Here is a 114,147-nt window from a genome sequence, read left to right on the forward strand (position 1 = left end):
AGATCCATCAGGTCTCTTTGCGCGGACAGCGACTTTTTCATCGCATCCAGTTCACCTTTTACCGCCTTGAAGCGCGTTTTCAGGTCTTCATCGCTCGTCACGGCACTTGGTTTGGACTTTTGCGGCGTTCCGTCCGGCTTGTGCCAGGTCTGCGTGATGCCACCCGAACCGGACACTGAGATGTGCAGGCTGTAGTCCGCGAAAGGAAACGTCTTCTGACCATCGACCAGCCCGAAATCGTCAAGTGAACGCTCTTGCAGTTGCAGGGGCGTGAGACCAGCTTCAACGGCTTTGCTGGCAACGAGATCCTCGATCTTCTTGCGGACACTTTTCTGTTTGATCGAGGTAACGAGCTGAGCGAGCCGGGTTGTTGCAACCGGCCCTTTGGCTTCCGCCAGATAAGCAAGACAGGCATTTGCGATGGCCTGTGAGGCCGGGCCGGTGCCTGGTTGCGTCTTCATGGTCCGGATCGTCAGGTCTGCAAACAGGTTGATAGTGGCTGGATCCTCTAACCCCGCACACATCCAGACCAGACCCTTGATCAGGTTGGTGTTGTCCTCGGTGTAAACGGGCTCGTCATCTTCAGATGCTTTCGCGTTCAAAGCGAGTTGCAGCCAGCCGCGCAGCAGGTCACCAAATTGATCATCGCCAACGTCTTTCCGAAGTTTTCCGGTTCCGGTGGCGAATTTTTTCGCCGGCTTGCTGCCTTTTGCACTGGCTGCATGCCGGATGAGGCGGTTGCTGGCTGCTGCGGCGCCGCGATCGGTCTTGCGCAGATCATCGAGTAGATGCGGACCGAAATCGTCGATGCGGTTCAGGTACCAGTCCCCGAGAAGATTGCCGCGATAGGGCAGGTCATCCTCGGCAAGATCCGTATTGTCGACAAGCAGCGTTGTAATGCGCTCCGCCACTGCGTCAAACTCGGGTCCGTGGTCCATGCCGTGGCGCTTGAAATAGTCGTCGTCGCTGTCTTGAGCGAAATAGAGAATGTCGAGCAGCTGTGACAGGGATACTTTTGAGGGGGGCTCGGACTTCGCCTGCCTGCTGATGATCCTGAATATCCGGACGAAAGGCACGTCGCAGAGCAGGAAATTGTCATCGCCACCGGATGTTTCATTGTCCCGGAACAGTTTGAAAAGGTGATAGGCCCAACCGATCAATTCGTCGATGGGGATGGGTTCGTTCCGCTTCAGCACCTCGGCAAAGAACATTTCTTCATGAAAGGCATACTCTTCCGGGAGCTGGACGAGCTTCTCTGCCGGGTAGACGTCATTCACCAGGCGCTCATACAGAAATCGCGCGAAGGCAACACGGCTATCGGACGACGAAGTGGTGAAACGCTCCCATGTGGCACTCACCTGGAGTGAATGTGCCTGATCGGGGGTCTTGCGTGCTGCTTCCATTTCGGACACGACCGTTTGCATGAACGCGTCGTGGTCAACAGGAGTGGAGGGGTGTTCTAACTCGGATTGAGACATGTTTTTCACTTGTTGCAAGGTGTTAGGCGGCAATCCACCAATTGTGAGATGTGGGGAAACCAGACTTTGTCCGGCAAAAAAGAAAGATCAGCCACCGACGAGCGGGGTCAGCTGGACAAAGGTCACCACACTGCCCGAGCCCAGACGAATGTCCTCATCCAGATTCTCGATCTGGGTTTCATCGACGAGCAAGAGGAAACCGTTGGTCTCGAAGGCCTCGAGTGCCCGTTCGATCTGAAGCTCGACAGTTTCGCCGGCTGCATCCAGTTGAGCCTGAAAGCTGGCCTTCTCGCTTTCACTCAGTGTGTCGAGCCTGAGCAGGCGGTATGTCATGCCGGCTGGCAGGCGTTTGTCGCATTCGGCGCGCACGCGTTCGGCGATCAGTTCCCGCGCTGAGACAATCGAGGAAGAGAAGGGCAGAACGGTGTCGATGACGTCCGTCTGCGGCAGATTTGAATCCCTGAGGACGACAATGATGTCCTTATCGGCCGCGCCGACCATTGGCATTCGCCTTTGCGTGTTCGGGTGCTGCCCTGCACCGCAAACCCACGACCGGCACAACATAAAAACCCTGTCGGATTTTGCAATAGCTCCCGACGCGCAACGTTTGTTTTCCGACGAAATCAGCGCGCCGTCACACGTGCTGGTCGACCAGGATCGGATTGCCGTCCGGATCGACCAGAACGAAGCTCGCAGGGCCGGAGCTGGCTTCATCGGCCTCGGAGGCAAACTGGTAGCCCTTGGCCTTCAGTTCTTTCTGAAGCGCGCGAATGTCCTGAAAGTCATCCAGTTTCTCCGCGCTCTGGTTCCAGCCCGGGTTGAAGGTCAGCATGTTCTTGTCGAACATGCCTTGAAACAATCCGATGACCGTGTCGCCGTTTTTCAGAATGAGCCAGCCGTCATCTCCAGACCCACCCAGGTCTGAAAAACCGAGCCCTTCATAAAAGGCCTTCGACTTCTTGATGTCCTTGACGGTCAGACTGATGGAAAATGCGCCGAGATGCATGGGACCTGATCCTCCGTAAAACAACGGAGATCAGTGAAGCGCAAAACGAGCGATAACGCCAGCGTCAGCTCGGCGAGACCCATTCTTTGCTGACACGGTCATAGAGCATGCCGGTCTCCAGAACCTGGGGTTTGACAAGTTCCAGAAGATCCATGGCAACCTCGGCCGGGTCGGGCAGGTTTTCCGGCGGTTCGCCGGGCATGGCCTTGGCGCGCAGGCCGGTGCGGGTGGGGCCGGGATCCGCAAGGTTGATCTTCATCGCGGTCTTCAGGCTTTCATGTGCCCAGGTCTGGGCCATGGCCTCGACCGCCGACTTGCTGATCGACTGGAGACCCCAGAAGGCAGTGCGGGTCTGGGCCTGTACGGCCGTCAACAGCAGCGCCCGTCCGGCATCGGACTGGCGAAGCAGCGGGTCCAGAGAGCGGATCAGCCGCCAGTTGGCCGTGACATTGACTGCCATGACCTTTTCAAAATCTTTAGGCTTGATGTGGCCAATCGGCGACAGCACACCGAGCATGCCGGCGTTGCCGACAAAGATGTCGAGTTTTTTCCAGCGTTCGAAAATGGCCGCACCCAGGCGATCGAGCGCATCGAAGTCTGTGAGATCCACCGGAACGAGCGTGGCTTCCCCGCCGGACGCCTTGATGTCGTCGTCGAGATCTTCCAGCGCGCCGACGGTTCTTGCAACCGCAATCACATGCGCGCCGCGTTCACCAAGTTGCCTGGCGATCTGATAGCCAATGCCGCGGGAGGCGCCGGTCACCAGGGCGATCCGGCCTTCGAAATCTTTTTCCATTGTCGAACTCTTTGACCGGCCGGCCACGTGTCGGAGCGGCCGGCCAGCCGGTACTGAAGGATTTTACTGTTAGCCGACTTCTACCAGACGCGGTGCGCTGACAAAGTCCTGATCTTCGGAAAGGTCGGTCAGCGGCGTCGGGTAGTCGCCGGTGAAACAATGATCGGTGAATTGCGGGTTGTCGTTGTCGCGGCCATCAAAGCCCATGGACCGGTAAATGCCGTCAACGGACAGGAAGGCGAGGCTGTCGGCACCGATATAGGCCCGCATTTCCTCAAGGCCGTATTTCGCCGCCAGCAGCTTTTCCCGGACCGGCGTGTCGATGCCGTAATAGTCGGAATACTTGATCGGCGGGCTGGCGAGGCGGAAATGAACCTCCTTGGCACCGGCCTCGCGGATCATCTGGACAATCTTGACCGACGTGGTGCCGCGCACAAGGCTGTCATCCACCAGCACCACGCGTTTGCCCTCGATCTGGGCGCGGTTGGCGGAGTGTTTCATCTTCACGCCAAGGGCACGGATCTGCTGGGTCGGTTCAATGAAGGTCCGGCCGACATAGTGGTTGCGGATGATGCCGAGTTCAAACGGCACACCGCTTTCCTGGCTGTAGCCGATGGCGGCCGGCACGCCGCTGTCCGGCACCGGCACGATCACGTCGGCCTCGACATGGGTTTCCCTGGCCAGCTGCTTGCCCATTTCCCGGCGCACGTCATAGACGCTGCGGCCGCCGACGATGGAGTCGGGGCGCGAGAAATAGATGTATTCGAAAATGCAGGGGCGGGCCTTCTGCTTCCCGAAGGGGAAGAAGGACTGGATTCCGGTCGAGGTGCAGACGATGACCTCGCCGTTCTCGACTTCACGGATGAACTTGGCGCCGATGATGTCGAGCGCGCAGGTTTCCGACGCCAGGATCGGAGCGCCGTTGAGATCGCCCAGGACCAGCGGCCGGATGCCGAGCGGGTCACGGGCACCGATCAGCTTCTTAGACGTCAGCGCCACCAGCGAGTAGGCGCCTTCCATCTGGGTGATTGCCTCGATGAAGCGGTCGACGATCTTGCCCTTGCGCGAGCGGGCGACAAGCTGCAGCACGACTTCTGAATCGGATGTCGACTGGCAGATGGCACCATCGCGGATCAGCTGGTGGCGAAGCGTCAAGGCGTTCGTGAAGTTGCCATTGTGGCAGACCGCGATGCCGCCGCCATCCAGTTCGGCGAAAAGCGGCTGCACATTGCGCAGGATAGTCTCGCCGGTGGTGGAATAGCGCACATGGCCAACGGCGGCCCGGCCGGTCAGACGGCCGATGGTCTCCGCGTCGGAGAAATGATCGCCGACAAGCCCGAGATGGCGCTCCGCCCGGAACTGCTCATTGTCGAAGGTGACGATGCCGGCGGCCTCCTGGCCGCGGTGCTGCAGGGCGTGGAGCCCGAGCGCCGTCAGGGCGCTGGCATCCTCGTGTCCCAGAATGCCGAAGACACCGCATTCTTCGCGCAGCGTGTCGGCATTGATGTCAAAGGGTTCATGCACCTCGGTCCCGCCAGTCATGGCGAACACTCCTTCAGTCGGGCCGGATTTTCATCCCGCCTGGGGCATCAGACCAACGGCTTTCCTGCGTCAAGAAAGCTGAGCTGATCTATTTTCAGATACTCATGCGTCCCGCGATCCACGGAGCGCGGGACGATATTTCGTCGGATCGGCGCCTTTGTCTGGCGTCAGTTATTGTCCGTTGTCAGCTGTTCCAGTCCCTGGCGTTCACTGTCGCTATAGGCCGGTTCTTCTGCCGGGGCGCTTGCGCCGTCACCGGTCAGGTTGTTCTGGCGGATCTTGTCCAGGATCGCCTTTTCGGGATCTTCAGGAAGGATGGCCACCAGCCGCTCGCCGATCGAGAGCAGGATCGGCCGGGACTTGGCATCCTTGACCCATTGCGGTTGCTGTTCCGGCTGCACGAACCAGTTGAAGAACATCATGGCGACAACAACCAGCAGCAGGCCCCGGACGGCGCCGAACACGAAACCGAGCGTGCGGTCGAGCGCGCCGATACGGCTGTCCAGCACGAAGTCGGAAATGCGCATGGTGATGTAGCTTACCACGAGCAGCGTGACCAGGAAGACGGCAGCGGCCGATACGGCCATCGCGACGATTTCCTGCGAGATATACTGCTGTGTGTAAGGCAGCACCCGTTCATAGAGGAGGAACGCAGCTGCGGCCGCAGCAACCCAGGAAACGATCGACAGCACTTCCCGGACAAATCCGCGGATCATGGCAAGGACAGCCGAAATGAACATGATGGCCAAGAGCAGTCCGTCCAGCAGCGTTATCGGCATGTTCCTGAAAATTCCTCTGTCTGATGCTCTTGCCGGTCCGTCGCCGGAGAGCCTAAACCTTCAGATAAACCCCGTCACCATCATGCGTCAGGTCTCCCCTGCAGCACTAGCCTCCACCGAGAGTTTGGCGACAAAGTCCCCAAGTTCCGGCACACCGGTCGCCTTGAAGGCCGACGCGGCGCTGTCCTTGAGATTTCCCTCAGGACAATAGGCCTGGTCAAAGCCGAGTTTCTCCGCTTCCTTCAGCCTGGACTGGGCCTGAGCCACTGGCCGGACGGCGCCCGACAGGCTGACTTCGCCGAAATAGACGCAATTGGCCGGAAGGGCAAGCCCGCTGAGCGAAGAGATCAGGGCGGCCGCAACGGCCAGATCGGCGCCGGGCTCGTTGATCTTCAGCCCGCCGGCCACGTTCAGGTAGACATCATGCTGGGAAAACCGCACCCCGCAGCGGGCTTCCAGAACAGCCAGGATCATCGACAGGCGCGCGCTGTCCCAGCCGATCACCGCGCGCCTCGGTGTGCCGAGTGTGGATTGCGCCACAAGCGCCTGTATTTCGATGAGCAACGGCCGGGAGCCTTCCAGACCGGCAAAGACGGCTGCACCTGGCGCAGAGGTGTTGCGATCCCCCAGGAACAGTGCCGACGGATTGGGCACCTCGACCAGCCCCTTTCCGGTCATCTCAAAGACGCCGATTTCATCCGTGGCGCCGAAGCGGTTCTTGACCGACCTCAGGATACGGTACTGATGCGCGCCATCGCCTTCGAAATAGAGCACCGCATCGACCATATGTTCGACAACGCGTGGGCCTGCAATCTGGCCGTCCTTGGTCACATGACCGACCAGCACCAGTGTGGTGCCGTTTTTCTTGGCGTAGCGCACCATCGCTTGCGCCGAAGCGCGGACCTGCGTCACCGTGCCCGGAGGCGAGTCGACCTGGTCGGTCCAGAGCGTCTGCACGGAATCGAGGATCAGCAGGGCAGGGGCCGTGTCGGCTTCCAGCGTCGCCAGGATGTCTTCCACGCTGGTTTCTGCAGCAAGCGCGACGGGCGCGCCTGCGAGGCCCAGTCGCTCGGCCCGCAGGCGCACCTGACCGATCGCTTCCTCGCCGGAGATATAGACTGTCTTGTGGCCAAGTCCGGCGAGCTGGGCGGCCGCCTGGATGAGAAGCGTGGACTTGCCGATGCCCGGATCACCCCCGACCAGCAAGGCCGACCCGCGCACGAAGCCGCCACCGGTGACCCGGTCGAGTTCGGCGACCTTCGTGCTGATCCGCGGCGCTTCCTTGGTGTCGCCCGAGAGGCCGACCAGAGGAACGACGCGCCCCTTGCTGCGGGAGGCTCTGCCGGGCCCGCCGCCAATGCCGCCACCGGTCTGTTCCTCGACAATCGTGTTCCATTCGCCGCAGCTTTCGCAGCGGCCGACCCATTTGGCCGTGACGGCGCCGCAGGACTGACAGACAAATGAGGTGGAACGCCGCGCCATATGCTTTCCTTCGGACTTAACCTGATCAGGTCAGGGGGCCATAGACACGCTCAAAGCGCCGCCCGAGGCTTGTCAGATATTCGTAGTCGATGGTCTCCGCATAAGCGGCCAGGTCCGTTGCCGCAACAGCCGGGCCGAGCATTTCCACAAACGCGCCGCGTTTCAGAAGGTGATCGGGCACATCCGTTACATCCAGCGTGATCATGTCCATGGAAATCCGGCCGAGGATCGGTGCCTTGTGGCCGCCGATCACACCGAAGCCCCCCGGCCGGTCGTCCGAGCCGCTGGCCCTGCGCAAAAGACCATCGGCATATCCGGCCGCAACGACGGCATTCCTGAGCGGGCGCCTGGCCGTCTGTGTGGCGCCGTAGCCGATGGTATCGCCCTCCGGCACCTCCCGGATGATCATGATGCGGGCTTCAACCTTGGCAACCGGTTTCATCTGGTTGGGCGTGGTCTCGATTGCCTGTCCGCCGTAAAGCGCGATCCCCGGACGGACCATGTCAAAGTGATAGTCCGGTCCCATCTGCACACCGGCCGAGTTGGCAAGCGAGCGCGGAATACGCTTGAACGGATCGGTCACTGTCCTGAAGAGCTCGAGCTGCCGCCGGTTCATCGGATGGTCCGGTGTGGAACCGCAGGCGAGGTGGCTCATGATCAGCGATGGCTGGAACGGGCCGAGCAGGCTCTTGTCGGTCATGGCTGCGCCGAATTCTGCCGGCGACAGTCCCAACCGGTGAATGCCTGTATCGACATGGACCGCGGCATCGAAGGATTGACCCGCCGCCTTGCAGATGCCGGCCCATTCCTGCAGCTCTTCCAGGCTGCCGAGAACCGGGCGGATCCTGTTGTCGAGATAATGCGTATAGGTGTCAGGAAACAAACCATCGAGTGCATAGACCACGGCGTCCGGCAACACCTGCCGCAAGGCGATCGCCTCGGTCGGCACGGCAGCGAAGAATGTTCGGCACCCAGCTTCGTAAAGCGCGGGTGCCGCCTTGTCCTGGCCTGTCCCGTAAGCGTCTGCCTTGATTGCTGCGGCGCATTCGGTTTTGGCCCCGGTCTGACCATTGAGAAACCGCCAGTTGGACGCGATTGCGTCCAGGTCGATGGTCAGGCGGCCGCCATAAAGAGAAGGTGAATGGGACATAAGCTCGGAAGTCGACACGATGCGGCTGTTTCTCCGGTCGGAATCAAAAAACGCTCAGCGGCGGAAGCGTAGCAAATCCTGGCAGGCTTGGGCCAATGGAGAAACCGAAGCAGAGCGCAATAGTGTCGCAGCGCGACCGGGGCACGTCCGACGCTGGTTGCAGCTTAGTCCATATAGAGAAATTCGACCCCGGTTTCTCCGTTTCGAACCCAGCGGATCTCGGCATAGAAGCGAAGTTTGCGGCTTTCGATCTCGATCGTGACGCGCTGTCCGGGTTCCAGGTCCTTGGTATTGGTCGCAAGACGGCAGCCGCCGACACTGATATCTTCAACGACACAGGGACGGTGGATGTCGTCCTGCTTGAGCAGGCCGGGCCATTTACACCGTCTTCTTGGAAAAACGCGAGCTTCCTCGCGCAATTTCTGGGTCGCTGAATACAAGTGAACTCGCTGAAAAGACTTGGGCTCAATTGACTGCGACGCACAGTAAGGCGAGAGTTTTAACAGGGATTTAAGCGAGGTTTCGAAAGATAAACCTGTCTATTTCGCCTAGGTCGCGTTTTGGCCCGGTCTTTCGAAAGCGAACCGAGCCTGAACACTGTTAATACAGGCGCTGACTGAGCCCGCTGCCTCTATTCATAGCGTTCCGGCAAATGGTCTTCTTCTGCAAGGTCGGAGAAACGGGTGTACTGGCCTTCGAAGTGCAGGTTTGCCGTGCCGGTCGGGCCGTGACGCTGCTTGGCGATGATCACTTCCGCCTTGCCCTTCAGGCGTTCCATGTCCCGCTGCCAGTTTTCATATTCGACCGTGTCCGGCTCCGGTTCGGTCTTGGAGAGGTAGTACTCTTCACGGAACACGAACAGGATCACGTCGGCGTCCTGCTCGATCGAACCGGATTCACGAAGATCCGACATCATTGGCCGCTTGTCGTCGCGGGCTTCCACCTGACGCGACAGCTGCGACAGGGCGATGATCGGCACCTGAAGTTCCTTGGCAAGGGCCTTCAGGCCTGTGGTGATCTCGGTGATTTCCTGAACACGGTTGCCGGAATTCTTGGCGGAGCCGGACAGGAGCTGGATATAGTCGACCACCAGAAGATCCAGACCGCGCTGACGCTTCAGGCGCCGGGCCTTGGCCACCAGGGAAGCGATGGAGATGCCGCCGGTCTGGTCCACATGCAGTGGCACGGTCTGCATGGTCTGGGCACAGGCGGCGAGTTTTTCGAATTCGGCCTCTGTGATGTCACCGCGGCGGATTTTCGAAGACGAGATTTCCGCCTGTTCGGAAATGATACGTGTCGCCAGCTGTTCGGCCGACATTTCCAGTGAGAAGAAGCCGACAACGCCGCCATTCACGGTTTTCAGCGATCCGTCGGGCTGTTCTTCGGCCTTGTAGCCTTGCGCAATATTGTAGGCGATGTTGGTGGCAAGAGAGGTCTTGCCCATGGCGGGGCGTCCGGCAAGCACGATCAGGTCCGAGTGCTGCAACCCGCCCATCAGGCGGTCGAGCTCGCGCAATCCGGTGGAAATACCCGACAAGGCGCCTTCACGATTATAGGCGGCATGCGCCATCTCGATGGTTTCGGAAAGGGCATCGCCGAAAGACACGAAACCGCCTTCGCTGCGGCCCGTCTCGGCCAGCTCGAACAGCCGGCGCTCGGCGTCGTCGATCTGCTGCTCGGGTGGCACGTCGATGGGCGCGTCAAAAGCGATGTTGACCATGTCCTCGCCAATGCGGATCAGATTCCGCCGGATGGCAAGATCATAGATGGTACGGCCATAGTCCTCGGCATTGATGATCGAGGCGGCGTCACCGGCAAGGCGCACGAGGAACTGGGTCGCGGACAGATCCGCGATCTTTGCGTCTGCCGGGTAGAAGGTCTTCAGGGTGACGGGGGAGGCGGTCTTGCCGGCCCGGATCAGGTGGCTGGCCTTCTCGTAGATGTCCTGGTGGGACGGCACGAAGAAATGATGCGGTTCGAGAAAGTCCGACACGCGGTAGAAGGTCTCGTTGTTGACCAGAATGGCGCCAAGAAGCTGCCGCTCGGCTTCCGCGTTATGCGGTGCCAGACGCTGGACGTCTTCTTCCGTTTCGACCTTCTGCAATGTGCCCTTCATATCGTCCCCCGATGACCCAAGTTTATCCGGAATACTCTTTGACCGGGTCGGGCTCAAGGATCAAAAACGGCAGTTTTCGATTCCCACTGTCATTCACAGATCAGCGGGGAAAGAGTCGAATCGCGCTTGACTCGAAAGCTGTTTGAAGACTCAAGGCGCTAGCTGTTAGTTATTGAAAATACAGAATTTTTTGAGAAAGTTAATAGACGGTTAATGAATTTACGTGCGGATTCAACACCTTGGAGCGGACTCTGAAGCCAGTGTTTGAGGCATCTTGCAGGTGTTGAGATTGTCTGGCCGGCTAAACAAAAAAACGGCGCTGCAAGCAGCGCCGTTTCTCTTAAGCTTAAGAAGCTGGGTAAGCCGATCAGGCTTCCTCTTCAGCCGGAGTTTCCTCGGAGACGTCGTCGCCTTCCTCGGTGCCTTCAGCTTCTTCTTCTTCTTCTTCGAATTCAAAGACGTCCTGTTCCGGAGTGGTGAGGTCTTCACCGGCAGCCTGGCGAACGGCTTCGTCTTCGGAGCGGGCGACGTTGACGCTGATGGCGACTTCGACTTCCGGGTGCAGCTGGATCAGAACGTTGTGCAGGCCGATAGTCTTGATCGGGCTGCGCAGTTCAACCTGGCTGCGCGCAACGGTGAAGCCGGCTGCCGTCAGGCCTTCGGCGATGTCGCGCGTGGAAACGGAACCGTAGAGCTGGCCGGTTTCGCCAGCGGAACGGATCATGACGAGAGATTCGCCGTCGAGCTTCGCAGCAACGGCTTCCGCCTCGCTCTTGCGCTCCAGGTTCCGGGCTTCGAGCTGAGCGCGCTCACGTTCGAAACGCTCGAGGTTGGCCTTGTTGGCACGCAGCGCCTTGCCCTGCGGCAGCAGGAAGTTACGGGCATAGCCGTCACGTACTTTGACGGTGTCGCCCATCTGGCCGAGCTTTGCGATACGCTCAAGAAGGATGATTTGCATGTCTTTCTCCTACTGTCCCACCTCTTCGGTGGTTAGAGACCGTTTGCCCGCGGTCCCAATCCGGGTCTCCCGGGCTGGCCCGGGAGAAATGGCCCTCGAAAGAGGAGGGCTTAGCTGATCACGAAAGGCAGCAGGCCGAGCAGGCGGGCGCGCTTGATGGCGCGGGCCAGTTCACGCTGCTTCTTCGCGGAGACCGCGGTGATGCGGCTCGGGACGATCTTGCCGCGCTCGGAAATGTAGCGCTGCAGCAGACGGATGTCCTTGTAGTCGATCTTCGGAGCGTTGGAGCCGGAGAACGGGCAGGTCTTCCGGCGACGGAAGAACGGACGGCGGCTCGGCATTTGTGCGATATCAACCATTATCTCTTACTCCCCTTCAGCCCGGCGCGGAGGGCGGCTGCCACCCGGACGGTCGCCGCGGTCGCCACGGCCACCGCCACGGCGGTCGTCGCGGTCACGCTTCTGCATCATTGCAGACGGCTCTTCTTCGAGCTCATCGACGCGGAAGGTCATGTAACGCAGAACGTCTTCGCTGAGGCCCATCTGACGCTCCATCTCGGCAACCGCTGCATGCGGGGCTTCGATGTTCATCAGGGTGTAGTGAGCCTTGCGGTTTTTCTTGATGCGGTAAGCCAGGGTGCGCAGACCCCAGTTTTCCACCTTGCCGACAGTGCCGCCAGCGCCTTCGATGAGGCCCTTGTACTGTTCGACGAGTTGTTCGACCTGCTGGGCCGAAACGTCCTGGCGAGCCAGGAATACGTGCTCGTAAAGAGGCATGGAAACAAGCCTTTCTCATGTTGACAACGCGGGACTGGCGCAGAGCCTCCTCGTAGCCCTCTGAAAGGCACGAGAATTCTAACGAGAGCGGAGACACGGGAAGTCGGATCGTTTGACAGATCCTGGCTTGCGCCCTTCCGTTCAGCCCCCGGCCAAATCCCGGATGAAGCGCGCTCTATACTCTGTTGGGCGCAAAATGCAAGTGCCGAGCTGTCATTTCGCTGCGAAATCGGCAAAATTGGCCTTAACGCGGAATTCTCACCCGAAATGGCCTGCCTGCGTCAGGCGTTTTTCACATTCAACCTGGCCAAATCAATCCTGCAAGGCAGATATGCAGGCCGAATTCACGGAAAAGCGCCCGATTCTCGGAATTGAGGGAGTGCAGGGCCTTGACAGTACGGTCCCGGACGTATCATAGGCTCGCGCCAACATTCGATTTCAGTCCGGACCGGGCTGTCTTATCCGCTTTCAAAAAGCCATGGGCCTGATGCCAGTCTTAAGATCGGGCCCGCGCACGAGTCTACGGAGGCGTTTCCAGATGACCATCGCATTCACATTCCCTGGACAGGGCAGCCAGAGCGTCGGCATGGGCAAGGGGCTCGCCGATGCGTTTCCGGAGGCCCGGGCGGTCTTCGACGAAGTCGACGAGGCTCTCGGGCAGAAACTGTCCGATGTCATGTGGACCGGGCCGGAAGACGCCCTGACGCTGACGGCCAATGCCCAGCCAGCACTGATGGCGGTGAGCCTGGCGACGATGCGCGTGCTTGAGGCGCGCGGTCTTGATCTTGCGGCCAGCGTGTCTTTCGTCGCCGGGCATTCGCTCGGCGAATATTCGGCTCTGGCCGCTGCCGGCAGCCTGGATGTCGGAACGGCTGCACGTTTGCTGCGTGTGCGCGGCGATGCCATGCAAAATGCGGTTCCGGTCGGGCAGGGCGCCATGGCCGCACTGCTCGGGCTCGAATTCGAGGCGGCCGTTGAAGTCGCGGAAGCTGCGGCCCAGGGGGAAGTCTGCCAGGCGGCAAACGACAATGCGCCGGGTCAGGTCGTGGTGTCCGGTCATCTGGCGGCTGTCGAGCGTGCCATTGAAATCGCCAAGGCCAAGGGCGCGCGCAGGGCAGTCATGCTGCCGGTCAGCGCTCCGTTCCATTGCGCCCTGATGGCGCCGGCCGCCGACAAGATGTCCGAAGCGCTGGCGAATGCCCAGATCAACGCACCGAAGGTTCCGCTCGTTGCCAACGTCCTGGCGCAGCCGATCAGCGAACCGGACGAAATCCGGGCCCGTCTCGTTGAACAGGTCACCGGCACCGTGCGCTGGCGCGAGAGCGTGACCTGGCTTGCCGGAAACGGCGTCGACACGTTCGTGGAAGTTGGAACCGGCAAGGTTCTGACCGGCATGATCAAGCGGATTGCCAAGGAGGCCACCGGCATGGCCGTGAATACACCGGAAGATATCGACGCGCTTCTGGAAAAGATCACCGGTTAAGGCTTATATCTCCCAGGACCCGACGTGGCCCGACCGGGCCGACCTCAACAACGGAAGGATTCCATATGTTCAGCTTGCAAGGGAAAAACGCGCTTGTCACCGGCGCCACGGGCGGGATCGGTGAAGCCATCGCGCGTGCGCTTCATGCGCAGGGCGCGACCGTTTCCTTGTCCGGAACGCGGGCTGAGAAACTGGAAGCGCTTGCCGCAGATCTCGGCGAGCGCGCCTTCGTCACACCGGCAAACCTGTCCGATCGCGACGCCGTGGATGGGCTGCTTCCGGCTGCGGAAGAAAAAATGGGCTCCGTTGACATCCTGGTCAACAATGCCGGTATCACCCGCGACAACATCTTCATGCGCATGAAGGACGAGGAATGGGATCAGGTGATCGAAGTCAACCTGAGCTCCGGTTTCCGTCTGTGCCGCGCTGCCATCAAGGGCATGATGAAGCGCCGGTCCGGCCGGATTGTCGGCATCACCTCCGTCGTCGGCGTGACCGGCAATCCGGGGCAGGTGAACTATGCCGCCGCCAAGGCGGGCATGATCGGCATGTACAAGTCGCTCGCCCGGGAAGTCGCCAGCCGCAATATCACCGTCAACACGATTGCGCCGGGATTCATTGAAACGGCCATGACCGACGCGCTGAACGACAAGCAAAAAGAATCGATTTTGACAAGTGTCCCCGCGGGGCGTTTGGGCACTTCCGCTGAGATCGCTTCGGCCGCTCTTTATCTCGCCAGTGACGAGGCTGCCTACGTGACCGGGCAGACCCTCCACGTCAATGGCGGCATGGCTATGATTTAAAAGGAAGTTTCGCCGAGCAGGCAAAAAAAATCCGGGCCGCTCAAGAGCGGTCTGGACCGGCTGGTAAAGGTCAACAAAGTGTGTTACCAACCCGCCGATCGCTACGAATTGCGCCGATCTCCGGGATTCCGGTTAGACGGTGCGAGGAAGTTTAGGCCGCGATTTCGCACCGCCGCTTGCTAATGGACGGTCAGGGGCAGTTTCGCGTGAGATGATTAGAGAAAACTAAGGAAGTGAAAAATGAGCGATATCGCGGATCGGGTAAAGAAGATCGTTGTTGAGCACCTCGGTGTGGACGCTGAGAAAGTAGTCGAAGGCGCCAGCTTCATCGACGACCTGGGCGCAGACAGCCTCGACACCGTTGAGCTGGTCATGGCATTCGAAGAAGAATTCGGCGTTGAAATCCCGGACACCGCAGCAGAAACCATTCTGACTGTTGGCGACGCTGTCAAGTTTCTCGAAGCCAACAAGTAAGGGCCCCGTCGCCCTTCTTGAGAACTATTTGAAGATCGGGCCGGCGGGGTCAAATCCCCGCCCGGCCCTTCCAACGTAAGTGCAGGTGTATGAGGCGAGTTGTCGTAACTGGGTTGGGCATGGTCACGCCGCTTGGCTGTGGTGTCGATGTCACTTGGAAAAAGATCCTTGAGGGACAAAGCGGGGCCAACAAGGTCACCAATTTCAAGGTCGACGATTTGGCCTGCCAAATCGCCTGCCAGATCCCCCGCGATCCGTCCGTTGAAGGAGCGTTCAATCCGGATGACTGGATGGACGTCAAGGAACAGCGCAAGGTCGACGACTTCATCGTCTATGCGATGGCAGCTGCCGATCAGGCCATGGCCGATTCAGGCTACAAGGCAGAAACCTACGACCAGCAGGCGCGCTCCGGCGTTCTGATCGGGTCGGGCATCGGTGGTCTGCAGGGCATCGAACAGGGCGCGCATCTGCTCGCTGAAAAGGGCCCGCGCCGTGTCTCGCCGTTCTTCATTCCCGGTCGCCTGATCAACCTTGCCGGCGGCTACGTGTCGATCCGGCACGGCCTGAAGGGCCCCAACCACGCCGTTGTGACCGCCTGTTCCACTGGGGCACATGCCATCGGGGATGCGTCCCGCCTGATCGCCTTCGGCGACGCGGATGTCATGGTTGCCGGTGGTACGGAATCGCCGGTTTGCCGGCTGGCGCTGGCCGGATTTGCGGCTTGCCGCGCCCTGTCCACCGCTTTCAACGATGAGCCGGAACGCGGTTCCCGCCCGTATGACGTAGCCCGCGACGGCTTCGTGATGGGCGAGGGCGCCGGCGTTGTGGTTCTGGAAGAATATGAACATGCCGTCCGCCGCGGCGCCAAAATCTACGCCGAAGTGATCGGCTATGGCCTGTCCGGCGACGCCTATCACATCACCGCGCCGTCCTCCGATGGTGATGGTGCCTACCGGTGCATGGAAGCAGCGCTGAAGCGCGCAGAAGTGACGCCGGCCGATGTGGACTACGTCAACGCCCATGGCACATCGACGCCGCTCGGAGACGAGATTGAACTGGGTGCCGTGACGCGTTTGTCCGGAGAACACGCTTCGAGCCTGACCATGTCATCGACCAAGTCGTCGATCGGTCACCTTCTGGGCGCTGCCGGCGCCGTCGAGGCCATCTTCTCCGTGCTCGCAATTCGCGACAGCATGGCACCGCCGACGATCAATCTCGACAATCCTTCCGTGGAAACGGAAATCGATCTGGTGCCGCACAAGCCGAAGAAGCTGGACATCAATGTCGCCCTTTCCAATTCCTTTGGGTTCGGCGGCACCAATGCCTCGCTTGTCTTCCGTAAAGTTGCCGCATAACCCCTTCACATTTGCCGCACCGGACCGATTCTCTCGGTCCGGTGCGATTTCTTTTGTGACAACTGGTGTGTTCGAGCCAATATCGGTAAAGAAGCGGCTCGAACCTGGAGGTGCGAACCGATATGCGCATTAAGCCGAAAAGCCCGCGCGAAGCCTTGCAGCCGGAGCAGGCACCGGCACCGCCGCAGCGCTCCCGCCATGTGCGCAACCCGCTGGTCATCCTGATCAACCTTGTGATCACGCTGGCCGTCTTCGGTCTGGCGACCGTGGGCGGCGCACTCTACTTCGGCAAGAAGAAGTTCGAGGAAGCCGGCCCGCTTGCGGCGGACGCGACGGTTGTGATCTCTTCCGGATCCGGCCTGTCGGGGATCACCGACCGTCTCGCCGGCCAGGGCGTTATCGACGACAGCATGATTGACGAGTGGATCTTCAACCTCGGCATCCGCTTCTACAAGAATGCCACCAATCTGAAAGCCGGCGAATACGCCTTTGCACCGGGTGTCTCCATGCACCAGGTCATGACCGACCTCGTGGAAGGCAACGCGGTCACGCATTCCGTCACCATTCCGGAAGGCTGGACCACCGCCCAGATCATCGATCGTGTGCGCAAACATCCGGTTCTGGTCGGTGAGATCACGGATGTGCCGGGCGAGGGCGCCCTGCTGCCCGAAACCTACACCTTTGCACGCGGCATGACCCGTCAGGGCGTGCTCGACCAGATGAAGGCGGCGCAGGACAAGCTGCTTGCCGAGATCTGGGAGCGGCGGACCAGCGATCTGCCGGTCAACTCGCCTGAGGAGCTGGTGATCCTGGCGTCGATCGTCGAGAAGGAAACCGCATTGGCCGATGAACGCCCGCGCGTTGCCGGCGTCTTCGTCAACCGGCTCAACAAGAACATGCGCCTGCAGTCGGATCCCACGATCCTCTACGGCCTTTACGGCGGTGAGGCCTGGCTCAAGGACCGGTCGGCCATCAAGCAGTCCGAGCTGAAGGCGGAAAACAACTACAACACCTATCAGATCGACGGCCTGCCGCCGGGACCGATCGGCAATCCGGGCCGGGCGGCCATGGAAGCGGTCGCCAACCCGTCGCGCACGCTGGACCTCTTCTTTGTGGCGGACGGTACCGGCGGGCACATTTTTGCCGAGACCTATGAGCAGCACCAGGCGAATGTGCGCAAGTGGCGCAAGATCGAACGGGAACGCCGGCAGCAACAGCAAAACCAGGAAACGCAGCCGGCAACGTCGAACTGACCGCGTGCGCGGCAGGCGCCGGACGGAAAACCGGAGGGGCAGATGGCACTTGCCAGCATGACAGGGTTCGCGCGGGCGATCGGGGAAGCGGGTCCCGTACGCTGGACCTGGGAACTCAGATCCGTCAACGGCAAGTCGCTGGACCTGCGCATTCGCATTCCGGCCGGGCTGGAAACCCTGGAACCGAAGATCCGCGAGCGCTGCAGCAAGGTGCTGCGCCGCGGCAACGTGTCCATTGGCCTTGCCATGCAACGCGACCAGTCGGCGCAGCAGCTGCAGGTCAACGAAGCGGCGCTTGAGGCCGTTCTGTCGACCATCGATCTTCTGAAACAACGTGTGCCGGACCTGGCGCCACCGTCGCTCGATGGCATTCTGTCCCAGAAGGGTGTCTTCGACCTGAAGGAGCCCGAGGACGACGAAGCTGCCCAGGCTGCGCTTCACAAGGCGCTGCTGACCTCGCTCGATGGCGCCCTGATCGACCTGGTCGACATGCGCCACACGGAAGGTCACGCGATCAGCACGGTTGTGCGCGGTCAGATCGACCGGATCGCGGAACTGACCCAGGCCGCGGAAGGCCTGCCGGCCCGCAAGCCCGAGGCGATCAAGGCCCGACTGAAGAAACAGGTCGCCGAGCTGATGGATGCCTCCGACGGCCAGCTGGACCCGCAGCGCCTCCACCAGGAGGCGGTTCTGCTGGCGACCAAGGCCGATATCCGCGAAGAGCTCGACCGGCTGCAGGCGCATGTGGCCGCCGTCCGCGATCTGATGGACAGCGGCGGCGCAATCGGCCGGCGTCTCGATTTCCTGGCACAGGAATTTAACCGGGAAGCCAATACACTGTGCTCCAAGTCGAATGACGTGGATCTGACGGCCATCGGGCTGGACTTGAAAGCCGTTATCGATCAAATGCGTGAGCAGATACAGAATCTGGAGTAAGCCCCATGACCGACGCCCCCGCCGGAACGCCGTCTGGAACCACCGTCAGCGCGGAAGAGGCCGAACAGCAGCGCCGCGGGCTGATGCTGGTCCTGTCGTCGCCTTCGGGTGCGGGCAAGTCGACCATTGCGCGGCTGCTTCTGGACAAGGAAGACAATCTCGCCCTGTCGATCTCCGTCACGACTCGGCCGCGCCGGTCCAGCGAGGTGGACGGTGTCCATTACCACTTCCTCGATCCAGGCCGCTTTGAACAGATGCGCGAGCATGACGAGCTCCTGGAATGGGCGGAAGTGCACGGCAACTACTATGCGACGCCGCGCGGGCCGGTCGAGAACGCGATCGAGAACGGCCGCGACATCCTGTTCGACATCGATATCCAGGGCACGTTCCAGCTCTACGAGAAGATGCGCTCCGACGTCGTTTCCATCTTCATCCTGCCGCCGTCGATTGCGGAGATGAAATCCCGCTTGAAACGCCGCGCGGAAGACACCGACGATGTCATCGCCAAGCGCATGAAGACTGCCGTCGGCGAAATGCGCCACTGGGAAAAATACGATTATGTGGTCGTCAATGACGACCTGGAACGGGCCTATGAAAACGTCCGCGCCATCCTGCGCGCCGAACGCCTCAAGCAATACCGCTCACCGAAGATCGGCCCGCTCATTCAGGGCATGGTGGATGACCTGGAAGCGGAACTCGGCGGCGCGGGGTGAGGGGCGAGGGCTGAGCTGAGGGACCTGCCTGTATAGGCAAGGCTGCCCCTCTTTGGCAGTTGCTGTCGCGCGCGGTGCTAGCGGTTTACGCTTAGCGGACGGTATATTGTTGCCACGGATCTCACGCTCCTCAGGCGTGAGGGAGCGCAGACATAGTGCCTCCCATTCTTCGTAAGGCGTGAAGCAGCAACCGTCGAAGTGAAGACTGGCGTCGATGCCATACGTACGTTTTCAAGGAAAAACGGTCGGCATACGGCGTGAAGCGCCAGCAATTGGAGTGGTTGAAAAAGAGCCTGGCGCCGGGTGACACGCTTGTCGTTTGGAAGCTGGACCGGCTGGACCACGGTGTCGGCGAATTGAATTCATTCATGGCGATGCTGAAGAAACGAGACGTGAATTTCGTCAGCCTGAATGACCAGATCGACACGCGCACGGCCATGGGAAACTTCATGTTTCACCTGTTGGCGTCACTGGCGCAGCTTGAACGGGATCTGACGGCAGAGCGAACTAGGGCGGGGATGGACGCAGCTCGTAAGCGCGGTTGGCATCCTGGACCGCAAACGCTGGTTCAGCGGCTCGAAAAAGAAGACCCGAAGCAGCTTAAGGCGCTTCTAAAAGACATTGCGGACCCAACAATGACTTGGCGCGGCCTGCATAAGAAGTATGGTTATGCGGTTGCAACTTTACGGCGACACTTAGAACGCGAACGCAAAGAGGCGCTGGCTAAGCTGGCAGCGGACGACGAAAAATGAGGATTTTGAAATGCGCCTAATGAATACTCTCTCTATTTCTAGAATTGGATTGATGTTGCTGACACTAATTTTGCTGAGCGGCGCATCTTCTGCTGATGTGGTTAAGAGCGGCACTTGCGGTGCAGGTTGGGCGATGACCGGTATCCATGTCCAAAAAGATCTTTTTTCTTGTATCCCCATGCCTTCTCAACACAGTCGAAAATGGGACCGGGACGGGGCAACTCAAAGAAATTTACAGCATTCGTGCCCTATTGATTGGTACGCCATAGACTATGAGGCGTCCGGTCATGATCTACTTTGCGGTAAAGGGCCACAAATCGATATGCGTTTGGAAAAAATCTTTAGTGGGAAAGATGGGCAAAACCAAAAACCGGACAAAATGATTGGGTGCCCCCCAAATTCTAGCCATTCAGATGACGGACGCACTTGGGTTATGACCGGTGTTCGGGTTGATCATAACTTCATAGCTTGCACCCCACTAAACTGAAGAACGAATTCAGCGGTCCGCAAGGATAAGATAGTGCCGAAGGATTGCCCCCTCCGGTCGCGCTGAGCCAAATTTAACTGTGACTCACAAGGAGCGGACCATGCCAGCCGAGAAGGCGGGACCGATGATGGAACGCCATATTATAGACGGTAAGACGGTCTATCTGCCGGTTGGATCGGTGCTTGAACCGCCAGCGCCGAAAGACATGACCGACGACGATGCAGCAGCCTGGCTGGAAGTCGAGCTGAAGAAGCCTTTGGGAAAATGTTTCTGAAACAAGGGAGGAATTATTATGTTGAAGAGTGTCTCAATTTTTTTGAGTTTCTATATTTTCTCGTCTCTATGGATTAGCATAGGTTTTGCTTCAAATTTAGAATGCCTTGCAGAGGCGAAGACCTATGTTTTTACTTTGGAAAGTAAGAAATTTAAGGTGTTGGAAAGTGATGAAGAGGATAAAGTTACAAAAAAACTAATTAATTGCCTTTCGAGTAAGGATGAAAAGGTCAGTAATCAGGAATCAATAATTCACTATGACGAAGACCAAATATTTAAAATTGTAGATTTGTTTCTTAAAAATTCTTTAAACCCCTACAACGAAAGCTCAAAGAGTCTCCTGCCAAAAAAACATATTGACATACCTAGCCATCCTCTCGATGGCGTGCTTATGAATTGCGTCATACGGGGTGGGCGTCTTGAGTGTTCGCCGATGCTATGGACCGAACCGCTGGGTCTGGAAATTCCTTGGACCGAGCCGCTGGGTCCGGAAATGCCAGTGATTTTGATTGATCCAAATAGTTCTCAATAATTTGCAGTGCAGTAAAGAGGGTAATGCGGCGTTGTCATTTCTCTGGGTTGAGAAGGGGCATCCCCTTGATGCAATGACAGCAGTTTGCAACGCGATGGAACGAGCGCCTGACCTATTTGAAAAAGCCCACGTTCGCGGTTGTGACAGTAACGGCAATAGCCGGGTTGTTCGCTGTTTCTTTCTAAAAGATCGGGATTCATAAGGAGCGAACAAATTTCAATAGCGATTTATGAGGTGCCCAGATGGAAGAAAGAACCAGAAAAAAGAAAAGAAAATTTTTTCATTTCTTAATTTTACCTTTTTTAACTTCATTTTATTGCACGGATATTTTACAGGCGAGGGTATAAAGTTAGAATATTTATGGTTTAACTACATCATGCTGGCTTTCATAAGTGTTATTACTGTTGTGTTGATTTTCTTAAACCTTGATGAGCCGTTGGTGCTTGTTTTGGATTCTATGTTTCTGTTCTTATTTGCTATTGTTATATTTGCAAATATCTATTCTTTTTACGGTTTGGTTGACGGCACGGTTCTTGATGCTGAAACAGGCTTGGAAGTGGCCAAAATAACGCATGACAAGTACGATACGTTTTACTTCTCTATAGTGACGTGGACCACATTGGGTTATGGGGATTGGCAGCCGACGCAGAGCGTAAAAATCTTTGCCGCAGTTCAAGCGTTAGTAGGTATGTATTCAACGGCGCTGTTGTTTGGCTTGTTCACTTATTCATTCGGCTTGCGAAACAAGCGAGACTCATAAGGAGCGCTGATGAAAATATATATACCTATAATAACAATGGTAACATTTTTAATATTTTGATTTTTGATAGGTATCAACTCGAAGGAAAAAGGTGGGGTTATTGCAAAGATTTTGACATATGTTTCGATTCCTATTTTCTTTCTATTTTTGCTTCTGTTGATTTTCTTCTACTGGGCAATGTTTTTCGGGTCGCAGGCGGCCGGGGTCGGCGGCGTGATTGTATTTTTGTTTTTGTTCGTGGGGTCTCCAATGATTGCTCTGGTGTCCATTTTTTCGGTGGCGTTGTTGGGCGATTTGTAAAAAACCGTATTAGTCACCAAGAAACGAATTGAACGGAGCCAGCAACGCCGATGTACGGACAACCAACTGTTCACACGGCTCGGAGGGCTAATGCCTCACGTTGTTCGGATTGCGCTCGAACGTTGCGACCAATTTAACTGTGACTCATAAGGAGCGGACATGTCGGACAAGCTCGCGGCCCTAGTTGATCAGGTGAGAGATTACAAGATGACCGCTGAAGAATTCGCCGAGCAGCGAATTGCTTATGCGTATGGCAACGCGCCTCTCGATGATGACAGCATGAAAGAGCAGGTGCGCCAAGCTTTGACTGTTCCGTTTTTCAACCGTGACTCATAAGGAGCGAATTTAATTGAAAGTTAGTTCCAAATTTCCTTTAAAGCTGAGTGTTTTACCGGAAGAGTTATTTACAAATATCGAGATACTTCCAGTTCTTCGAAACGCGTGGCAGTCACCAGGGTGTAAAACGAAATTCTTTTTGCCGTAAATAACTTTGAAATCAACTTTGTCGGGACTTGGGATGCTCACCGCGCAGATTTTTGCAAAGTAGGTTTCGCCTGTTTGGTCGTCATAAATCCGCTCAGTTGTTTGACTGTCACCTTTTACTTCAACAATAAAGGGAATTTCAAAATCCGGAGCCTTTTGAGCGTATGCACTTTGACCAAATGTAACCGCCAAAAATAATATCGAGATCTGTAGTTTAAGCATTGATAATATCCTTTGGTGTCGTGGTGAATTTGTTCAACCTACGATCTAAATTGTAAAATCGCAAATAGATGAAGGAGCCGGATTATGTGGGAAGGGGTCCAAATAGCTTTGGCGATCCTGCTGCCGATCTACACCTTTGCCCTCTTGCGAATTGTGTGGCGGGTCCGGTTCCATCCGGAAAAGGTCAGGTTTGACTTGGAAAATCGATAGAGAAGTAAGGAGCCGAGCATGCTGGAACATCTTGACGCCATAGCAATTTTGATTGGCTTGGGCGCGAATGTTGTCATGTTCGCATGGCTTCTGATTTTCAACCCGTAAACAAAGGAGCTCAACTTTTGAAGAAACTTATTCGGTTTACCGATGATGCATCAATTCTCATTCACCCGTCAGGAGTGAGATTCTTCCTCCTCCGACCCGGTGACAAAACTATCCCGCATTTTCAAGAGGCTGGGATTGTTTTTGAAGAGGGTGAAAACATCCGTGACGGTGTTGTTCATCTGCGGGCGCTTGATGGTGTTTACGAAGTGCAGCACGACGAAGCCACAGGGTTTGTTGTGCAAAAACTGCTTAACTTATAAGGGAGCGGATTGTCGGATTTTCCTTTCAAAGTTCGCATTCCTTGCGACGATGAAGATATCGATCGACTAAGGAACCACGCCAAAATCTTCGTTGGCAAAGAGTATGTCGACTGGGAGTGCGAGTGGCACAACAGCGGCTGTGTGGAATTCGGCTTTTCGGACCCAAACAATCAGGAGTTTTTCGAAAAGATTAAGAGAAACAATCGTGACTCATAAGGAGCGTTTCACGCAAACAGCATCCTATTTGGGAGACTTGTGATAAATTTGATCTCCAAAGTGAAGCTTTCCGTTCTTCAATTCAAGTGTTCCTGCAATAGTTTTTGAAACATCTGGCCACATGTCCCCAAGGAGACAAGAAACTCCTGGCAGTCCCCCTGACTTGGTGAATTGATACTTTGGTCCTTTTCCATTGACGGTAACCGGAAACTGAATTGAGACGGCATGGCATCTGCCGCCTGGCTCATAGGTGCCGCTTCCATACATATATATACGACAGTTCCAGGTGTCAGTTCCCTTAAACCCTCCTGAGTTGTTGTCTTCCAAATGGAGTTCATGAAAGCATCTTAATTCAGAGACGCCACTGTTATCAGTTTGCCAAACGCCCGAAATGTCATAGTTCCTAAACGGTTTTCCGAGAGCAATGCCCTCGTAAGGCCAAATTGTTCTGCAGTTTTTTTGACGAAAGCTTTGAATTTGGAATTCAGAGCCCGTGATAACGCGCCAAGCTGCCCCGGACTTAGTGTGACTTGGATATTTGATTTGACAGGTTCTTTTCCCCCAAAATCGCATTTCATCACGATTTTCATGTCGGTAACCTGCCCCAATCGGAGGGGAACAGGCATTCTGTGCAGGGTCAAAACAAATTACAAAATCGCCAGTAGCGAGTGCTTGCGTACAGAACAATAAACAAAATGTTGCCAAGAAAATGATGAATTGCATCACATTGTCCATCGTTCAACTGCGGCAGTTATTATGCTCAGAATACCCCAGTATATTCGAAAGGTGCTTGAGCTCAGCCTCTGGTCGCGCCAATAAAAACTTGAAATCTATCGTGATTATTGAGGAGCCATCCTCTCCATACCCCCTTGCGCTCACCTCAACCACACCCCGCAACCTCAGCAAACCGCTGCCGGTAGAGCCCCACGATCCGGTCCTTGACCGCCACCAGGGTCGGGTGGAGGCGCAGGCGTTCGTGGAAGCTCATCCAGGCGTCGTTGACGGCAAGGGGAGCATCGGTGAGGCGTTGCAGTCCTTTGGACTGGCCGATCCAGTCTGGCAGAACGCCCATGGCATAGCCGCCTTTCAGGACGTTGTAGAGGGCAATGGAGTTGTTGACCGCATATCGGCAGGGCCGGCCCTTCAGGATTTCGTTCTGCAGTTGGGATGATTTGAGGCGGGCGCGGCTGCCGCAATAGCCGGCCCAGACCTGGTCGGGCCAGGTGAGGGGATCAGCGGCATCCGGATGGGCCTCCAGGTAGTTCTCCGCGGCATAGACATGAAAGGCGATGTCCCCCAGCTTCTGGGCAATCAGGTGCGGGTGTTTGGGCGGACGGTTGCCGATCGCAATGTCGGCGGCATTGCGGCTGAGGTCCCAGAAGGCATCATCTGCATAGAATTCCAGGCGGACCCTGTCGAGGCCCTTCGTGATCTCCTCCACCCGGAGGGTCAGAAACTGCTGGCCCCATTCGCCAAGCGTGATCCGGCAGACCTGTTCGGGTGCATCGACCTTTTCCAGGTCAACCGCGCGGCCGAAATCCGCCGCGCTGCGGGCCATCGTTCGTGCCACCTTGACGAGACGCCGGCCGGCACCGGTCAATTCGTAGCCGGTCTGGCGCCGGTCGAAAAGCTGCACGTCCAGCTGGTCTTCCAGCCGGGCCACATGCCGGCCGACGGTCGGCTGTGACAGCGAAAGCGTGTCGGCAGCCTGGCTGAGGCTCTGGTGTTCGGCGACCGCAAGAAACACCCGGACCGCATCCCAGTCGAAATCGCTATTATTCATAAATGAATGATAGCATGCGGCATTATTCAGTTACATAGGAAAACGGGTCTGTCATGGTTCGGCCATCACAAATGAGGTTTGACATGATCGTGACCTGGCTGCTGTCCCGCCTGCGCAACAAGCGGACGACCCATCAAATTCAAAACAACGTGGCAACCGGAGTATCCGATGCACCCGACTGGATGGCGCGTGACCTCGGACTGGATGACCCGGACAACCGCAAGGCCGTTGCCAGGGGTGGTTGCCGCAACAAGGCGTTTCCGACCGTTTCTAGTCCTTCGCGGCAGCCCCGGCGGTCGTGAAATTGTTCGCCAGCGCAACGAAGCCGGCAATGTCGATCTCCTCCGCGCGCGCGGTCGGTTTCAGACCGGCCGCCTCGATCAGCTGTTCTGCATCCGGCGACAGCGCCTTGAGCGAGGCACGCAGCATCTTGCGCCGCTGGCCGAAGGCCGCCGCCGTGACCCGTTCCAGCGCTTTCAGATCGCAGGGAAGGGGGGACGTGTTGGGTGTCAGGTGCACCACCGCCGACGTGACCTTGGGCGGCGGTGTGAAGGCCTTGGGGCTGATATCGAACAGGATGCCGCCCTTGCAGCGCCAGCCGGCCAGCACGCCGAGCCGGCCATAGGCCTTGGACCCCGGTTCCGCGCTGATGCGCTCGCCGACTTCCTTCTGGAACATCAGGGTCAGAGACGACCAGAATGGTGGCCAGGCCTCCGTGGTGATCCAGTTGATCAAAAGCTGGGTGCCGACATTATAGGGCAGGTTGGCGGCGATCCGGACCTTGTCGCCGCCGGTGACGGCGACCGGGTCGATCTTCAGCGCATCGCCCTCGATCACCTCCAGCCGGCCGGGATAATGCGCGGCGATCTCGCCAAGCGCGGGCAGGCAGCGGCTGTCCTTTTCGATCGCAACAACCTTCCTGGCGCCGGCGGCAAGGAGCGCGCGGGTCAGGCCGCCCGGGCCCGGGCCGATTTCCAGCACCGTGCAATCCTCCAGGGACCCGGCGGAGCGGGCAATGCGCGAGGTCAGGTTGAGATCCAGCAGAAAATTCTGGCCGAGCGATTTCTTGGCATTGAGGCCATGGGCCGCGATCACGTCACGCAGCGGCGGAAGATCGTCGATCTGTGCCATCGGGTCTCGTCCTAGAACCGTTCGGGATGGGCCAGCGCATCGGCCATGCGCAACGAGGCCGCAAAACTGTTGATGCGCACCCGGCCGGTGCCTGCCAGACTGTAGGCCGTGCCGTGGTCGGGCGATGTGCGCACAAAGGGCAGGCCCAAGGTGACATTGACGCTGTCATCGAAGCCGATGGTCTTGGCCGGCACCAGAACCTGGTCGTGATACATGCCGAGCGCACAGTCATACCCGGTGCGGGCAGGCGGGTGGAACAGGGTGTCGGCCGGATGCGGGCCGCTCGCGTCTATGCCCTTGGCGCGCAGCTGTTCGATGGCGGGGGCGATGACATCCCTGTCCTCGGTTCCCATGGAGCCGTTTTCGCCCGCATGCGGGTTCAGGCCGCAGATCGCAAGCCTTGGAGCCGTAAAGCCGAATCTTGTCTTGAGGTCGGCCGCTGTGATTTCCGCCGTCTCCACGATCAGTTCGGTGGTCAGCGTCTCCGGCACGTCCTTCAGCGGAATATGGATGGTCACCGGCACGACCATCAGATCCGGCCCTGCGATCATCATGACGGGCCGGGCTGGAGCGTTTGGCCAGTTCTTTTCTGCCAGGGCACCGAGATATTCCGTGTGTCCGGGAAAGGAAAATCCGGTCTTGTAGAGTGCCGACTTGTTGATCGGGCAGGTGACAAGACTGCTGGCGAGACCCTTCCGGACATCGTCGACACAGCCTTCAATGGCTGAAACGACAGATTGTGCGGTCGCCGCCTGTTCTTCTCCGGGCCGGTCTTCCAGCGCCGGTCCGGTCTGCACAAGGGGGAGGGCCCGGGAAAAGAGGCCGGCGGCCTCTTCGGGCGTTGCCGCCTCAACCGGAACGTCCATGCCCAGTCTGGCCGATCTTTGCCGGAACAGCTCGACATCGCCGCGCACGTAAAAGCCAGGCAGTTTCAGGTTTTTCCGGTTGGCCCAGGCAAGCAGCGCCAGGTCCGGCCCAATCCCGGCCGGTTCGCCCATGCTGACGGCAAGCGTCTCTTGTGATCTTGCCATCTGCGATCAGCGATAGATGATGGTCGCGCGGCGGCGAATTTCCATCAGATAGCGGCGAGACCGGTTTTCGCCTTCCTTGGCCCGCAATTCGTTTTCCAGCTCCGTGCGAACGGCAATGTCGGAGGCAATCTCCCGTTTGCCGCAAACCGCAATCATCTCGAACCCGACGGGCGTGGTCGACGGTTTCGTCAGCTTGCCCGGCTGCAGGGCGCTGATCTCGTCACGCATGCTTGCCGGCAGTTCGGTTTCCAGGCGGCGCCCGATCGGCTGCACCACCACTTCGCTGTACTTGCCGAGAACCGCCCCAGGGTTTTCACAGTCGTTGAAAGCGGACCTGATCTGGTTGCTCTCGCGCTTGCGTTTCGACTTGAAGCCGCCGGACGAGCTTTTCGGCACGACCACAATGATGCGTTTCAGGTCGTATTCGACGGACTTTTTGCGGTCTTCTTCGTCGGTCTTTTTCAAAGCCGCGATGATGTCGGACTCGTTGACGTCGATGTTGCCGCTGAAGCGGGAGCGGACAATCCGGCTCCAGGCCAATTGTGCTTTCAGCCGGGCCTTGAGTGTATCCGGTTTCACACCGCCGCTGCGCAGGGCCTTGTTCAGCTGTGCCGGCGACATTTTCACGTTGCGCGCAATATTGGCATAGGCGTTGTCGACCTCGGACTGGCTGATGTCGACACCCATCCGGGTGGCTTCGCCGAGTTTGACCTGATCATCGATCAGTTCTTCCTTGGCCTGTTTCTTGGCGGCAGACGCGGATTTTCGCTGGGTCAGCGTGATGAGGCGGGCCCGTTGACTGATGTCGTAGTCGGTGATGGGCACGTCATTGACGATGACCCTGATGGCCGCATGCGCCGGCGCAGAGAAGGGCGCGGGCAGAATGAGCGCGAGGCAAAAGAGGACAGGGACGAGGCGAAGTCGCATTGATAACCATCCGTGCTGGCGTGAGGCCAAACCGAAGTTCGTGTTTTGGGCATGATATTTCGCACATCATGCCAACAATTTCAAAGTTTGCCCGCATGATGCCTGAATTCATGGCGGCATCATGACCTGTCGCAAAGAGAAAGGGCTTAGTTAAGGGCGCCGCTGGACACCTGAGTATTGCCGATCGTCCTGAGGCCGATCCGGAAATACAGCGTGCGATCCACCTCTTCGCCATCGTTGCGGCTGCGATCTTCCGCATAAGTTACCGACAGCGAGAAACCTTCGTCGTCATAGCCGATCCCGAAGCCGTCCTGAACGATGTTGCTGTTTTCCAGATCGTAGCGCATCGACCCGAAGATGCGCCAGTTCTCTTCCAGGCGCAGGCTGGCGGAGCCCAGCAGTTCCTCGCGCGGCGAATCGATGCCGACATCCGGCTGTGCGTTCAAGAAGGCATAGGCAAGCGAGGAGACAACCGGGCCGTAGATCGCGCTGGCCTGGGCCTGCACACGATTGAAGGTGAAGTCTTCCTTGTCGAGGCGTGCCTGCGCGCCGACCTTCACGCCGTATTGCGTGTCCAGGTACAGGCTGCCGACATAATCGGACAGATCCGTTTCCAGGCCGGAATCCTGAGTGGCGCCGAGAATGTCCGGTGTCGCATAGGAGTTGTCACCGGCGAGGTGATAGGAGCGTCCGAACAGGCCGCTGACATAGTAGCCGCTGTCCAGCTGGAGCTTGTAGTTCAGGCCGACATTCAGCCGGGTGCCGCCTTCTGCGCGGTCAAAGCCGGAAAACTTGTCCGCATCGAACAGGGTGGTCGTGTCGAAGACGATGCTCTGCGCGTCGTCATTCGGCAACTCGCCGATGCGTTGCTCATTCGGACGCGCCACGATTTGCGCGACCGGCTCAAGAATCTGATTGCCACCTTCGAAGGTCGCAATAAAGGGATAGCGGTATTCCATGCCGATGGCCGGCATGGCGCGGCCGACGAAACTCTCGCCGGACAGGGCAGTGACATCGCTGTCTGGTGAAGCCAGGAAGAACAGGTCGCCGCGCATATAGGCAAATGGCGTGAAGGATTGCCCAAGCGGATCGATGAACGTCCGGCGCCAGTTTCCTTTCAGGGACAGGCGCGAGAACGTGCCGTCGACACCCCGGAATTTCGCGGTCGTGCCGCCATCAACCGAGAAAGCGTCGGTCTCGTCCCGCGTCAGCGAGGTAAAATTCGCCGTCAGCGCGAGTTCGCCGGCAAGGACCGGGTCGGCAAAAACGTAATCATAGTCGATCACAGGCAGAACGAGTGGTTGCTTGTCCTGGAGCGAGCTGCCGACCGGCGAGAAGCCGTTGGCGTTGAACTGGCTGTCCGTGTAGTCCTCTTGCGAGATCTGGAAAGCGTAGGCCCTGACAGTCAGCGCGTTCCTGTCGGTCTTGCCTTCCAGGAAAATCTCGGACGTCTCACCATTGTCACCAAAGCTGGTGAATGAATAGTCCTTGAAGAACTGGCGGTCGCTTTTGTAGGTGAGGTCCCAACCCAGCGTCCAGTCGCGGGAAAGCGAGAGGGATGCTTTTGAGTTGACCGCACCGCGCCAACGCTCGTCGGCTCGCGACGTGCTGAACTGGCTTGGTTGCGCCTGATAGAGACCCGCTGCCGACACGCTGACCTGGCCGGCCGCGAACCGGTGCCGGTATTCAACATCCCCAAACACGCCCTGCTTGGTCAGCGGCGTCACGATCGTGGTGACATCGTAATAGGGGCTGAGCGCCCAGTAATACGGCACCGTCACACCGTAGCCGAGCTTGTCATTGACAATACCGCTGGGCATCAGGAAACCCGATTTCCGTTTGATAGACGGATCCGGCATTGTCAGATACGGCAGGTAGGCGATGGGCTGGCCGTAGACCTCGAACGCCGCATTCTCGAACCGGATGATCTTTTCCTGCTGATTGTGGATGATCTTCTCGGCCCGGACGCGCCAGAGCGGCGGCTTGTTCGGGGGATTGGTCGGCTTGGTATAAACCGTGTAGACGCCGTTTTCGATCGACGTGATATTGTTGCCTTCACGCCGGGCCTGCTCGGCCAGGAACCGGGTCCGTTTGGTAGTATCGATCTGAAGCGCGCGCGCGAAGCCTTCGGAAAAGTCCTCGGACAGGACCATTTCCTCTGTGCGCACGACGTTGCCGTTCTTCTCGATAAAGATCACGTTGCCGGCGGCTTTGAGTTGCTGGCTCTTCCGGTCGAAGATGATCTGATGCGCCTGGACGGTGTTGCCGTCGTAATAGACCTGAACATTCCCCGTCGCGACAATCAGGTCGCGGTCGAAGTCGTAGGTGAGTTCGCTCGATTCCAGGAGCAGCTCGGCATTCGGATCCAGTTGGTCCTGCAGACCAGCAGCAACATCCTGCGCGTTGGCCGGTCCAATGTCGGCATAGCTGAGCGCTGCCGCGATCGCGCACACGCTGGCTGCCGCAAGCAGCCTGCCTTTCTTGGCCCAAATCTCTGTGGTCAGGAAAGTTGGAAAAGCCATCGCCTTAGCCATCTTCCTGATGCAAGAGAATTGTCAAACCCATAAGTACTCCAAATATTCCAGGCGCCCACGCAGCCACCAAGGGAGGGACGATACCCGCGCCCCCGAAGTCCTTGGCAAGCTCGGTTAGAACGTAAAGCACGAACCCGGACAGGATTCCACCCAGAATCATACTTCCTAACCCGCCAAACCTCGAAACTTTAAGGGAAACCGCGGCTGCGATCAAAATCATCGCGACCAAAAGAAGCGGTCGCGCCAGCAGCGTCTGATACTGCAAATTATAACGATAGGCAGGTAACCCTGCGTTTCTCGCGAGTTCGATGAAGCGCGGCAGGTTCCAGAACGAAATTGATTCGGGCGAACCGATGCTCTCGCGAACTTCAGTGGCTGTCAGGAACGTGCTGACCTGATACCGGCCATAGGGCTGCGGGTCCCGTTCTGTCGTGTAGACGATGGCATCGTCCAGAAACCAGATTTCGTCGCCGAGCCGGGCTTCAGCCGCCTCGATCCGCTCCCGAAAGGTGCCGTCCTTGTCGAAGGTGAAGATCGTGACACCGCGCAGTTTCGTGCCGCCTTCAAGCAGCTTCTGAGCCAGAAGCACGGATTCGCCGTCGACGCCGTCCTGCCGCACCCACACATCATTGGAGGATTGCAGCAGGAAGCTTTGTTCCGACCCGAACAGGCCCGAGGCGACTTCGTCCGACTTGTGCTGGAACCAGACCGCGGCAGGATTATAAAGGGTGATCGACAGGATCCCGAGAACGATCCCGACCACGATGGCCGGCATGGAAAACTGCCAGACGGATATGCCGGAGGCACGGGCCACCACGAGTTCCAGCGCGCGGCTCAGTGTCACAAAGGCGGCAATCGCCCCGAACAGGACCGTAAAGGGAATGACCTGCTCCAGGAGCAGTGGAACACGCAAGGCAGAAATCAGCGCCACGCGCAGCACCGAAAACCCTTCCCGGTCACCGCCGCGGCGGACCAGCTCCAGAACATCGAACAGGAAAATCAGAACGGCGGCGAACAGGAACAGGCCGAGGATCGCCTTCAGGAACCGGCCGGAGAAATAGACGGAGAGGGTACGGCCGAGAATCATGCAGCGCCTCCGCTGCGGCGGCCGTTCAACCGGTCGCCGATCGCATCAAGCAGATCCTGAATGCGCAACTGGAGGTCACTCAGCCATTTCGGTTCCGCGCCGCGCTGTTCGCGGAAGATCGAGACGAGGGCGAGCAGGCAGCCAAGCAACGGCACGACATAGAGCAGGCTCAGAAGAGCCGTTGAATCTCCCGAAACCGCGGTGACGCCAAAACCGGTGGTTCTCAACAGGACACAGGCGCAGATCGCTCCGAGAACGGCAACCCCACGCCCCTGCCGTGTCGTGCGCGCCTTGCCGAGGAAAGCAAAGACAATCAGGCCGAAGGAAAGACAATAAAGCGGTTGGCTAAATCGCTCGTGAAGTTCCTGGATCAGTTTTTCCGGGTTTTTCAGAGCGTAAGCGTCGTTGCGGCCGGGAGACATCAGGTTCGCCGTGGTGCGCTCGCTGGCCTTGAAGACGGGTTCCCCGGCCTCCGGAATAAGATTGCTGAGGTCGAAAGCGTAGGATTGAAAGCGGACGATTGAAATGTCGCCTTCCTGTTTAGGACGCCGCTGGATGGTACCGTTCTGCATCACCAGAAGCGTTCTGTCGGCGGCTTCGACGATCTGACCGGAATCGGCCTGGTAGGTGAAGGCCGTTTCCTCGTCCCGCGTGTCATGCAGCAGAAGCCCGTCAAGCGTGCCCTTGCCGGTCCGGTTGCGGATGTGAAAGGTAAGACCGCTCTCGACCGTGATGAACCGGCCGGGCTTGACGATGTTGGCAACCAGGTCGGCGCGCACCCGCGTGATTTCGGTTCTAAGCTGGGCAAGCCCCATGGGCGCGAAATAGAGTGACATGCTTGCCGTCAGCATCATGACCACCAGCGAAAACAGCATGACCGGCTTCAGCACCAGGAAGCGCGACCCGCCACTGGCATCGATAACGATCAGTTCGCTGTCGCCGGATAGGGAATTCAAAACAAGGATCAGGGCAATCATCAGCGCAAAGGGTGCGACAATGACGATCAGGAAGGGCAGGGCCAGCATCGTGATGCCGATAAACTGCACGATGGTCTGGCCTTTTGACGTCACCAGATCGAGCTGGCGCAGTGCTTGCGTCGCCCAGACCACACCAGTCATTGCCGCGATCGTGAGCGTGAATGCATAGGCCGTCCGCCGGATGATGTAACGTTCGAGCGTTTTCATGAGCGCGCCGGATTAGATCCTTGCAAATATGACGATAAACGGCCTGGCACCGAATAACACGGAATGTGGTGAATGGCCCATGAATAAGAATGGTAAATATACATTAATTTTTGCAGCTCTTGCCGAAAAGCTGTTGAAACCCCATGATTTGTGGCAGATGCCGCAATCCATGGGAGACGGCATCCAATCCTTCTACCGTCTATAGACGCCTCACTGAAATTACGAGACCGACGAATGACCAAACTTTCAAAAATTTCCTTTTCCAAAACGGCCGCTCCGAAGGGCGGAGTTGCAGTGATCCTGGCAGGCGAGGGCCTTGCCCTGGGTTCTGTTGGCGAAGAGATCGTCTCCAGTCTCGAGGGGGGGCTGAAACGCGTCGCCGATATCGCTGGTTTTTCAGGCAAGAAAAAGACCACGCTTGATCTGGTCGGTCCGGCCGGGATCGCGCTCGACCGGCTGATCGTAGTCGGATTGGGCAAACCGGAGGATCTGAGCCGCGACGATTGGCGTGCCCTGGGTGGTGCTGTCTTTGCGGAATTGCAAAAAGTGAAGGCGGATGCGGCAACGGTGCTGCTGGAAGTGGCCGGGGAGGCCGGTTTGTCCGCTGATCTGGCGGCTGAGTTCGCGATGGGGGCAAAGCTGCGTTCCTACGCCTTTGACGCCTACAAGACCCGCAAGAAGGATGACGACGCACCGAAGGGGCTGAAGCTCGCGCTGGGTGTTGAAGATACAAAGGCGGCCAAGAAGGCCTGGAGTGTCGCCGAGGCAGTTGCCGATGGTGTTGTCTTGGCCAGGGATCTCGTGAACGAACCCGCCAACGTGCTCGGCCCGGTCGAGTTCGCCCAGAAGGCCAAGGATCTGGAAGCGCTTGGTGTCGAGGTCGAGATCCTCGGCGAGAAGGAAATGAAGAAACTGAAGATGGCCGCTCTCCTGGGTGTCGCGCAAGGTTCCGTGCGCCCGCCGCAACTGGCTGTCATGCGCTGGAACGGCGGCAAAAAGGGTGTTGCGCCCGTGGCGCTGGTCGGAAAAGGCGTGGTGTTTGATACCGGTGGCATCTCGATCAAGCCGGCCGGAGGCATGGAGGAGATGAAGGGCGACATGGGTGGTGCTGCGGCCGTGGTCGGTGCCATGCATGCAATTGCCGGGCGCAAGGCCAAAGCCAATGTGGTTGGTGTAATTGGCCTGGTGGAAAACATGCCAGACGGCAACGCACAGCGACCGGGAGACATCGTCAAGGCGATGTCGGGAACAACCATCGAGATCCTGAACACCGATGCGGAAGGTCGTCTCGTTCTGGCCGACGCGCTCTGGTACACCCTGCAGAAATACAAGCCGGCCATCATGATCGATCTGGCAACTCTGACAGGCGCCGTCCTGGTGGCACTCGGCAATCTCAATGCCGGCCTCTTCTCCAACAATGACGAACTGGCCGACAATCTGCTCGCGGCGGGCAAGGCCAGCGGCGAGCCGCTCTGGCGCCTGCCGTTGTCCAAGGACTATGACAAGATCATCGACACACCCAATGCCGACGTAAAGAACACCGGCGGCCGCTGGGCCGGGTCCATCACGGCAGCACAGTTCCTGCAGCGCTTTGCCAATGATGTGCCGTGGGCGCATCTGGACATTGCCGGCACGGCGTTCGGTGCGCCGAAAGACGACATCTGCCAGAGCTGGGCATCTGGTTATGGCGTCCGGTTGCTCAACCAGCTGGTCGCGGATCACTACGAAAGCTGACATCAGGTCCGTTTTGTGCTTCCGCCGCTTTAGAAAGCGGCGGAGCGCCCGGTCACCGGAATTTGGAAATCTGCCAACAAAAAACCCGCCGGTCGGCGGGTTTTTCGTGAGTATCTGTTTGCTGGATCAGCAGGTCTTGTAAGCTTGACAGGCAGTCGCCGGTTCAACCAGGAGCCCCATTCCGAGTGTGGCCCCTGCAACAACGGCCACCAACGCAAAAAACACAACAACTCGTGCAAGCATACAGCAAATCCCCTTTTGAGCTGGTTCGGGAAAACCGGTCACCAGCCGCTAAAATGATCCTTGGATCGTCCCCGGGAACGAACCCTAGTCAATCGACATTTTCGAAGGGTTAATGATACGAGTCTTCTGGCGTGTCCATGGCCGGTTTGCCGTTGCGGGAATTTGGTGACGCTGGTGTTGCGCAGCTGCATCACATTCCGGCTGGCCTCTGGATAACCGGCTCAAAAAGGGCAGAAATTGCACATGAAGCGTGGTGATTGAACAAAATGAGCGTTGAAGTTGTTTTTTACCATCTGCTGCACAAACCTTTGGAGGCGGCCCTGCCGCAGCTCCTGCAAAAATGTCTGGAGCGGGACTGGAAAGTCGTGGTGCAGACAGGGTCACAGGAACGTTGCAGCGCCCTGGATGCACATTTGTGGACCTTTGCCGATGACAGTTTCCTGCCGCACGGCACCCGGGCAGACGGGTATGCCGAGCATCAGCCGATCTACCTGACCCCGGAGCAGGACAATCCGAACGAGGCAGACGTGCGTTTTCTGGTCGACCGGGCCGAGCCGCCGGCACTTGGCGGCTACAAACGCGCAATCTACATGTTCGACGGCAATGATGATGGTGCGGTCCAGGAAGCCCGCCAGCGCTGGAAGGAAGCCAAGGCGGAAGGGTTCGAGATTGCCTATTGGCAACAGACGCAGGCAGGCGGCTGGGAACGGAAAGCGTAATCAAACGACGAAGGGCAGGGTGGTGACGATGAAAAAACTGAAACTCTCATCGGCCGAAATGGTCGAAAGGGCAAAGCAGCGGATCGAAGAGGTCGAGACCGTAGACGCGATCGCACTGGTCGGAGACCCGAACGTGGTGTTCGTCGATCTGCGCGACATTCGCGAGCGCCAGAAACTCGGGTTCATTCCCGGCAGCGTGCATTGTCCGCGCGGCATGATCGAATTCTGGGTGGATCCGGAAAGCCCCTATTTCAAGGAGGTCTTTGCCGAAGACAAACGTTTCATTTTCCATTGCGCCGCCGGCTGGCGGTCCGCCCTCACTGTCGCGACACTCCAGGACATGGGCTTTGACGCCGCCCATCTGAAGGATGGCTTTGCGGACTGGTTGAAAGCGGACGGTCCGGTGGAGAAACCAGACGCGCCCTGAGCAGATTGCGCACAGAAGACAGAGGTTAGGGTTCGGCGGTTCAGCACTTTATGTTTTTCATTCATAGCTTTTCCCCAAACAAGACTGGAAACTGCCCAAAATACGCCTCAAAGTCGCAGCTAAATGATTGACGTAAAAGCCACTTTCAGATTGTCCGCGTTGGCGGGAATCCGGTGGTTTCCCTCACCCAAAGGAGCGTGCAAGGTGCCGTCATGCACTGTCGCACGAAGTCAATCATGAGACACAAACTTCTGGCAGCCAGCCTGCCGGTTCTTCTGTTCGCGATTTCCATTCCGGCAGCATCCGCATTCGAAATCCAGGCGGGTCACATTCGTTCAGAGGACGGGCAACGTTATCTTTATCGCGAAAACGTAGAAATCCGATTTGCCCCCGAGGAGGCATTTGAAATCTCGGCGGATGAGATCACCGAGGAAGACGGTGCTACGCGCTATTCGGGCAATGTCCGCATCGCCTTCAAGTCCATGCGGCTGGAAGCAGATCAAATCAACCTCATTCGCGAGACAAATGGCGGGCAATTGATCACCTCTGAAAACGCTGACCTCACGGTTCTGGACCAGTAAGCGGGCTCCAGCATCGCGTACCAGAACGTGATCAGCAGACCTGGCAGGCCGTCGTCACCGGCTGGCCTGCCGGCCTGTCTCCGCAAGTACAGATTTTCAATTCCGCCAAAACAGGACCAAAACCACATGGCCAAACTGCGCCACTCAGCTTTCCTGAGCGCGATCCTGAGCCTACCGTTGACAAGTGCCGGTCAGGCCGCAGATCTCATCGGCTTCTGGGACACACAACAAAAGGGGGGCAACAGTTTTAACGAGCTGACGCCGGATGCCGCCTATTTTGATGCGCTCGCCGAAACCGGAGCAACCTGGGTGCGGCTGACCTTCAGCAAATGGAAAGGCGAAGGGCGGGACTTTCTTCTTGGCAATGCCGACAATTATCAGGGTCTGCCGCAGGAAGATGTCGTCAAACTGCGCAAGGCGCTTGATGCCGCGCACGCGGCCGGTCTGAAGGTCGTCATCGTGCCGCTCAGCCTGCCGGGGGCACGCTGGTCGCAGCAAAATGAGGGCACGTTCGACCACCGGCTCTGGACCGACCCTGCCTATGCGGAACAGGCCGTCCGGTTCTGGTCGGATGTGGCTGCCGAGTTCAAGGATCATCCCGCGATTGCCGCTTACAACATCGTCAATGAACCTGCTCCGGAAAAAAACACCGGGTTGGCGGAGAACGGTGCCATGAGCGATCTGGTTGCCTGGCAAGAAGAGCAGGCCGGCGGTCCCAGGGATCTGGTGTCGTTCTACAACCGGGTCATCGCGGCCATCAGGAAAGAGGACACAGCAACCCCGGTTATGGTGGATGCCGGCTATTATGCCAATCCTCGCTCGCTTGCCGCCTGGCCGGACAGGCTCAACGATGACCGGGTGCTCTATGCATTTCATATGTATGAGCCCTATGAGGCGACCAGCTCGGGCAACATGAAACGCGAGGAACCTTATCGCTATCCCGGCGTGACCACCCTGTATGGTGGCGAGGAGCTCAGCTGGAGCCGACCAGATGTCGTCGCGCATATCGACAAGGCCTTTGACTGGGCCGAAGAACAGGGCCTGGCGCCGACACGGGTCGTTGCCGGCGAATTCGGCTGCATGCGCCGCTGGCAGGATTGCGGCACCTATCTGAAGGACGTGATCGACGCCGTCGACGCCCGGGGTGGCCACTGGGCGTTCTATGCCTTCCGTGAGGAATGGGAAGGCATGGATTACGAACTCCCGCTGTCTTTGAAGCCTGGCCGGTTCTACTGGATGATGGAAGAAGGCAAGAGCGGCGACATTCCGAGGGACGGCAAACTGATGGAGCTGCTGAAAGAGGAGCTGAACGGCTAAGACCGGCCGGGTGACCGGCACAACGTCAAAGTGCCGTCTCCAGCGAAGGGGACGGCACGAAGCAGGTGGTGTTTAACTCAGCCGGGCCAGCAGCTGCGGAACCTTGCCGATATTGTCCAGTCTGAAGAACCGCTCATGTCCGATCGGCTCGACGGCCTCTTCAAGGGCCCAGGTCATGTCATACGGAACATGTGCACCATAAGCGCCGGCATTAAGGGCAGGCACAATATCCGACTTCAGGGAGTTGCCGATCATCAGGGCCTGCGCTGGTCCGCTGCCGTGTCTTGAAAACAGGGTCGCATAGGTGGCGTCGGTCTTTTCCGAGACGATCTCAATGGCATCGAAATGGATATCCAGTCCGGACGCCGTGACCTTTCGTTCCTGGTCGAAGAGGTCACCCTTCGTAATCAGAACAAGCTTGTAGTCGCCCTTCACCGTCTTCAGCGTGTCTTCCACATGGGGAAGGGGTTCCACCGGATGCTTCATCATCTCGCGGCCGGCTTCGAGGATCTCCGCAATGACATCGGCCGGAACGCGGCGGTCCGTTACCTCGATCGCCGTTTCGATCATCGACAGCGTGAAGCCTTTCACACCGTAGCCGTAATGCAGGACATTTCGGCGCTCGGCCGCCAGCAACCGCTCGGAGAGCTGGCTTTTTTCCGTATAATCCGCAAGCAGATCGGCAAAGCGGTCTTCGGTCAGGCGAAAGACACGCTCGTTGTGCCAGAGCGTGTCATCTGCATCGAAACCCAGCGTGGTAATTTCGGCCATCAGGACGCCTCTTCGAATTCGGCGGAGAGCTCCAGCCATTCCTCTTCGGTCTTGACCAGTTTTTTCTCGCAGAAGGCCCGTTCCTTGGCAAACTTGGTTGCCCGTTCCGGTTCTTTTGCAAAGAACTCGGGGTCGGCGAGAGCCTCGTCGAGCCGGCCGATCTTGTCCTGAAGCCGGGCCATTTCCTTTTCCGCCGCATCGATCTTCTGTTTCAGCGGCTTCAACTGGCTGCGCTTCTGGGCAGCTTCCCGGCGCTTTTCCTGAGCCGAGGCTTTTTCGGCGTCTTCGGCATCCGCCCTGTCGCGGGCCCTTTGCGCAGCCTCCGGTCCCTGCAGGATCAGGCGGCGGTAATCCTCCATGTCGCCATCATATGGCGAGACCATGCCATCCGCGACGAGCCAAAGGCGATCGGCGCAGGCTTCCACCAGGTGGCGGTCGTGACTGATCAGCACCACGGCACCCTGGAACTCGTTCAGCGCCATGACCAGCGCTTCGCGGCTGTCAATATCCAGGTGGTTGGTCGGTTCGTCGAGGATCAGCAGGTGCGGACCGTCGAATGTGGCGAGCCCCAGAAGCAGACGCGCCTTTTCTCCACCCGAAAGATCCTTGGCCGGTGTATCCATGCGGTCGGTCGGCAGTCCCATTCGGGCGACACGTGCGCGGACCTTGGCCTCGGGCGCTTCCGGCATCAAGGCGCGGACATGGGCCACCGAGTTTTCGGCGGGTTTCAACTCATCCAGTTGGTGCTGGGCAAAAAACGCGATCTTCAGCTTTGACGCTTTGGTGATCTCGCCATCCATGGCGCCGAGACGACCGGAAATGAGCTTTGCGAACGTCGATTTGCCGTTGCCGTTTGCCCCCAGAAGCGCGATCCGGTCATCGGTATCGATGTTGAGCGTCAGCCGTGACAGGATTCTGGTTTCGCCGTAGCCCGTGGCAACGCCTTCCAGCTTCAGGATCGGTGGTGCCAGTTGGGCTTCCGGATCGGGGAAATGGATGGGTTTGCTGCTTTCATCCGTCAATGCGGCGATCGGCTGCATTTTTTCCAGCATCTTCAACCGGGATTGAGCCTGGCGCGCCTTGCTGGCCTTGTAACGGAACCGGTCGACGAAGGCCTGCATGTGCTTGCGCTGGGCATCCTGCTTCTCCTTGGCCTTTTCGGCCAGGATCATCGCTTCGCGCCGCTGACGGTCGAAACTGTCATAGCCGCCGGAATAGTAGGTCAGCTTGCCACGTTCCAGGTGAACAATACTGTCCACGGCCTTGTTGAGAAGATCCCGGTCATGGGAGATCAACAGAACCTGGTGCGGATAGCGGGAAACATAATTCTCCAGCCAGAGCGTGCCTTCCAGATCGAGATAGTTGGTTGGCTCGTCGAGTAGCAGCAGATCGGGCTCGGAAAAGAGCACCGCAGCCAGGGCAACACGCATGCGCCAACCGCCCGAAAAGGATGAGCAGGGGCGCTGCTGTGCGTCGGCATCAAACCCGAGACCGGAGAGGATGGACCCCGCGCGTGCTTCTGCCGTGTGGGCTCCAATATCTGCAAGGCGAGTGTGGATTTCGGCAATCCGGTCCGGGTCGGTTTCCGTTTCTGCCTCTGCGAGCAGCCGGCTGCGCTCCGTATCGGCCGCCAGCACAACTTCCATCAAGGTGTCTTCCGTACCCGGCGCTTCCTGGGCCACCTGGCCGATCCGGGCTCTCTTGGGGATCTGCACGCCGCCAGTTTCTGTGCCAAGCTCGCCGGTGATGATCTTGAAGAGCGTCGATTTGCCGGCGCCATTGCGGCCGACCAGCCCGGTCTTTGCCTTGCCGGGCAGGGTCACGCTGGCCTTGTCGATCAGGAGCCGGTCCCCGATCCGGTAAGTGAGGTCATTGATTTGCAACATGGGCGGGATGTTTGGCGAAGGCTCTCACCGGATGCAAGCGGAATCCTGCTTGAAACCGCGTGGAAACGACGGGCTGTGGCATCACTGCACTCCTGCCCGCCGTATTCGTCCGCGTTGCTCTTGTCAGGATGCCAGAAAGTCCAGAATTTCTGAGAGGATCCGGCGGTGCTGGGTTGCGCGTTCCACGGTACCTTTGACACAGACGATTTCATCGCCGGGCTCATGTTCTTTCAAAATGGCATAGCCTGCCGGTTTGCATTGTCCCATGAAATCGAAATGCCCGGAGCCCTCCAGTTCAACATGATGAACCCCGTCCTGGCGGAGGGACGCGGCAAGTGCGCGGGATTCCCGGTCCTGGTCGAGCATGTCTGCTCTTTCAGCGCCCAGAACGAGGACGGGAATATCGAGGGCCGCAAGGCTTGGCCGCGACAGCACCGGGGTGCCGCCAAGGTCGAGGCTGACAACCTTCTTGACGCGGCTGTCCTTGCGCGAGACCGACATGGCCTCCTGGTCGGCCTCTGTCCTGGCAATGGACCATCCGGTCAGGACCTTGCAGGCAACAGGTTGGTCTTCGCCGGCACATGTGGTCTCGTATCGGGCCTGGTCAAATGTTGCGCCGGCCAGCAGCATGACCGTGAACCCGCCAAGAGAATGGCCGACGGCATGAATGCGGTTGGTATCAATTCTGTCCCTGTAAGGGCTTTCTTCAATGAGAAAGCTGATCAGGCGGCTGAGGTCGACCGGGCGATCCCAAAGCTTGCGGGTATGGTTCGGGTCGCGGAGCCAGGTGCTTGTGCCCGGATGGTTGACCATGGCGACGACATAACCGCGCCTGGCAAGCTCGGATCCGAGCCAGGATTGGTTGAAGGTGTTGCCGTACATGCCGTGGGATACAACGACCAGCGGAAACGTTCCCTCCGCCGGCGGCCCGTCCGGATCGGCAGGTGCCATTTGCCAGACCTTGCTTTTGTCCGCAATCGGATGAATGTCCGGTGTGCTGGTCGGATACCAGATGTCGCCCGCGAGCGGCCGGTCCTGACGGTTGTCTTCTATGGTGATTTTCGAAACGCCAGGTCCGTAGGGCAGGGCTTCGCCGGCCTGAACGCCGAGTGACATTGTCATCGCTCCGACAAGGGATATGGTCAGACAAAACAGGCGTGAGAACCGGAAAGGCTGGGTTGAAGATGGCAACGTGAGATCTCCGAATTGGGGTGCAAGCTGTCTTCATCAGATGCGCCGAAGAAGGACTGTTGACAATCATGGCAGAGGCAATGTCCTGTCCTGAAACGTGATAAAGGACAGTGTCTTCAATGCGATTTCCGAGGTGGGGCTGACGTGATCAGCATTCCGGTGTCTTTTCTGCTTGCTGGCCTGTTTGTGGGACTTGCCTTTGCAACGCTGGCCTGGCGGTCCTTGCCGGGGCTTTCACGTAGCCTATTTGCAGGTCTGTTCCTGCTCATGGCGCTGGAAGCGTCTCTCGTCGGCATGCGCTTTGCCTATGGCTATTTCGAATTGCTGGCAGTTCAAAGAACGCTTCCGGTCTGGGTGGCTCCAGGTCTCTATCTCGCTTTCCGGTCCTTGACCGAGGCTGCCGGCCGCTTCCGGCGCAGAGCCGTTTTTCACGTGATCGTGGCCTCCGTGGTGACGATCGCCATGATGATCCCGGTTCCCGTCAGCGGGTATGTCGATGGCCTGATTGCGGCAAGCTACATGGTCTATACGCTGGCGCTGATCCGGCTGTGGCTGGAAGGGGGGGACTGTTTTTCGGAAGCACCGACAACGCTTGGCACACCGCTCAGAAAACTGCTTCTTGTTGCCGTCTTTGCCATGGCAGCAACTCTTTTTGTCGATGTCTGGATTGCGCTTCTATTCGCACAGGCGCAGCAGGATACCGCAGCTCGTGCGGTGTCGCTGGCAAGCCTCCTTTTTCTCGCCATAGCCCTTGCGCTCGTGCTTTTGTCCCTGCGCAGGCGCCCGAAAAAGCGAAAAGCAGATGGGGTTGAAAGGGAGGATGAGGCTGACAGCGCCCTGGTTGAATCCGCCAGGAAGGTTCTGACTGACCAGGAACTCTTTCGCGATCCGAGCCTGACCTTGACCCGGCTGGCCCGACGGGTCGGCGTGCCGGACCGGGACCTCTCCCGCGCGATCAATTCCGTCACCGGTGGCAATGTCAGTCAGTTCGTCAATCAGATGCGGCTCGAAGAGGCGGCAAGGCTTCTTGCCTCAACGGATGAACCCGTTGCGCGTATCCTGGATCAGGTTGGTTTTCTGACCCGCTCGAATTTCTACAGGGAGTTCCAGAAGGCGTATGGCGACGCGCCGGGCACCTACCGGAAAAAGGCTCAGTCGGCGGCCTGATCCTCGCTCGGCAGGCTCAGATAGATCGACGCAAATCCGCCAAGCAACTCGTGGCACAAGATGACTTCACGGGTCTGAGGATCCCAGAAGGCGTTTTCTTCGTCACAGGTCGCAGCGCGGAAGGTCACTTCTTCCGGCAGCTCATAAAACGTGTCCAGTTCCTCAGCGACGAGTTCCAGAAGACCGCTTTCCCTGATGAACACTTCCATCGATTTCAGACCGTCTGGTGCCGGTTCGTGTTTCACCTTGATCTTGCCGCCGCGGCCGTCTTCCTCGCGCACATAAGGATCCGTGACGACTTCCCAGGAATCGGCCGCCTGTTCATAATCGAAGCCGCAGGTTTCGATCCTTTCCTCCGGCAGATCGAGATCCTGCGCGAGTTCCAGAAAAGCGTCTTCGTCGGCGCCGACCATCAGGCAGAGCATCCGGTAGCCGCGCTGTTGATCGAGGTCGTGCTCATCGTAGAAAATCAGGTCTTCATAGGCTTCTTCGGCAATCAGAAACCAGCCGATCATGGCCTGCGTGAGATAGAGGTCCATGTCGTCCGTATCAGCGGACAGCATCGAGACGGTCGCCAGGTTGTCGACGGCGTCTTCTTCCTGGGCGAGAACGGGCAGCTCGAGCTCTGACACGAGCATGTGTCCGCCTTCGTGGTAAAGCGTGAACAGCGCATTGCCTGCCACAAAAACAAACAGTTCTTCGCGCTCGCCATCGCTCAAGGCCGCAATTTCTTCGTCCAGGGACAGGTGAGATTGCTGATCTTCCGGGGCGGCGGTGCTGGCCAGTGCCGCGGGCGACGATGTCGCGACAAAGACAGTTACGAACGCTGCGTAAACAAACGACGGCAGAAGAGCGAAAAGTTCGAGCATTGTCTTGTCCCTGACAGGAGCTTATTGGCAGAAGAAACCCGGATCATTCTGCTGTGTTTTGTTCAAAATAGGCGCTGCTGCAGGGCAACGCCAGAACAATGTATGCCGCAAAGAACACTGTTGACATGAAATTGTCATGTCTGCGCCCCCTTGCGGGGTTGACGGCACCCCGTTATTAAGGCCGCGAAATTGCGACATTTATGGTCCGGCAACCAGCCGGTCCGACCCTGTAACGAGAAAGACGAAACCATGGCGATTGAACGCACGTTTTCCATGATCAAGCCGGACGCCACCAAGCGCAACCTGACCGGCGCCATCACCGCCAAGCTGGAAGAAGCCGGCCTGCGCGTGGTTGCTTCCCGCCGCGTTTGGATGTCCCTGCGCGAAGCTGAAGCCTTCTATGCGGTTCACAAGGAACGTCCGTTCTTCGGCGAACTGACCGAATTCATGTCCTCCGGCCCGACCGTTGTGCAGGTCCTGGAAGGCGAAAACGCCATCGCCAAGAACCGTGAAGTCATGGGTGCGACCAACCCGGCTGAAGCTGCGGAAGGCACCATCCGCAAGGAATTTGCGCTGTCCATCGGTGAAAACTCCGTACACGGCTCCGATGCCCCGGAAACCGCTGCTCAGGAAATCGCATTCTGGTTCTCCGGCACCGAGCTTGTCGGCTAAATCAGCCATCAAGAAGAATTCCGGAAAGCCGGTCCCAAGGGGCCGGCTTTTCTTTTTGTTTCTGAAGAGCTCTCCAGACACACGCTGTTACATATTCGTGTGATTGTGCGACAGCATCCGGTGTCAAATCAGCCATACTGTCAGCGTTGGGCGACAAGGAACTGGAGAGACTAAATGCGTTTTTGCCTCGTGCTTGCCGGTGCGCTGATCGCATCGCCGGCAATGGCCCATGACAGCACGACACCCTTGCATGGCGAGGAGCCCGCCGAACACACCCATATCGGCGAAGACATCCTGAACTTCCTCCTGCCGGAGGCCGACGCCTCTGCAGATATTGCGATTGACGGCAAGTCGCGCCGGATCAGAGCCAATGGGTATCCGATCAAACCACCGGGGCAATTTCCGAACCGCAACAATCCGCACGCCATTTCCAAGAAAAACTACAATCTGAAAGTGCCGGTGTCTCCGCGCAAGAATGCCCGGGCCACCAGCGCTCAAGGCGCTGTTTTCGGCATCGCGGTCAATGGCGTGGTGATGGATCCGGGCACGGCGGAATTCTGGCAGAACAACCGGCGCTCCGGCTGGAATTACGAGGCGCTGGGCGGTGCCTGCAAACTTGGGCTCGACAAGTACAACGCCCATGTACAGCCGGACGGCACCTATCACTATCATGGCATCCCGACAGGCGTTCTCGCATCCGAAGGCGGCAAGTCCGTGCCGGCGCTGATCGGTTTTGCGGCGGATGGTTTCCCGATATACGGCCCTTATGGCTACGCCGACACGAAACAGAAGTCGGCGATGAAGAAGCTGAAAAGCAGCTATCGTGTGAAACAGGGAACCCGTTCTGACGGTCCAGGTGGCCGTTACAACGGCAAGTTCACACAGGATTGGGCCTATGTTGCCGGCGCTGGCGACCTGGATCGGTGCAATGGCCGCTTTGCCGTGACACCGGAATATCCGGACGGCACTTACCATTATGTCCTGACGGACACGTTTCCCTTCATCCCCCGGTGCTGGATGGGCACCGCCGATGCCAGCTTCAAGCGATTGAAAGGGCCAGGCCGACGCGGCGCGCTGGAGGGAGAAGGTGCGAGCGCGACCATCGACTTTGCGGCATTGACCGACAACAGCGCCGCGACCGTGACACTGATCCAGCACCAGGGCGGACGTCCACCGCGCTTACTGCCCGGGGGGCGCCCGCCGCCACCGGGAGCCGGACGGCCCGGACGCGGACCCCGTCAGGGCGGCATGCCACCAGGGGGTGGCCGTGCCGGGGGGCGCTCACCCTGCAGCGGAAGTTAGGAACCGGCTTCAGCGGCAGCGCGGACGCCTGCCAGGCTGACGTGACACCTGCCAGGTGACATTGTGACGGTGACGAGGAGGCGCTTGACGGCGCCTCTTTTTGTTTTCCATAAGGCAAGCTCGTAAACTGCCGTCGAGCCCAGCCAGGATTTGGATAGCCATGACGCTTGAGCCGCCCAAGAGCACTTTTTCCGCCTGTCCGCATGATTGTCCGTCAACCTGCGCCCTGGAAGTGCACTTCTATCCGCATGGTGATGTGCGCCGGCTCAATGGCGCCAAGGACAATGAGTATACGGCGGGCGTGATCTGCGCCAAGGTCGCGCGGTATGCCGAGCGCCTCTATCATCCGGAACGCCTGGTGACACCCTTGCGCCGGGTCGGCAGCAAGGGGGAAGGGCGGTTCGAGGAAATTTCCTGGGATGCCGCGCTTGATCTGATCGCCGAAAAGTTTCTGGCCGCGGAAGCCGAGTTCGGCGCTGAGAGTGTCTGGCCCTATCACTATGCCGGAACGATGGGCCTGGTTCAGCGGGACAGCATCCACCGGCTGCGCCATGCCAAGGGCTATTCGCTCCAGTTCGACAGTTTCTGCACCAACATGGCCTGGACGGGATATGTTGCAGGAACGGGACGCCTTGCAGGCCCGGACCCACGCGAAATGGCTGTCTCTGATCAGATCGTCATCTGGGGCACCAACCCGGTGGCGACCCAGGTCAATGTCATGACCCATGCCATCGCCGCGCGCAAAAAACGCGGCGCCCGGATCATCGTCGTGGATGTCTATGAAACCGAGACGATGAAGCAGGCCGATATCGGTCTCGTTCTGAAGCCTGGAACCGACGCAGCGCTGGCTTGCGCCATCATGCATGTGCTCTTCCGGGACGGCTACGCCGACTGGGACTATCTGGAAGAATTCACCGACTGTCCGAAGGAGCTGGAAGCGCATCTTCAGTCCAAAACGCCGGACTGGGCCGCGGCCATCACGGGGTTGAGCGTCGCGCAGATCGAAGACGTGGCCAGGCTCATCGGCGAAACCAGGAAGACCTTCTTCCGTCTTGGCTACGGCTTCACGCGGTCCCGCAACGGCGCGGTCGGCATGCATGCAGCCTGTTCCATTGCGGCGATTACCGGCAGCTACAAATATGAAGGCGGTGGTGCGTTTCACAACAACGGTGCCATCTACGCGCTCAACAAGGAAATGATCGAGGCCGGGTCCCTGAAGGACCCGTCCGTGCGGGCGCTCGACCAGAGCCTTGTCGGCCGTATTCTGACAGGGGATGACGCCGCGCTTTTAGGTGGTCCGCCGGTCAAGGCGATGCTGATTCAGAACACCAACCCGATGTCGGTTGCGCCGGAACAGGACCTGGTCAGGCAGGGCTTTGCCAGGGAGGACCTGTTCACGGTCGTCCATGAACAGTTCCTCACCGAGACGGCGCAGATGGCCGACATCGTCTTGCCGGCGACCCAGTTTCTGGAGCATGACGACATCTATAAAGGCGGTGGTCACCAATATCTGATGCTGGGGCCCAAGGCGGTGGAGCCGCCGGAGGGGCCAAGGGAAAATATCTTTGTGATCAATGAGATCGCGCGCCGTGTTGACTCAAAATCTCATCCCGGGTTCGACATGAGCGCGCGCGACCATATCGACTGGATGCTCCAGAAGTCTGGCTATGGCACGCTTGTTGAGCTCGAGACGAACAAATGGATCGACCTGCAGCCCGATTTTGAAACAGCGCATTACCTCAGCGGTTTTGGCCATCAGGACGGCAAGTTCCATTTCAAACCGGACTGGGGCCGCTCGGCCGCGCCGAACAAGCCGGAGGGCGAACCGTTCGGCCCCTGGGCGTCCATGCCGGTGCTGCCGGATCAGTGGGACAGTATCGAACAGGCCGACGACGCGCATCCGTTCCGGCTGGTGACGGCACCGGCACGGTCCTTCCTCAATTCCTCCTTCAACGAGACCGAGAGCTCGAAGAAGAAGGAAGGGCGCCCGGAAGTCTGGCTCAGGCCGGAAGAAGCTGCCCGCTACGGCATTGAAGATGGCGCCAGGGTGCAGATGGGCAACAAGCGCGGTGTCGTGACACTTCACGCAAGGCTGGTTGACACCGTTGCCCCGGGCACCGTCATCTCCGAGGGCATCTGGCCGAATGACGCTTTCGAGGACGGCAAGGGCATCAACACGCTGACCGGCGCCGACCCGGTCGCGCCTTACGGCGGTGCGGCGTTTCATGACAGTGCGGTCTGGGTGAGGGCGGCTTAGGCTGCTTTTCTGCAGAATTTCTGATAGCGCGCTACACATCCGGCGTCATCCTGAGGAGCTGCGCTAGCTGCGACTCGAAGGATGTGCAACAGGTTCCAGAGCAAGTTGCCTATCCTTCGAGACTGGCCCTACGGCCCTCCTAAGGATGAGGGCGAGTAAGTGGAGATGTGAATGATCAGATGCTTAGGGGCGGTGCTCTGCCTACTGGGAGTGGTGTTTAGCCTTGCGGGAAAGGTGTACGCCCACAGTGTGTTGCCCGCCGACCAAAAAGGGCTAGATCGCTTTGAGTTCCAAGAGCGCTTCGGGAGCAATTCGCAGCTTTTCAAGGCAGATTTCAAGGTATTGCCTAAGGCACTACGTAAATACCTGCACGTCGACAAAGACTGGGAGAAGAACGGCATGTTGGCGTTTTCAGTCAAAATTCGGCGGAACGAGTACCTGATTGTTCTTAAAAAAACTGAAAGCAGTAACTATCCATCCAAGGCGGTGGTGATCACGTGTTGCAGGCGGTTGGAAAAATCTCGCGAGGCAAGTTGGAGGCCACTCTATTTGGCAGTTCCTGTTGAGACGCGAAACGCTTGGTCAGTCTCCATTGGAGATCATCATTGGAACCTGGAATGGAACGAAGACATTGAGGCGGTGCAGTCTACGTATTGTAGCGACATAGGAAACTATGCCTGCGTTCGGCACACTTCAAAAATCCGGCACCATCGGCAAGACCTTATTGCGATTGAGATTGATGAGACGCGTTGGGGCAGGTCGTGGAAAAAGATTTGGGATCGGGGCAAGTGGCTTATTGATCCCAATGCGTATGATCTGACCATTCATGAATAGAAACCCAAAAAGGGCGGCGCACCGCCCGTCCGGTGCTAACCGCCCTCTCAGGTCAAGCCTGACCTTAATCTGGTTTGGGGCTCCCGGATATCAGGTTGGGCTTTCTGAGCTTGGCGTATCCTCCGGCGTGACCAGACGACCTTCCTCGGCCTTGTAGAAATACTGGCTGGCAACCAGCCAGCCCTTCAAGGGGCGCAGGATCGGAATGCAGGTCAGGAGGATGAGAGGCAGGGTCGTGACCAGATGCACCCAATAGGGGGCGGTGAAGGCGATTTCCAGCCAGATGGCGAAGGCGACCGCTGGCACGCAGCCGAAACAGATCACGAAGAAGGCCGGCCCGTCGGCCGGGTCGGCGAAGCTGTAGTCGAGGCCGCAATGGCTGCAGCCTTTCTTGAGCTTCAAAAATCCGTCGAAAATGCTGCCTTCGCCGCAGCGCGGGCAGCGCCCTCTGACGCCGGTCTGGATTGGCGGCAATTCGGGCCAGCTTTGCGGTGTGCTCATGAAACGCTCTTTCCTGCTCGGCGTCACACCTGCAACGCCGTTTTGGTGTCCAGTCAAACAGATAATGACTGGAAGTGATTGCAGTCAAAGATAGGCGAAAAATTTCTGAGCGCAAGCAGATTGACTGCGGCAGATTGCCGTCGTCATGTCGGCCTCTTCAGAAATAGGTGGCCGCCGATTGAGGCGGTGTTGCCAGCGTCGCAGCGATTGCATTGAGAGCCGTATCGACCTGACCGCGGCTGACCGGCCCTCCAAAACACAAGCGCACGGCATTCGGGGCCGGTCCCCCCGCTGCGAAGGCATCGCCTTCGACCAGTCCGAAGGATTGCCCGCGCACCTGGCTGACAAGCGCTGACGGGGTCCAGCCATTATCGAGCTGTAGCCAGAGGTGGAACCCGTCAGGATCGGCGTCGAAGCGATGCGCTTTCAGATGCCGTCTGGCGAGGGCCTGCCGCGCCGCACTTTCCTGCCGGATGTGATGCAGCAGGGATTCGGCGGTGCCGTCCTCGATCCAGCGGGTGGCAAGGGCGGAAGTCAGCGGAGAAATCATGATGCTGGCGGTGCGCAGGGCCCGGTTGAACTGCCACGCGGCATTCTGGTCCGGCGCGATCACATGGGCGAGGCGCAGGCCGGCGCCCAGGCTCTTGGAAAGGGACCCGATGTACCAGGCCAGGTCCGGAGCAAGGCTGGCGATGGGCGAGGGTTTTGCACGGCCGAGCTGGCCGTAGGCATCGTCCTCCAGAATTGGCAGGCCCTGGCGGCGGGCGACGGACACAAGCTCTTGCCGCCGCTCATGAGGAACGGTGCGCGTGGTCGGATTGTTGAGGGTCGGGTTGAGATAAAGCGCCTTCAGTCCACCCTTGGTGCAGGCTGTCTCCAGAGCATCCGGGTCCGGCCCGTCCGCATCCGTGGGCAGGCCGACAAGCTCAAGTCCAAGCTGGGCGCAAAGGGAGCGGATCCCCGGATAGGTGACAGCTTCACAGGCTATTCGGTCTCCCGGTCGGGTCAGCGTCGTCAGGACGGCGGTCAGTGCGGCCTGTGCGCCCGGGGCGAACTGTATGTCTTCCGGTTGCGGTATGAGGCCAACGGCCTTGAGCCAGCGCTGTGCCATCTGACGGTCCGGGTCTGACGCGGAAAACGTCTGGTAACGTAACAGAGGCGCAAGATCGGCTGCCAGGGACGCGTAACTCTCCTGCATCCGCTCGCGCAGCTCGGTAGTGTCCGGCTCCGGTGGCAGGTTCATGGAGAAGTCGGCTGCCCGCTCGGCCAGGCGGCTGTCCGGTTGGGTTGATTTTGCCGGCACCGCATCAGGGGCTGTCACAAAGGAGCCGCTACCAACCCGTGAGGCAATCAGGCCGCGCCGCCGGGCTTCGGTATATCCACGCGCAACGGTGGTGAAGTCGAGGCCCAGTCGTCCGGCGAGCTGACGCTGCGCCGGCAACTTGTCGCCCGGGGACAGGCGTCCCGATTTCAGGTCCGCCTCGATGGCATCTGCAATGGCGATGTAACGGGGGGCATCGCTTGCGGCGAGGTCCGGAGACCAGAGTGTCATACTGTGTCTCAATTTTAAAATTGAATGGATAATTGACTGTATAGCCGGATGTGTCTGAACACGTCAATGGGCATGACCGAAAGGGGAGTGCTTGGGATGGGGGCAAGTGCCACCGCCTAATCCTGTTCCAGAACCTCAACAGACAACACGGTTGGCAGGTGACGCGCGATTTCCTGCCAGCTATCGCCTTCATCGAGGCTTGCAAAAACAGAGCCGGTATTGGTGCCGAAATAGATCCCGACGGGATCACGGCAATCGCCGGCCATCGCCTGACGCAGCACGGTGAAGAAACAGGCTTCCTGGGGCAGGCCGTCACGTTTGTCCTGCCAGGTCCTGCCACCGTCTTCCGACTTCCAGACGGCTGCCGCCGCATCAGGCGGAAACCGACCATCCGTGTCGCTGTTGAGCGGCAGGGTCCAGAGCGTTTCGGCATCGCGGGGATGCACCCGGATCGGAAATCCGAAGGTGGAGGGCAGGCCGTCATTGATGCTGTCCCAGCTGCGACCGCCATCGGCAGAGCGCCAAACCCCGTGATGGTTCTGCTGATAAAGCACATCGCCATGTCCGGGCGCGCGCATCATGTTGTGGACGCAATGGCCGGTTTCACCATCCCGTGGAGCGGCCGGGTGAGCATGGCCCTCGCAGGCGGCCGCGTTGGAAAGGCGGTTGCGCCGGTCCCAGCTTTTCCCTCCGTCTTCGCTGGCGAAAACACCGGCGGCGGAAATGCCGATCCAGAGTCTTTGCGGATCGTCCGGATGCGGGACAATCGTGTGCAGAACCAGACCCGCGGCACCCGGGTTCCAGCTGTCGGCGGAAGGATGATTGGCCAGGCCCTCAAGATGTTCAAAGCTTGCCCCGTTGTCACGGCTGGCCAGGAGCCGTGCCGGCTTCGTGCCGGCATAGAGCGTGCCATGTGCAAACCCCAGAGACCAGATTTGCGAGAAACTGTCTTCGAAAGGGGTCTCCTGAGGGGACCAGTTGAGAAACTCCGCCGCGTCCGGGTCGTTCGCGGCCCAGTCGTCGATCGTGCCTTTTGTCAGTTTGGTAAGCTCCCAGCTGCTGCCGCCGTCGTCGGAGCGCCAGATGCCTGCGCCTGACCAGTCACCGCCGCCACCGGCCCAGAGTGTGCCGCTCACCGGGTCGCCGATCACATGGTTGATCGGCCAGCCGCCGCAGTGAGGTCCGCTGACCACCCATCCCGCGCGCGCGGTGCCACCGTCAAGCAGGAAAGCGCCCTTGGTGGTCCCGACCAGAAGTGTCACACGCGTGGACATGGCAATTCTCCCTCGATAGTCCCTGAAACCATAGCATGCGACGGAGCGGTTGTAGCGATTGCGATTGCTCTTCTGGAGATATGCGAGGGGGTGTGGGGGCTCATTCCTGTTGGCTGGTCTACAAGGTCTTGGCAAACTGGTTCTTTTCGGGGTGCCGGTGTCCTAGTAGACAGGGTTTGAACCGCTTAGCCCGGAGGACAAGGTGCAAGACGATCTCAGCCAATGGACAGCCCGCGCCCGGCCGGAACGCCGGCGATTTGACGGCCGCTATGTGATCCTCGAACCGCTGGACCCTGCACGACATGGTGCGCAGCTTTTCGAGGCCTCCAGCGTTGTTGACGCGGATCAGCGTTTTAAATGGCTGCCCGAGTATCCTCCCGCGTCCAAGGCCGAGTTTCAGTCCTGGCTAGAGGAAAAGGCAACCAGCGAAGATCCGCTGTTTTTTGCCGTGATCGACAAGGCCACGGGCAAAGTGGCCGGCCGGCAGACCCTGATGCGGATCGACGAGGCCAATGGCGCGATCGAAATCGGCAATATCTACTGGGGGCCGCTGATTGCCCGCACGCGGGCGGCGACCGAAGCGTTGTTCCTGTTCATGAAATACGCTTTCGACGAACTGGAGTATCGCCGCTTCGAATGGAAGTGCAACAACGACAATGCCCCCTCCAGAAGAGCCGCGCAGCGGTTCGGCTTTCAAGAAGAAGGTGTTTTTCGCCAGCACCTGGTGGTGAAGGGTCGGAACCGTGACACAGCCTGGTTTTCCGTGATCGACAAGGAATGGCCGGGGCTGAAGGCGGGCTATGAAGCCTGGCTCGCGCCGGAGAATTTTGACGCCGGGGGTCGGCAGCAACGCCGCCTGTCCGACTGTATCGGTCTCCGGCCGGAGTAGCTTGGGATCAGTCTGAAAAGGCAACTAAATTTATGGTCGCATGAGCACGGAAACTAAACATTAAATTGCAATACCCATACGTCAGGTGTTTAATGCTGTGGCTGCGATAAATGCGCGCGCACATTGCAAGGCGCATGATTTCCGGGGGGCACATGCGCAAGACAATTTCCACCATCGATCGTACGGCAATCAGCGGCTATCCGAACTTCTGCGACGGTTACGCCCGTCCGGGGAATACCGGCAATGGGTATGTCTCCGTGGTCAAGGTTGCGACGGGGACCGTTGAAAAGACGGATGATTTTCTTCTCGATGGCATCGTCGCCTATGATCGGGCGGAGGCCAATGATGCCTATATCGGCCAGATCAACATGGAGACGGCGTCTTCCTTTTGCGGCATCGCCGGCAACGTCTGGGGCTACGATCTTGCCTATAACAGCGCGCTCAACACGTTGCAGCCGATGTTCGCTGTCAAGCAGTATGACGGCACCGACCTGCCGGTGTTCAATGCCGGCCCCCTGATCGATGCCGGCATGTCCCTGTTCGGAACGGAGCCGCATCGCCGGTTTCCGCCGGCGCCGGGTGCACATGTCATCTGCGCCAACAAGAGCACAACCAATTCAAGGCCGCTCACCGGCGCACCGGACCCGGCCAGGAACGAGGCCTACGGCGTCTGGTGCTACATCGCACTGTCGATCACCCGGGATCGTTACAACTCGGCCGATCTTTTCATCGAGGATGCCGGAACCTGGACCGAAAATGACGATCCGGTTGCCCTGGAAGCCTTTCTGGAGGACCATCAGAGGTCCGTTGCCTGGAGTATTGTTGCCTGTGGCAAGGACCAGTCGGTGCTCTACGACCGGACGTTTATGTCGTACGCCTACGTCATTATGCGGCCCGGCTTTGTCGGCACGGCCCTGACTGTTGCCCCCTATGTCACGCTGGCCCAACGGGCAGTCCCGCCCTCCGGCTTCAACACGCTTTACGACATGACGCTGGCCGACTGGGAGCAGGCGGTCGGCTTCTCGTGAGGGGCGCAGATGAGGCTTTTAGCTGAAGCGCACCTGGTTGAATTTGCGAAGGAGCGCCCCTTCACGGGGACATCGCCGCGGAGGCGGTGGCTCGGCACGCATCGTCAGTGGGCGCAGGCATCAAACGGGGCAGGGGCTCGTTTCCAGCTCCATGCATCGAGCCGTCTGGGAGGGACGGATTGCGCTGATATTGCCGGCGCATCTGGTGACGCGGAACGAGACAATTCTGATTGACCCTCAAGGGAGGCAAGAATGACCAGCATCATTGACGACATTGTAAGCCTTTGGTCCGACGTCAATCCGGTGGTCGGCTACACCAGCGGCTATCTGAGCGACCTGACCAGGCTTCTGTTCCAGACACCTGAGAATGTCCAGAAACTCTACCAGCGCATGGATTACATCAATTCACGCCTGGACGAGATCACCGATCCCGACAGTCGGGCGACCGCCGCTGCGGTTCTGGTCACCCAGCGAACGCAGCTGGACCTGGCGAGGCCGAGTGGGGCAGGGCCCTCCGGTACGGGCGCTGGCGGGGTCTATGCGGCCGCAGACGGCATTTTCTACATTCTGCTGAAAGGCGATGGCAACAAGCCCTGGGTGGCCGGTTATCTGGAAGTCGTGCGCGAGATGATCGTGTTCGAGGCAGAGCGTTGGGCCGACGGGACCTATACGGCAGAAGTACGCAAGGAATGTCTCGACACGGTCGCGTATGTCGAAGGCAACCTGAAAGCCATGCTGCAGGCCAATCCCACAGTCACCGAGCAGGTGCGTGGCATCGAAAAGGCCTTGGAGCGGTATCGGCAGATCTTCTATAGCCCGGCGCTTGCATCCAGCGACTTTGACGTCCTCTGGCCGGCCCTGAAAGAAGGTGACGCCCAGACAGGTCCGGTTCAGGCCAAGGGATATCCGGGCACCTTGAAGTCCTATTACACGCTGCAGGCAACAGAGGCAGACGTAGAACTGCAGGCCAGAAGCTGGATGCAGCTCGACATGCCAGTAACGCTTGACCTGGCGCGCAGGATCGCGCCCAAGGTCGGTGTCGCTGCAGACAGTTCGCTCCAGACGGTCTGGGATGCGATGAGCAAGAAGTATTCGATCGACTTTTCCGTCGACGAGATGCAGAAAGTGCTGAAAGCCTGTAACGATTTCGGCCAGCGATACATCATCGGCTATACGGCGGCCGACAAGGTTCTGTTCGACCCGACCCCATCCTATCTGGTCAATCTGGTCACGGGTGGCGAAGACTTTGCCGTCGATTACCTCACCGAAAAGCCCTATTCGCAGCTCTATCTGACGGCGTCGAAAAACACGTCGCTGCTCACCATGATCAACATTCTTGTGCACGAGGCATCGCACGGTTTCAACTTCGTCATGTCCGCGCGCAAGGCACCGAAGCTGCTCAATCTCAACACCTCGCTCGAAGTACCGATGACCGAGGGGCAGGCCTTTTACCGGGAATACCAGTATTACGCCGCAGCGGCCGATCTCGTCGGCCAGTCAAACCTCAACGATGTGCAGCAAGCTTATCTGAACCTGTACGGCGCCACGTTCGAGGCGCAGGTCGATGCCGTCCAGGGAGCGCAGCTGGAAACCTATATCTGGCGGGTGATCCGCTACATCCGCGCGCTCTGCGATGTTGAGGTAAACGGCGGCAAGAGCACCTATACCGACTTCATAGCCTGGGCGGCGGATGCAACGGGTCTCAGCGAGGAGACGCTGCACGGCGAGTGTTTCACCTTTCTGGCCTCGCCCGGCTATGCACCCTGCTACGCGCTTGGTGGTGCGATCTACGGTTTCCTGCAGACCAAGGGCATTCCAAACGGGGTTTCCGAGGTGACCTTCAACACGGAAGCCTCATCCATGGGCTTTTCCTCGTGGCCGATCGACCAGTCCAATATGGCAAAATTCGCCGCTGGCGGCGTCCAGAGTGCGGCGGCCGCGGAATAGGGCCGGGTGACAGCTGGAGGAAAACAAGGCGTTGGAGGTACCAGAATGGCTGATCCAGATATCCCCGAACCTGGTCCGGTGATCGACCTGCCGGGATATGGCGCACCTAAAGAGAAACAGCTGGCCGGGCATCTCACCGTCAACGAAGCCTGCGGTGACAATCTGTTCTTCTGGTTCTTTGAAAGTCAGACCGATCCGGCAACCGATCCGCTGATCCTGTGGCTGAATGGCGGCCCCGGGTCTTCCAGTTTCCTGGGCCTCTTTGCCGAGAATGGGCCTTACAAGATCCAGGACGATCTGACGCTCAAGGACAATCCCTGGTCCTGGAACCGCCGGGCGAGTTACCTGATGATTGATCAACCGGCGGGCACAGGCCTTTCTTTTGTGGCAAAGAAGAACGAGAAGGCCTGCTGGGTGAAGACGGAACCCCAGGCGACACGGCAGCTCTATGACGGCTTGCAGCTGTTTTTCGACCGGTGGCCCAGATACCGGGAGCTCGAATTTTATGTCTTTGGCGAAAGCTTCGCCGGCCGCTACATCCCGATGCTGGCAACCGCCATTCTGGAAGGCAATGCCGCCGGAGCACCGAAGATCAATCTCTCCGGAATTGGGATCGGCGACGGCTGGGTTGATCCGGTCCTGCAGGAAGCGACCTATGCGGATTATGCCTATGCCCATGGCCTGATCGATCTGCCGCAGAAGCAAGAGGCGGACGCGCTTTACCAGGCTTGCGAAACCGCCATTCGTCAGACCGAACCGATCACTTCCAAAGAGGCCGACAAGATCTGCAACCGGATTGAGGAATACATCACCAGGGTGTCCGGCGGGGCCAATGTCTATGACGTCCGGATCACCGGGAATTACGCCTTTCCCCTGATCGCGGATTATCTCAACCAGGAAAGCGTGCGCGATGCCCTTCATGTCAGCTCGAAGGTCGGCCCCTGGACGGATTCCTCAAGCACAATCGGCGACATTCTGGAGCGCGGCGAACAGAACTCCTCCGCCTACCTGTTTCCACGTCTCTTCGAGACAATGCAGGTTCTGATCTACAACGGTCTCTACGACATGGATTGCAATTTCATGGGCACGGATGCCTGGTTGGAGGCGCTCGACTGGCGGGAGGGGGAAACCTTCAAACAAACCCCGCGAACGCCATGGTTCATCGGCCACAATTGGGCCGGCCATAGTCGCAACGCGGGTTTCCTGACACAGGTGCTGGTCAACGGTGCTGGACACCTTGTTCCGATGGATCAACCGGAAGCGGCCTATGTCATGTTGGAGACCTGGCTGAACGGCAAGGCATTTCAAGGAAGGCTGGAAGAACGACAGGCGGCAGAGTGACGGGTTGGACGGAGGACTGTTCAGCGTCCGGTGAAAGTGATGCCATCGGTCCTTCTCGTCTGAGCGCTAACTTGTGACGCGTAAAAAGGGTGATACGCCATTCTCGCAAGTAAGAAGCTGGTAATCGCCTGACTATAGACTTAGCCGGCTAAGTGCACTAGTTGCGCTTTTATGGACCTCAATAGAGTAGTAATCACGTGACTGAAAAGAACTCGGCTCCGGACCGCGGCAGCGACACGGAAACAAAACTGTCACTGCACCTGGTGGGAAAGCTGCTTTTTGCGTCCACAGCAGCGGTTATCGCGCTCGGGGTGTTCCAGGAGGTCTATACCCGGCATTTCGGGGAAGAGACTCTCCTGCGCGGGATGCCCCAGATCGCTTTGGACGGGGAACATAATGTGGGTGCCTGGTACACGTCCTGCCTGATGGTTGCCGCCGCATTCGTCTTGTTTCTGACCGGTCGCGCTGAAAGCGATAAGGGCGGACTTCGGAAATCCTTGCCCTGGTATGCGCTTGCAGTGATTTTTGTCGGCATGTCCATCGATGAATCCGCGAGTTTTCACGAAATCCTCGGACAGCCACTTCGCGACAAACTCGGGACAGGCGGTTTTCTCTATTATGCCTGGGTCATTCCGGGGGCCATTTTCGCCCTGTCGGTTGCCATCGCCTTCATCCCGTTCCTGTTGTCGCTGCCGCGCCCGGTGGCCGTGCGTTTTGTCGCTGCGGGCGCAATTTTTGTCGGCGGGGCGGTGGGTCTTGAACTGTTCGAGGGCTACCTCGCGGACAGGGGCGAGGAGGGCTCGCCGCTCTATATGGCCTTCGTGATCATCGAAGAAGGCATGGAGATGACGGGCATCGCCCTGTTCCTGGCAACCGCCATCGGCCATTTGGGAAACATCCATCCCAAATGGCGTCTTGGCAATTAGCAATCTGTTCAATTTACCATTGGTAGACACCCAAATGTGCTGAGGCAGAGTTTCGCATCCTGGTTGAACACTTCCATTGCAGAGTGAGTATCAGACTCATAGATCGCAATTCAGGACGCAAAAAAGCTTGCACGGTCGGTGACAGACTTACATCCATAGGAAAAGTAGAATACGCGTGACACGCTTAGCACCCTTGGTCCCATGCGGCATCGACAGTCGCATCCTGGTTGATCGACATGCTAATCTCAAGGTTTAACGCTTGTCGAAAGATTAGCTTCGAGGAAGGTAGCGAATTGAGGTTTATTTGAAAAATGTGGTGCTACTGATGAGTTTTTGGGTGAGAAATTTACTCTCGCGTGAAGTTTTTTGACATATGGATGCTCAAACTGTCAATAATAAATACAATGAGTGTGAGCGTTGTACTGCAGAGTGCTCGAGAGAATTGCACTGAAAGTGCGAGAGCTGATGTGACCATCTAAATGGTTGCGTGATTTGACTGGTTCACCTAAAACAGGTTTTGTTGGTGATTGGAGTTTTAGATGTTGAATCCTAGAAACTTAATAGTTCTGACAGTCAGTTTTTTAATGATTAACCTCTTTACTCTGGAAACGTCTTATTCGGACGAAATCAAAAAATATATCGAATGCAGTTCAAGCTTTCAAAGCTATCATCGTAACTTGAGTGAACCTCTGAAGCAGAGCAACGTGTTACACTATAGATTAAATGATGCAGACGGGTGGCGTCATTTTAGCTTTACATCTGAAAACAAAGTGGAACTGTCGTCATTTTCAACTTCCCAAGATATTGAAGTGGTGCATTATACTGAAATGCCGTTGGAGGAAAATTTTTTCCTCATTAAGACCGCAAGATTAAGTGGAAAAGAAAATACCTATTATCCAAAAACAATAACTGTAAAGTATGGCGACAGATTGTCGAAAGTTGTAGTGGCCGAGTTTCACAAGAAATTTAGCAAGAGATTTAACAAAAAAAAACCAGAAGCTGATCTTCCGATTAGTCTATACCAAGGTGGGCATCAGAATACAGACCCAGTGAACTATCAAATAGTCTTGAGTTACCCGGATCTTTTTCACGCTAGAAAGGGGTGGCATCTAATTCAGAAGTCGACGGGCGAAAGAACTTTTGAAGATATTTCAACACGGAACGCTTCTGCTTTCCCATCTGAATTCATAGCAAGTGAGGGCGAAAATCAACAGCACATCTTAGTCTCTATTATTCAGAGATATATGGGTAGCGGATTTGGTTGCGTCACCAGAGAGTCGACAATTATGCCAGCACATGTCGAGCTGATGGTCTCTTTCCTCGAGTTGTTTGGCAACGAACCGCCTGTCGTGATGAAACTTGAAGTTACAAGAGGTGCGGGGGAGTGAAATGACAGCGAGTGTCAGAGGAACTCAATACGATAAGCAACTTGATGAGTTGCTGAAATATGACTACTTTTCCGTTTTTGGAGAAAAGGATATTGGTTGGGGAGTATTTCTGCCAGCTGTTTCTGTTCTTGCTCTACTATGCTTCGCTTCTGGGCTATCAGTTGCAGGTGGCGAGATAAAAGTTTATGTGGCTTATCAAATGGCCATAGTTGTATTTGTGTCGTTGTTGATGACCCCCGTAGCGATCATTTTCAGGCTTGTTTTCGATGTTCAATTAATTCAGTCACGAAGATTAGTTTTTCTTTTTGTTACTCATGCGACAGTGTCGATGTTTGCTTTTGTTATTGCGGTTATCTATTTTGGTGCAAACCTCCCATACTGGGATGCGCTGGACGAGTCTTCAATTTACTATTGTGGAATTGGATTTGGATTAGTATTCTTAATTTCTATTCTTCGACTGCTAAGGGGGCAGGTAGATAATATTTCATTTCTAAATGAAGATAAAAATATAATTTGGAGGAATATTTTTTCCTTAATATCTATTGCTTTTGTGGTAAATTTTGCAAATTATCAATTATTTGCGAAAGTTTTGTTTGCTCCACAAGGCGAGTTTGTTCCGTCAATGTTTGAGCGTTTGTCTGGATTATTTAACTAGTTTTTGAATTTAAATTTGTGGAGTGGTCTTTGAGTAATATAGCGTAGAGAAAGCAATCCGAGATTGAGGTTGTGGGTACGAATAGTGTCCAGTCTGAAGAAATTTGTGCAGCATAAGATACACTCCTCTCCAACTTTTGAGCTTTGTTCGCCTGCTACTTTAACTTGGCCGCTTACTCTTTTCTTTTTTGGAAGTGACAGATGGAGCACTAGACATTTGTTACATATCCATCAGCTGCAAACTTACTAAGTGTTAAAAGCCAACAAGCGCATAAGGCAGAGTTGAATATCCAAGTCTAACGGAAGTCGATCGAGCCATGGGGGGCCCGGCTATCCGCTGCGAAAAATGCGTCCGACCTTGAAAACTATGAGGGAGATTCCTGAAAATGACGCTGGAGGAAAGCATGCAAACACTTATTTCTCCAAGTTGTTGTGCCATGCTTTAGGGGTGTCATGCTGAGTTCGACGCGGCAGAACAAGGCGACGACAAATACCCGTAGAATTGTTTGGTCGTTAAACCAACCTGAAGTCGTTGCTGTCAATCCGGGCGGGAATGGCGAAGAGATTTGAACTACAAAGCATGTTGTCTCTCGCAACTAATGCCCGCCGGCACCTGCCTTGTCTTTCTTGAACAGACCTGCAACCGGCAGGATGACCTTGGCGGTTACCGGGATCAGAGCCAGCCCGAGCGCCAGCCCAAAGACGCCGTCCAATGCGGCGGTAACGGCCCAGGTGACGAAGCCTTCGGCCACCTGAAGGGCATGTGCCGCGCCATGGGCGATGTCGTGAATGATGTTATAAAGCAGTCCGAAACCGAGAATATCGGCACCGTGCAAGACGATTGAACCGCCAACCCACAGCATAGCGGCGGTGCCCACGATCATCAGAAACTTCATGAAACCGGGCATCGCCTTGACGATGCCGAGCCCAAAGGCGCGGGTGGCGGCGAAATGGCCTTCCCTGGACAGGTGCAGGCCAACGTCGTCGGCCTTCACGATCAATGCAACGGAGCCATAGACCAGCACCGTGATGCCTATGGCGACCACCGCAAGCGTTGCGGCTTCCATCCAGATCGACCCCTCGGGGATTTCGGCCAACGCAATCGTCATGATCTCTGCGGACAGAATAAAGTCGGTCTTGATCGCCCCGGCAACCTTCTGTTTTTCCAGATGGGTCGGATCGGGAACATAGCCTTCGGGTTCGTCGGCATCGTGATGATGCGGCGCGAAGATGTGATAGACCTTCTCCGCGCCTTCGAAACACAGATAGGCTCCTCCGATCATCAGCAACGGCGTGATGATCCAGGGCAGGAAGGTGTTCAGCAGGAGGCCGACCGGTAACAGGAACAGCAGCTTGTTCTTGAGGGATCCCTTGGCGATTTTCCAGACAATCGGCAATTCGCGGGCCGGAGAGAACCCGGCGACATATTTGGGGGTTACGGCGGCATCGTCGATCACCGCTCCTGCGGCCTTGGCACCGGCCTTGGCAGCCTGTCCGACAACATCGTCCACGGACGCCGCGGCAACCTTGGCAATGCCGGCAACATCATCGAGAAGGGCAAGCAATCCGCTCATGTCAGCTCCAAATCGGGTCAACCTCGTCGGCAGACCATAACGTGTTTTCTCTCTTTTGCCGCCAGAGTGTGAATTTTCCACAACACAGGGGCATAGTTGCGAGACGTTCGCGGCGGGATTGGCGGGCCCAGCGGGCCTTAGCGGAGCTGTTTCCGCCTGTTTCCGGAAAGAGGGAGCCGCTGGACTTTTGCCTGGTCTGCCATAGGTCGAGCGCAACGGCTCATGTGGGAGAATTCGATATGACGACAGATCCGAACCGACGCGGACCGGTCAGAGCCCTTCTGACGGCGATTGTTGTGACCTGCCTGGCAAGTCCTTTGGCGGCCCATGACGAGCCCATTGGTGATGCCGTAAAGGATCTTCCCCTGTTCGATGCCCATATGCACTACAAGGAACCGGCATGGGACCGTTATCCCGTCAAAAGCGTCATTGAGCTGATGGACCGGAATGGGGTGGCCATGGCGCTGGTATCGTCGACGCCCGATGAGGGAACGATCCGCCTCTGGGAACACGCGCCGAACCGTATCGTGCCGGAACTGCGCCCCTATCATGGCGGTTTCGGCTCGGGCAACTGGACCAAGATGGACGGAATGGATGCCTATCTGGAGGGACGCCTTGAGCGATATCCTCATGAAGGGATCGGCGAGTTCCATATTCACCGGCTGGACACGTCAGACGAAGCCCTGTTTCGCAAGATCATCGGAATGGCCAGGGACCGGGACATCTACCTTCATGTTCACTCCGGCCCCGAACCGGTACGGTGGCTCTATTCATTGGACCCGGACGTTAAAATCATCTGGGCCCATGCCGGGCTCAGCACGCCGGCGCCCCAGGTCTATGAACTGATGTCGGAGTTTTCCGACCTTCTCGCGGACACCTCCTTAAGGGAATGGGACATTGTCGGAGACGGCCAGTCGCTGGATCCGGCCTGGGCGGAGATCATATTCGATTTCCAGGATCGGTTGATGATCGGCAGCGACACCTGGGTCAATGCCCAATGGGACCGTTACGACGAGATCATGGCCTCAAACCGGGCCTGGCTGGCCTTGCTGCCCCGGTCCGTCGCGGAAAAGATTGCATATAAGAACGCCGAGCGAGCCTTCGGGCGGAGTGTTTCAACGAAGCAGATCGGAACCCGCTAGCGGGGTGCCCGTCACTCCTGGTCCTCGTCAATTCGGTCCTCCTCCTCGACGCTGATGACCGCATTTGTCTCGGAGTGAAGCACATTGCTGTACACCTGAAGCCGCCACAGGTGATATGAGACCCGGTGCAACCATCGAAGTGCGTCCAGCTTGAGCCAGACCGTTTCCGCCGGAAGGGTCTTTGCAGCGGCCCGGGCAATCAGAATGTCGCGTTGCCGCCGTCTCTGGCGCCGCATAAGCACCCGCAGCCTGTCGAAGAGCTCCTCGCAAGCGACCGGGTTCGGCGGTGGCGCGTCTTGTGCGTTCGAATGACTGATCGCACCGTTCAGCAAACCGGACAGACGAAGAAGGCGGTGGTCTCTTGAGAGCTCCAGAATACGGTCCTGCTGGCTGCAGCGATAGAGGAGCCGGCCGAGATGGTCGAGACTGTGATAGAGCGCTCTGACCTGGCGTTCGTGTGCCGCTTCCTTGGGAAAGACCGGAATTCTGTCCAGATAGGCACGCGTCGCGGCAATTGCCTTTGTAAGCGCGCCAGGCTCTGTTTCTTCCAGTGTTGCTGTTGCAGAGGTCAATCTTGTGCGCAGGAGGCCGATGGTTGCGTCCCTGAGGTCGTCAACGGTCTGTCGGACAAGGACTGTGGCGGTGCGCGGGTCTTCAAGAAGAAGAGGATCCAGCGCGCGTGTCAGCGGTGCTTCTCTCGCCGGAACGATCCATTCGATCAGGCGGGCGAAGGGACGCGCGAAGGGAAGGATCAGCACCACACCGGCCAGATTGAAGACGCTGTGAAACGCCACGAGGGCAATCTGTGGGTCTCCGCCTTCGATCAGGGGCCTGGCAACCACGTTGAAGGGTGTCAGCAGGGCGAGCGCCATCAGGCCGGTCATGAGGTTGTAGATCACGTGTGCAAAGCCGGTCCGCCTGGCCATTGTACCGCCGCCGAGCGTCGCCAGAACAGCGGTGAAGGTCGTGCCGACATCCATGCCGATCACCAGGGCGGCAGCTTGCGGAAAACTGATCGCACCGGCGCCAAGGGCTGCCAGGGCCGTCGCCACACCGGCACTGGACGATTGGGTCACCAGCGTGATCAGGATGCCGATTGCCACCAGCTGCAGCCGGCCAAACAGCGTGTCAGGCGGAAAATCCGTTGGCGTGACCAGTCCGCCAAACGCGTCCAGCCCGGTTTTCAGATGCTCGATGCCGATGAAAATCAGGCAAAATCCGGCAAGGGCCTGACCGGCCAGCGCCGTCTTGCCTTTGAAAGCGATGCGCAAAACAACGCCCAGAAAGACGAAGGGCAGTGCAATCTGGCCGAGATCCAGCTTGAAGCCGAGAATGGCAACAAGCCATCCTGTGAGCGTGGTGCCAACATTGGCACCGAAAATGATGCCAAGTGCCTGTGGGAAGGTCAGTAAGCCGGAGGCGACAAAGCCCACAGCGGCCACTGTTGTGGCGCTTGAGGATTGCACGATGGCGGTGGTCATGGTGCCGGTCGCTGCACCGGAAAGCGGTGTTGAGGTGAAACGCGCAAGCACTTCTCGCATGCGCTGGCCCGCCAGCGCCTTGAGACCGTCGGTAAGAAGCAGCATACCGACCAGAAAAAGCCCGACACCGCCGAGCGCAGACAGCACGTCCCAAACCATGCAATGAGCTTAGGCGATTTGGCTCGGCCGTCAAAGGCATCTTGTCAGAACCGCCGTGTGAGCCTGGTGCTTGCCAAATTTGACCCTGTTACGGCCAGACCAGATCGCCGGCATATTCGTCGGCACCACCGCTGGTCACCCGTGCTCCGGTGACCTTCGCTTTCCCGCTGGCAACCAGCGCAAGCGCCTTGGGATAGATCTTGTGTTCGACGTCCAGAACACGTGCGCCAAGCGTTTCCGGCGTGTCCTGGTCGAGCACGGGAACGGCCCCCTGGATGATGACCGGGCCGTCATCCATTTCCGCGGAAACGAAGTGCACGGTCGCGCCGTGCAGTTTGACGCCTTCCTCCAGCGCCCGCTCGTGGGTTGCAAGGCCCTTGAAGGAGGGCAGGAGGGCAGGATGAATATTGATCATCCGATTGGCCCAGGCATTGACCAGAAATGGCGTCAGGATGCGCATGAAGCCGGCGAGTGCCACCAGCTCGATCTTGTGCGCCTTCAAGACTGCATCGACTTCGCGTTCAAAGGCTTCCCGATCACCGGAAAAGCCGGTGTGATCGACAACCGCAGTCTGAATGCCGAACTCGGCCGCCCGTTCCAGTCCCTTGGCGTCGGGGCGATTGGACAGCACGAGAGCGATTTCTGCCGGGTAGTCCGGGGCCATGGCCGCAGAGATCAGGGCGCCCATGTTGGTGCCCCGACCGGAAATCAGGACGGCGGTCTTTTTGCGGCTCATGCGCCGAGGCCCAGGCTGCCGTCAAAGACGACCGGTGCATCAGCGCCTGGTACGATCCGGCCGATGCCGGTGACGGTTTCACCCTGCTCCTGAAGCACGCGCATGACGGCTTCCGCTTCATCTTCGGCAACAACAATCACCATGCCGATGCCGCAATTGAATGTGCGCAGCATTTCCTGTTCTGCAACACCGCCTGTCCTGGCCAACCAGCCGAAAACATCCGGGGCCGCAATGCGGGAGAGGTCAATCCTCGCCGAACAGTTGTCCGGAAGCACGCGAGGCAGGTTCTCCGGCAGGCCGCCGCCGGTAATATGGGCAAGCGCCTTGATGCCGGATGAGGCCTTCAGCGCGGCCAGCAACGGTTTCACATAGATACGGGTCGGCTCCATCAGGCATTCGCCCAGGCTTTTGCCGGGGGCAAACGGAGCCTCGTCGGACCATGTCAGGCCAGCCAGCTCGATGATCTTGCGCACCATGCTGTAGCCGTTGGAGTGAACGCCGGAAGAGGACAGTCCCAGAAGCACGTCGCCGGCGGCAACATCCTTGCGCGGCAGGATCTCGCCCCGTTCGACAGCCCCGACGGAAAATCCGGCCAGGTCATAGTCGCCTTCAACATACATGCCCGGCATTTCGGCGGTCTCGCCGCCGATCAGCGCGGCGCCAGCCAGTTTGCAACCGTCGGCAATTCCCGCGACGACATCGGTCGCCGTTTCGACATCCAGAGCACCAGTGGCGAAATAGTCGAGGAAGAACAGCGGTTCGGCGCCCTGAACCACCAGGTCGTTGACGCACATGGCGACGAGATCGATGCCAACCGTGCGATGCTGGCCGGTTTCAATGGCGATCTTGAGTTTCGTACCGACGCCGTCATTGGCCGCGACCAGCACCGGATCCTTGAAACCTGCTCCCTTCAGGTCGAACAGACCGCCGAAGCCGCCAATATCGCTGTCCGCACCCGGACGGGAGGTTGCCTTGACCAGCGGCTTGATGCGGTTCACCAATTCGTTTCCGGCGTCGATATCGACCCCGGCATCGGCATAGGTCAGACCGTTGGATCCAGAGGATTCGCTCATAAGGCACTCCAAGCTGCGTGCGGTTGGCTGTGCCAACGCGGATTACAGTCTGGCGCGGCGGAACACAAGACCCAAAACCCAACGCTTTCTCTGGACTTGAAACGAGCCGGACGGTAATCCCATGTCCTGAGAAGCTGTTTTGCTTCGCTTCAATTTGCCCGGGAGCACCATCGATGACCCTTCGCCGTCAGGTCCAGTTCTGGCTGGTTTCCCTCGTTGTCCTGTGCCTGTTCCTCTACGTGTTCTCAGGCGTCTTGCTGCCCTTTGTCGCCGGCATGGCCGTTGCGTATCTGCTTGATCCGGTCTGTGACCGGCTGGAAAAGCTGGGCATGGCGCGGATGTGGGCAACGCTGACCATTCTTTTCGGCTTCATCCTGATCCTGGTGCTGTTCTTCATTCTGTTGCTGCCACTTCTCGGCAATCAGCTGGCCCTTTTTCTGGAACGGTTCCCGGATCTGGTGCGCAAGCTTCAGGACCTGCTGTCTCAGTATTTCCCTGCCGACCTGGCCTCTGTGGCCGGTATCAAGCCAGAGGATCTGCAATCCTCCATGTCCGACCTGATCGGTCAGGGGGCATCCTTTGTCGGCAAGCTGGCGCAATCCTTGTGGAGCGGTGGACAGGCCCTGCTGTCGATCCTGTCGCTCTTCGTGATCACGCCCGTCGTGGCCTTCTACCTGCTGCTGGACTGGGACCGTATGGTGGCGCGCATCGACAGCTGGCTGCCACGCGATCATCTGGAGGAGATCCGGGGGCTGGCGCGTGAGATGGATGAAGCTGTTGCCGGTTTCGTGCGCGGGCAGGTGTCTGTCTGCGTGATCCTGGGGTCCTTCTATGCCATTTCCCTGGCACTGGTCGGTCTCAATTTCGGATTGCTTATCGGCATGGCGGCCGGGCTGGTCAGCTTCATTCCCTTTGTCGGTGCGGGGCTTGGCCTGATCCTTTCCGTCGGGGTGGCTCTGGTGCAGTTCTGGCCGGAATGGCCCTGGATCATCGCGGTTGCCGCCGTTTTTGGCGTCGGACAGTTCCTGGAAGGCAACATCCTGCAGCCGAAGCTTGTCGGCGACAGCACGGGGCTTCATCCGGTCACCTTGATGTTCGCCCTGTTTGCCTTTGGATATCTCTTTGGATTTGTGGGGATGCTGGTCGCGGTTCCGGCGGCCGCAATGATTGGCGTGCTTGCACGTTTTGCTCTGAGGCAGTATCTCGCAAGCCCCGTCTACAGGGGAACCCGTCCCGCTGCTGCGGGCACCGACGAACACGTATCAGAGTAAGACCATGGCGGAACCTCCGCGCCAGCTGCCGTTAGACCTGCCACATGAAGCGGCACTGAGCCGGGACGACTTTCTGGTTGGGGGATCCAACCGGGCCGCATTCGAACTTCTGGAACGCTGGCCGGACTGGCCGTCGCCCGTGGTCGTTCTGGCCGGGCCTGTCGGCTCCGGCAAGACGCACCTTGTCAGGGCCTTTCAGGACGAAACAGGCGCTGCTGTCCTTGCGGCTCCGGAGTTGCATGAAACAGATGTCGAGCGGTTGGCCGCCGCCCCGGCCGCCGTCATTGAAAATGCGCATCTGGGGCTCGACAACACGGCCCTGTTTCATCTTTTGAATGCAGCCAGACAGGCCGGCAAGACCGTCCTGATCACCAGCCGTACCTGGCCGGCAAGCTGGAAAATCAATCTTCCGGATCTGACGTCGCGGCTGAGAGCCGCAACGCCGGTGGAAATTCTGGAGCCCGATGATGATCTTCTGCGCCGGGTCCTGGTGAAACTCTTTGCCGACCGTCAGATCTCCGTGGATCTGAATGTGGTTGATTACCTGGTCGTGCGCATGGAGCGGTCGCTGGAAGTTGCCTTGCGTGCGGTTGAAGCCATCGATCAGGAAGCACTTGCGGGCCGTGTCAAGATCACAAAACCTCTGGCTGGCCGGGTTCTGGAAAATGTGCATAAAGGCCAGTAATCGGCGGTTCAGCCATAGAACTGTCATTTGACCTGCTGTGAGTCCATGATAGTGACGGCTAGAAAAGGCCACGGCAGTTCTGGGCGGCCATGCGGCGCTGACTGTCAGCGGTCGGAAGAAGGGAAGACACCATGAATGAAACTCCTGATCTTTCTGCCATTCTGCCCGCTTCCACGATGCCGCCCGACCAGAACGGGCAACAGGCCGACCTGACCGTCGACGACGGACTTGCGCAATCGCCGGCCCGGTTCATGAACCGGGAACTGTCCTGGCTGCAGTTCAACCTGCGTGTTCTGGAAGAGGCGATGAACGCCAATCATCCGCTTTTGGAACGGGTTCGGTTTCTGTCGATTTCGGCGAATAATCTGGACGAATTCTTCATGGTCCGTGTCGCGGGACTGCGCGGCCAGCAGCGCGCGGATGTCACCAACCTCTCCGATGACGGACTGACACCCACCGAACAGCTGCAGAAAATCAGCGAGGCCGTGCGCGACCTGCAGGCTTCCCAGCAGAAGATCTGGGTCGAACTGCGCCGCGAGATCGCCGAAAAAGGCGTGGAGATCCTGCATGGAGACACGCTCGGCGCGGACGAGAAGGACTGGTTGCAGGACTATTTCCTCAATTACGTCTTCCCGGTTCTGACGCCGCTTGCACTTGATCCGGCTCACCCGTTCCCGTTCATCCCCAATCTGGGCTTTTCGATCGTCTTCGAACTGGTGCCGAGTTCCGGCGGCCGCGGCATGATCGCGCTTCTGCGCATTCCCAACCAGGTCGACCGGTTCGTGCAATTGCCAAATGGCGCGGACGGCGCGGCGCGTTTCATTTCAATCGAAAAAGTCGTCAGCCTGTTCATTGGGCGCCTGTTTCCGGGCTACGAGATCCGCGGCAAGGGCGCCTTCCGCGTGATCCGCGACAGCGATCTGGAAATCGAGGAAGAGGCGGAAGATCTCGTTCGTCTGTTCGAAAGCGCCTTGAAACGGCGCCGGCGGGGGTCGGTGATCCGCCTGGAAATCCAGGACACGACCCCGCCCGCATTGCTGGAATTTGTTGCCGACGCCCTGGATGTGGGCGAAAGCGAGATTTTTCTGGCCAATGGCCTGTTGGCGCTGAACAACCTCTCACAGATCGTCGACCTTGAGCGCTCCGATCTGAAATTCGAACCCTATTCGGCACGGTTCCCGGAGCGGATCCGCGAACATGGGGGGGACTGCCTGGCGGCGATCCACCAGAAGGACATCATCGTTCACCACCCGTATGAATCCTTCGACGTGGTGGTCCAGTATCTGCGTCAGGCGGCCCGCGACCCGGATGTGGTTGCCATCAAGCAGACGCTGTACCGCACCTCCAACAACTCACCGATCGTGAAGGCGCTGGCGGAAGCTGCCGAAGCGGGCAAGTCGGTGACGGCCCTGGTGGAGCTGAAAGCCCGCTTCGACGAAGCCGCCAACATCAAGTGGGCGCGCGACCTGGAGAGGGCCGGTGTGCAGGTGGTGTTCGGCTTCATTGAGCTGAAGACGCACTCCAAGCTCTCCATGGTCATCAAGCGTGAACACGGCCAGCTGAAGACCTACTGCCACATCGGCACCGGCAACTACCATCCGATCACGGCGCGGATCTATGAAGATCTGTCCTTCTTCACCGATGATCCGGGCATAGCGGAAGACGCGGCCCGCGTGTTCAACTTCATCACCGGTTATGCCCAGCCGGCGGAGCTCAACCATCTGATGGTGTCTCCGGTCAATCTGCGTCAGCGCATGCTGGAAATGACCGAAGCGGAGATCGAACATGCAAGGGCAGGACGTCCGGCGCAGATCTGGATGAAGATGAATTCTCTGGTCGATCCGGAAATCATCGATGCGCTTTACAAGGCAAGCCAGGCTGGCGTGCAGATCGATCTTGTCATTCGCGGCATCTGTTGTCTGCGCCCTGGAATTCCCGGCCTGTCTGAGAACATCCGGGTGAAGTCGATTGTCGGCCGGTTCCTGGAACATTCCCGCATCTTCTGTTTTGGCAACGGGCAGGGACTGCCGTCACCGGAGGCCCATGTCTATATCGGCTCCGCCGATCTGATGCCGCGCAACATCGACCGCCGGGTGGAAGTGCTGACACCGCTCCTGACGGCGACCGTGCACGAACAGGTGCTCGACCAGATCATGGTCGCGAATTTAAAAGACAATCAACAAAGCTGGCGCATCCTTGCCGATGGCAGCCATGAACGGATTGTGCCGGGCGCAAATGAAGAACCGTTCAATGCACACCAGTATTTCATGACGAACCCCTCATTGTCGGGCCGGGGCAAGTCTTTGAAGAGTGATCGCCCGAAGCCGTTCCTGGAACGGCAAAAACGAGGCTAAAATGGCTGGGAATTTCAAGCCTGCACGTGGCCGTCTCAATGGGACAGGGCCGGTTGCCGTCGTGGACATCGGTTCTAACTCCGTGCGTCTCGTGATTTACGAACGCAAGGCGCGCACGCCAACCATGCTGTTCAACGAGAAGCTTCTGGCGGGCCTCGGTCGCGGTATTGCCGCCACCGGCCGTCTGGCCGATGAATCCGTGTCTCTGGCACTGGGAGAGCTGAGCCGGTTCAAGGCCCTCATCGAACACACCGGTTGCCAGGAACTCTACATCGTTGCGACCGCGGCCGCGCGTGACGCTGATAACGGTCCGGAGTTCGTCCGGGAGGTTGAGCGCCAGCTGGAAGCGCCCGTACGCATCCTGGACGGTGGCGAAGAAGCCTATTATTCCGCATTGGGCGTGATTGCGGGTTTTTGGCAGCCGCGCGGTATCGTCGGCGACATGGGGGGCGGAAGCCTCGAACTTGTCGAGATCGCGGACAAGAAACCCGGAACGGGCGCAACGTTTCCGCTTGGTGGCTTGCGCCTGTCCGAAGAAGCGGACGGCAAGATCGCCAAGGCGCAGAAGATTACCCAACAGGCATTGCAGGGATACGAGTGGCCGGACCTGGTGCCGGGTGAGCGGACATTCTACGCCGTCGGAGGTACCTGGCGATCTCTCGGCCGCCTTCACCTGATGCAGAATGATTACCCGCTGCACGTGATGCACAATTACGAGATGAGTGCTGACGAGGCGATCGCGTTCTGTCGCAAGATCGCCGTCCCCAATCTCGAAGGCATCGAGATGGCGGAAGTCGTCTCGAAACAGCGACGTCCTCTTGTGCCGATCGGCGCTGTGGTTCTGGAGCAGGTACTGACGTCGATGAAGGCCGAGCGCCTTGTGTTCTCGGCGACCGGAGTGCGCGAGGGGCTGCTGCATGAAAAGCTGCCTGAGGACATGCAGGATCATGACCCTGTCATCGAAGCCGCACGCGAACTCTGCACCTTGCGGGCACGATCGCCCGACCACGCCGAAGAGCTGATTGTCTGGACAGACAAGCTGTTCGGTGAACTCGGCATCGAGGAAACGGCCAATGAAACCCGTCTGCGCCACGCGGCCTGCCTGCTGTCGGACATCGGCTGGCGGGCGCATCCGGACTATCGCGGCGAGCAGAGCCTGAACATCATTTCCAACGCCTCCTTTGTCGGGCTGGATCATGCCAGCCGCGCCTATCTGGCGGCGGCGGTGTTCTACCGGCACCAGGGCCTGCGCGAAGGCGCGCTGTCGCCCGTGATCCGGGAACTGTTCACCGATCGTCTGCGGATCCGGGCGAAGGTGCTTGGCGCGACCATGCGTGTTGCGTCGCTGTTGAGCGCCTCGATCGCCGGCATGCTGCCGCAGGTCGGTATATCGAACACCGGTGACGGCCTGAAACTTGAACTCGGCAAGGGCCTGGCAAGCCTGGATGGCGACCGTCTGCGCAAGCGGGTCAGTCAGCTGGCCCGGGTCATTGAGGTTGATGTTGAGGTGTCGGCGGGGTAGGGGCGGCGCCCTGCAGCATCCCGGGCAATAGCCTAACCAGACACCGCGAAACAGCGGGGGACCGTCAGGTCCGTCGCCCAGGATCGGCCATTTGCGGTTGTGCAGTCAGCCGATCCGTCGACGCGCGCATTCTGCGCGCTCCTCATGATGACGCCTTGGTATCTGGTGGAGCCATGAGCGCTGGCGAGAGCCCGAAAGCTTTACTCCGCCGCTTGCGTCTTCATTTCCCCCTGCACCGGTTGATCCAGTGCAACGATCTGCCGGTTCTGGAAGGCGAGGGCGACTTCGCCGCGTTTCAGCTTCAGGGCCGTTTCGCCGAAGAGTTCCCGGCGCCATCCCTTGAGGGCCGCGACATCGGCATTGTCGTCCGCTGCAATCTTTTCCAGGTCGTCGACCGTGGCGATCACCTTGGCGGCAACGCCGTTGGCTTCGCTGACGAGCTTCAGGAGCACCTTGAGAAGGTCAACCGCTGCCGCCGAGCCATCAGGCGCCTGCCGCCCCTTGGGCAGTTTTGGCAGGTCCTTCTTCGGCACGGCGAGTGCACGTTTGACGGCTTTCAGAATTTCGTCGGCAGATTTTGACCGCTCGAACCCGCGCGGGATCGTCCGGAGCCGGCCAAGCGATTCCGTATCCTGCGGCTGCTGGGCAGCCAGTTCGTAGATGGCATCGTCCTTGATCACACGGCTGCGGGGGACATCCCGGGACTGGGCCTCATGTTCGCGCCATGCGGCGACTTCCATCATGACCGCCAGCTCGACCGGCTTGCGCACGCGCAGCTTCAGGCGTTTCCAGGCCTGTTCGGGATCGGTGCGGTAGGTGGTCACGGATGTGAGCACCTGCATTTCATCTTCAACCCAGTGGCTGCGATTCTGTTCCGCCAGATTGGCTTTCAGGAACTGGTAGGCATCGCGCAGATGGGTCACATCCGCGAGCGCATAGTCGAGCTGTTTCGCCGTCAGCGGGCGACGCGCCCAGTCGGTGAAGCGAGACGACTTGTCGATGCGCGCACCGGTCACCTTGTAGACCAGCTGATCATAGGAAATGCTGTCGCCAAAGCCGCAGACCATGGCCGCAACCTGGGTGTCGAACAGTGGTGCCGGGATAAGCTCGCCCAGATGATAGATGATTTCGATGTCCTGGCGCGCCGCGTGGAACACTTTTGTCACACTGGCGTCGCGCATCAGGTCGAAAAAGGGTTGAAGGTCAAGCCCTTCGGCCAGCGCATCGACAATGAAGGCCATGTCCGGCCCTGCCATCTGGATGACACAGAGCTTGGGCCAGAAGGTGGTTTCACGGAGGAATTCCGTGTCCACGGTTACATAGTCATGGGCGGCAAGGCGCTGGCACGCAGCGGCGAGATCTTTTGTTTTTGTAATCACATGCATGGTGACGCACAGCTATACCCGAGTTCTGCCCCTTTGTCGCCACGAAATGGTAATTTTCGGCGCAGCGACTCTTGAAAAGGCGCAAAATGTGCGCCTATGTTGAGGCGGTGGCCGGGAAAGACGTGGTCGACGAAGGGAGCGGTAATGCGCAAGATACTGGTGGTGAACTCCAAGGGCGGTTGCGGCAAGACAACACTTGCCACGAATCTCGCCGTTGCTCTGGCCGCACGCGGAGAAGATGTTGCGCTGGCGGATGCCGACCGCCAGAAGTCGTCGCTCTCCTGGGTCAAGCGCCGCCCGAAATCGCTGACACCGATCGAAGGTCTGAACTGGACCAAGGAAGACAGTATCGGCGACAAGGACAAGAAGCTCGACGCAATTGTCATCGATGGTCCCGGCGGTCTGCGCTCCGAGCTCGCCAAGAACCTGATCGCCGAGGCCTCCGACATCATCGTACCGGTGCTGGCCTCTGCGTTTGACTGGGATGCGACGCTGAAATTTCTCGACGGCATTTCCGACATCAAACGGGTGCGCAAGGGCAAGGCGGACATCTTTGTCGTCGCCAACCGCATCAACAAGCGTTCGACTCAGGTAGGGGACCTTGAACAGACCTTCGCCAAAAAGGGCTTTCCGCTTCTGGCCCGCATTTCGGATCGGGTTCTTTATGCCCGTCACGCGGCGGCCGGCTCGGGCGTTTTCGACTATTCGGATTCGAAATCACACGAGATCCGCGGGCAATGGCATCCGTTGCTGCAGGCGGTAGACAGTTAGCCGGCAGGCAACCTGTCGGCCAACTGTCTGAACTCTTTAGCGGTGAGCCCGGTCAGGGTGGGCATTTCCCGATCGAAAAACTTATCGTCCTCAAGCGCGAGAAAAATCAAGGCGCGCAGAGCCTGCCACTCGCTGGCGCTGATCGCCGGGACCGGTGTTTCTTCCGAAACGGCATTGCAAAGTCTATCGGCAACGCGATTCACATTCGTGGTCGCCAGCACAATCTCGGTCTCGTTTTCCAGTGCCAGCAGCGTGTCGCGAAGTTTCGCGGAAACAGCTTCTTTCGTCATTCCGTTTCTGCTCCGGAAGCGCCGGAAATGGCAATTTGTTTGCAAAAAATATACTCCAGGTCGTCCTCTTCGATCATTTCCCTGACCGCATTGCTGATTGTTTCAGGCGTAAGTATCGAAATAACAATGCTATTTGAAACATAGAAGTAATCTGGCAGGTCAGGCTTCATCATCAGCTGGCGGACATTTTCTAGAGAGATTACGGTACCGCCATAAACACTGCCGCCGACGCTGACGAAGATATCTATGTTTTCGTTCAAGGGGTCGGAGATATCGTGGTAGGAATAAATCCTGACCTTCGTCTCTTTCACGGTGATTGTAAGATCCAGTTTCATGATCAGTCTCAGACCATTTGGGAAAGACAGTGGTCTTACATTTGTGATACGGGGCGTTTAAACGGCTTATCGTCGGGAAGATGCACCGGATTGCGGTGAGCAAGAAGAGATGTAGCGCCGCTGACACTAAAACACCAACGGGCAGCAAGGCAACAGCCGGAAACAATCGGCGCCCGATCAAGCCTCCCGCAAGCCCCTCCCTTGACTTTCGCTTCGCAACATGGCTTGTGCAGCCCGACACGGCCTGCCTCCGGCGGGCCGTAATGATTTTCTATGCCAAGAAGAATACCGAGGATTTAGAATGCACCCCTACCGTAGTCACACGTGCGGTGATCTCCGTCTGTCCGACGAAGGCCAGACCATCCGTCTTTCCGGCTGGGTTCACCGGGTTCGAGATCATGGCGGGGTGCTGTTCATTGATCTGCGCGACCATTATGGCGTCACCCAGTGTGTGGTTGATCCGGATTCGGCCGCGTTTGGTCTGGCTGAAACCGTTCGTTCCGAGTGGTGCATCCGCATTGACGGCAACGTGAAACAGCGCACACCGGAAACGGTCAACAAGGACCTGCCGACCGGTGAAGTCGAAGTCTTCATCCGCGACATGGAAGTGCTTGGATCGGCAAAAGAATTGCCGCTGCCGGTGTTCGGCGAGCTGGACTACCCGGAAGAGGTGCGCCTGAAGTACCGCTTCCTGGATCTGCGCCGCGAAAAGCTGCACAACAACATGATCCTGCGCTCCAACGTCGTGCGCGATCTGCGCGACCGCATGTGGGAGATTGGTTTCAACGAGTTCCAGACGCCGATCATCACGGCGTCTTCGCCGGAAGGCGCGCGAGACTTCCTGGTGCCGTCCCGCCTGCATCCGGGCAAATTCTACGCGCTGCCGCAGGCACCGCAGCAGTTCAAGCAGCTGCTCATGGTCTCCGGCTTCGACAAGTATTTCCAGATCGCGCCGTGTTTCCGCGACGAGGACCCGCGTGCCGACCGCTCGCCGACGGACTTCTACCAGCTCGACATGGAAATGTCCTTTGTCACGCAGCAGGAGATCTTCGACACGATCGAGCCGGTGATTGCCGGCTGTTTCGAGCGCTTCGGCAACGGCCGTCCGGTCAACCGCACCTGGCCGCAGATCTCTTATAAAGACAGTGCGCTTTGGTACGGCACCGACAAGCCGGACCTGCGCAACCCGATCAAGATGCAGATCGTGTCTGAGCATTTTGCCGGCTCCGGCTTTGCCATCTTCGCCAAGCTGCTGGAGCAGCCGGGAACGGAAATCCGCGCCATTCCGGCGCCGAAGGGCGGCAGCCGCAAGTTCTGTGACCGCATGAACAAGTTCGCGCAGGGCGAAGGTCTGCCGGGCATGGGCTATATCTTCTGGCGCAAGGCCGAGGACGGCTCGACGGAAGCCGCGGGCCCGCTCGCCAAGAACATCGGTCCGGAACGCACCGAAGCCATCCGCCAGCAGCTCGGCCTGGAAGAGGGCGACGCGGCGTTCTTCCTCGGTGGCAAGCCGAAGCAGTTCACGGCCGTGGCCGCCAAGGCGCGTGTCATCATTGGCGAAGAACTCGGCCACACCGACAAGGACCGGTTCGAATTTGCCTGGATCGTCGACTTCCCGATCTACGAGAAGGACGAGGAAACCGGCGAGATCGACTTCGAGCACAACCCGTTCTCCATGCCCCAGGGTGGCATGGAAGCGCTGGAAGGCGATCCGCTTGACGTTCTTGGCTATCAGTACGACCTGTCCTGTAACGGTCACGAGCTGGTTTCCGGCGCGATCCGGAACCACAAGCCGGAAATCATGTACAAGGCCTTTGAAATCGCCGGCTACCCGAATGAGGAAGTCGACAAGCGTTTCGGTGGCATGGTCAACGCGTTCCAGTACGGCGCCCCGCCGCATGGTGGCTGCGCGGCCGGTATCGACCGCATGGTGATGCTGCTCGCAGATGAGGCCAACATTCGTGAGGTCATGCTGTTCCCGATGAACCAGAAGGCCGAAGACCTGATGATGGGGGCGCCCAACGAGGCGACGGCGGCTCAGCTTCGCGATTTGCATTTGCGGCTGAACCTGCCGGAAGCGTAAACTGGGGCCCTTGCGGCTGCGGACCAGAAACGGATACCCCTTCCTGAAAGGGGCAGGGAGGCCGGCTTTGCTGGCCTCTTTCATGCCGGGAACAGAACTCTGATGAAAGGCAATGCTTCGTGCTAAACCCTGCAAAATGGCAGGTCTTTGAAGATCAGGACGGCACCGTCCAGACCGTCAAGCGGTTGCTGAGCGAAAACATCCGGACCTATATCCCGCGCTACGCGCTGGCCTTTGTGTTCATGGGCCTGGTCGCGGCAACAACCGCTGCCAGCGCCTGGATCATGAAGGACATCATCAACGAGGTCTTCATCAATCGCGACAAGGCGATGATCTACGCCATCGCAGGTGCGGTGATCGCGATCTTCACGTTGAAAGGCGCGTCGACCTACGGCCAGATGGTGGTATTGTCGCGGGTGGGCAATGCCATCGTCGCCGACCTGCAGAAAAAACTGTTCAGGCGCCTGACCGAACAGGACCAGGCCTATTTCGACCGTATGTCGCTGCCGGAGCTGGCTATTCGCGTCAACACGGGATCAGCCAGCGCCCGCAATGTCATAGATATGCTGGTGCTGAGCCTCGGCCGGGACATCCTGACCCTGATTGGTCTTGTAGTCGTTCTGATTTCCATGGATCCGATCATGAGCCTTCTGGCTCTGGTGATCATGCCGCCCATCGTGATCGGCGTGGGTTTCCTGGTGAAGCGGGTCAAGACCTATGCCAAGCGGCAGGTTGTCTCGAACGCCAAGATCGGCGCGACGCTTCAGGAAACGGTGCTCGGTATCCGGATCGTCAAGGCCTTCGGCATGGAACCGGCCATGCACAAGCGCATGGCGGGCGCTGTTGCCGAGGTGCAGAGCCAGTCCAACAAGATTGCGTCTTTGACGGCACGGACGTCTCCCCTGATGGAGACGCTTGGTGGCTTTGCCATCGCGTTGGTGATCTTTTACGGCGGCTATTCGGTGGTCGAGCTGGGCAAGGACCCGGGCGCGTTTTTCGCGTTCATCACGGCTCTGTTGCTGGCCTATGACCCGGCGCGGCGTCTTGCCAGGCTCAATGTCAATCTGAGCAAGGCGATTGTCGGTGCAAGGTTGATGTACGAACTGATCGACGAGCAGCCGGACCTGGTCAAGATCGAAAACGCACCCGCCCTGACGGTCAAGAGCGGCGACGTTGTCCTGAAGGACGTCCGGTTCTCCTATGGCGAGGGCGCCGCACTCACAGGTCTGACGCTCACGGCGGAAGGCGGAAAGACAACGGCCCTTGTTGGTGCCTCCGGGGCCGGCAAGTCGACAGTCTTTGCCCTGATTGAGCGGTTCTATGACCCGCAGTCGGGCGAGATCGCGATTGACGGACAAGCGATCAAATCCGTATCGATGGAAACGCTGCGCCGGAACATCGCCTATGTCGGGCAGGAATCCTATCTGTTCAACATATCCGTTCGCGACAACATCGCGGTCGGGAAACCCGACGCCACGCAGGCCGAGATCGAGGCGGCTGCTCGGGCAGCGAACGCACACGACTTCATCCAGGAGCTGCCGGACGGATACGCGACCCTGGCAGGCGAGGGCGGCGGGCGGCTGTCCGGTGGACAGCGGCAGCGCATTGCGATCGCAAGGGCCATGCTGCGCGATGCGCCCATCCTTCTCCTGGACGAGGCAACTTCGGCGCTTGACGCGGAATCGGAAGCAAAGATCCAGGCGGCGCTCGAGACGCTGATGGCAGGTCGCACAACCATCGTGATCGCCCACAGGCTGAGCACCGTTCGTCATGCACACAAGATCCATGTCCTGGACAAGGGGCACCTGATCGAAAGCGGTTCGCATGACGATCTTTTCGAGCATGACGGTGTCTATCGCCGCCTGTGCGAACTTCAGTTCCAGAACCGCAAGGAAGCCGCGGCCTAGTGCATTTTTCGGCCAAATTGGCTCATCCTGTTTGAGGTCTTGCGAGGTCGGCTGCACGAGGGGGGGCGCTCATTGCGGGTCTGTGGACAAGCGGCCGATAAAGCAGGCGTCTGCCAGACACAAACCTGACGGGGCGGGCCCGTTCGGCCCAATGCCTGCAAAAGCTGTCTCGACCGTGCCGCCAGCACGCTCTTCGTCAGCTCCCTTGATCTTGAACCAAAACGGCTCCGGCAGAACGCGCCAATTGGCTGGAACATGTCCTGGCCAGCGATCTCTGCAAACGAAAAAAGCCCGGACCTTGTCCGGGCTTTCCTGGTCATTGTGACGTCAGATCACTGGTTGGCTGTGATGCCGACGGCCAGGATCTGCGGGATCATCTGCGGTGCCAGCATGGCCGTGCCCATGATCTGGGAGACCGGGACCGGCGCCGACGGAGCAGCAACAACCTGAAGCGAACCAGGCGTGTTCAGATATTCAGTCACAGCCTGGGCCACCTGACCTTCAAGCTCCTTGTTCTGCAACATGCCAAGCATCATCGGCAGGCTGCCGGTGATGCCGGCGACATATTGCGGTGTCTCGACACCCGCCTTTTTTGCTTCCTGATCAAGGATGCGCCCGGTAAGAGATGCATCGTCCAGCCGAATCTTGGCATTGTCGACGGTGACGTTCTGAAGCAGCGCCATGGCTTCTTCCGGCTTGTCCGACTTGTCGTTGAGCTGGGTAATTACATCACGGGTGACGCCACCGAGCGAGAACGACAGGGACAGCTTGGCGGCATCCTTGGCGTCGATCTTCAGCTCCGGGACAACCAGGGTCGCAGCTTCCGGATCCCACTTGGCAGATCCGGCAAGATCGACGGTCAGCGTCTGGTAGCCGAGATCGGTCAGCGTCTTGCTTTCGTCAGCTTCCAGCTGCGTGACATCCACGGTCGCGCCGGTGACAGCAAACTGGCCGCCGGTCGGCAGATCGCCGTCCATGCCATCGATGGAGGAGGAGATCTTGGTGATGTCGGCAACCTTGCCGTCTTCGTCGCGGATCTCGATCGATGTTGCTTCAAGCGTCTTGTAACCGGGGCCCACCGGCGGCGTGTCGGCTTCCATCTCGGCCGGAGACGGTAGCAGCAGGTCGGTCACTGACAGGCTGGCAAGGCTCAGACCGCCGTCATCTGCGTTCAGTTCAAGGCTTTCAAGGTCAAGACCACCCAGCTTGAGCCGGCCGTTGTCCTGAACAGCACCGTTCGTCAGGGTCGTTGCAGCAATGGTCACGCGGCCGTCTTCGCCGTCCTGGGTCACAACAACGTCGTTGATGGTGACGGTGTCGCCGGAAACGTCGACACCGCTATAGCTTTCAACGGTGCCTTCCTGGGCATCCAGCAGGGTCAGAAAGGCGTCGGCGACGTCATTTCCCGTTGGGTCGAACGCAAGGGCAGGGGTGGCCTGCAGTGCGATCAGGCTGACGGCGGCCGTCAGGCCGGCGGCAATCCGGGGCGAACGGACAAATTTCATTGAAAATCTCCATGAATAGAGGTGCCTCCACTCTGCTTGAAGATCCAGAGGGAGGCAAGGTGAAAGCCGAAGCAAGGTTTAGACGCTCCGTACGAACAAGATGTGTCCTGCATCACAATTTGTCAGAACAGCCTGTTGGCAAGTCCGGTTGCGATGAGCGGGATTGGCATTCAGGTCAGGCCGCACTCTTTTCCGGGTAAGCACTGCTTGCGCGTTCGATGTCTTCAATTGTCGGCAGGCTGGCTTCATTGCCCAGATGCTGGATCGCATGGGTTGATGCACCACGGGCAAAGCGGAAGTGCTGATCCCAGCTGTGTTCGGGCCAGTGAAGATAAGAGGCGATGTAAGCGCCGTGGAAAACATCGCCGGCCCCGTTGGAATCCACGACCTTGTCAAGAGGAACAGCGAGAGCGGGCAGGACCTTGTCGGGGCCACCTGCTTCATACCAGACCACACCTTGTTCGCCGAGCGTGACAGCGCCCACAGGACAGTTTTTCGAGCGCAGATACGCCAGGGTCTCGCCGGCCGATTTGCCGAGCTGCTCGCAGAAGCGCTCGGACACGACGGCAATGTCGATATGTTCCAGCAATTCGTCCGTGTTCTCGCGCACGGCGCCGCCGTCCAGTGAGGTCAAAATTCCATTGTTCTTGCAGGTGGCGGCGTAGTGGAGGGCGGCATCCGGCATGTGCCCGTCGAGGTGCAGCGCTTTCATGCCGGTGAGGGTCAATGGTGGAAAGGGATGCAGGAACTCATTGTCCCGGCAACGCACGATAGCGCGCTTGCCACCCTTGGGCATGATGAAGGACAGCGAACTCTCGCGCACCTTTCTGCCGTGGATCGAAATGCCATAGGCAGCTGCCATATCGAGGAACATCCGCGACAGCCAGTCATCAGCCTGGGAGCAGAGCAGATCCGGCTTGCCGCCCAGCTTGGCGCAACAGAAAGCTGCGGTGACAGCGTTGCCGCCAAAGCTGATCGCGTAGTCGTTGGCTATCGCTTTCTCGTCGCCGGTTGGCAGGCGATCGGTCAAGAAGGTTACGTCGATATAGGCCTGACCGATGAACAATGCCTGCATGAAATCCTCCCGGGACGCTGATTCCTCTGGTGTTGCGGCATTCGAACATGAGCGTGCCTGCCACCGCTTTGATCTGAATGAAACAGCTGAATCTTCAGTCCTTGTTTACCCAGTTCAGCCATCTTCAGAAAGAGTTTATTCACGAACAGGCCCTTGTCTTGTCCTTCCGGTATTTAGGCTTTGCGAAAACCGTTCTGATCGCCCTTGTGCTGGCGACCACGCCGCTGTTCGCGATCAATATCATTTTGAATCAATATGCTGAACGTCGTGCGATTACCGAAATGGAAGGCATGGGCCAGGCAACGGTTCATCGCGCGGAGGAGGCGATCAGCACCACCGTTTCCCTGCTGCAGCGCCTGGATCGGGATGATGTCCAAACCTGCAATGCCGCAGACCGTGTGATCTACGAAAAGCAGATCCTGGAACATGGCATGATCGACGCCATCGGGCTGGCGGATGCAGCCGGACAGCGCATGTGCGTATTTCCGGATCGGGAATTGGCCGGGGAAGTGATCCTGCCGCCGATCCGCGAAGACGGTCCGCTGGTCGGTATCGGCATGCTGGAAAGGTCCTATCTGGGCGTGCGGGCCGCAGTCATCAGCTGGGACTTGAAAAACCAGAGCCGCCTGTTTGCCGAAGTCACTCCCGCTGTGATCGCGATGGATCCGGGACCGGACTACCTGCGGTCCTACCGCAGAACCGAATTGCGTCTCGGCGACAATCTGTTGTGGTACACGGTCGGCGGCTATAACTCCGAGGCCAGCGACCCGTCAGAAATCCTCACCGTCGATGTCAGGTCGGAGCTCTATCCGCTTGTTGCCACGGTGACGGCACCGGCCTCTGCCGCAGGGCAGGTGGTCCAGGACCTGAAGGTAATTGCCGTTGCTGCCTGTGCGGGCATTGCGGTTCTCTTTGTCGCCATCGGTGTCTGGCTGTCCTGGCGGCCGGAACGGGAAGCGGACGACGAATTTGTCGCCGCGATCCGCAACGGCGAGTTCATTCCCTACTATCAGCCTGTCATGGACATCGAAAGCGGCCGCCTGCGTGGCTGCGAGATCCTGATGCGCTGGAGACGTCCGAACGGCATGATCGTCTCCCCCGGACAGTTCATGGCCTACGCGGAGAACAATGGTCATATCTTCGACATGACCCGGCATATGATGCGCGTGTCCTCGGAGGAAATCGGCGAACTCTACGGCGAGAACCCGGATCTGAAGCTGTCGGTCAATCTGTTCGCCGGCCATTTCCTGGATCGGGAAATCATTTCGGACATCAAGTCGATCTTCGAAAAATCCGCAATATCCTTCCAGCAGATCGTGGTCGAGGTGACGGAACGCCATCCGCTGGAAGACATGGAGCTGGCCCGCAAGATCATCGCCGAACTGCAGGCGCTTGGTGTTCGGGTCGCACTCGACGACGTCGGAACCGGTCATGGCGGCATGGCCTATCTGCAGAAGCTCGGTGTCGACATCATCAAGATCGACAAGATGTTCATCGATACCATCGGGTCGGACGACAACTCCACGACCATTGTCGACTCCATGGTTGAACTGGCCGACAATCTCGGCATGGGCATCATTGCCGAAGGCGTCGAGATGGAAGAACAGATCGACCGGCTTCTGGAACTTGGCGTGACCGCGGCCCAGGGGTATTTCTTCGCTGCTCCAATGCCCGCCAACGAGTTCATCGAATTCGCCGAACGCGCTGAGGAAGACGCGCGCGAGCGCGCACGGCTGGCAGCCGAAGCCGCAGCCGCCGAACAGGCGGCCAACGAAGCGGCAATGGCCAACGCAGCCGCCTGATCCGGTCTTAATTACCCCAACCGTTTTGAACCGTTTTCCGCAAACCGAGTGTCTGCGGAAAACGACGATTGCCTCTTTTTACAGCTTGTCTGTACCGGCTGGACGGTTTAGAAGGCGCGGCAACTGTACTGACCAGACGGTAAAGTCATATGAGTTCCAGACCCGCGCGCAAGGCGCAAGACTCCAAATCAAGCATTCTTGACGCTGCGCTGGATCTCATCCGGCGCGCCGGTGCGCCCGCGCTGACAATCGATGCGGTCGCGGAAGAGGCCGGGTTTTCAAAGGGCGGTGTGCTCTACAATTTTCCGACCAAGGATGCGTTGATCACCGGCATGGTGGAGCATCTCGGCCGCCAGTTCGAAGCGGAAGTCATCGCGGCGCGTGCGCAGAACCTGTCTTCGCCCTGTCCGACCCTGAGTGCGATGATCGATGTCACCGAGGGCTGGTTGAAGCAGAACCGGGATCTTGCGCGCGCCATGCTGGCCACCACGGCCGCCAAGCCGGACCTGAGCGAGCCTTTCATGGATGTGAAGGCGCGGTTGAAGGCGGCGATCCAGGACGAGACACCGGAAGTGGGTAGAGCCTGGGCGATCTGGGCGAGCCTTGAGGGCCTGCATTTCGCAGAAGCCCATTGTGTCGCTATTTTCAACGAGAATGAACAGGCTGCCGTGTTTGAAGAACTCCGCAGCCGCCTGTCCGAATTCGAACATCGGGACTGAGAAAGATGTTGGCAATGAACCTGGCCTCGGCCGGACGCTTCACCGGTATTCTGATGGCCACCGCCTTATTGGCAGCGTGCCAGGACAACGCCGTCGACCCGGTCGCAGAGGCGGAGGCGGCGCTGCATGCGGCGCCCCGACCGGCAAAAATCTTCACCGTGACGGACCAGATCGGTCTCCTGGAGCGGCGGTTTGCCGGCCGGATCGCGGCCGTGCAGACCGTGAACCTGTCTTTCCAGGTTCCCGGCCGGCTGGTTCAGCTTCCGGTTCTGGAAAGCCAGCAGGTGAAGGAGGGCGATCTGATCGCCAGGCTCGATACGACGGATTATGACCGCGCCCTGCGCGAGGCAACGTTCCGCGTTGAACAGGCCAAGCGCGAGCTGGATCGGCTTGAGACCCTGCGAGACCGCTCCGTGATTTCGCAGTCCGCCTATGACGAGCAGCGCAACACCTATGATCTTGCCCTTGAGGACCAGAAGGAAGCCAGGCAGAACCTGGAATATACCTCTTTGAAGGCGCCCTTTGACGGCATCGTTTCCAACCGCCTGATCGACAACTTCACAACTGTCAGCGTCGGCACACCGGTTGTCAGATTGCATGATGTGTCCGAGGTACAGGTCGACATCAATGTCGCCGAAGCCCTGTTCGGGCGGGTCACGGAATCGGAGGTCGCGTCGATTGAGGCCAAGTTCCCGGCCTATGGCGAAAAGCTGTTCCCGCTGACCTATCGCGAGCATTCAAGCCAGGTCGACGAGATCACCCAGACCTATCGTGTAACGCTGGCCATGCCACGCGAAGACGCCGGGCAGCTGTTTCCGGGTATGACGTCCTCCGTGATCGTCAAATTCCTGCCGGAAGGCCTGGAACTTGGCGAGCAGTTCCTGGTGCCCACCGGCGCCGTTGGCGTAGATGGTGACGGTGCTGCCTATGTCTGGAAATTCTCAGAGGATACCGGTGCCGTTTCGAAACAGGTCGTGGAAATCGGTACCATCATGGGCGACTACATCCCCGTGCGCGCAGGCCTGAAACCGGGTGACGAGATCGTCTCTGCCGGTGTCGCTTACTTGAGCGACGGCCAGGTCGTGCGCCGTTTGAACTGATCCGGGTCCGGACAAAACAGGGATCAGATATCGTGGATATTGCACGCTACTCCATCGAAAAGCCGGTCAACACCTGGATGATCGTCCTTATGGCGCTTCTGGGCGGTCTGTGGGGCCTGACCACCGTTGGCAGGCTGGAAGACCCGGCCTTTACCATCAAACAGGCACAGGTGATCACCAGCTATCCCGGCGCGACAGCCGCCGAGGTGGAAAACGAGGTCACGGAAAACCTGGAGACGGCGATCCAGCAGATGCCCCAGCTGGATCTGATTACGTCCGTGTCCGAACCTGGCCTGTCGCGCATCAGCGTCGAAATCAAACCGACCTATGACGGCACCGAACTGCCGCAGGTGTGGGATGAACTGCGCCGGAAGGTCAATGACGAGGTCCGGAATCTGCCGGCCGGGGCGGGCACCCCGCTGGTCTATGATGATTTCGGCGATGTCTACGGGCTCTTCTATGCCTTTACCGCCGATGGTTATACCAACCGGGACATTCGCGACACGGTCAAGCGCATCCGTCGGGAGTTGCTGACAGTTCCCGGTGTCGGCAAGGTCGAGGTTGCCGGCGAACCGGAGGATGTCATCTACCTGAATGTCGATCAGGACAAGATGGCGGGTCTCGGCATTTCCTTTACCGACATCATCGGCGTTCTGGATGCGGAGAACCGCATCCAGACCAACGGCTCGGCGGTGTCCGGTCAGCAGCGCATCCGCCTGATGACAGCTTCCGCCTTTGATGACTACCGCGGCATCCAGGACCTGGTTATCGGCCGTCCGGGGTCGACGGCGATGATCCGCCTGTCGGATGTAGCAACAGTGGAACTGGGCGAGCCTCAGCGGCCCAACCGGCTCATCCGGCATGACGGCCACGAGGCCGTCACCATCGGTGTGTCGCAGGTGGACGGCACAAACATCGTCGAGGTTGGCGCCAGGGTGATCGAAAAGCTGGCCGAGATCGAAGCGCAGTTGCCGGTCGGCATGCAGATCCACCCGATCTACGAGCAGAACATTGTCGTCGATGAAAGCGTCAACGGCTTCATTTTCAACCTGGCGGCCTCGGTGGTGATCGTCATCGGCGTGCTGGCGCTGTTCATGGGTTGGCGGGCTGCGCTGGTCGTCGGCACCGTGCTTCTTCTGACGGTCATGGCGACGGTTCTGTTCATGCGCATCTTCGCCATCGAGATGGAGCGGATTTCGCTCGGGGCGCTGATCATTGCCATGGGCATGCTCGTCGACAACGCGATCGTCGTGGCCGAAGGCATGATGATCAACATGCAGCGCGGCATGCGGGCGATCGAGGCGGCCAGCAAGGTGGTCAAACAGACCATGTGGCCGTTGCTCGGCGCGACCGTGATCGGCATCATGGCGTTTTCAGGCATCGGTCTGTCGCCGGATGCGACCGGCGAGTTTCTGTTTTCGCTGTTTGCCGTGATCGGGATTTCGCTGCTTCTGTCCTGGGTATTTGCCATCACGGTGACGCCGTTGTTCGGCAAGTATTTCTTCAAGACGGCGACCGGCAACCTGGAGGATCACGATCCCTACAAGGGGATTCTCTACAAGATCTACAGAGGCTTCCTGGTCGGCACGCTGCATGTCCGTCTTCTGACCGTTGCCGCGCTGATTGGCATCACCGTTGCCTGCGTGATGGCCTTCGGCAACGTCAAGCAGGCCTTTTTTCCGGACAGCAACACGCCGATTTTCTACATCCACTACTGGTCACCCCAGGGCACGGATATCCGGGCCACGGAAGCCGACCTGAAGGACATGGAAGCGCTCATTCTCGAAGATGAGCGGGTCGAGACGGTCACCAGTTTTGCCGGTGGCGGCGCCACCCGGTTCATGCTGACCTATTCTCCGGAGGACGCCAACCCGGCCTATGGTCACATGATCGTTCGCACAAGAAGCCGGGACGACATCGACATGCTCGCGCTGGATTTGCGCCGGGCGTTCGCCGACAGCTTTCCATCTGCCCAGGTGATCACGAAACGCCTGGTCTTCGGGCCGGGTGGCGGCGCCAAGATCGAAGCGCGTTTCTCGGGTCCCGACGCGGATGTGCTGAAACGGCTGGGCAATGAGGCCCAGGCGATCTTCGCCCTGCCGGAGAACCGGCTGGCCGACGTCAACACCAACTGGCGCCAGCGCGAGCTTGTGGTGCGCCCGATCTTCGATGAGGACCGTGCCCGCATCTCCGGCGTGACCCGCGAGGAACTCTCCGTTGCCCTGCAATTTGCCACTGAAGGCGTGCGGGTCGGCTCCTACCGGGACGTCGATGAAGGCATTCCGATCGTCGCCCGCAGGGCAGGGCTTGATGGCCTGTCGGTCAATGAAAGCGTTTCCGACTCGCTCTTGTGGAGCAGCAATCAGCGGCGCTACGTGCCCATTGATCAGGTGGTGCGCGAATTCGTGATGGAGCCACAGGATACGCTGATCCATCGCCGCGACCGCTTAAGAACGCTGACCGTGAAGGCCGAAACCACGGCAGGGGAAACCGCCTCTGCGGCGCTTGCAAGGGTCCGGCCCCAGATCGAAGCCATCCGTCTGCCTCCGGGCTACGCGCTGGAATGGGGCGGGGAATACGAGAGCACAAATGACGCGCAGGCGTCGCTTGGAGCCCAGCTGCCGCTCGGCTTCCTAGTGATGCTGATCATCTCGATCCTGCTGTTCGGTTCTGTCCGTCAGCCCCTGATCATCTGGCTGATGGTGCCGATGTCGATCAATGGTGTTGCCATTGCCCTGCTTGCCACCGACACGCCCTTCGGCTTCATGTCGCTGCTCGGTTTCCTGTCGTTGTCCGGCATGCTGATCAAGAATGCGATTGTTCTCCTGGAGGAAATCGACCTTCTGATCCGTGAGGGCAGGGAGAAATATGCAGCGATTGTCGAGGCCAGTGTCTCGCGTATGCGCCCGGTGATGCTTGCGGCGATTACCACCATCCTTGGCATGGCGCCGCTCCTGTCGGATGCCTTCTTCCGCGGCATGGCGGTGACCATCATGGGCGGCCTGGCCTTTGCAACGGTGCTCACCCTGATCGCAGCACCGGTGCTCTACGCCCTGTTCTTCCGGGTGAGGCCGCCAAAAAGACAAAAGGCGGGCACGGAGCCGGGTTTGCAAGTGGGGAACACGGCTCCTGCCGAATGAGAGGCATATCTCGACTTCCGGAAAAGGCGGCCATGAGCCGCCTTTTTTGATTTCCGGTCAGGAGCCGGGCGGGGGCTTCAACAGTTGGCCAAACCGGGAAAGGAATCGTTTCTCAAGACCTTGGCAAACCTTTCGGAATCAGTTTTTCAACGTCCTCGCGTTACGTCATGGGCCCTTGTCGGCCTCTTTGAAGTCCGGGCTCAATTCAAAAAGAAAAGCCCGCCCGCGAGGCCTGTGCGGGCGGGCAGTCCAGCTGTGGACGGCCATCAGGATCCGGACGGCGGTTGTCCGGGATGGGGCAGTGGGCACTGGTCATTTGCCTGGTCAATCATGCGATTGACTTGCAGACCTAGCGTGCTGTGGCCATCTCGCGCTGGACTTTGGACCTGGCGGCCTTGACGTTGTCGAGCACCTTGGGGCAAGCGGTGCTCGAGACCTGCTTTTCAGACAGGAACGACGTCATGCGGGCATCCAGGTCCTGCAACCGGGTGCGTCTTTGTAGCTGGGGCGGTACGGCGGACATGACAGGAAAAAAGGGCCAGAACATCGGCATTTCAAGCTCCGTTTCGTAAGGGGGCTCCGTCAGTAGGCCAGACGGTTGGCGTTCAGACTTGTCTCGATGCGAGTGATCTCGTCACGCAGGCGCAATTTGAACTTCTTTAAGGAGCGGATGTGCTGAGCGTCCGGGTAGGGGTGCCCCTCTTCCCGGCGGATCAGCGAGTCCAGGGTGTTGTGCTGGCTGCGCAAGGATTTCAGTCGGTTGTACATGGCTTTCCTCCTCTTCCGGTTGGCTCTCTCTGTGGACACACTGGATATGGGAACAAAACCGGCATAGAGGAAATACATTGTTTGTATTATTGTGATAGATAAAATCTATCGAAAAGGATGTCTGCATGCGGTTCCGTCCGTCACCACGACAACTGGATTATTTCGTGGCACTTGCCGAGACCCTCCACTTCGGCCGTGCAGCGGCTACCTGCCACGTGTCGCAACCGACTTTGTCTTCTCAATTCAAGCTGTTGGAGGATCATCTCGGGGTCGCGTTGCTGGAACGCGGTGCAGGGGGCATCACCCTCACCGCAGCGGGGGAGCGGCTGCTGCCCCTGGCGCGTCAGGCTCTTGAAAACCTCGACGAAATCGTGACGGCGGCACAGGCGGGCCAGGACAATCTGGGCGGTTTGATCCGCCTCGGTGTGTCGCCCACATTCGGGCCATATTTCATGCCGTTCCTGCTGCCGATTCTGAAACACACCTTCCCGGATCTGGAGCTCTATATCCGCGAGGACAGACCCAATCTTCTGGAGGAGGCGCTCGCGTCCGGCAGCCTGGACTGCATCCTGACGCCGGATATCACGCCGTCGGAGGTGTGGAGCGCTAAAATTCTCTGCCATGAAAGCGTTGCCCTCGCGGTGCCGAAATCCCACCCGCTGGCAGGCCTCGACGTCATTCCGGTCGACATGCTGAAAGGCGAAAAGCTGCTTGCGCTCAGCCAGGGCTTTCGCCTGCATGACGACGTTCAGGCGCTTGCCCGCGCTGCTGGGGCTGAATTCCGGCAGGACTACGAGGGCACAAGCCTCGATGCCATGCGCCAGATGGCGTCGATCGGCATGGGCCTGGCCCTGTTTCCGGCCGCCTATATTGCTTCCGAATTCGGCAAGGAACCGGATCTGTTGCTCAAGAAGGTCGATGGCCTGCCGATGCGCCGGCTGATGTATTTTGTCTGGCGTCGCGGCAGCTCAAGAACGGCACATTATGAAAAGCTGCTGTCACTGGCGCAGCAGGCTGTTGGAGCAATGGCCGTTGAGGGCGTGACGCTGGAAGACGAGGTCAACTGACAAACCTCCGATGCCCCACGTAATCCTCCCCATGTTGTCGGCAATTCCAAAACGTGCCAGCCTCTTCTGACTGACCGAGGAGGAGAGTCATGCCTGAGATTTCAAGTGACCGCGATTGTCAGACCGTCATCACGACCTTCGAAATGACGCCGGGGACCTGCTTTGATCTGCTGGACGAGCTGAAGGACGCCTATGATAGCTTCATTCAGCACCAGCCCGGCTTCATTGGAGCAGGCCTTCACGTGAATGACGCTCAGACACGGATCGCCAACTATTCGCAGTGGCGGCGACGAGAAGACTTCCTCGCAATGCTCAGGACACCGGAGATGCGGGAGCGCAACCGGCGCATCAGTGCGCTTTGCAAGAGCTTTGAACCAGTCATGTATGACGTCGCCGAGAGCTTCAACTAGCCGCTCTCCGGACAGGATTACGAAAGGAACACAAAAACGGCCGCCCAGAGGGGCGGCCGCTTCATTCCGTCACGTTTGGCGACTTATTCGTATTTCGCCAGGATCTTTGCCTGGGTGCCGTCGTCAATCATGGACTTCAGCGCATCCTGCATCTTTTTGACGTTGTCTGCATTGGTGCCCGGGTTGCAGGCCATCGACAGAACAGTCTCGGAAAGAACCACTGCGAGGTCGACGTCTTTTCCGTCTTTCTTCAGGCTATTGTAGAAGGCCTCGGAAACGGCAACCATGTCGACGCGGCCGGCGTCGAGTTTCTTGAGGGTTGTTTCCATATTCTTGGCGGCATCGATTTTCGGGAAGCCCTGCTGCTGCAAGAGGGATTCCGTATAGTCCTGAGACTGGGTGCCGACGGTGAAGGCCTTGGCGTCATCGATGCTGCCAGGGTTTACATCCGACCCTGCCTTTTTGATCAGGAGCGTCCGGTCGACATTGAGTGGCTCGACCCAGACAAATTTCGGATCGCGTTCTTCCGTATGCGATGCGGTGAAGACACAGTAGTCAGCTTCTTTTTCGGCAAGGCCGATCGCGCGGGACCATTGTGCCATTTCCACTTCATAGGAAAGGCCGGCCCTGTTCATGATTTCGAACACTTGTTCAGCGCCGAAGCCGACAATCTTGTCGCCGTCCATATAGTTGAAAGGCTTGTATTCTTCGGTGGTCAGGTTGACGTCTGCGGCCTGGACCGGTGCAGCCAGTACGAAGGCAGACAGGGCTGCGATGCCAAGAAAATGTTTCATGGGGGTTCCTTCCTGAAAGGTGGAGGCAAATCTGATTGTTATGATCTTGTTGGTAACGCCGGGAAGTGACGAAAAGGTTACTTCGAGGAAGTAATGAATAAGAAAAGAAATTAAATCGATTAGTGAGTATTTAACAAAGAGTACGAAAGGTTGAATGTTTTTCTTTCTCGTGCTTCGGTGGAGCTTGTTGAATATTGCGATAATTACGGTACATTTTTTAAGATCAAACAGCGAATGCTCGGGAAAATTGCCATGAAATATCGAATTTCTGATTGCCGCGATATTGCGCCGGCTCGGTTATGCGCTGCCATGAATGCCGCGTTTTCAGATTATGTGATCCCGCTCAAATTGTCAGAAACAGCGTTCAGGACGTTCCAGCGCCAGCGTGGCTTTAGTGCCGAGCATTCTTTTGTGGCCCTGCAAGGGGATAACATTGCGGCATTCTGGTTCTCCGGTGAGCCCCGGGTGGAATTCGGGAAACTGGCCTATACGCTTTCCGTTGGCACGCTGCCGGATCACCGGCGCAAGGGACTGTCGCGACAGCTCCTGGGCGCGGTCATCGCACAGCAGCAGCTTTCCGGCTCAAAAGGTCTGCAGCTGGAGGTTATCATCACCAACGATGCGGCAATCAGATCCTATGAGGCCATGGGGTTCTATCGTCACCGGACTTTGCGGGTCTTGAAGTTGTCGTCGGAACCGGCTTCGCAGAGCCTGGACTATGCGCCGGGTCCACTGGATCTGTCTCAAATTCCGACTGAGACCGGCGGATTTTTCGACACTGAGCCGACGCCGCAAAATGGCCGTCTCGCCCTTCAGGCGCTCAGTCCCGATCATCATTTGCTCGGTATCCAGGTGGAGGGCAAGCTGCTCGGTTGGGGGGCGGTCTACCCGGACGGTGCCGTCGCTCAGCTTGCTGTTCATCGTTCTGTCCGCAGAAAAGGGCTGGGCAGGACAATCCTGCAGGCCTTGTGGCAGGCGGCGGGTGAAGACTCGCTGACCTTTGTCAATGTCGATGAAAGCGCGGCGGCAGTTAACGGATTTCTGGAGCAAGCCGGCGCGCAGGAGCTGTTGCGGCAATACGAGATGCAGCTTCATCTCACCTGATCGCAGCGCGTTTTCCGTCGGTACAGCTAGTCCGCTTTTCGAAAGGGCGCATGTTCGGCCAGAGCTTCGTTTTCCCGCTCAACGGCGTGGCGCTCGTGCTCCAGGAAGTCGGCGACGGCATCATGCAGGCCTTCATGGGCGATCCAGTGCGCCGAATAGGTCGTGGTTGGAAGATAACCGCGCGCCAGCTTGTGGGCGCCCTGGGCGCCCGCTTCGACGCGCTTGAGACCACGGGCAATCGCAAAGTCGATGGCCTGGTAATAACAAAGTTCAAAATGCAGGAAAGGGTGGTGTTCCGTGCAGCCCCAATGGCGACCGAACAGGGTTTCCGAGCCGATAAAGTTGAGCGCACCGGCGATGTAGCGTCCGTCCCGCTTGGCCAGAATCAGTAAGGTGCGCTCCGCCAGGCGTTCGTTGATCAGCGAAAAGAAGGTGCGGTTCAGGTAAGGACGGCCCCATTTGCGGGAGCCGGTGTCCATGTAGAAACTGTAGAAGGCATCCCAGTGTGCTTCCGTCAGGTCGTTCCCCGTGACCCATTCAACCTCGATGCCTTCCACTTTCAGCGCTTCGCGGCGTTCTTTCCGGATGGCCTTGCGTTTGCGCGATGCAAGGTCGATCAAAAAGTCCTCGAAACTGTCATATCCCTGATTTTCCCAGTGAAACTGCTGATCTGTTCGCCGGAGATAGCCCAGTTCACCGAGGCTGTTCCATTCGGGTTTGGTGAGAAAAGTTGCATGGACAGAGGACGCGCCGGAACGTTGGCAGACCTGTACAAGCCCGGCAGCTAGCGCCTGCAGGCCGGCCTCCCGGTTGATGCCGGCTGCCGTCAGAAACCGGCGCCCGGTGGCTGGAGTGAAGGGAACCGAGATCTGCAGTTTTGGATAATAGTCGCCGCCGGCCCGGTAGAACGCATCCGCCCAACCGTGGTCAAACACATATTCTCCCTGGGAGTGGCTCTTCAGATAGGCGGGAACAGCTCCGATGATCGCGCCGGACGATTCCTGCAGAACCATGTGCCGCGGCAACCAACCGGTCTCGCTGGTGGCGCAGCCAGACGCCTCCAAGGCTTCAAGAAAAGCATGTGACAAGAAGGGGTTGAAGTCGGTTTCTTCAGAAACGGCTTCATCGTCCGCGGTGATTAAACTGGCCAGGCTGTCTTTGGACAGACCAAGCGCCTGTTTTTCCAGGATGCCTGGGCCGGTCAGTCTCCAGCCGGGGTTCGCCACGCGATCCCAATCGGCGGTGGAAATGTCTTTCAGAGACGACAGGATGCGCAGCGTGACGGCATCCTGAGCGCGCGATGCGTCAGTCGTCGTGCCGTGTTCGGGCCCGTTGATTGTCATGCCTTAGAAAAAACCGACCAGTAAACTCATGCCCTAGATGTAGCGCATTCATGTTGCGGCGCAAGGGCGCCGGGGCATAGCCCGGCTGTCTGCCTTTAGGTGGCGGTTTTGTCCGGATCGAATCCTTCGAACACGATCTGGTCCGCGTAGCGGGCCGCGCGCTCTCGCTGATCTCTCGTCCGAACGGTCCAGCACATCAGGGGCAATTTGAACATCGACCGTAACAGGCTCGGCCCTGCCTTGGGCAGGTCCTTGACACCATAGGAAACGAAATGCGGACGTGTGCGCGGAGCATGCAGGATATGGCGCAGAATGAACCGGTCGACCCGGCCATAGCGGACATAATCCGGCCCCGGCTCGGCGCCGTCGGCAACAATGCCGCGCAGCACATTGGGCTGATGGCCCCGGGCAATCGACAACATGTCCGGGTCGAAAGACTTGATACAGGCCGGTCCTTTATAGGCGGCGACCTGATCGGCAATGTGCCGGACAAAATCACCCTGGGCATCGCGGCGCATCAGGGACTTGATCTCGATGACCAGGGGAACCTTGCCGTCAACCAGGTCGAACAGGTCTTGAAGCAGCCACAACCGGTCCGTCCCGGTTTTCATGTGGATTTTCAGAAGATCAGCCGATTGGTGTTCGATCACGCGCCCGCTGCCCTCCGCCAGACGATCCAGCGTATAGTCGTGAAACACCAGTGCCTGGCCATCGGCTGTTTCCTGAACATCGACCTCGATGGCGAAATCATGGTCGACAGATTTCTGGATGGCGGAGGGGGTATTTTCGATGATGCCATCATCGGCATTGTGATAGCCACGATGAGCAATCGGGCGTGCGAAAATGGCTTCTAGATCCGGGGTCATGATATCGGTCTGCAGGAACGGGCAGGAGAGTGCACCTTGCGGGGCACCGGGCAAAATATCAGGCTTCGATTTCGAAAATGGCTTCGATTTCGACTGCAACACCAAACGGCAGCGAGGCTGCGCTGACGGCGGAGCGAGCGTGACGTCCCTTGTCGCCCATGGCTTCCACCAGGAAGTCGGACGCGCCGTTGATGACCTGCGGCTGGTCGCCGAAGTCGGCGGTGGAATTCACGAACCCGACGATCTTCACCAGACGGACGACTTTTTCCAGGTCGCCGGTTGCGGCCTTTGCTTGGGCAAGCAGGTTGATGGCACACAGCCGTGCGGCTGTCTTGCCATCTTCGATGCTGAGCGTGTCGCCAAGTTTGCCGGTGACCTGGATCTTGCCGTCAGCCATCGGCAGCTGTCCGGAAATAAAGAGCTGATTACCGGTCTTCACGAAGGGAACATAGTTCGCCGCAGGCGCGGCAGCTTCCGGCAGGGCAACCCCCAGATCATTCAAGCGGGCTTCAATCGTGCTCATCGGCCATCTCCAGGTTCTAAAAATCCTGGCGTGTCTTGGCGCAATTCGGCTGAGGTGACAAGGCCAAAAACGACAAACTGAAGCGTGTCCTGGCGGACGGTCCTGTTGCGTTTGAGGGCGGAAAGCGCTGCAGTTGAACCCAGGCGCTCAGATGATCGGGGGGAAAGAAACGATAGCGGCACTATTCCATGTGGCGAAACCCGTCTTTTGCCGCATAATGGGGCATGAGGACTGGTCAAATAGGCCGTCTCAGGAAGAGTTAAGAGGAAATTTGATGCAAGTCGCTCCGAAATCACTGTCGCTCTCTGTAGGCGCTTTATTCTGTGCCGCAGCTTTGGTGATTGGACAGGGGACGCCTGTCCTGGCAGCAGGCGCAGGGGCGTCTGCAGGGCAGAAGCTGGCGCCGCACAGGGCCGTCTATGACATGAAGCTCGGCGACACGGAGGAGCAAGCGGGCATCGCAGGGCTGAGCGGGCGCATGGTCTATGATTTTTCCGGCAATGCCTGCGAGGGGTACAGCGTCAATTTCCGCTTCGTGACCGAGTTCCAGGACACCAACGGCGGGTCCCAGATCACGGATCTGCAGACGACGTCCTTCGAGGAGCCGGCGGCCGCAAGTTATCAGTTCCTGTCCAAGACCTTTGTTGATCAGAAGCTGGTTGAGGAAACCCGTGGCACGGCGCATGCCGGCGCAGATGCCAGGACGGTTGAGTTGAAGCAGCCGGCGGAAAAATCACTGGAAATCGGCGGCGACGTGTTGTTTCCGACCGAGCATCTTCTCGCCATTTTGAAAGCGGCAGACGAGAATGTGCACTTCCTGGCGGCCGACATCTATGACGGCGCTGAAACAGGCGAAAAAGTCTATGCCACGACCACGGTCATTGGCGCCAGAGCCGTCAACGACCTGCAGGGAAATGCGGACGCTGTGGCCGCGTCGCTGGATGGCGAAACCTACTGGCCTGTCACCGTCGCCTATTTCGATCCGAGCAAGGATGACGCGTCAGGCGAGTTGATGCCTGTCTACCAGCTGGCGTTCCGCCTCTATGAAAACGGCATCAGCAGCCATCTGAAACTCGACTATGGCGACTTCACCATTCACGGAAAGATGGCGTCGCTTGAACTCTACGAAGAAGGCGACTGCCCGCAAGACTGATCGCCGAAAGGCTGGAGGTGGTCAGTTGCCGCCGGTCTTTTTTGTCTCCCGCCCGGAACGGGCGGCGTGAGTCAGGCCGAGTTCCACAGCCGACTTTCCGAACTTGTCGCGGAGCCGGTCCACCGCCAGCTCCGCATTCTTGCGCCGTTCGGCATTGGGGTCGACAAGATCCTGCGGGTCTGCCTGCTCGGCCGTTTCCAGATCGCTGACGCCGATCCCGATAAGCCTGAACCGTCTGCCATCCGTTTCTGCTGCGAGCAGATCCTCGCCTGCTGCGAATATGCGGTCGGCAAGTTGGGTCGGATCCTGCAGGTGGCGCGCACGCGTGATGGTCTTGAAGTCAGCCGTTTTCAGTTTCAGCGTGACACCGCGTCCCGAGAGCTCCGACTTTTTCAATCGCGCAGAAACTTTCTCCGACAGGTTTCTCAGGATCGGGCGCAACGTCTCGAAACTTGAGATATCCGTCCGGAAGGTGGTTTCGGAAGACACGCTCTTGGCACCGCGCTGAGGTGTGACGTCCCGGCTGTCGTCGCCATGGGACAGGCGGGCGAGACGCAGACCGATCGATCCATAGCGGCGGGCAAGATCGGCGGCGTCCATCTCCTGCAACTGGCCGATGGTTCGGATGCCGTCCTTTTCAAGTTTCTTTTGGAAGACCTTGCCAACACCCCAGATCCGCCCGACCGGCATGACCGCCAGCACAGATTCAGCTTCGGCCGCTCCGATGACGGAAAAACCGCGTGGCTTCTCAAGATCGGACGCGAGTTTTGCCAGAAACTTGTTGGGGGCGAGGCCGACCGACGCAGAAATGCCAATCTCGGTTTCAAGGTCTCGGATAAACCTTGCCAGGATTTCAGCCGGCACCGCCTTGTGCAGCCGCTCGGTGCCGGTGAGATCCAGAAAAGCCTCGTCGATAGAGATCGGTTCCACCAGTGGCGTCAGGGCCCGCATACGCTCGCGAATGTCTTTTCCGATCCTGGCGTATTTTTCCATGTTCGGCTTGATGACCACGGCCTGCGGGCAGGCTTCCATGGCCTTGAACATCGGCATGGCGGACCGCACCCCGTAGATCCGGGCGATATAGCAGCAGGTGGAGACGACACCCCGCTGGCCGCCGCCGATAATGACGGGCAGATCCTGCAGCTCCGGATTGTCGCGTTTCTCGACGGCTGCATAAAAGGCGTCGCAATCGATGTGGGCGATGGACAGCTGGTCCAGCTCGGCATGGCGAACAAGCCGCGGGCTGCCACAGGTCAGGCAACGGGCGCCCGTATCCTGCGATCGGGCGCCGCAATCCCGGCAAAGGCTGAGGTTGGATATAGGGAGCTGTGTCACCGGTCCGGCTCTTCTTGGTCCAGCGCTGTTCGTCAGCGCAGGATATCGCCAATGAAGTTCGCCGTCTCCTGCCAATCTCCGGTGAGCAGGTCGATGTGATCTTCCTGGCGCATGTTGGCCCGGAACCTTGCGTCGGCGATGAACTGGACCTGCACCGACGAGGGCAGGGATGCGTTGACGGAGCTGTGGTTGGTCGGGCTGTCGTCAATGAAGACGACCGGCTGAGCACGCTGCGCGGACAGTGCTGCAACCGCACCGCCCTTTGGGCCGGAGTTGGTCACCACTGGAAATGGCACGCCCAGGCTGGACAGAAGTTTTTCCCGTGCCGGTTTGTTGTGTCCCCCCGGCAGATTGGTCAGGAGTACAATGTCCCAGTCGGTGGAGAGCTCCTTCAGCGCCGTTTCAGCCCCTGGAACAATCTCCTGTTGATGACTGACTTCGTCGAAGAATGCGTGCAGGTGACGTTTTACATCGTCTGCGGACAGAGGGACATCATTGTCGTGAGGGCCGATATTGCCCGTAAGACGGTACTGGTGATTGAGAAAACGCAGGTTGCGTGCGTGCAGATAGGCCTCCAGATGAGCAATCATGTGAAGAATGACTTCATCGACATCGCAAATGATGAGCGGGCGGGAGGAGGTGGGCAGAGCGTGTATCTGTACCAGGACCTCCGGCAGCACCGGGGTCGGTTCAGGCATGATCGGGCTCTCCTCCGGCCAGGGCAAAACGTGCTGCTGCAATCATTGTCGGTCGAATTCCGGCATTTTCGCAGAAAGTAAGCAGAAGTGCCTCGTCGGCCATGTAGAACTCAAGAACTCCTGCAAGAAAACCGGATTCTCCGGCCGCATCGCGAATCATCTCCGGTCCAATTCCTGAAAAGGCAAGAAATCGGCCGATTTGCTCGGGTTCCCGGCTGAGTTGAAGCAGCGCTTCTGTGGCAATTCCTTGAGCTTCTTCAACGGACAATGACTTGCCTTGCATATTTTTCATTGTGTTTTTTTGCCTTTCTGAAACGATTCCGGGTTAGAAGAAACCTAATGTGGACCGGGGAAGGGTTCTACTGCAGGCTAAGCTCTGCAAAAAGATAAATGGGACCGGCAAGCCGCCGGGTGAAGGGCCGGACTTATGGCAAAATCGGTGTTGATCGTAGAAGACAACGAGCTGAACATGAAACTGTTTCATGATCTGCTCGAAGCGCACGGCTACAACACCTTGCAAACCCGGACCGGTATCGAGGCCCTGCGTCTTGCGCGTGAACACCATCCCGATCTGATCCTGATGGATATCCAATTGCCTGAAGTGTCCGGGCTGGAAGTGACCAAGTGGATCAAGGAAGACGAGGATATCTCGTCCATTCCGGTTATCGCGGTCACCGCCTTTGCCATGAAGGGTGATGAGGAACGCATTCGCCAGGGCGGCTGCGAAGCCTATATTTCCAAGCCAATTTCGGTGGCGAAGTTTCTCGAGACGGTGCGATCCTATCTCGGCGAGGCGTGAGCGTCGCACCGTTCAGCTCAATTTTCAGTCCAATATTTGTACAAGATTTCGAGCGCTAACCAGGGCTGAAGTCGCTTGTGTTGCGCAGAATCACTTGGCGGACCTTGGTGCGAGCTTCACATTAAGGTTACGGATTTACTAAAATCGCATTGTTTCTGTGTATATTTTATGGAAATTATTGCAATCGGGTTACAATAGGGTAGTGTGATCACAGGTTAGGAGTTTTCCTGATCGCCTCATTGACGAGGTCATAATTGACCTAACGTTAAGTTGGCAAAGTAGTTTCCCCTCGGAGTGCTCAGGTCCGCCGCATCTCCTGGGTCCGTGGGGCAGGTCGGCTGGGAACCGGCCGATGAGTGGCCTCCTCGAATGCCGTGTTCCCGCCGACCACTAATTCCTCCGCCGTAATTGTGCTTAGAAATCAACCGCTCGAGACGGCGTGCCCGGCGCTGTAAAGCGTGCCGGGCTTCGTTTGCCGGATAATGAGTTTTGCCGGTCGGCCAACAAAAAACCCGCCGTTGCCGGCGGGTTTTTGATGCAACTTTCAGAAAGCAAGATTACTTGATCTTGGCTTCCTTGAACTCGACGTGCTTCTTGGCAATCGGGTCGTATTTCTTTTTGACCATTTTCTCGGTCATCGTGCGGGAGTTCTTCTTGGTGACATAGAAGAAACCGGTATCCGCCGTGGAGAGCAGCTTGATTTTGATTGTTGTCGCCTTGGCCATGGCCGTGGTTCCTGTTCTTTGTTGTCGGGCAAAGAGTTCTTGTGGCCAGATGGGCTGGCGAGGAATCTGCCCCAATGTCTGAAATCAGCGCGCAAACTACTCATCGTGGCGCGAAAGTCAAGCGATTGCTGGTGCTCGTCAGTTAAAAAGTCATGCACCTTCCGCGGCTGCGCTCCTGGGCGATCTGCAACAACAGGCTACGCGAAACACCGGTTCCGAAGTTCAGCTGGAACTGGGCCTGCGGCAGGCAACCGCCTTGATTTCGATGACGGCACCTTCGCGGACAAATCCGGCGACTTCAATGGCCGTCCAGGCCGGGTAGGGTTCGCGCACATAGTCAGCACGGACGGACTTGAACAGGGCAAGATGATCCCGCAGTCCAACGTGATACGTGGTCATTTCAACAAGCGCGCTGTAGTCCAGTCCCGCTTCTTCCAGAACCAGACCGATCTTGCGGAAAGCGTTGCGCATCTGTTTTTCCGGATCGGTGGACAGGGTGCCGTCGGCATCCGCGCCTGTGAAACCGGTCAGGAACAGAAAGTCGCCGCAGGCCAGTCCAGGCGACATCTTCCAGTCGCTGTAAAAGCTCTCCAGCTCGTCCGGGACGATGGCGGTCTTTTCCATGTGTGACCCTTTTCAGGAATACAGCGGGCAGGGCGCCTGGGGCAGGCGTTCATGGCGAGATCAGAGCGTTTCTCTGACAAAGCCGCCCTTGCGGAAGAAGTAATAGGGAACAGACGGTGCCGGTGTCAGCTCAGGATCGGCCGCCAGACGCTCTTCCAGATCTCCCAGGATCTTTGTGGTGATCATGGGCAGTTCCTTTGCCCGCGCCTCTTCAAATGTGAGCCAGGCACAGTCTTCCAGTTCGCCGGAGGGGCCATGGCCTTCGGGTAACCTGTCTGCAATTGAATCCGCCCAGACGGCGAGAAAACGGGTATCGAACCGCCTCGGGCGCCGCGGCGGGGTGATCGCTCTTGCGATCATGCGCAGGCCGCCGAGATCGGGTTGGACGTGCCGCTCGGCAAAGGCTTCGAACCCGGCGCCAAGACGAAGGGGAGCGGCCTCGGTCTTGCGCCCGATGAAGAGGCCCGCCTCCTCATAGGTTTCACGAATGGCTGCCAGGGCGAGCGCACGGACCCGCGCCGCCGACTTGGCGTTTTTCAGATCCTTGAACAGTCTGGATTCCACATCCGGATGATAAGGCAGCACATTGGCGATACGGGAGTCGCCCGGATCCACCCGGCCACCTGGAAACACGAATTTGCCGGGCATGAAGGTGTGGCGCATATGGCGCCGGCCCATCAAGAGGCGGACCGTTCCCTTGTCATCCCGGTCGAGAATGAGCAGCGTCGCTGCATCCTTCGGGCGAATATAGGGATAGTCGCCCGCTTTCTCGTCTTTCGCCAGTTGCTTCTCAAAGGTGCCGGTCATGTGGTCCTTTCAGACGGTGTCGGAGCCGGTGGCGGCAGGTCGTCTTCCGCATCCGGATCGAAGCCGTGCATGTAGAGCGCCCATTGCAGCCCCACCAGGGCTCCCTTGATCGGTCGCATCAGACCCAACGACAGGATCAGGGTCAGCGGTATCCAGATCGACATATGGATCCAGAGCTCCGGGCGCCACAGGACCTCGACGATCAAAAGGCCGGGGATCACGATATGGCCGACAATGGTGATGGTGAAATAGGGCGGCGCGTCATCAGCGCGGTGATGGTGAAACTCTTCACCGCATTTGGCACAGGCATGGCGGGTTGTCAGGAAGCCGTCGAAGACCTGGCCTTCGCCGCAGTTCATACAGCGGTTCCGGGAACCGCGCAGCATGGCGGGAATGATCTTGCGCTTCGGCTTTTCCGCAGGCGGTTCGGGAGCCTGCATCGTCTCGTGCATATCGTAACGGACCGTCACGAAGTCCTCCTTCGACCCTTGTTCTTCGAGGAGGAGGTGTTGCGTTTGCCTTTCGGCGGACCGCGACGGGCCTTCGGGGCGCCCTTGCGAATGCGTTTGCCGGCAATCCGCCCGTGGCTGAGCAGTTCAAAGGTCAACGCGCCTGCAAAGGGGGCCGCTTCCACAAGCCGGACCTCCACTTGATCGCCAAGTTGGTGGGTCTCGCCGGATTTGTCACCTACCAGGGCATGCGACCCTTCGTCATAGCGATAGTAGTCAAGGCCGATGGTGGACGCCGGCACGAAGCCGTCTGCCCCGGTCTCTTCCAGCCGCACGAACAGACCGGACTTTACCACGCCGGCGATGCGCCCCTGGAAGGTCGCACCGATCTGGTCGCTCATCCACAGCGCAATCAGCCGGTCGATCGTATCGCGTTCGGCCAGCATCGCACGGCGCTCAGCACCCGAGATTTCCGCGCCAATGGCTTCCAGCTTGCTTTCGATGCCATCCGGCAGACCGTCATTGCCCAATCCGAGCGCCGAGATCAGACCCCGGTGCACGATCAGGTCGGCATAACGGCGTATCGGGGAGGTGAAATGGGCGTAGCGCCGCAGGTTGAGGCCGAAATGGCCGATATTCTGCGGGGCATATTCCGCCTGCGCCTGGCTGCGCAGCACGACTTCATTGACGAGATGGGCCTGCGGGCTGTCCTTGACCTTGGCCAGAATGCCGTTGAAGGCGGACGGTCTGAGACCGCCCGAGGAGGGCAGTTTCATGTTCAGCGTCGACAGGAAGTCTTTCAGGCTTTCCAGTTTTTCCGGCGTGGAGGCGTCATGGATCCGGTAGAGCAGGGGTGTTTTCTTCTGCTCCAGCGTTTGCGCCGCCGCAACATTCGCCTGGATCATGAATTCTTCGATCAGCTTGTGCGCGTCCAGCCGCTCCGGCACATAGACGTGATCGACAGTACCGTCTTCCTTCAGCTTGATCTTGCGCTCCGGCAGGTCGAGTTCCAGCGGTTCGCGGGCATCGCGCCCTTTCTGGAGCACCGCATAGGCAGCCCAGAGCGGCTTCAGGATGCCGTCGAGGATCGTTTCGGTCTTCTCGTCGGTGACGCCGTCAATTGCCTTTTGCGCCTGCAGGTAGGAGAGTTTTGCGGCCGAGCGCATTAGCACGCGATGAAACGTGTGACCGGTCTTGCGGCCGGTCTTGTCGAAGATCATGCGCACAGCAAGCGCGGGCTTGCCTTCCTTTTCCCTGAGCGAACACAGCTGGTTGGAGATCCGCTCCGGCAGCATCGGGATCACCCGGTCCGGGAAATAGACCGAATTGCCGCGCAGGTTGGCCTCGCGGTCCATCGGTGAGCCCGGTGTCACGTAGTGTGCGACGTCGGCAATGGCGACATAGACAATGTGCCCGCCTTCGTTCTGCGGGTCTTCATCCGGTTCCGCATAGACGGCGTCGTCGTGGTCCTTGGCATCAGGCGGGTCGATGGTGATCAGCGGAACCTGGCGCCAGTCCTCACGCTTGCCGAGCTTTTCAACCGGTTTTGCCGCTTCGGCCTGTGCTTCGACGGCTGCCGGGAAAACATGCGGGATGCCATGCGACTGAAGTGCGATTTCAGAAACGGCCTTCTCGGAGTTCATCGAGCCGAAACGCTCGACAATCGACGCGCGCGGATGGCCATACCGGCCGGAACGGCTGACCTGGACACTTACCAGGTCCCCATCGTCCGCTTCCTTCATCTCGGCCGGGTCAACATCCAGTTCGCGCTGCTTCCTGTCGATCGGTTCGAGATAGGGCGGGCGGTTGCCGTCCCGTTTTCTCAAGATGCCGAGAATAGCGCCCTGACGCTTTTCCAGGACACGAATAACACGGGCCACATGGTCAGCTTCCGGTCCGGTTTCAGCCTCCGTCAGCCGGATCAGCGCCCGGTCGCCGAGACCGGGCTGGGTGGCCTTGGTCTTGCCGGTCAGAACAAGGATCTTGGGTGGGTCGCCGGCCTCGTCGTCCCAGTCAACGGGCGTGCCCAGCAATTCGCCATCGCGATCACGGGCCGCCAGATGAGCGACAAAAACCGGTGGCAGGTCGCCGGGCCGGATCATGCGCTTGTTGCGCTTTTCGATCAGGCCGTCATCGGCAAGGTCCTTGAGCATCTTCTTCAGATGAATGCGCGCGCCGCCGATTATCCCGAAATGCCGGGCAATCTCGCGCTTGCCGGCGCGGCCCGGATTGTCGGCGACAAAAGCAAGAATATCCTCTCGCGAGGGCATCTCACCTGGAACCTTGGCGTGTTTACGATTGCTGTGTTTGCGCGGCTTTATCCGTTTTGCGCTCAAGTGGCATCATCCCAGGGCACCTCTTCGGACGACGTATCCACCTTGGTCTTGGCGGTCTTCTTGGCGGTCGTCTTTTTGGCTGCCGTCTTTTTTGTGGCCGGCTTGTCTTCACCGTTGGCCGATTTCTTGGCTGCTGTCTTCTTTGCTGCAGGCTTCTTGGCCGCGGCTTTCTTCTTGGTGCCACCCTTGGCGGCCTTGGCAGCGATCAGCTCCAGCGCCTGTTCCAGCGTGACCGCCTTCGGGTCGCTGTCCTTGGGCAAGGTCGCATTGATCTTGCCGTGTTTGACGTAAGGACCGTAACGACCGTCATAGACATTGACCGGTCCGCCCTCATCCGGATGTTCGCCAAGCTCCTTCAGCGGTGTTGCAGCCGCACCGCGCCGGCCGCCCCCTTTGGCCCGCTTTTCCGCCAGCGCGTCGACGGCACGGTTGATGCCGACCGAGAAAACCTCGTCCGGGGAGGACAGGTTGGCATAGGTGCCTTCATGCAGAACGAATGGTCCGTAGCGGCCGATACCGGCCGTGATCATCTTGCCGTCTTCGGGGTGCGGTCCGACCTCGCGCGGCAGCGAAAGAAGCTGCAGGGCCTTGTCCAGGTCCATGTCGGCAGCCGACCAACCCTTGGGAAGAGAAGACCGTTTCGGCTTGGCTTCTTCGCCGAGCTGAACATAGGGACCAAACCGGCCGTTGCGCAGGGAAACATCCAGGCCGCTCCCCGGATCCTGTCCGAGCACTTTCGGGCCGTCGTCCGCACCGCCGTCCTCGCCGCTCGGCTTGCCGAGTTGGCGGGTATATCCGCATTCCGGATAGTTGGAGCAGCCGATGAAGGCGCCCCATCGGCTGACTTTCAGGGACAGCTGGCCACTGTCGCAGGACGGGCATTTGCGGGCGTCGGAGCCATCTTCCTTCGGCGGGAAAATATGCGGACCCAGGAGCTCGTTGAGCGCGTCGATGACTTCCGCGACCCGCAGGTCCTTGATTTCGTCGACGGCACCGGAAAAGCCGGTCCAGAAATCGCGCAGCACGTCCAGCCAGGACAATTCGCCGGCGGAAATCTTGTCGAGCTGTTCTTCCAGGCTGGCGGTAAAGTCGAATTCGACATAGCGCTGGAAGAAACTTTCCAGGAAGGCGATGACGATGCGGCCCTTGTCCAGCGGAACGAGCTGTTTCTTGTCGAGTTCAACATAGTCGCGGTCGCGCAGGGTCTGCAGCGTAGAGGCGTAGGTGGAAGGCCGGCCGATGCCGAGCTCTTCCATTTTTTTCACCAGGCTGGCTTCGGTGTAGCGCGGCGGCGGCGTGGTGAAATGCTGACTGGATTCGATCGGGTCCGACTTGCCGTCAACGGATGCAGCGGTCAAAGCCGCACCCTGATCCACCGCAGGCAAGCGCTTGGAACTCTCATCTTCCTCGTCGTCGCGGCCTTCCTGGTAGAGCGCCAGGAAACCGTCGAACCGAACGACCGAGCCGGTCGCACGCAGATTGGCGCGTTTGCCGGACCCGTCAGCGAGGATTTCGATCGTCGTGCGTTCCAGAACCGCAGATTCCATCTGCGAGGCCATGGTCCGCTTCCAGATCAGCTCATAGAGTTTCGCCTGGTCGGGATCGAGGAAGCGGGCAACGTCCTTCGGGCGACGGGACAGATCGGTCGGCCGGATGGCTTCGTGCGCCTCCTGGGCGTTTTTCGCCTTTGACGAATAGGCGCGCGGCTTTTCCGGAACGTAGTTGTCACCGAAGTCCTGTGCAATGACGGAACGCGCGGCCGCAACGGCTTCGCCAGCGATCTGGACACCATCGGTACGCATATAGGTGATGAGGCCGGAGGTTTCGCCACCGATGGCGATGCCCTCATAGAGCTTCTGTGCGACCTGCATGGTGCGCGACGCGGCAAAGCCGAGCTTGCGGGAGGCTTCCTGCTGCAAGGTCGATGTGGTGAACGGCGCCGCCGGATTGCGTCTGGCAGGTTTGGAAGCAACACTGTCGACCTTGAAGCTGGCGCTTTCCAGCATGGTCTTGATGGTTGTTGCCTGGGCTTCGTTCTTGACGTCGAGGCGGCCGATCTTCTGGCCGTCGAAACCGGTCAGACCGGCCTGGAACATGTCCCCGGCCGGCGTCTTCATGTTGGCAAAGATCGACCAGTATTCCTGAGGTGTGAAGGTCTCGATCTCCATTTCCCGGTCGCAAATCAGACGCAGCGCCACGGATTGCACGCGGCCGGCGGACCGGGCACCCGGCAGTTTGCGCCAGAGCACGGGCGAGAGCGTGAAGCCCACGAGGTAATCCAGGGCGCGGCGCGCCAGATAGGCATCAACCAGGGGCGCATCCAGCTGACGCGGATTGTCCATCGCCTCCAGGATCGCCTTCTTGGTGATCGCGTTGAACACGACCCGTTCAACCTGCTTGTCCTTCAGGACGCGTTTCTTCTGCAGGACTTCCAGCACGTGCCAGGAAATGGCTTCCCCTTCGCGGTCGGGGTCAGTCGCGAGAATGAGACGGTCGGCTTCCTTCACCGCATTGGCGATTTCTGTCAGCCGCTTCTGGGACTTGCTGTCCACCTGCCAGCTCATCGCAAAATCGTCGTCGGGCTTGACCGATCCGTCCTTGGGCGGCAGATCGCGCACGTGCCCGTAAGAGGCCAGGACCGTATAGTCGGAGCCGAGATATTTGTTGATCGTCTTGGCTTTCGCCGGCGATTCCACAATGACGACGTTCATTCTTACCCAAATAATTTTTGCCGGAAACGGAGCCCCCGCCCGGTGGAGAAGGTGATCTTAGCGATGATCAGATGGCGCAGACGATCACGGATCAGGCGCCGCCTGTCAAATGGACCTTTGCAGCATCCGGGTCAAGCTGTTCGCTCCAGATACCGGTTATCCACTGAGAAACAAGTTAAAACTGTCCTTCAATAAAGAGCGGAGATTTTGTTGCCGGCATGCCGCTCAATCCGTCCGGCAAGCTCCAGTTCCAGCAAAACGATGTGGACGGAGCGCGCATCGCCATCGCTGAAGCGGATCAGTTCGTCAAGTTCGACCGGGGTTGGTCCGAGGGCTTGCAGGATCTGGTCGCGGTATTTCTGATCCGGATCCGACAAAGTGTTCGCGTTCGTTGAAGCCTCTTCTCCGAGCAAGCTCGATGGATCCCTCCGGAGCAGCGGCAACTCCGGTTCAAGGCGGTCCGACAGGGCCTCCAGCACATCTGTTGCCGAAGTGACCAGCATGGCCCCTTGCCGGATCAGGCCATTGGCGCCTTCCGAGCGTGGATCAAGCGGAGATCCGGGGACAGCGAAGATCTCCCTGTTCTGTTCCAGGGCGTAACGAGCCGTGTGCAGGGACCCGGAGGCCTTGGCAGCTTCAATCACGACCACGCCGAGAGAAACACCGGAGATCAGGCGGTTGCGCCGCGGGAAATCGCGGCCACGGGGTTTCAGCCCGAAAGGCATTTCACTGATGGCCGCGCCGCCCGCATCGACAAGGCTTTTCAGCAGCCGGTCGTGCTCGGGCGGATAAAGGACATCAATGCCTCCGGCAAAAACGGCAATAGTGCCGGTCTGGATCGCTGCCTCATGGGCGGCTGCATCGATCCCGCGCGCCAGTCCCGAGGCAACGGCAAATCCTTCCCCGCCCAGTCCTCTTGCAAAAAGGGAGGCCAGCTTGCGTCCCGAAAGAGAGGCATTGCGTGCGCCGACGATTCCAATCATACGCTCTCTGGAAAGCGCCGCGCCGCCCAGCACCGACAAAAGTGGCGGAGGTGCATCGATGTGTTTCAGATGTTGCGGATAATCCGGCTCATCCAAGGCAACAAGCCGGGCACCGAAGCGACTATGCGCCTCAAGTTCCGCTTCGGCGGCTTCTGGGCGGCAGATCCGGTAGCTTTTCCGGCCGCCACGCCGGGAGAGTTCCGGCAATCGGTTGAGCGCTTCCCGTGCGCTTCCGCAATGGGACAGAAGGTCGACGAAGGTTCTGGGGCCAATGTTTTCCGACCGTATTAGCCGAAGCCAATCGATCCGTTCCGCCTCCGAGAGGCTGTTTGTTTTATCGTTTGCCGGGCTGCTCAAGCGCTCCCGTCACCCGGAGGGCTTGCAGCCTCCGGAGCCGGTTTGGACTTCGCGCCGATCTTGCTTTCCTGGCCTCGCAACAACCGGCCGATGTTCTCGTGATGCTTGACCCAGGCCAGCAGGGTGAGGAGCGCAAACATTTCAGCCATCTGGAACTGGTGGAAGGCGAACCAGAGCAGAATTGGTGTCAGCAGGGTCATCGTCAGGGCGGAGAGAGAGGAATACCGGAAGACGGCAGCCATCACGATCCAGATCGCGGCCGCGATCAGGAACATCGGCCAATAAAGCCCGAGCAGAATACCGAGATAGGTGGCGACCCCTTTTCCACCTTTGAACTTCAGCCAGATGGGGAAGAGGTGCCCGAGAAAGGCGCCGAGACCCGCAACGATTGCCATGTCCTGACCATAGGCGTAGCCGACGATCAGGATCGCGACCGTGCCCTTGAGGCCATCTCCCAGCAAAGTCGCGAGCGCAACGGACTTTTTGCCTGTCCGCAACACATTGGTGGTGCCGATATTGCCGGATCCGATCTTGCGAATATCTCCGAGCCCGGCCATGCGGGTAAAGATCAGGCCAAACGGGATAGAGCCCAGCAGGTAGCCGAAGGCAATCGCCGCAAGATAGTAGGGCCAGGCGAATTCCCAGCTGATCGGGTCAGGCAACCTCAGGCACTCCGGTAACATTTGTAAAATTTGCCATGGCAATGTACCGGCATGGGCGCATGGATCAAGAGCGGCGGCAGGTGTTTTCCCTTTCTTTGAAAATGCCGGCGGGCGAAAGAGCCGGCAGCTTCACCTGGACAGCTTGTATTTCTCCGCCTCGACGACGAGCGACCCGAAGGGCAGGGAAATGCTGGCTCTCAGGGGCACGAGAAAGGGTTTGTCGCCGACGGGCGCGAGCCAGACTTCCATGGACTTGTTGGCGGCCAGCTGCTGAATGGTTTTTCGCTTGGGCCGATGTCCCGCGACAGGTTCATAGCGAACACTGCACACCAGCACGTCTCCCTTGAACCGGCCGTCAGCGGTCCGCGCGGAGCGGCGGGACTTGTATCGCATATGGACGTCGTAACGCTCCTTGCCGTCATAGATGCGCAACGTTCTGTTGCAGCTATCTTTTGCAAGACCCTTGGGGGCCGGCAGCAGTGCGGCGCTCAAGGGGTCGACGACGTCCTTGAGATGCGCGGAGGTGACCTTGATCCGCTCCTTCATCCGGTCCTGGGGCGGGTTGACCGCAACCTTGTCGACCTTGCCGGCCTTCATGTTCAGGGCAACCGTGCCGGTCTCATCCTCGCTCTTGAGGTCAAGCGCGTAACTGGCCGGGGCCAGCGACAGGTTTTTGACCTTGCCGCTGGATTTGACAGCTCCCTTGCCATCGGACACCAGCTTGCCGAAAGCCGCGGTCTCTCCGTTGGCGCTGAGAGAGTAACTATCTTCGTCAGCATCCAGATTAAGGACACCGGAGCCGATCGGCAGGCTCAGCGCATAGAGTTTGTATTTCATGTAAAGGTCGGCGGCCGCGGCCGGGGTTGCCAGCAGGGACACCATCAAGGGCAAAATGAAAATCGAACGCATCTGGTTCATCCGCATTGTTCAAACACCCGACAGCTTGGCGACAATTGTGGCGCCAAGCAGGTCGGGATCGAAAAAAGAGTGCGAATGATCCGGGGGGACCCGCCTTTAACTATGAGAATAAACGGTCCTGCCGGCCACAACGGTACGCAGGACCCGGCCGGAGAACCTTGCATCTTCAAAAGGTGAATTCTTCGACCGGGAACGGATGGCGCTCTTTTCCAGGACCCAGGGCCGGTCAAGGTCAAAAACGGTGACATCCGCCGGAGCCCCCTTGGCAAGCCGGCCGGTTTCAAGCCCCAGCCGGTCCGCCGGACGGCAGGTCATCGTTGCAAGAAGCGTTACAAGGTCAACCTGCTCGGAGTGATACAGCCGAAGCGCGGCCGCCAGCAGTGTTTCCAGTCCGATCGCGCCGTCTTCGGCTTCGGCCCAGGGGTGGCGTTTGGTTTCCACGTCCTGTGGGTCATGGTTGGAACAGATGATGTCGATCGTGCCGTCGGCGACAGCGGCGATCATCGCCTGACGGTCGTCTTCATCGCGCAGCGGCGGCGACATCTTGAAGAAGGTGCGATAGGCCCCGATGTCGTTCTCGTTGTGGGTCAGGTGGTTGATCGAGACCCCGGCGGTTATGTCGAGACCTTTTGCCTTGCCGGCGCGCACCACATCAGCGCTGTCGGAGGTCGAGATCAAGTTCGCATGGTACTTGCCTTTCGACATGGCCACCAGGCGGAGGTCCCGCTCCAGCATGATGATTTCAGCTTCCCGCGGCACGCCTGACAGGCCCTTCCAGCTGGCATTCAGGCCGGCATTCATGACCCCGCCGGCAAGATCCGGGTCTTCAGTGTGGTGGATGACCAGCGCATCAAAATCCCGCGCATAGGTCATCATACGCCGCATCACCTGGGCGTTTTTGACGGACCTGTGGCCATTGGTGAAGGCACCGGCACCGGCCTCCTTCAAAAGGCCGATCTCGCTCATCTCGTTGCCCTGCAGCCCCTTGGTCAAGGCCGCAAGCGGCAGGACGTTGACGCTTGCCGTGTCGCGGGCGCGCCGAAGGATGAAATCCACAAGAGCAGGATCGTCGATCACCGGATCGGTGTCCGGCATGGTGCAGATCGTGGTGATGCCGCCAGCGGCCGCAGCATCGGATGCGCTGGCAAGCGTCTCGCGATGTTCGGCGCCGGGTTCACCGACGGAGACACAGAAATCGATCAGGCCAGGGCAGGCGATAGCCCCCTTGCAGTCGACGATTTCCGCGCCGTAGGGGGCGCCCTGATTGGCCGCTTCAGGCCCTGCCGCGAGGATGGTGCCATCGGCAATGATCACCGATCCGGGGGCATCCAGGCCGCGTGCCGGATCGATCACTCTGGCGTTGGAAAGGACCAGAGGTTTGGGTGTGTCGAGTGCCACGTTTTCTATCCTCTGGTCGGTCAGTTGTTCGGCAGGTTTGCGGCAAGTGCTTCGAGAACCGCCATGCGGACGGCAACCCCCATTTCCACCTGTTCGCGGATCAGGCTTTGGGCGCCATCCGCAATCGATGCGTCGATCTCGACCCCGCGGTTCATGGGCCCCGGGTGCATGACCAGTGCGTCGTCCTTGGCGTATGAGAGCTTCTCCGCGTCGAGGCCGAAATAGCGGTAATACTCGCGCACCGAGGGCACGAAGGCGCCGTTCATGCGTTCGCGCTGAAGCCGCAGCATCATGACAATGTCTGCGCCCTTCAGCCCCTCGCGCATGTCGTTGAAAACCTCGGCGCCCATCTGGCCAATGCCCGAGGGCAGCAGCGTTGAGGGCGCAATGACCCGGACACGTGCGCCTAGCGCGTTGAGCAGGATGATGTTTGAGCGGGCAACGCGAGAATGTGCAATGTCGCCGCAGATCGCGACCGTCAGGCGGGCGATCTTGCCCTTGTGGCGCCGGATGGTCAGCGCATCGAGCAGGGCCTGTGTCGGGTGTTCATGCGGCCCGTCACCGGCATTGACCACCGAGCAGCTGACTTTCCGCGCGAGCAGATGAACTGCGCCGGCAGCGTGATGGCGCACCACAAGGAGGTCGGGGTGCATCGCATTCAGTGTCGCCGCCGTGTCAATCAGGGTCTCGCCCTTTTTGACGGAGGACTGGGACACGGCCATGTTCATGACATCCGCCCCGAGCCGCTTTCCGGCCAGCTCGAAGGAGCTTTGGGTGCGGGTGGAATTTTCAAAGAAGAGATTGATCTGGGTCCGGCCGGCCAGCACATGCTTGCGCTTGTGCACCTGGCGCGAAACTTCGACGGCCTCTTCGGCCCGGTCCAAAAGGCCCAGAATTTCGTGGGGGTGAAGGCCCTCAATGCCCAGCAAATGTCGATGGGGATAGGGGCTGTCTCGATGGGGGTCTGTCGCGGTCATCGAGACCATTCCTATAGGGGGAATCGGATCGTTTCACAAGACGCGAAATGGCGTCATGCCCGCAGTCCACACCTGGGCTAAATATTTGAGCAACTGGACAAAAAATGACTGAGCTTCGTCAACGCTCTGTCAAACGAAAGCGGCGCCCCGAGAGGCGCCGCACAGGAAGGTCCCGCAACCCTTCCCGGAAAGGATCAGGCGCGGATCTCCGCCAGCACCTTGTCGTAATAGTCGCAAAGGTCCTGGACATTGCCGGTGGTCTGCAGCTTGGCAGCTTCCGTCTGCATCTCCTGGGTGATCTCCTGGAAACGGGTCGGGTCCTTCTGGGCAAAGGACTGAAGTTCCGTTGCAACGTCGAGTGCCTTCTGCTGGACGCTCTCGATGGTGCAGGCATCGGCCAGCGCTGGAACGGTGAAGCCGAGCATCAGTGCAAAGGCAAGCAGTGTCTTTTTCATATTTGGTCCTTGTCAGAAATTCAGTGACTGAAAACGGCATTATTGTTTCGCCGGTAACGGTCCTTCGACAACTGACAATCGCTTATGTCTCTGAAATTGCTGACACTATCTGCCACGAGCTGGACGCAAGACAGGCGTTCTGCGTCTCCGGGCGGGTCTCGGCAAAGGGCTTAAACTGCTGCGTCGGGTAACCAGCTCCTGCCAAAGACTTGTGGAACGCACGATCTCAGGTGAAAACCAAAAGCGCGAGCGGAATCGTTACTGTGGCCGCCAGCGTCTGCAAGGTGATGATTTCGGCCATCAGCTTGGCGTCGCCGCCCATCTGCCGGGCCAGCAGATAGGAGTTGCTGGCGCAGGGCACGGCGCTTGCGATGATCATCACCGCGAGGGCGGGGCCGGTGACGCCAAAAAGGCTGCCGAAGCCGAAAGCCAGCAACGGCATGAAGACGGGACGAAGAAACGTTCCCATGGTCAGGGCCGGGCCCGGGCGGCGCAGTGAACTCAGATCCAGTCCCGCTCCGACGCAGATGATGCCGATGGGCAGAGCTGCCCTGGAAAAGATCTCCAGCGTATCGTCGATCATCGCGGGCAGGGCGAGACCGCTTACATTCCAGACAACACCCGCGGCGATCGAAAGGATAAAGGGGTTGGTGTAGAGATCTCGCGCGATCTTGGTGCTGCTCGGCGCAGTGCCGCTGGCATAGCGCGACAGCACCAGGATACTGGCGATATTCAGAACCGGGATCAGGAACACCATGGCAACGGCGAGCATTGCCAGTCCCGTGTCGCCGGCAACATTGTCGGCGATCGCCAGAGCGATCATGGCATTCCAGCGCAATGTGCCTTGAAAGATCGAGGTGTAACGGGTCGGGCCGATGCCCCAGATCTTCTCGATTGTGGTTCTGGCCGCCAGCAGGACGAGCGCC

At 58.7% G+C, this 114,147-nt stretch carries 109 protein-coding genes (2 of these 109 only partly in view); 49 read left to right on the forward strand and 60 right to left on the reverse strand.

Features of this window, described 5'->3' with window-relative positions:
• The 13 genes from ACO6TG_RS26205 to rpsF all read right to left on the reverse strand — a co-directional run.
• On the reverse strand, positions 1-1,424 hold the 5' portion of the coding sequence (locus tag ACO6TG_RS26205) for a DUF4132 domain-containing protein (protein ID WP_422375893.1). It extends 1,099 nt beyond the left edge of the window; 1,424 of the gene's 2,523 nt are visible here — the first part of the coding sequence; its start codon is at positions 1,422-1,424; the stop codon falls past the left edge of the window.
• A 141-nt stretch (positions 1,425-1,565) separates the two neighbouring features.
• A complete protein-coding gene (locus ACO6TG_RS26210; protein WP_422375894.1) occupies positions 1,566-1,985 on the reverse strand; it encodes a hypothetical protein in 420 nt (139 codons plus the stop codon).
• A gap of 127 nt (positions 1,986-2,112) precedes the next feature.
• Positions 2,113-2,484: a VOC family protein gene (locus tag ACO6TG_RS26215; protein WP_422375895.1), complete on the reverse strand. Its 372-nt coding sequence runs from the start codon at positions 2,482-2,484 to the stop codon at positions 2,113-2,115.
• A 64-nt stretch (positions 2,485-2,548) separates the two neighbouring features.
• A complete protein-coding gene (locus ACO6TG_RS26220) occupies positions 2,549-3,280 on the reverse strand; it encodes an SDR family NAD(P)-dependent oxidoreductase (RefSeq protein ID WP_422375896.1) in 732 nt (243 codons plus the stop codon).
• A gap of 69 nt (positions 3,281-3,349) precedes the next feature.
• On the reverse strand, positions 3,350-4,822 hold the full coding sequence (purF, locus tag ACO6TG_RS26225) for an amidophosphoribosyltransferase (RefSeq protein ID WP_422375897.1): 1,473 nt from the start codon (positions 4,820-4,822) through the stop codon (positions 3,350-3,352).
• Between the two features lie 167 nt (positions 4,823-4,989).
• Positions 4,990-5,601 carry a CvpA family protein gene (locus ACO6TG_RS26230; protein WP_422375898.1) on the reverse strand — a complete coding sequence of 204 codons (612 nt, stop codon included), beginning with the start codon at positions 5,599-5,601 and terminating at the stop codon, positions 4,990-4,992.
• Between the two features lie 87 nt (positions 5,602-5,688).
• On the reverse strand, positions 5,689-7,083 hold the full coding sequence (gene radA / locus ACO6TG_RS26235; protein WP_422375899.1) for a DNA repair protein RadA: 1,395 nt from the start codon (positions 7,081-7,083) through the stop codon (positions 5,689-5,691).
• Positions 7,084-7,108: 25 nt separating this feature from the next.
• On the reverse strand, positions 7,109-8,251 hold the full coding sequence (gene alr, locus ACO6TG_RS26240; RefSeq protein WP_422375900.1) for an alanine racemase: 1,143 nt from the start codon (positions 8,249-8,251) through the stop codon (positions 7,109-7,111).
• 146 nt (positions 8,252-8,397) lie between these two features.
• A complete protein-coding gene (locus tag ACO6TG_RS26245) occupies positions 8,398-8,673 on the reverse strand; it encodes a PilZ domain-containing protein (RefSeq protein ID WP_422375901.1) in 276 nt (91 codons plus the stop codon).
• A 191-nt stretch (positions 8,674-8,864) separates the two neighbouring features.
• Positions 8,865-10,349, reverse strand: a complete 1,485-nt coding sequence (locus ACO6TG_RS26250) for a replicative DNA helicase (RefSeq protein WP_094070276.1) — start codon at positions 10,347-10,349, stop codon at positions 8,865-8,867.
• Between the two features lie 367 nt (positions 10,350-10,716).
• Positions 10,717-11,307 carry a 50S ribosomal protein L9 gene (gene rplI / locus ACO6TG_RS26255; RefSeq protein WP_422375902.1) on the reverse strand — a complete coding sequence of 197 codons (591 nt, stop codon included), beginning with the start codon at positions 11,305-11,307 and terminating at the stop codon, positions 10,717-10,719.
• Between the two features lie 110 nt (positions 11,308-11,417).
• Complete coding sequence (gene rpsR / locus ACO6TG_RS26260; protein ID WP_094070278.1) at positions 11,418-11,666, reverse strand: 30S ribosomal protein S18; 249 nt, start codon at positions 11,664-11,666, stop codon at positions 11,418-11,420.
• A 6-nt stretch (positions 11,667-11,672) separates the two neighbouring features.
• Positions 11,673-12,083, reverse strand: a complete 411-nt coding sequence (gene rpsF / locus ACO6TG_RS26265) for a 30S ribosomal protein S6 (RefSeq protein WP_094070279.1) — start codon at positions 12,081-12,083, stop codon at positions 11,673-11,675.
• Positions 12,084-12,621: 538 nt separating this feature from the next.
• On the opposite strand from rpsF, the gene fabD reads away from it, so the two are divergent.
• The 13 genes from fabD to ACO6TG_RS26330 all read left to right on the forward strand — a co-directional run bounded on the left by fabD (position 12,622) and on the right by ACO6TG_RS26330 (position 22,540).
• Positions 12,622-13,566 (forward strand): ACP S-malonyltransferase, encoded by a 945-nt coding sequence (fabD, locus tag ACO6TG_RS26270; RefSeq protein ID WP_422375903.1) that lies wholly within the window; start codon positions 12,622-12,624, stop codon positions 13,564-13,566.
• 65 nt (positions 13,567-13,631) lie between these two features.
• On the forward strand, positions 13,632-14,369 hold the full coding sequence (gene fabG, locus ACO6TG_RS26275) for a 3-oxoacyl-[acyl-carrier-protein] reductase (protein ID WP_094070281.1): 738 nt from the start codon (positions 13,632-13,634) through the stop codon (positions 14,367-14,369).
• Positions 14,370-14,609: 240 nt separating this feature from the next.
• Complete coding sequence (locus ACO6TG_RS26280; RefSeq protein ID WP_008194310.1) at positions 14,610-14,843, forward strand: acyl carrier protein; 234 nt, start codon at positions 14,610-14,612, stop codon at positions 14,841-14,843.
• Positions 14,844-14,932: 89 nt separating this feature from the next.
• The gene (gene fabF, locus ACO6TG_RS26285; RefSeq protein WP_422375904.1) at positions 14,933-16,198 is read left to right on the forward strand and encodes a beta-ketoacyl-ACP synthase II; all 1,266 of its coding nucleotides are present in this window, start codon (positions 14,933-14,935) and stop codon (positions 16,196-16,198) included.
• Positions 16,199-16,320: 122 nt separating this feature from the next.
• Positions 16,321-17,451 (forward strand): endolytic transglycosylase MltG, encoded by a 1,131-nt coding sequence (gene mltG / locus ACO6TG_RS26290; protein ID WP_422375905.1) that lies wholly within the window; start codon positions 16,321-16,323, stop codon positions 17,449-17,451.
• 42 nt (positions 17,452-17,493) lie between these two features.
• A complete protein-coding gene (locus tag ACO6TG_RS26295) occupies positions 17,494-18,387 on the forward strand; it encodes a YicC/YloC family endoribonuclease (RefSeq protein WP_422375906.1) in 894 nt (297 codons plus the stop codon).
• A 5-nt stretch (positions 18,388-18,392) separates the two neighbouring features.
• Positions 18,393-19,100, forward strand: coding sequence for a guanylate kinase (gene gmk, locus ACO6TG_RS26300; protein WP_094070285.1), 708 nt, complete (start codon positions 18,393-18,395; stop codon positions 19,098-19,100).
• A 257-nt stretch (positions 19,101-19,357) separates the two neighbouring features.
• Positions 19,358-19,852 (forward strand): recombinase family protein, encoded by a 495-nt coding sequence (locus tag ACO6TG_RS26305; RefSeq protein ID WP_422375907.1) that lies wholly within the window; start codon positions 19,358-19,360, stop codon positions 19,850-19,852.
• 19 nt (positions 19,853-19,871) lie between these two features.
• On the forward strand, positions 19,872-20,339 hold the full coding sequence (locus ACO6TG_RS26310) for a hypothetical protein (RefSeq protein WP_422375908.1): 468 nt from the start codon (positions 19,872-19,874) through the stop codon (positions 20,337-20,339).
• 100 nt (positions 20,340-20,439) lie between these two features.
• On the forward strand, positions 20,440-20,613 hold the full coding sequence (locus tag ACO6TG_RS26315; protein WP_422375909.1) for a hypothetical protein: 174 nt from the start codon (positions 20,440-20,442) through the stop codon (positions 20,611-20,613).
• An 18-nt stretch (positions 20,614-20,631) separates the two neighbouring features.
• On the forward strand, positions 20,632-21,144 hold the full coding sequence (locus ACO6TG_RS26320; protein WP_422375910.1) for a hypothetical protein: 513 nt from the start codon (positions 20,632-20,634) through the stop codon (positions 21,142-21,144).
• 376 nt (positions 21,145-21,520) lie between these two features.
• Positions 21,521-21,904 carry an ion channel gene (locus ACO6TG_RS26325; protein ID WP_422375911.1) on the forward strand — a complete coding sequence of 128 codons (384 nt, stop codon included), beginning with the start codon at positions 21,521-21,523 and terminating at the stop codon, positions 21,902-21,904.
• Between the two features lie 459 nt (positions 21,905-22,363).
• Complete coding sequence (locus tag ACO6TG_RS26330) at positions 22,364-22,540, forward strand: hypothetical protein (protein WP_422375912.1); 177 nt, start codon at positions 22,364-22,366, stop codon at positions 22,538-22,540.
• 9 nt (positions 22,541-22,549) lie between these two features.
• On the opposite strand, the gene ACO6TG_RS26335 is transcribed toward ACO6TG_RS26330, so the two are convergent.
• The gene (locus ACO6TG_RS26335; protein ID WP_422375913.1) at positions 22,550-22,909 is read right to left on the reverse strand and encodes a hypothetical protein; all 360 of its coding nucleotides are present in this window, start codon (positions 22,907-22,909) and stop codon (positions 22,550-22,552) included.
• Positions 22,910-23,244: 335 nt separating this feature from the next.
• Between ACO6TG_RS26335 and ACO6TG_RS26340 the strand changes: the two genes are divergently transcribed.
• On the forward strand, positions 23,245-23,487 hold the full coding sequence (locus ACO6TG_RS26340) for a hypothetical protein (RefSeq protein WP_422375914.1): 243 nt from the start codon (positions 23,245-23,247) through the stop codon (positions 23,485-23,487).
• Between the two features lie 240 nt (positions 23,488-23,727).
• Here ACO6TG_RS26340 and ACO6TG_RS26345 read toward each other — a convergent pair whose 3' ends face one another.
• Entirely contained in the window at positions 23,728-24,426 is a 699-nt protein-coding gene (locus tag ACO6TG_RS26345) for a hypothetical protein (protein ID WP_422375915.1), read from the reverse strand.
• A gap of 157 nt (positions 24,427-24,583) precedes the next feature.
• On the reverse strand, positions 24,584-25,486 hold the full coding sequence (locus tag ACO6TG_RS26350; protein ID WP_422375916.1) for a LysR family transcriptional regulator: 903 nt from the start codon (positions 25,484-25,486) through the stop codon (positions 24,584-24,586).
• An 83-nt stretch (positions 25,487-25,569) separates the two neighbouring features.
• Between ACO6TG_RS26350 and ACO6TG_RS26355 the strand changes: the two genes are divergently transcribed.
• A complete protein-coding gene (locus tag ACO6TG_RS26355; RefSeq protein ID WP_422375917.1) occupies positions 25,570-25,788 on the forward strand; it encodes a hypothetical protein in 219 nt (72 codons plus the stop codon).
• On the opposite strand, the gene rsmA is transcribed toward ACO6TG_RS26355, so the two are convergent.
• From rsmA to lptF, 6 genes are all read right to left on the reverse strand, one after another.
• The gene (gene rsmA / locus ACO6TG_RS26360) at positions 25,757-26,617 is read right to left on the reverse strand and encodes a 16S rRNA (adenine(1518)-N(6)/adenine(1519)-N(6))-dimethyltransferase RsmA (protein WP_422375918.1); all 861 of its coding nucleotides are present in this window, start codon (positions 26,615-26,617) and stop codon (positions 25,757-25,759) included. The genes ACO6TG_RS26355 and rsmA overlap by 32 nt on opposite strands.
• Before the next feature lie 11 nt (positions 26,618-26,628).
• A complete protein-coding gene (gene pdxA / locus ACO6TG_RS26365; protein WP_422375919.1) occupies positions 26,629-27,648 on the reverse strand; it encodes a 4-hydroxythreonine-4-phosphate dehydrogenase PdxA in 1,020 nt (339 codons plus the stop codon).
• Between the two features lie 6 nt (positions 27,649-27,654).
• Entirely contained in the window at positions 27,655-28,575 is a 921-nt protein-coding gene (locus tag ACO6TG_RS26370; RefSeq protein WP_422375920.1) for a SurA N-terminal domain-containing protein, read from the reverse strand.
• Positions 28,576-28,721: 146 nt separating this feature from the next.
• A complete protein-coding gene (locus ACO6TG_RS26375) occupies positions 28,722-31,097 on the reverse strand; it encodes an LPS-assembly protein LptD (protein WP_422375921.1) in 2,376 nt (791 codons plus the stop codon).
• 4 nt (positions 31,098-31,101) lie between these two features.
• Entirely contained in the window at positions 31,102-32,196 is a 1,095-nt protein-coding gene (lptG, locus tag ACO6TG_RS26380) for an LPS export ABC transporter permease LptG (RefSeq protein ID WP_422375922.1), read from the reverse strand.
• Positions 32,193-33,380 (reverse strand): LPS export ABC transporter permease LptF, encoded by a 1,188-nt coding sequence (gene lptF / locus ACO6TG_RS26385; protein ID WP_422375923.1) that lies wholly within the window; start codon positions 33,378-33,380, stop codon positions 32,193-32,195. The genes lptG and lptF overlap by 4 nt, the downstream gene beginning before the upstream one ends.
• Before the next feature lie 234 nt (positions 33,381-33,614).
• Here lptF and ACO6TG_RS26390 point away from each other — a divergent pair, with 234 nt between their 5' ends.
• From ACO6TG_RS26390 to ACO6TG_RS26410, 5 genes are all read left to right on the forward strand, one after another.
• Positions 33,615-35,114 (forward strand): leucyl aminopeptidase, encoded by a 1,500-nt coding sequence (locus ACO6TG_RS26390; RefSeq protein WP_422375924.1) that lies wholly within the window; start codon positions 33,615-33,617, stop codon positions 35,112-35,114.
• A 509-nt stretch (positions 35,115-35,623) separates the two neighbouring features.
• A complete protein-coding gene (locus tag ACO6TG_RS26395; protein ID WP_422375925.1) occupies positions 35,624-36,076 on the forward strand; it encodes a DNA polymerase III subunit chi in 453 nt (150 codons plus the stop codon).
• A 28-nt stretch (positions 36,077-36,104) separates the two neighbouring features.
• Positions 36,105-36,503, forward strand: a complete 399-nt coding sequence (locus ACO6TG_RS26400; protein WP_422375926.1) for a rhodanese-like domain-containing protein — start codon at positions 36,105-36,107, stop codon at positions 36,501-36,503.
• A gap of 236 nt (positions 36,504-36,739) precedes the next feature.
• On the forward strand, positions 36,740-37,084 hold the full coding sequence (locus tag ACO6TG_RS26405; protein ID WP_422375927.1) for a hypothetical protein: 345 nt from the start codon (positions 36,740-36,742) through the stop codon (positions 37,082-37,084).
• 126 nt (positions 37,085-37,210) lie between these two features.
• Entirely contained in the window at positions 37,211-38,401 is a 1,191-nt protein-coding gene (locus ACO6TG_RS26410; protein WP_422375928.1) for a glycoside hydrolase family 5 protein, read from the forward strand.
• A gap of 72 nt (positions 38,402-38,473) precedes the next feature.
• Here the strand turns inward: ACO6TG_RS26410 and ACO6TG_RS26415 are convergent, their stop codons facing one another.
• The 3 genes from ACO6TG_RS26415 to ACO6TG_RS26425 all read right to left on the reverse strand — a co-directional run bounded on the left by ACO6TG_RS26415 (position 38,474) and on the right by ACO6TG_RS26425 (position 42,174).
• Positions 38,474-39,172, reverse strand: coding sequence for an HAD family hydrolase (locus ACO6TG_RS26415; RefSeq protein WP_422375929.1), 699 nt, complete (start codon positions 39,170-39,172; stop codon positions 38,474-38,476).
• The gene (locus ACO6TG_RS26420; RefSeq protein WP_422375930.1) at positions 39,172-41,058 is read right to left on the reverse strand and encodes an ABC-F family ATP-binding cassette domain-containing protein; all 1,887 of its coding nucleotides are present in this window, start codon (positions 41,056-41,058) and stop codon (positions 39,172-39,174) included. Before ACO6TG_RS26420 ends, ACO6TG_RS26415 begins: the two co-directional genes overlap by 1 nt.
• 123 nt (positions 41,059-41,181) lie before the next feature.
• Positions 41,182-42,174 (reverse strand): alpha/beta hydrolase family protein, encoded by a 993-nt coding sequence (locus ACO6TG_RS26425; protein ID WP_422375931.1) that lies wholly within the window; start codon positions 42,172-42,174, stop codon positions 41,182-41,184.
• Between the two features lie 219 nt (positions 42,175-42,393).
• Here ACO6TG_RS26425 and ACO6TG_RS26430 point away from each other — a divergent pair, with 219 nt between their 5' ends.
• Positions 42,394-43,416, forward strand: coding sequence for a helix-turn-helix domain-containing protein (locus tag ACO6TG_RS26430; protein WP_422375932.1), 1,023 nt, complete (start codon positions 42,394-42,396; stop codon positions 43,414-43,416).
• On the opposite strand, the gene ACO6TG_RS26435 is transcribed toward ACO6TG_RS26430, so the two are convergent.
• The gene (locus tag ACO6TG_RS26435) at positions 43,401-44,285 is read right to left on the reverse strand and encodes a DUF4344 domain-containing metallopeptidase (RefSeq protein ID WP_422375933.1); all 885 of its coding nucleotides are present in this window, start codon (positions 44,283-44,285) and stop codon (positions 43,401-43,403) included. The genes ACO6TG_RS26430 and ACO6TG_RS26435 overlap by 16 nt on opposite strands.
• A gap of 249 nt (positions 44,286-44,534) precedes the next feature.
• On the opposite strand from ACO6TG_RS26435, the gene ndk reads away from it, so the two are divergent.
• The 4 genes from ndk (at position 44,535) to ACO6TG_RS26455 (ending at position 49,350) form a co-directional block, all read left to right on the forward strand.
• Positions 44,535-44,957: a nucleoside-diphosphate kinase gene (gene ndk / locus ACO6TG_RS26440; RefSeq protein WP_094070304.1), complete on the forward strand. Its 423-nt coding sequence runs from the start codon at positions 44,535-44,537 to the stop codon at positions 44,955-44,957.
• Positions 44,958-45,131: 174 nt separating this feature from the next.
• On the forward strand, positions 45,132-46,259 hold the full coding sequence (locus tag ACO6TG_RS26445) for a YHYH protein (protein WP_422375934.1): 1,128 nt from the start codon (positions 45,132-45,134) through the stop codon (positions 46,257-46,259).
• Between the two features lie 160 nt (positions 46,260-46,419).
• The gene (locus tag ACO6TG_RS26450; protein ID WP_422375935.1) at positions 46,420-48,516 is read left to right on the forward strand and encodes a molybdopterin-containing oxidoreductase family protein; all 2,097 of its coding nucleotides are present in this window, start codon (positions 46,420-46,422) and stop codon (positions 48,514-48,516) included.
• A gap of 171 nt (positions 48,517-48,687) precedes the next feature.
• Complete coding sequence (locus tag ACO6TG_RS26455) at positions 48,688-49,350, forward strand: hypothetical protein (RefSeq protein WP_422375936.1); 663 nt, start codon at positions 48,688-48,690, stop codon at positions 49,348-49,350.
• Positions 49,351-49,440: 90 nt separating this feature from the next.
• On the opposite strand, the gene ACO6TG_RS26460 is transcribed toward ACO6TG_RS26455, so the two are convergent.
• The 3 genes from ACO6TG_RS26460 to ACO6TG_RS26470 all read right to left on the reverse strand — a co-directional run bounded on the left by ACO6TG_RS26460 (position 49,441) and on the right by ACO6TG_RS26470 (position 52,677).
• A complete protein-coding gene (locus ACO6TG_RS26460; protein ID WP_422375937.1) occupies positions 49,441-49,851 on the reverse strand; it encodes a DUF983 domain-containing protein in 411 nt (136 codons plus the stop codon).
• A 157-nt stretch (positions 49,852-50,008) separates the two neighbouring features.
• The gene (locus ACO6TG_RS26465) at positions 50,009-51,403 is read right to left on the reverse strand and encodes a PLP-dependent aminotransferase family protein (protein ID WP_422375938.1); all 1,395 of its coding nucleotides are present in this window, start codon (positions 51,401-51,403) and stop codon (positions 50,009-50,011) included.
• Between the two features lie 116 nt (positions 51,404-51,519).
• Complete coding sequence (locus ACO6TG_RS26470; RefSeq protein ID WP_422375939.1) at positions 51,520-52,677, reverse strand: WD40/YVTN/BNR-like repeat-containing protein; 1,158 nt, start codon at positions 52,675-52,677, stop codon at positions 51,520-51,522.
• 202 nt (positions 52,678-52,879) lie between these two features.
• Between ACO6TG_RS26470 and ACO6TG_RS26475 the strand changes: the two genes are divergently transcribed.
• The 7 genes from ACO6TG_RS26475 to ACO6TG_RS26505 all read left to right on the forward strand — a co-directional run bounded on the left by ACO6TG_RS26475 (position 52,880) and on the right by ACO6TG_RS26505 (position 60,851).
• Positions 52,880-53,566 carry a GNAT family N-acetyltransferase gene (locus tag ACO6TG_RS26475; RefSeq protein ID WP_422375940.1) on the forward strand — a complete coding sequence of 229 codons (687 nt, stop codon included), beginning with the start codon at positions 52,880-52,882 and terminating at the stop codon, positions 53,564-53,566.
• A gap of 152 nt (positions 53,567-53,718) precedes the next feature.
• On the forward strand, positions 53,719-54,594 hold the full coding sequence (hdcA, locus tag ACO6TG_RS26480; protein WP_422375941.1) for a histidine decarboxylase, pyruvoyl type: 876 nt from the start codon (positions 53,719-53,721) through the stop codon (positions 54,592-54,594).
• Positions 54,595-54,846: 252 nt separating this feature from the next.
• Positions 54,847-56,541, forward strand: coding sequence for a hypothetical protein (locus ACO6TG_RS26485; protein WP_422375942.1), 1,695 nt, complete (start codon positions 54,847-54,849; stop codon positions 56,539-56,541).
• A 45-nt stretch (positions 56,542-56,586) separates the two neighbouring features.
• The gene (locus tag ACO6TG_RS26490) at positions 56,587-57,882 is read left to right on the forward strand and encodes a S10 family peptidase (protein ID WP_422375943.1); all 1,296 of its coding nucleotides are present in this window, start codon (positions 56,587-56,589) and stop codon (positions 57,880-57,882) included.
• Positions 57,883-58,079: 197 nt separating this feature from the next.
• On the forward strand, positions 58,080-58,808 hold the full coding sequence (locus tag ACO6TG_RS26495) for a hypothetical protein (RefSeq protein ID WP_422375944.1): 729 nt from the start codon (positions 58,080-58,082) through the stop codon (positions 58,806-58,808).
• Positions 58,809-59,347: 539 nt separating this feature from the next.
• Positions 59,348-60,196, forward strand: coding sequence for a hypothetical protein (locus ACO6TG_RS26500; RefSeq protein WP_422375945.1), 849 nt, complete (start codon positions 59,348-59,350; stop codon positions 60,194-60,196).
• A gap of 1 nt (position 60,197) precedes the next feature.
• Positions 60,198-60,851 (forward strand): hypothetical protein, encoded by a 654-nt coding sequence (locus ACO6TG_RS26505; protein ID WP_422375946.1) that lies wholly within the window; start codon positions 60,198-60,200, stop codon positions 60,849-60,851.
• Between the two features lie 595 nt (positions 60,852-61,446).
• Here ACO6TG_RS26505 and ACO6TG_RS26510 read toward each other — a convergent pair.
• Positions 61,447-62,424: a DUF808 domain-containing protein gene (locus ACO6TG_RS26510; protein ID WP_422375947.1), complete on the reverse strand. Its 978-nt coding sequence runs from the start codon at positions 62,422-62,424 to the stop codon at positions 61,447-61,449.
• 239 nt (positions 62,425-62,663) lie between these two features.
• Between ACO6TG_RS26510 and ACO6TG_RS26515 the strand changes: the two genes are divergently transcribed.
• Positions 62,664-63,566, forward strand: a complete 903-nt coding sequence (locus ACO6TG_RS26515) for an amidohydrolase family protein (protein ID WP_422375948.1) — start codon at positions 62,664-62,666, stop codon at positions 63,564-63,566.
• Positions 63,567-63,577: 11 nt separating this feature from the next.
• Here the strand turns inward: ACO6TG_RS26515 and ACO6TG_RS26520 are convergent, their stop codons facing one another.
• From ACO6TG_RS26520 to purM, 3 genes are all read right to left on the reverse strand, one after another.
• Positions 63,578-65,206 carry a Na/Pi cotransporter family protein gene (locus ACO6TG_RS26520; protein ID WP_422375949.1) on the reverse strand — a complete coding sequence of 543 codons (1,629 nt, stop codon included), beginning with the start codon at positions 65,204-65,206 and terminating at the stop codon, positions 63,578-63,580.
• 88 nt (positions 65,207-65,294) lie between these two features.
• A complete protein-coding gene (gene purN / locus ACO6TG_RS26525) occupies positions 65,295-65,942 on the reverse strand; it encodes a phosphoribosylglycinamide formyltransferase (RefSeq protein WP_422375950.1) in 648 nt (215 codons plus the stop codon).
• Complete coding sequence (gene purM, locus ACO6TG_RS26530) at positions 65,939-67,015, reverse strand: phosphoribosylformylglycinamidine cyclo-ligase (RefSeq protein ID WP_422375951.1); 1,077 nt, start codon at positions 67,013-67,015, stop codon at positions 65,939-65,941. The genes purN and purM overlap by 4 nt, the downstream gene beginning before the upstream one ends.
• Positions 67,016-67,188: 173 nt before the next feature.
• Between purM and ACO6TG_RS26535 the strand changes: the two genes are divergently transcribed.
• The 4 genes from ACO6TG_RS26535 (at position 67,189) to ACO6TG_RS26550 (ending at position 72,847) form a co-directional block, all read left to right on the forward strand.
• On the forward strand, positions 67,189-68,286 hold the full coding sequence (locus tag ACO6TG_RS26535) for an AI-2E family transporter (protein WP_422375952.1): 1,098 nt from the start codon (positions 67,189-67,191) through the stop codon (positions 68,284-68,286).
• A gap of 4 nt (positions 68,287-68,290) precedes the next feature.
• Entirely contained in the window at positions 68,291-68,971 is a 681-nt protein-coding gene (locus tag ACO6TG_RS26540; RefSeq protein ID WP_422375953.1) for a hypothetical protein, read from the forward strand.
• A 131-nt stretch (positions 68,972-69,102) separates the two neighbouring features.
• The gene (locus ACO6TG_RS26545) at positions 69,103-71,325 is read left to right on the forward strand and encodes an RNA degradosome polyphosphate kinase (protein WP_422375954.1); all 2,223 of its coding nucleotides are present in this window, start codon (positions 69,103-69,105) and stop codon (positions 71,323-71,325) included.
• Between the two features lies 1 nt (position 71,326).
• The gene (locus tag ACO6TG_RS26550; protein WP_422375955.1) at positions 71,327-72,847 is read left to right on the forward strand and encodes an exopolyphosphatase; all 1,521 of its coding nucleotides are present in this window, start codon (positions 71,327-71,329) and stop codon (positions 72,845-72,847) included.
• A gap of 200 nt (positions 72,848-73,047) precedes the next feature.
• Here ACO6TG_RS26550 and rnd read toward each other — a convergent pair whose 3' ends face one another.
• Positions 73,048-74,232 carry a ribonuclease D gene (gene rnd / locus ACO6TG_RS26555; protein WP_422375956.1) on the reverse strand — a complete coding sequence of 395 codons (1,185 nt, stop codon included), beginning with the start codon at positions 74,230-74,232 and terminating at the stop codon, positions 73,048-73,050.
• A 144-nt stretch (positions 74,233-74,376) separates the two neighbouring features.
• Here rnd and ACO6TG_RS26560 point away from each other — a divergent pair, with 144 nt between their 5' ends.
• Positions 74,377-75,003 (forward strand): ParA family protein, encoded by a 627-nt coding sequence (locus ACO6TG_RS26560; RefSeq protein WP_094074488.1) that lies wholly within the window; start codon positions 74,377-74,379, stop codon positions 75,001-75,003.
• On the opposite strand, the gene ACO6TG_RS26565 is transcribed toward ACO6TG_RS26560, so the two are convergent.
• Both ACO6TG_RS26565 and ACO6TG_RS26570 read right to left on the reverse strand, forming a co-directional pair.
• Positions 75,000-75,293, reverse strand: coding sequence for a hypothetical protein (locus tag ACO6TG_RS26565; protein WP_422375957.1), 294 nt, complete (start codon positions 75,291-75,293; stop codon positions 75,000-75,002). The two genes, ACO6TG_RS26560 and ACO6TG_RS26565, sit on opposite strands and share 4 nt — an antisense overlap.
• On the reverse strand, positions 75,290-75,628 hold the full coding sequence (locus tag ACO6TG_RS26570) for a hypothetical protein (RefSeq protein WP_422375958.1): 339 nt from the start codon (positions 75,626-75,628) through the stop codon (positions 75,290-75,292). The genes ACO6TG_RS26565 and ACO6TG_RS26570 overlap by 4 nt, the downstream gene beginning before the upstream one ends.
• A 301-nt stretch (positions 75,629-75,929) precedes the next feature.
• On the opposite strand from ACO6TG_RS26570, the gene aspS reads away from it, so the two are divergent.
• Positions 75,930-77,711, forward strand: a complete 1,782-nt coding sequence (aspS, locus tag ACO6TG_RS26575; protein WP_422375959.1) for an aspartate--tRNA ligase — start codon at positions 75,930-75,932, stop codon at positions 77,709-77,711.
• A 119-nt stretch (positions 77,712-77,830) separates the two neighbouring features.
• The gene (locus tag ACO6TG_RS26580) at positions 77,831-79,618 is read left to right on the forward strand and encodes an ABC transporter ATP-binding protein (protein WP_422375960.1); all 1,788 of its coding nucleotides are present in this window, start codon (positions 77,831-77,833) and stop codon (positions 79,616-79,618) included.
• 332 nt (positions 79,619-79,950) lie between these two features.
• Here ACO6TG_RS26580 and ACO6TG_RS26585 read toward each other — a convergent pair whose 3' ends face one another.
• Entirely contained in the window at positions 79,951-81,123 is a 1,173-nt protein-coding gene (locus ACO6TG_RS26585) for a hypothetical protein (protein ID WP_422375961.1), read from the reverse strand.
• Positions 81,124-81,298: 175 nt separating this feature from the next.
• Complete coding sequence (locus ACO6TG_RS26590) at positions 81,299-82,198, reverse strand: sugar kinase (RefSeq protein WP_422375962.1); 900 nt, start codon at positions 82,196-82,198, stop codon at positions 81,299-81,301.
• Between the two features lie 77 nt (positions 82,199-82,275).
• On the opposite strand from ACO6TG_RS26590, the gene ACO6TG_RS26595 reads away from it, so the two are divergent.
• The 4 genes from ACO6TG_RS26595 (at position 82,276) to ACO6TG_RS26610 (ending at position 88,959) form a co-directional block, all read left to right on the forward strand.
• Entirely contained in the window at positions 82,276-84,000 is a 1,725-nt protein-coding gene (locus tag ACO6TG_RS26595; RefSeq protein WP_422375963.1) for an EAL domain-containing protein, read from the forward strand.
• Positions 84,001-84,149: 149 nt separating this feature from the next.
• Positions 84,150-84,719: a TetR/AcrR family transcriptional regulator gene (locus ACO6TG_RS26600; RefSeq protein WP_422375964.1), complete on the forward strand. Its 570-nt coding sequence runs from the start codon at positions 84,150-84,152 to the stop codon at positions 84,717-84,719.
• A gap of 5 nt (positions 84,720-84,724) precedes the next feature.
• On the forward strand, positions 84,725-85,819 hold the full coding sequence (locus ACO6TG_RS26605; protein WP_422375965.1) for an efflux RND transporter periplasmic adaptor subunit: 1,095 nt from the start codon (positions 84,725-84,727) through the stop codon (positions 85,817-85,819).
• Between the two features lie 32 nt (positions 85,820-85,851).
• Positions 85,852-88,959, forward strand: a complete 3,108-nt coding sequence (locus tag ACO6TG_RS26610) for an efflux RND transporter permease subunit (protein WP_422375966.1) — start codon at positions 85,852-85,854, stop codon at positions 88,957-88,959.
• A 349-nt stretch (positions 88,960-89,308) separates the two neighbouring features.
• Here ACO6TG_RS26610 and ACO6TG_RS26615 read toward each other — a convergent pair whose 3' ends face one another.
• Positions 89,309-89,512, reverse strand: coding sequence for a hypothetical protein (locus ACO6TG_RS26615; RefSeq protein ID WP_422375967.1), 204 nt, complete (start codon positions 89,510-89,512; stop codon positions 89,309-89,311).
• Positions 89,513-89,541: 29 nt separating this feature from the next.
• Positions 89,542-89,727, reverse strand: a complete 186-nt coding sequence (locus tag ACO6TG_RS26620; protein ID WP_094070334.1) for a YdcH family protein — start codon at positions 89,725-89,727, stop codon at positions 89,542-89,544.
• 125 nt (positions 89,728-89,852) lie between these two features.
• Between ACO6TG_RS26620 and ACO6TG_RS26625 the strand changes: the two genes are divergently transcribed.
• The gene (locus ACO6TG_RS26625; RefSeq protein ID WP_422375968.1) at positions 89,853-90,794 is read left to right on the forward strand and encodes a LysR substrate-binding domain-containing protein; all 942 of its coding nucleotides are present in this window, start codon (positions 89,853-89,855) and stop codon (positions 90,792-90,794) included.
• Positions 90,795-90,883: 89 nt separating this feature from the next.
• Positions 90,884-91,204, forward strand: coding sequence for an antibiotic biosynthesis monooxygenase family protein (locus ACO6TG_RS26630; RefSeq protein WP_422375969.1), 321 nt, complete (start codon positions 90,884-90,886; stop codon positions 91,202-91,204).
• Positions 91,205-91,287: 83 nt separating this feature from the next.
• Here the strand turns inward: ACO6TG_RS26630 and ACO6TG_RS26635 are convergent, their stop codons facing one another.
• On the reverse strand, positions 91,288-91,998 hold the full coding sequence (locus ACO6TG_RS26635; RefSeq protein ID WP_422375970.1) for a substrate-binding periplasmic protein: 711 nt from the start codon (positions 91,996-91,998) through the stop codon (positions 91,288-91,290).
• Between the two features lie 150 nt (positions 91,999-92,148).
• Here ACO6TG_RS26635 and ACO6TG_RS26640 point away from each other — a divergent pair, with 150 nt between their 5' ends.
• The gene (locus tag ACO6TG_RS26640) at positions 92,149-93,102 is read left to right on the forward strand and encodes a GNAT family N-acetyltransferase (protein WP_422375971.1); all 954 of its coding nucleotides are present in this window, start codon (positions 92,149-92,151) and stop codon (positions 93,100-93,102) included.
• A gap of 26 nt (positions 93,103-93,128) precedes the next feature.
• On the opposite strand, the gene ACO6TG_RS26645 is transcribed toward ACO6TG_RS26640, so the two are convergent.
• The 3 genes from ACO6TG_RS26645 to ACO6TG_RS26655 form a co-directional block, all read right to left on the reverse strand.
• Positions 93,129-94,445, reverse strand: a complete 1,317-nt coding sequence (locus ACO6TG_RS26645) for a GNAT family N-acetyltransferase (protein ID WP_422375972.1) — start codon at positions 94,443-94,445, stop codon at positions 93,129-93,131.
• Between the two features lie 95 nt (positions 94,446-94,540).
• On the reverse strand, positions 94,541-95,311 hold the full coding sequence (locus ACO6TG_RS26650) for a glycerophosphodiester phosphodiesterase family protein (protein WP_422375973.1): 771 nt from the start codon (positions 95,309-95,311) through the stop codon (positions 94,541-94,543).
• 58 nt (positions 95,312-95,369) lie between these two features.
• On the reverse strand, positions 95,370-95,834 hold the full coding sequence (locus ACO6TG_RS26655; protein WP_422375974.1) for a RidA family protein: 465 nt from the start codon (positions 95,832-95,834) through the stop codon (positions 95,370-95,372).
• A gap of 337 nt (positions 95,835-96,171) precedes the next feature.
• Between ACO6TG_RS26655 and ACO6TG_RS26660 the strand changes: the two genes are divergently transcribed.
• Entirely contained in the window at positions 96,172-96,987 is an 816-nt protein-coding gene (locus ACO6TG_RS26660) for a cell envelope integrity EipB family protein (protein ID WP_422375975.1), read from the forward strand.
• A 21-nt stretch (positions 96,988-97,008) separates the two neighbouring features.
• On the opposite strand, the gene ACO6TG_RS26665 is transcribed toward ACO6TG_RS26660, so the two are convergent.
• From ACO6TG_RS26665 to ACO6TG_RS26675, 3 genes are read right to left on the reverse strand one after another with little or no spacing between them, the layout of a single operon-like run.
• Complete coding sequence (locus ACO6TG_RS26665) at positions 97,009-98,322, reverse strand: DNA polymerase IV (protein ID WP_422375976.1); 1,314 nt, start codon at positions 98,320-98,322, stop codon at positions 97,009-97,011.
• 32 nt (positions 98,323-98,354) lie between these two features.
• Positions 98,355-99,020, reverse strand: coding sequence for a hypothetical protein (locus ACO6TG_RS26670; RefSeq protein WP_422375977.1), 666 nt, complete (start codon positions 99,018-99,020; stop codon positions 98,355-98,357).
• Positions 99,013-99,312: a DUF3572 domain-containing protein gene (locus ACO6TG_RS26675; protein ID WP_422375978.1), complete on the reverse strand. Its 300-nt coding sequence runs from the start codon at positions 99,310-99,312 to the stop codon at positions 99,013-99,015. The genes ACO6TG_RS26670 and ACO6TG_RS26675 overlap by 8 nt, the downstream gene beginning before the upstream one ends.
• A 135-nt stretch (positions 99,313-99,447) precedes the next feature.
• On the opposite strand from ACO6TG_RS26675, the gene ACO6TG_RS26680 reads away from it, so the two are divergent.
• The gene (locus ACO6TG_RS26680) at positions 99,448-99,819 is read left to right on the forward strand and encodes a response regulator (protein WP_094070345.1); all 372 of its coding nucleotides are present in this window, start codon (positions 99,448-99,450) and stop codon (positions 99,817-99,819) included.
• A 557-nt stretch (positions 99,820-100,376) separates the two neighbouring features.
• Here the strand turns inward: ACO6TG_RS26680 and rpmG are convergent.
• From rpmG to ACO6TG_RS26745, 13 genes are all read right to left on the reverse strand, one after another.
• A complete protein-coding gene (gene rpmG / locus ACO6TG_RS26685) occupies positions 100,377-100,544 on the reverse strand; it encodes a 50S ribosomal protein L33 (RefSeq protein WP_094070346.1) in 168 nt (55 codons plus the stop codon).
• Between the two features lie 222 nt (positions 100,545-100,766).
• Complete coding sequence (locus tag ACO6TG_RS26690) at positions 100,767-101,168, reverse strand: RidA family protein (RefSeq protein WP_422375979.1); 402 nt, start codon at positions 101,166-101,168, stop codon at positions 100,767-100,769.
• A gap of 60 nt (positions 101,169-101,228) precedes the next feature.
• The gene (locus tag ACO6TG_RS26695; RefSeq protein ID WP_422375980.1) at positions 101,229-101,975 is read right to left on the reverse strand and encodes an NUDIX hydrolase; all 747 of its coding nucleotides are present in this window, start codon (positions 101,973-101,975) and stop codon (positions 101,229-101,231) included.
• Complete coding sequence (locus ACO6TG_RS26700; protein WP_422375981.1) at positions 101,972-102,445, reverse strand: DUF983 domain-containing protein; 474 nt, start codon at positions 102,443-102,445, stop codon at positions 101,972-101,974. Before ACO6TG_RS26700 ends, ACO6TG_RS26695 begins: the two co-directional genes overlap by 4 nt.
• Positions 102,442-104,694 carry a ribonuclease R gene (gene rnr / locus ACO6TG_RS26705; protein ID WP_422378957.1) on the reverse strand — a complete coding sequence of 751 codons (2,253 nt, stop codon included), beginning with the start codon at positions 104,692-104,694 and terminating at the stop codon, positions 102,442-102,444. Before rnr ends, ACO6TG_RS26700 begins: the two co-directional genes overlap by 4 nt.
• Positions 104,695-104,756: 62 nt before the next feature.
• Positions 104,757-107,471, reverse strand: coding sequence for a type I DNA topoisomerase (topA, locus tag ACO6TG_RS26710; protein ID WP_422375982.1), 2,715 nt, complete (start codon positions 107,469-107,471; stop codon positions 104,757-104,759).
• 188 nt (positions 107,472-107,659) lie between these two features.
• The gene (dprA, locus tag ACO6TG_RS26715; RefSeq protein WP_422375983.1) at positions 107,660-108,811 is read right to left on the reverse strand and encodes a DNA-processing protein DprA; all 1,152 of its coding nucleotides are present in this window, start codon (positions 108,809-108,811) and stop codon (positions 107,660-107,662) included.
• A complete protein-coding gene (gene plsY, locus ACO6TG_RS26720; protein ID WP_422375984.1) occupies positions 108,808-109,473 on the reverse strand; it encodes a glycerol-3-phosphate 1-O-acyltransferase PlsY in 666 nt (221 codons plus the stop codon). The genes dprA and plsY overlap by 4 nt, the downstream gene beginning before the upstream one ends.
• A 129-nt stretch (positions 109,474-109,602) precedes the next feature.
• Positions 109,603-110,382 (reverse strand): DUF3108 domain-containing protein, encoded by a 780-nt coding sequence (locus ACO6TG_RS26725; protein ID WP_422375985.1) that lies wholly within the window; start codon positions 110,380-110,382, stop codon positions 109,603-109,605.
• Between the two features lie 105 nt (positions 110,383-110,487).
• Positions 110,488-111,789 (reverse strand): dihydroorotase, encoded by a 1,302-nt coding sequence (locus tag ACO6TG_RS26730; RefSeq protein ID WP_422375986.1) that lies wholly within the window; start codon positions 111,787-111,789, stop codon positions 110,488-110,490.
• Between the two features lie 20 nt (positions 111,790-111,809).
• A complete protein-coding gene (locus tag ACO6TG_RS26735; RefSeq protein WP_422375987.1) occupies positions 111,810-112,766 on the reverse strand; it encodes an aspartate carbamoyltransferase catalytic subunit in 957 nt (318 codons plus the stop codon).
• 194 nt (positions 112,767-112,960) lie between these two features.
• Positions 112,961-113,221, reverse strand: a complete 261-nt coding sequence (locus ACO6TG_RS26740; protein ID WP_422375988.1) for a hypothetical protein — start codon at positions 113,219-113,221, stop codon at positions 112,961-112,963.
• 226 nt (positions 113,222-113,447) lie between these two features.
• Positions 113,448-114,147: the 3' portion of an AEC family transporter gene (locus ACO6TG_RS26745; protein WP_422375989.1), read on the reverse strand. It continues 227 nt past the right edge of the window; the window shows 700 of its 927 coding nt (coding positions 228-927); its start codon lies beyond the right edge, outside the window; its stop codon occupies positions 113,448-113,450.

Source organism: Roseibium sp. (genome assembly GCF_965233565.1).
Classification (GTDB): Bacteria; Pseudomonadota; Alphaproteobacteria; order Rhizobiales; family Stappiaceae; genus Roseibium.

Bases quoted from the DNA above. Each gene is read 5' to 3' on its own strand.
- ACO6TG_RS26425 (WP_422375931.1), bottom strand. From the start codon at position 42,174: ATGTCACTCGGCGTTCAGGCCGGCGAAGCCCTGCCCTACGGACCTGGC.
- ACO6TG_RS26545 (WP_422375954.1), top strand. From the start codon at position 69,103: ATGAATGAAACTCCTGATCTTTCTGCCATTCTGCCCGCTTCCACGATG.
- lptF (WP_422375923.1), bottom strand. From the start codon at position 33,380: ATGAAAACGCTCGAACGTTACATCATCCGGCGGACGGCCTATGCATTC.
- aspS (WP_422375959.1), top strand. From the start codon at position 75,930: ATGCACCCCTACCGTAGTCACACGTGCGGTGATCTCCGTCTGTCCGAC.
- ACO6TG_RS26595 (WP_422375963.1), top strand. From the start codon at position 82,276: ATGAAACAGCTGAATCTTCAGTCCTTGTTTACCCAGTTCAGCCATCTT.
- hdcA (WP_422375941.1), top strand. From the start codon at position 53,719: ATGCGCAAGACAATTTCCACCATCGATCGTACGGCAATCAGCGGCTAT.
- ACO6TG_RS26460 (WP_422375937.1), bottom strand. From the start codon at position 49,851: ATGAGCACACCGCAAAGCTGGCCCGAATTGCCGCCAATCCAGACCGGC.
- ACO6TG_RS26695 (WP_422375980.1), bottom strand. From the start codon at position 101,975: ATGACCGGCACCTTTGAGAAGCAACTGGCGAAAGACGAGAAAGCGGGC.
- ACO6TG_RS26600 (WP_422375964.1), top strand. From the start codon at position 84,150: ATGAGTTCCAGACCCGCGCGCAAGGCGCAAGACTCCAAATCAAGCATT.
- ACO6TG_RS26280 (WP_008194310.1), top strand. From the start codon at position 14,610: ATGAGCGATATCGCGGATCGGGTAAAGAAGATCGTTGTTGAGCACCTC.
- ACO6TG_RS26350 (WP_422375916.1), bottom strand. From the start codon at position 25,486: ATGAATAATAGCGATTTCGACTGGGATGCGGTCCGGGTGTTTCTTGCG.
- ACO6TG_RS26250 (WP_094070276.1), bottom strand. From the start codon at position 10,349: ATGAAGGGCACATTGCAGAAGGTCGAAACGGAAGAAGACGTCCAGCGT.
- ACO6TG_RS26565 (WP_422375957.1), bottom strand. From the start codon at position 75,293: ATGACGAAAGAAGCTGTTTCCGCGAAACTTCGCGACACGCTGCTGGCA.
- ACO6TG_RS26500 (WP_422375945.1), top strand. From the start codon at position 59,348: ATGTTGAATCCTAGAAACTTAATAGTTCTGACAGTCAGTTTTTTAATG.
- ACO6TG_RS26615 (WP_422375967.1), bottom strand. From the start codon at position 89,512: ATGCCGATGTTCTGGCCCTTTTTTCCTGTCATGTCCGCCGTACCGCCC.
- ACO6TG_RS26550 (WP_422375955.1), top strand. From the start codon at position 71,327: ATGGCTGGGAATTTCAAGCCTGCACGTGGCCGTCTCAATGGGACAGGG.
- ACO6TG_RS26725 (WP_422375985.1), bottom strand. From the start codon at position 110,382: ATGCGTTCGATTTTCATTTTGCCCTTGATGGTGTCCCTGCTGGCAACC.
- ACO6TG_RS26470 (WP_422375939.1), bottom strand. From the start codon at position 52,677: ATGTCCACGCGTGTGACACTTCTGGTCGGGACCACCAAGGGCGCTTTC.
- rnr (WP_422378957.1), bottom strand. From the start codon at position 104,694: ATGCCCTCGCGAGAGGATATTCTTGCTTTTGTCGCCGACAATCCGGGC.
- ACO6TG_RS26345 (WP_422375915.1), bottom strand. From the start codon at position 24,426: ATGCAATTCATCATTTTCTTGGCAACATTTTGTTTATTGTTCTGTACG.
- ACO6TG_RS26570 (WP_422375958.1), bottom strand. From the start codon at position 75,628: ATGAAACTGGATCTTACAATCACCGTGAAAGAGACGAAGGTCAGGATT.
- ACO6TG_RS26420 (WP_422375930.1), bottom strand. From the start codon at position 41,058: ATGTTGCAAATCAATGACCTCACTTACCGGATCGGGGACCGGCTCCTG.
- ACO6TG_RS26410 (WP_422375928.1), top strand. From the start codon at position 37,211: ATGGCCAAACTGCGCCACTCAGCTTTCCTGAGCGCGATCCTGAGCCTA.
- mltG (WP_422375905.1), top strand. From the start codon at position 16,321: ATGCGCATTAAGCCGAAAAGCCCGCGCGAAGCCTTGCAGCCGGAGCAG.
- topA (WP_422375982.1), bottom strand. From the start codon at position 107,471: ATGAACGTCGTCATTGTGGAATCGCCGGCGAAAGCCAAGACGATCAAC.
- rpsF (WP_094070279.1), bottom strand. From the start codon at position 12,083: ATGCCTCTTTACGAGCACGTATTCCTGGCTCGCCAGGACGTTTCGGCC.
- radA (WP_422375899.1), bottom strand. From the start codon at position 7,083: ATGGCGCGGCGTTCCACCTCATTTGTCTGTCAGTCCTGCGGCGCCGTC.
- ACO6TG_RS26455 (WP_422375936.1), top strand. From the start codon at position 48,688: ATGATCAGATGCTTAGGGGCGGTGCTCTGCCTACTGGGAGTGGTGTTT.
- ACO6TG_RS26415 (WP_422375929.1), bottom strand. From the start codon at position 39,172: ATGGCCGAAATTACCACGCTGGGTTTCGATGCAGATGACACGCTCTGG.
- ACO6TG_RS26490 (WP_422375943.1), top strand. From the start codon at position 56,587: ATGGCTGATCCAGATATCCCCGAACCTGGTCCGGTGATCGACCTGCCG.
- ACO6TG_RS26540 (WP_422375953.1), top strand. From the start codon at position 68,291: ATGGCGGAACCTCCGCGCCAGCTGCCGTTAGACCTGCCACATGAAGCG.
- purM (WP_422375951.1), bottom strand. From the start codon at position 67,015: ATGAGCGAATCCTCTGGATCCAACGGTCTGACCTATGCCGATGCCGGG.
- rnd (WP_422375956.1), bottom strand. From the start codon at position 74,232: ATGCATGTGATTACAAAAACAAAAGATCTCGCCGCTGCGTGCCAGCGC.
- lptG (WP_422375922.1), bottom strand. From the start codon at position 32,196: ATGATTCTCGGCCGTACCCTCTCCGTCTATTTCTCCGGCCGGTTCCTG.
- ACO6TG_RS26210 (WP_422375894.1), bottom strand. From the start codon at position 1,985: ATGCCAATGGTCGGCGCGGCCGATAAGGACATCATTGTCGTCCTCAGG.
- ACO6TG_RS26645 (WP_422375972.1), bottom strand. From the start codon at position 94,445: ATGACAATCAACGGGCCCGAACACGGCACGACGACTGACGCATCGCGC.
- ACO6TG_RS26355 (WP_422375917.1), top strand. From the start codon at position 25,570: ATGATCGTGACCTGGCTGCTGTCCCGCCTGCGCAACAAGCGGACGACC.
- rplI (WP_422375902.1), bottom strand. From the start codon at position 11,307: ATGCAAATCATCCTTCTTGAGCGTATCGCAAAGCTCGGCCAGATGGGC.
- rsmA (WP_422375918.1), bottom strand. From the start codon at position 26,617: ATGGCACAGATCGACGATCTTCCGCCGCTGCGTGACGTGATCGCGGCC.
- ACO6TG_RS26510 (WP_422375947.1), bottom strand. From the start codon at position 62,424: ATGAGCGGATTGCTTGCCCTTCTCGATGATGTTGCCGGCATTGCCAAG.
- fabD (WP_422375903.1), top strand. From the start codon at position 12,622: ATGACCATCGCATTCACATTCCCTGGACAGGGCAGCCAGAGCGTCGGC.
- ACO6TG_RS26330 (WP_422375912.1), top strand. From the start codon at position 22,364: ATGTCGGACAAGCTCGCGGCCCTAGTTGATCAGGTGAGAGATTACAAG.
- ACO6TG_RS26560 (WP_094074488.1), top strand. From the start codon at position 74,377: ATGCGCAAGATACTGGTGGTGAACTCCAAGGGCGGTTGCGGCAAGACA.
- ACO6TG_RS26515 (WP_422375948.1), top strand. From the start codon at position 62,664: ATGACGACAGATCCGAACCGACGCGGACCGGTCAGAGCCCTTCTGACG.
- ACO6TG_RS26625 (WP_422375968.1), top strand. From the start codon at position 89,853: ATGCGGTTCCGTCCGTCACCACGACAACTGGATTATTTCGTGGCACTT.
- ACO6TG_RS26445 (WP_422375934.1), top strand. From the start codon at position 45,132: ATGCGTTTTTGCCTCGTGCTTGCCGGTGCGCTGATCGCATCGCCGGCA.
- ACO6TG_RS26590 (WP_422375962.1), bottom strand. From the start codon at position 82,198: ATGCAGGCATTGTTCATCGGTCAGGCCTATATCGACGTAACCTTCTTG.
- ACO6TG_RS26670 (WP_422375977.1), bottom strand. From the start codon at position 99,020: ATGCCTGAACCGACCCCGGTGCTGCCGGAGGTCCTGGTACAGATACAC.
- ACO6TG_RS26485 (WP_422375942.1), top strand. From the start codon at position 54,847: ATGACCAGCATCATTGACGACATTGTAAGCCTTTGGTCCGACGTCAAT.
- purN (WP_422375950.1), bottom strand. From the start codon at position 65,942: ATGAGCCGCAAAAAGACCGCCGTCCTGATTTCCGGTCGGGGCACCAAC.
- ACO6TG_RS26680 (WP_094070345.1), top strand. From the start codon at position 99,448: ATGGCAAAATCGGTGTTGATCGTAGAAGACAACGAGCTGAACATGAAA.
- ACO6TG_RS26635 (WP_422375970.1), bottom strand. From the start codon at position 91,998: ATGAAACATTTTCTTGGCATCGCAGCCCTGTCTGCCTTCGTACTGGCT.
- ACO6TG_RS26325 (WP_422375911.1), top strand. From the start codon at position 21,521: ATGCTGGCTTTCATAAGTGTTATTACTGTTGTGTTGATTTTCTTAAAC.
- rpmG (WP_094070346.1), bottom strand. From the start codon at position 100,544: ATGGCCAAGGCGACAACAATCAAAATCAAGCTGCTCTCCACGGCGGAT.
- ACO6TG_RS26405 (WP_422375927.1), top strand. From the start codon at position 36,740: ATGAGACACAAACTTCTGGCAGCCAGCCTGCCGGTTCTTCTGTTCGCG.
- ACO6TG_RS26310 (WP_422375908.1), top strand. From the start codon at position 19,872: ATGAATACTCTCTCTATTTCTAGAATTGGATTGATGTTGCTGACACTA.
- ACO6TG_RS26295 (WP_422375906.1), top strand. From the start codon at position 17,494: ATGGCACTTGCCAGCATGACAGGGTTCGCGCGGGCGATCGGGGAAGCG.
- ACO6TG_RS26215 (WP_422375895.1), bottom strand. From the start codon at position 2,484: ATGCATCTCGGCGCATTTTCCATCAGTCTGACCGTCAAGGACATCAAG.
- fabF (WP_422375904.1), top strand. From the start codon at position 14,933: ATGAGGCGAGTTGTCGTAACTGGGTTGGGCATGGTCACGCCGCTTGGC.
- ndk (WP_094070304.1), top strand. From the start codon at position 44,535: ATGGCGATTGAACGCACGTTTTCCATGATCAAGCCGGACGCCACCAAG.
- ACO6TG_RS26320 (WP_422375910.1), top strand. From the start codon at position 20,632: ATGTTGAAGAGTGTCTCAATTTTTTTGAGTTTCTATATTTTCTCGTCT.
- ACO6TG_RS26230 (WP_422375898.1), bottom strand. From the start codon at position 5,601: ATGCCGATAACGCTGCTGGACGGACTGCTCTTGGCCATCATGTTCATT.
- ACO6TG_RS26650 (WP_422375973.1), bottom strand. From the start codon at position 95,311: ATGACCCCGGATCTAGAAGCCATTTTCGCACGCCCGATTGCTCATCGT.
- ACO6TG_RS26630 (WP_422375969.1), top strand. From the start codon at position 90,884: ATGCCTGAGATTTCAAGTGACCGCGATTGTCAGACCGTCATCACGACC.
- ACO6TG_RS26520 (WP_422375949.1), bottom strand. From the start codon at position 65,206: ATGGTTTGGGACGTGCTGTCTGCGCTCGGCGGTGTCGGGCTTTTTCTG.
- ACO6TG_RS26375 (WP_422375921.1), bottom strand. From the start codon at position 31,097: ATGGCTTTTCCAACTTTCCTGACCACAGAGATTTGGGCCAAGAAAGGC.
- ACO6TG_RS26335 (WP_422375913.1), bottom strand. From the start codon at position 22,909: ATGCTTAAACTACAGATCTCGATATTATTTTTGGCGGTTACATTTGGT.
- ACO6TG_RS26535 (WP_422375952.1), top strand. From the start codon at position 67,189: ATGACCCTTCGCCGTCAGGTCCAGTTCTGGCTGGTTTCCCTCGTTGTC.
- ACO6TG_RS26315 (WP_422375909.1), top strand. From the start codon at position 20,440: ATGCCAGCCGAGAAGGCGGGACCGATGATGGAACGCCATATTATAGAC.
- ACO6TG_RS26585 (WP_422375961.1), bottom strand. From the start codon at position 81,123: ATGAAATTTGTCCGTTCGCCCCGGATTGCCGCCGGCCTGACGGCCGCC.
- ACO6TG_RS26395 (WP_422375925.1), top strand. From the start codon at position 35,624: ATGAGCGTTGAAGTTGTTTTTTACCATCTGCTGCACAAACCTTTGGAG.
- ACO6TG_RS26505 (WP_422375946.1), top strand. From the start codon at position 60,198: ATGACAGCGAGTGTCAGAGGAACTCAATACGATAAGCAACTTGATGAG.
- ACO6TG_RS26390 (WP_422375924.1), top strand. From the start codon at position 33,615: ATGACCAAACTTTCAAAAATTTCCTTTTCCAAAACGGCCGCTCCGAAG.
- ACO6TG_RS26655 (WP_422375974.1), bottom strand. From the start codon at position 95,834: ATGAGCACGATTGAAGCCCGCTTGAATGATCTGGGGGTTGCCCTGCCG.
- ACO6TG_RS26675 (WP_422375978.1), bottom strand. From the start codon at position 99,312: ATGAAAAATATGCAAGGCAAGTCATTGTCCGTTGAAGAAGCTCAAGGA.
- ACO6TG_RS26690 (WP_422375979.1), bottom strand. From the start codon at position 101,168: ATGGAAAAGACCGCCATCGTCCCGGACGAGCTGGAGAGCTTTTACAGC.
- ACO6TG_RS26220 (WP_422375896.1), bottom strand. From the start codon at position 3,280: ATGGAAAAAGATTTCGAAGGCCGGATCGCCCTGGTGACCGGCGCCTCC.
- ACO6TG_RS26620 (WP_094070334.1), bottom strand. From the start codon at position 89,727: ATGTACAACCGACTGAAATCCTTGCGCAGCCAGCACAACACCCTGGAC.
- ACO6TG_RS26400 (WP_422375926.1), top strand. From the start codon at position 36,105: ATGAAAAAACTGAAACTCTCATCGGCCGAAATGGTCGAAAGGGCAAAG.
- ACO6TG_RS26740 (WP_422375988.1), bottom strand. From the start codon at position 113,221: ATGAAAAAGACACTGCTTGCCTTTGCACTGATGCTCGGCTTCACCGTT.
- ACO6TG_RS26605 (WP_422375965.1), top strand. From the start codon at position 84,725: ATGTTGGCAATGAACCTGGCCTCGGCCGGACGCTTCACCGGTATTCTG.
- rpsR (WP_094070278.1), bottom strand. From the start codon at position 11,666: ATGGTTGATATCGCACAAATGCCGAGCCGCCGTCCGTTCTTCCGTCGC.
- fabG (WP_094070281.1), top strand. From the start codon at position 13,632: ATGTTCAGCTTGCAAGGGAAAAACGCGCTTGTCACCGGCGCCACGGGC.
- gmk (WP_094070285.1), top strand. From the start codon at position 18,393: ATGACCGACGCCCCCGCCGGAACGCCGTCTGGAACCACCGTCAGCGCG.
- ACO6TG_RS26435 (WP_422375933.1), bottom strand. From the start codon at position 44,285: ATGCTCGAACTTTTCGCTCTTCTGCCGTCGTTTGTTTACGCAGCGTTC.
- pdxA (WP_422375919.1), bottom strand. From the start codon at position 27,648: ATGGCAAGATCACAAGAGACGCTTGCCGTCAGCATGGGCGAACCGGCC.
- ACO6TG_RS26450 (WP_422375935.1), top strand. From the start codon at position 46,420: ATGACGCTTGAGCCGCCCAAGAGCACTTTTTCCGCCTGTCCGCATGAT.
- ACO6TG_RS26735 (WP_422375987.1), bottom strand. From the start codon at position 112,766: ATGACCGCGACAGACCCCCATCGAGACAGCCCCTATCCCCATCGACAT.
- purF (WP_422375897.1), bottom strand. From the start codon at position 4,822: ATGACTGGCGGGACCGAGGTGCATGAACCCTTTGACATCAATGCCGAC.
- ACO6TG_RS26465 (WP_422375938.1), bottom strand. From the start codon at position 51,403: ATGACACTCTGGTCTCCGGACCTCGCCGCAAGCGATGCCCCCCGTTAC.
- ACO6TG_RS26370 (WP_422375920.1), bottom strand. From the start codon at position 28,575: ATGCGACTTCGCCTCGTCCCTGTCCTCTTTTGCCTCGCGCTCATTCTG.